This is a genomic window from Sphingosinicella sp. YJ22 (assembly GCF_011320075.1).
Lineage (GTDB): Bacteria > Pseudomonadota > Alphaproteobacteria > Sphingomonadales > Sphingomonadaceae > Allosphingosinicella.
The window spans coordinates 1-98,324 of the sequence record NZ_JAANPA010000005.1; the positions used below are offsets into that span (position 1 = coordinate 1).

The following is a 98,324-nucleotide window of genomic DNA, read 5'->3' on the forward strand; positions in this document are numbered from 1 at the left end:
CAGCCCCTCCCCTTCAGGGGAGGGCTTGGGGTGGGGGAGTCCGTCGCGGAAAAGCGCCGTCGGAGGCATCGAGCCTCCGCCGTCGCTCCCCACCCCCGGCCCCTCCCCTGAAGGGGAGGGGTGAAAGCGCGCATCATACGCCGTCCCTCGTCGTGTCGATATAGTCGGTCCGCTGCAGGCGCTTCATCATAGGCCCGGCAAACCGCTCCGGCGGCTGCGCGGTTCCGATCGCCCAGGCCATGATGTCGACGTCCTGCTCCTCGAGCAGCGCCTCGAACCAGGCGAGCTCGTCGTCGCCCCATTCGGCGTGGCAGCAGTCGAAGAAGCCGCCGATCAGGAAATCGGCCTCGCGCGTGCCGCGGTGCCAGGCGCGGTAGCGAATGCGTCGAAGGCGTGCGTCGCGGTCCATAGGCTCCATGCGCGATTGGCCGGCGGGCCGGAAAATGGCCTGCAGGCGGAAAGGGTGAGGGGGCCATGTAAGGTGGCGACGCGGCGCTTTGAAGCCGCAATCGCCTATCTCCGAAGCGCCTTTTCATGATATCCGCAGGGGCGGGGGGACATCATGGAGCCATCCGCCGCGCCGGGCCCGACGACGGACCGGATCGACCTGCTCGACGCCTTGCGCGGCTTCGCGCTGTTCGGAATCCTGCTCGCCAACATCCTCTACTGGTCCGGATGGATCTTCATGCAGGAGCCGGCGCGCCTGGCGCTTGCCGGCGAGGCGGGCATGCGCGCGCAGCATCTGTTCCACCACGCCTTCATCGACGGCAAATTCTACACCCTGTTCTCCTTGCTGTTCGGAATCGGCTTCTCGCTGCAGCTGTCGCGGCTTGAGCGGCGCGGGGCCAACGGCGTGCGCATCTTCCGGCGGCGGCTGCTCGTGCTGCTCGCGATCGGCGTCATCCACATGGTGGCGATCTGGGACGGCGATATCCTGACACTCTATGCCTTGCTCGGCCTGCTCTTGCCGTTCTTCCGGAACTGTAGCGACCGGCGCGTGCTGACCGCGGCCGTGTTTCTGATCCTGTCACCGATCGCCGGCGTGGCGCTGTTCCAGACGCTCGGCTGGGCGCCGCATCTGGCGATCAACGCGTGGGCGGACTCGCTCGCCGTGCGCCTTGGCGGAACGCCGCAGGACCCGGTCGCCTGGCTGCAACGCTCCGATCCGCAGGCTTTCTTCGCCTGGGCGGCAAGCGGGTGGCCCTATTCGCTGAGCACGCGACTGGAGAGCTGGCGGATCCCCAAGGTGCTCGGGATCATGCTGCTGGGGCTGGTGCTGGGCCGCCGGCTCGCGGTGGGGACTCTGCTCGACGACCGCCGCCTGATGTGGGCGACCTTCTGGTCAGGCCTGGCCGTCGGCCTGCCGTTCAGCATCTTCTATGCGCTGACTCCGAGCGCCAACCAGGCGAGCCTGCCGGCGATCATCGGCACCGTGCCGCTGGCACTCGCTTATGCGGCCGGCTTCGTCCTTCTGTGGCCCCGCGCCAAGACTGTGCTCGGCCTGCTCGCGTGGCCGGGCCGGATGGCGCTGACCAACTATCTGATGCACTCGGTCATCGGCATCGGGCTGTTTTACGGGATCGGGCTCGGCCTCGTCGGGCGCGTCCCGCCGGCGGGCATCTATCTCATCGCCGTCGCGATCTTCGCCGGGCAGGTCCTGTTCTCGCGGCTGTGGCTGGCGCATTTCGACCAGGGCCCGATGGAGAAGCTGTGGCGGCGCCTGACCTATGGTGCTCGGGCGAGGCCTCGGGCGGCGTCGGCATCGGCATAGGCGAATTGATCGCGCCGAGCGTACCGGACGCAAAGACGAGAACTGGCCTTCCGGACGGCTGAACGGTTGTCGCTCGCGGTTCGGCGTGGCAGCAGGCGGCGATGCGCCCCGACCTCCTCAATCCGCTGTTCGCCGAAGTGGAGGTGCTGAAGGGCGTCGGCCCGCAGCTGGCGAAGCCGCTCACCAAGCTCGGCCTCACGCGGATCGTCGACCTCGCCTTCCATCTCCCGACCGGCTGGATCGACCGCAAGCCGGTCAATCGGCTCGACGAGGCCGATGTCGGTCGCATCATCACCGTGACTCTGACTGCGCGCGACTATCGCCAGTCGGGCGGGCACAAGAGCCCGCTGCGCATCCACGCCAGCGACGCCGGCGGCGACTATGTGACGCTGACCTATTTCCGCAATCCGGGCTGGGCGAAGCAGCAGCTTCCGATCGGCCAGCCGCGGATCGTGTCGGGCAGGCTCGACCGCTACGGCCAGGAGTTGCAGATGGTCCATCCCGACCATGTGCTGGACCCCGCGCAGAACGAGCAATTGCCGGCGCGCGAGCCGGTCTATGCGCTGTCGGAAGGGCTCACCAACAAGCGGATGGGCGACCTCGCCGCGCAGGCGCTGGCGCGGCTTCCGGAGCTCGCCGAGTGGATCGAGCCGAGCCTCAAGAGCGCGCGCGGCTGGCCAGACTGGCAGGCGGCGCTGACCGGGATCCACGCCGATCCCGCGCAGGCCAAGGCGCGCGAGCGGCTCGCCTATGACGAGATTTTCGCCAACCAGCTCGCGCTCAGCCTCGTCCGCGCCTCGTCGCGGCGGCGCAGGGGCATGCCGCTGAAGGGCGACGGGCATCTCCGCGCATTGCTCAAGCTGCCCTACGCCCCGACCGGCGCTCAGCAGCGGGCGATCGGCGAGATCGAGGGCGACCTCGCCCAGGAGACGCCGATGCTCCGCCTGCTCCAGGGCGACGTCGGCTCGGGCAAGACTTTGGTGGCTTTGAAGGCGATGCTGATCGCCGCGGAGGCGGGCGCCCAAGCGGCCCTGCTCGCGCCCACGGAGATCCTCGCCCGCCAGCATTACGAGACCATCCGGCGCCAGGTTGCCGGCCTTCCGATCAATGTCGCCATCCTCACCGGGCGTGACAAGGGGAGAGCGCGCGAGGCGACCCTGATGGGCCTCGCCGACGGGTCGATCCACATCCTGATCGGCACCCACGCCATCTTCCAGGAAGCGGTCAGCTACCGCCGCCTCGGCCTCGCGGTGATCGACGAGCAGCACCGCTTCGGAGTCGCCCAGCGCATGATGCTGACCGCCAAGGCGGAGAGGCCGCCGCACCTCCTGGTCATGACCGCGACCCCGATCCCGCGCACGCTGACGCTGACCCAATATGGCGAGATGGACGTCAGCCGCCTCGACGAGATGCCGCCCGGCCGCCAGCCGATCGAGACCCGCGTGCTCAGCGTCGACCGGGTCGACGAGGTCGCCGACGCGCTCGGCCGCCACATCGCCCAGGACAAGCAGGCTTATTGGGTGTGCCCCTTGGTCGAGGAGAGCGAGGTCAGCGACCTCGCCGCCGCCGAGGAACGCGCGCGGGTGCTTCGGCTGCGCTTCGGCGACACGATCGGCCTCGTCCATGGCCGCATGAAGGGGCCGGAAAAGGATGCGGTCATGGCCGCCTTCCAGCGAGGCGAGCTCAAGGTCCTCGTCGCGACGGTGGTGATCGAGGTCGGAGTCGACGTCCCCAACGCGACCCTGATGATCATCGAGGGCGCCGACCGCTTCGGCCTCGCGCAGCTTCACCAGCTGCGCGGCAGGGTGGGGCGCGGCGACCAGCACAGCGTCTGCCTGCTGCTGCGCGGCAATGCCCTCAACGAGACCACGCGTGCGCGCCTCGCCCTGATGCGCGAGACCAATGACGGCTTCCGGATCGCCGAGGAGGATCTGCGCCTGCGCGGCGGCGGCGAGATTTTGGGCACGCGCCAGTCCGGCGAAGCGCAGTTCCGGCTCGCGACGCCCGAGCTTGTCCAGGAGCTGGTTCCCGCCGCTACCGACGACGCCCGCCTGCTCGTCGACCGCGACGGCGGGCTCGAGGGCGAGCGCGGCCAGGCGGCGCGGCTGCTCCTCTATTTGATGGAACGCGACGCCGCCGTCGCGACTTTGCGCTCCGGCTGAGGAGACGAGACATGCCGACGAGCCTGATTCTGCCGGCTTTGCTGATCCTCATCGCGGGCGCGATGACCGCCGCCCAGCCGCCGACCAACGCAGTCCTCGCCCGCGAAAGCGGCTCGGTAATCCTCGCCGCCGTGATTTCATTCGCGGTTGGCACGGCCGTCCTGCTCGCAGTGCTTGCCGCCACCCAGCCGCGCTTCGCGCTGGCGCCGCTTCGCGACGTGCCGTGGTGGGCGTGGGCGGGCGGCTTCTATGGCGCGGTGTTCGTCGCGGCCGGAGCCTATGCCGCGCCGAGGCTCGGAATCGCCTCGCTGATCACCATCGCCGTTGCCGGCCAGATGATCGCCGCGATCGCCATCGACCATTATGGCGCCTTTGGTCTCGACCGCACCCCGATCTCACTCGGCCGGGTGCTCGGCGTGCTTCTGATCGTCGGCGGCGTGGTCCTGGTGCGCCGCTTCTGATTCCGACGGGATCGTGCTGCATCGCGGGGGAACATGCCGCCGAGCGCGCCGTTCCCTTCCCATCATGACATGGCTGGAAGACCTGACGGCGCTGCTCGGCAGCGACGCCCGACCATTCGCCGCACTGGCCGTCGCGCTGGTCGCCGGCGCATTCGGTCACCTTGTTCTGTTCCAAATCGGCTGCGCCTGGGCGCGCCGCGCACGCTGGGAAAGCTGGCGCGAGACGGTGGGGAGGCTGCGCTGGCCGAGCTTCTGGCTGCTTTGCCTCTTCGTCACGTCGGCGATGGTGCGCAGCTTCGCGTTCCCGCGCCAGGTGGAGCAATTGTGGCCGGTCGCGGCCGGCTTCCTTTTCCCGGCGGTGATCGGCTGGACGGCGCTCGCCGCACTTCGCGTCTTCGCCCATTGGGTCGAGCGGCGCAGTGACATCAGCAGCGAGGACAATCTCGCCGCCCGCCGCCGCCGCACCCGGCTCGATATCCTGGCGCGGGTCGGCGCTTTCGCGATCCTGTTCGTGACGCTCGCGATGATGCTGCTGTCGGTTCCGAGCATCCGCTCGGTCGGGATCACCTTGATGGCGTCGGCTGGCCTTGCAGGGCTTGCCGTTGGAGCCGCCGCCCAGCCGCTTCTCAAGAACATCATCGCCGGCGTGCAGATGGCGTTCAGCGAGCCGGTTCGGATCGACGACGTCGTCATCATCGACGGCGAGTGGGGCCGAATCGAGGAGATTCGCCTCACCTATCTCGTCGTCGCCTTGTGGGACCAGAGGCGCCTCGTCGTGCCCATCTCGCGTTTCCTGGAAAAGCCGTTCGAGAACTGGACCCGGTTCAGCAGCCAGATCCTCGGCACGCTGTTCCTGCGCCTCGATCCCGTGGCCGACGTCGACCGTGTCCGCCGCAAGGTCGATGAACTGCTGCCGGAGAACCCGCGCTGGGACCGCCGCGTCGGGGTCGTCCAGGTCACCGACATCCGCGCGGATTCGATCGAGGTGCGGGTGCTGGTGAGCGCGGCCAACGCCTCGGCCGCGTTCGACCTGCGCTGCGACCTGCGCGAGGCGCTGCTCGCTTTCCTGCGCGACGAGATGCCTGAAGCGCTGCCGCGCAATCGCGAACTGATCAGCGGCACGGTGGAGACCAAGCCGGCCCTGGCACGCGCCGCCTAGGACGTCAGCAGGCCGTGCTTCTTCTTGCCGGCCGACACTCGCACCTGCCCGGCGACAGTCACGACCGCATGCTCGTCCGTCACCGCTTCGCCGTCGACGCGGGCGCCGCCCTGGGCGATCAGCCGCCGCGCTTCCTTCTTCGACGCGGTGAGGCCGAGCGCGACCATCGCGTCCGCCAGACCGATCGAGCCTTCGGGCACCGTCAGCGTCGGCAGCGCCTCGCCGGCAGCGCCTTCCTCGAAGGTCCGCCGCGCGGTCTCCGCGGCGTCGCGGGCGGCGTCGGGGCCGTGCAGGAGCGTCGTCGCCGCATCCGCAAGCAGCTTCTTGGCCTCGTTGATCTCGGCGCCCTCAAGCCGCTCCAGCCGGGCGATCTCGTCGAGCGGCAGGTCGGTGAACAGCCGCATGAACCGGCCGACATCGGCGTCCTGCGTGTTCCGCCAGAACTGCCAGTAATCGTAGGACCCGAGCTGGTCGGCGTTGAGCCACACCGCGCCTTTCTCGGTCTTGCCCATCTTGCCGCCGTCCGCGGTGGTGATGAGCGGGGTGGTCACCCCATAGACCTGGGTGCCGTCGACTCGCCGCGCGAGCTCGACGCCGTTGACGATGTTGCCCCACTGGTCGGACCCGCCGAGCTGCAGCCGGCACGCCGCCCGCCGCGACAGCTCGAGGAAGTCGTAGCCCTGCAGGATCATGTAGTTGAACTCGAGGAAGGACAGCGACTGCTCGCGGTCGAGCCTGAGCTTCACGCTGTCGAAGGTCAGCATCCGGTTGACCGAGAAATGCTGGCCGATCTCGCGCAGGAACGGGATATATTCGAGCCGGTCGAGCCACTCGGCATTGTCCATCAGCACCGCGTCGGTCGGGCCGTCCCCGAAGGTCAGAAAATGTTCGAACGCGCGGCGGATCGAGGCGATGTTGGCGTTGATCGTGTCGACGCCGAGGAGCTTGCGCGCCTCGTCCTTGAAGCTCGGGTCGCCGATCTTCGAGGTGCCGCCGCCCATCAGCACGATCGGCTTGTGTCCCGCCTGCTGCATGCGTCGCAGCATCATGATCTGGACGAGGCTGCCGACATGGAGCGACGGTGCGGTCGCGTCGAAGCCGATATAGCCGGGGACGATCTCCTTGGCGGCGAGGGCGTCGAGCCCGCTCGCGTCGGTCGTCTGGTGGACATAGCCCCGCTCGTCGAGCAGGCGCAGAAGTTCGGACTTGTACTGGCTCATGGTGCGAGCGAATTACCCGTGACTCTCTTTCCCGTCACCCCCGCGAAAGCGGGGGTCCAGCTACCTTGGCCTAGACCTGAAGAAAAAGCTGGATTCCCGCTTCCGCGGGAATGACGATGGGGGATGCAAGTGCTGCTTACCCCGCATCCGGGATCGCTTCCTGCCCGCAACTTTCGCCTGGAAGCGGGGATCGACCGCTATGCTGACGCCCTCCGGTTGGAGTTTGCATGGCGCGGCGACACATCGGAACTCCTAATCCCCGGACCGTGCCCCCCGCGGCGGCGTGACGAGCTTTGGCGCTCCACGTGTTTCGAGGCCTTCGTCAGCGTTGCTGGCAACGACGCTTACTATGAGATCAACATTTCGCCGTCTGGCGAATGGGCCAGCTACCGGTTTAGCCGTTATCGCGAGGGGATGGCGCCTGCGTCCCTCGCGCCGTTCGAGGACCCCTTCGTGCTACTCGACGAGGCGATTCTGGAGGTGTCGGCAGTAATCGAGTTCAACGGCGCTTCGGAGCTAGGGCAGGAGATTCCCCTGCTGCTCAACCTCACCGCCGTCATCGAAGAGCGCGACGGCACCAAATCCTACTGGGCGCTCAACCATCCACCTGAAGGTCCGCCCGATTTCCATCATGCCGCTTGCTTCACGCTCGAACTGCCGCCAGCACCGGCGCCATGAAATTCGGCATCGACCGGCTGCTCGCCGACCCTGAGCTTCGCAAGCCCCTCGAAGGCAAGCGCGTCGCCCTGCTCGCCCATCCCGCCTCGGTGACGGCGGACCTCACCCACAGCCTCGACGCGCTCGTCGCCGCGGGCCTCAAAGTGACCGCGGCGTTCGGGCCGCAGCATGGCATCCGCGGCGAGAAGCAGGACAATATGGTGGAGTCGGACGACTTCACCGATCCCGAGCACGGCATCCCCATCTTCAGCCTCTATGGCGAGGTGCGCCGGCCGACCGGCCAGTCGATGGGCACGTTCGACGTGATCCTGATCGACATGCAGGACCTCGGCTGCCGCATCTACACCTTCATCACGACCCTGCTCTACGTGCTCGAGGCCGCGGCGCAGCACGGCAAGCAGGTGTGGGTGCTCGACCGGCCCAATCCCGCCGGCCGCCCGGTCGAGGGCCTGACTCTGCGCGAAGGCTGGGAAAGCTTCGTCGGCGCCGGACCGATGCCGATGCGGCACGGACTCACGCTGGGCGAGCTCGGCTTGTGGTTCATCGAGAAGTTCAAGCTCGACGTCGACTATCGCGTCATCGAGATGGAGGGCTACGACCCCGAGGCCGCGCCCGGCTTCGGCTGGCCGCTCGGCGAGCGGATCTGGGTCAATCCCAGCCCCAATGCGCCGAACCTTTGGATGGCGCGGGCCTATGCGGGCACGGTGATGCTGGAAGGCACGACGCTGAGCGAGGGCAGGGGCACGACCCGCCCGCTCGAATTGTTCGGCGCCCCCGACATCGACGGCAAGGCGGTGATCGCCGAGATGCGCCGCCTCGCGCCGCACTGGCTGGGCGGCTGCATCCTTCGCGACTGCTGGTTCGAGCCGACCTTCCACAAGCATGTCGGCAAATTGTGCGGTGGAGTCCACATCCACGCCGAGGCGCCGGGCTACGACCATCACGCCTTCAAGCCGTGGCGGCTTCAGAGCCTCGCCTTCAAGGCGATCCGCCGCCTCCACCCCGATTACGAGCTGTGGCGCGACTTCCCCTACGAATATGCCTTCGGGAAGCTGCCCATCGACGTGATCAACGGAAGCCCCCTGCTGCGCGAATGGGTCGACGACGGGGGCAGCGAGCCCGGCGACCTCGACGTCCTCACCATCCCGGACGAGCAGGCCTGGGCGGAGGAGCGAACACCCTTCCTCCGCTACTGACCGACCTTCCGGCTCAGCGTCCGCATCGCGTCGTCGAGCCCGTCGAGCGTCAGTGGGTACATGCGGTCGTCGAGCAGCTGCTGCATGACCCGGACCGACTGGGTGTAGCCCCAATATTGCTCCGCCACCGGATTGAGCCACACCGTCGCCGGATAGGTGTTGGTGAGCCGCTTCATCCAGGTCGCGCCGGCTTCCTCGTTATAATGCTCGACCGAGCCGCCGGCATGGGTGATCTCATAGGGGCTCATCGACGCGTCGCCGACCACCACGACCTTGTAGTCGTGGCCGAATTTGTGGAGCACATCCCAGGTCGGCGTGCGCTCGGCGAAGCGGCGGCGGTTGTCCTTCCAAACGCTCTCGTAGAGGCAGTTGTGGAAGTAGAAAAATTCGAGATTCTTGAACTCCGCGGTCGCCGCCGAGAACAATTCCTCGACCAGCTTGATGTGCGGGTCCATCGATCCGCCGACGTCGAGGAAGAGCAGCAGCTTCACCGCATTGTGCCGCTCGGGGCGCATGCGGATGTCGAGCCAGCCCTGCCGCGCCGTTCCTTCGATCGTCGCGTCGAGATCGAGCTCGTCGGCCGCGCCCTCGCGGGCGAAGCGCCGCAACCGCCGCAACGCGACCTTGATGTTGCGGGTGCCGAGCTCCTTCGAATTGTCGAGATTCTGGAAGGCGCGCTGCTCCCATACCTTGATCGCGCGCCTCTGCCCCCCGGTGCCGCCGATGCGCACCCCTTCGGGATTGTAGCCGCTGTTGCCGTAGGGCGAGGTGCCGCCGGTGCCGATCCACTTGCTTCCGCCCTGGTGGCGGCCCTGCTGCTCCTCGAGCCGCTTCTTGAGCGTCTCCATGATTTCTTCCCAGGAGCCCAGTGATTGGATCTCGGCCATCTGCTCGGGGGTGAGATAGAGCTCGGCGATCGCCTTCAGCCACTCCTCGGGAAGCTCCTGCGCCTCGGTGCCGTAGCTCGTCTCGATGCCCTTGAAGACCTTGGCGAAGACTTGGTCGAAGCGGTCGAGCAGCCCCTCGTCCTTCACGAAGGTGGCGCGCGCGAGATAGTAGAAATCCTCCGGTCGAGCCTCGATCACCTGGCGGTCGAGCGCCTCCAGAAGCGTCAGATGCTCCTTGATCGAAGCCGGGATGCCCGCGGCGCGAAGCTCGTCGACGAAGGAGAAGAACATGACGGGCGGCAGCTTAGCCCAGCAAACCTCCGCACGTCATCCCCGCGAAAGCGGGGATCCAGCTTCTGTCTCGCGGTGTGGGAAAGGAAGCTGGATTCCCGCCTTCGCGGGAATGACAGGAGAGGGCGTACGCATCCCCCTGGTTAACCCGGCCTCAACCACTTCGTCCTAACACCGACCGCGAAACAACCAACATGGAGCGGGGACCTTGGCGAGTTCGGCGGTGGAACAGGCTGACAGCGCGGCGATCAATCAGGTCGCGCGCAATTGCGGTCGCCTCGCGATCGAGTGCAGCGACGTGTCCGGCTACGTCAACGGCGTCTCTCAGCGCATCTCCGAGAATCTGAAGACTCTCGACCAACTCGAGGACGTCACCAGCCAGCTCCTCAACGACCAGGTCCGGGTCGCGGATTCGACCGACGAGGCGCACATGCTCGCCGAGCAGGCGCGTTCCAAGCTGGAGGCGGGCAGGGCGGCGATCGAGGACACGATCCGCGTCTTCTCCGGCCTCACCGACCTCGTCGTCCAGCTCGGCGACCGGATGCAGGGCTTCGCCGAGGCGATGACCAGCGTTCGCACCGTCTCCTCGAGCATCGAATCGATCGCCAAGAAGACCAACATGCTCGCGCTCAATGCCACCATCGAGGCGGCGCGCGCGGGCGAGGCCGGCCGCACCTTCGCGGTCGTCGCCGCCGAGGTGAAGAAGCTCGCCCACGACACCCGCACCGCCACCATGGAGATCGGCGAGACCGTCGCGTCGCTGACCCGCGAGGCGGAAGCCGTCACCAGCGAGATCAAGGCCGGAGTCGAGACCAGCCGTCTCGCCCAGGGCTCCTTCTCCAAGATCAACGAGACCGTCCGCGACGTCGCCGACCTCGTGTCGATGGTCGACCGCCAGACCGAGGGCATCGCCCAGTCGACCGGCCTCATCCAGCAGAGCGTCGACCGGGTGAAGAGCGGCCTCGACGCCTTCGCCGCCGACGCCCGCGCCAATGGCGGCCAATTGAAGGACGCGCACGAGCGGCTCGGCCGCCTCGAATTGCTGTCCAACGACATGCTCGACCGTCTCGCCAGCTCCGGCGTGGCGATCGACGACACGCCGTTCATCCAGTTCGCGCAGCGCTCCTGCTTCGAGATCAAGCGGGTGGTCGAGGCCGGCATCGCCGAGGGCAAGGTCAAGCACGAGGACGTGTTCGACTTCGATTACAGGCCGATACCCGGCACCAATCCGGTCCAGTACGAGGTGCGCTTCTGCGCGTTCGCCGACATCCACATCCGGCCGATCCTCGACCGGCTGATGGCCGAGGAGCCGCGCCTGATCGCCGCCGCTCTCACCGACATCAACGGCTATCTGCCGACCCATATCAGCGAGCGCTCGCAGCCCCAGGGCCCCGACCCGAAATGGAATGCCGAGCATTGCCGCAACCGCCGCAATTTCCTCGACGACAGCACCCGCCGCGCCATCGCCAGCACCAAGGAAGCGATGCTCGCCACCTACGGCATGGATCTCGGCAACGGCCGCTATCTGCCGGTGAAGAACGTGTTCGTGCCGTTGTTCATCAACGGCCAGCGCTGGGGCAATTTCGAAATGGCCTATCGCGACGAGACGGTCGCCTAAGCCGTTGCGGTCAGTTCTGTCGCCTAACGCTTAGGTCGGCGCGGGCTCGGGCCGAAATCGCGCCACAAAGTTATTTTCCTTCCTGGTCAGCCGTGCTTGTATGCGCGGCGGGTTGATCAGGGGGGATCCATGAAGAAGCTGACCGCTATTGTGGCGGTATTGTTCGCCTTCGGCCTCGGCGGCTGCGGGACGCAGGCCGTCGAGTGTGGTTCCGAGGATGCCATCGCGACCGTCAAGCCCATCTTCCAAGAGGAAGTACAGCGGCTGATTACCGAGCAGTCCCGCAACGCCGAGGGTGGCCGCTTTGCATCCAATGCCGAAGTTCGCGCCGCGGTCCGGCAGGCGGACGTGACGCTCGCGGACGTCCGCACGACCAACCGCGATCCCAACAGCACGCGCCGCTTCTGTACCGGGATGTTGCAGGTGACCCTGCCGGCGGATCTGGTTGAGAATTCGGATCGCACCCGTCGAATGATCGACGAGAATGACGACGTTAATGCGCTGGCTGACCGCAACAACATCGACCGCAACGTCAACCGGTTCGAGGCCGAGATCGAATATTCGGTTCAGCCAACGGACGATGGGCGCAGCGTTCATGCCGAGGTTCAGGAAGCGAGTAATGTGTTCGGCTTTTTTGCTGAGCTGCTCATCTCGCACCTCGCCAGCGGCGAGGTGCGCGAAGCGCGAGCTGCTGAGGAGAATGCGATGGCAGACCAACGCCGGCAGGAGGAGCAACTCGCCCAGGAACAGGAAAGCGCACTCGCTGAGCAGCGTCAGGCCTCGCTTGAGCAGGTTCGCGCCGAGTTGAGGCTGGCTGAGCAGACGATCAACGCCGTCTGGGGAGCCATTCCTTCGGACCGGCGCCAGTCCATTCTCGAGATGCAGAGGGCCTGGATCCGCCGCAAGAACGCCGACTGCAGGGTCGAGGCCGCTTCGGCGTCAATCGAGCCGAGCGAGCGAGAGATCGCGCGCATGCGCTGCGAAACCCGGATGAATCAGGAGCGATCCAACCAGCTTCGGCAATATGTTAGCTACGGCGATGACGGCGCGTAGCCGAAGCTTACCGTCCGGACGCCTTGATGCTCAGCCGCCCCGGCGGCTCATGAACGCCAACCGCTCGAACAGCATCACGTCCTGCTCGTTTTTGAGCAGGGCGCCGTGGAGGGGCGGGATCGCCTTCGAAGGGTCCTTCGACTGGAGGACCTCGAGCGGCATGTCCTCGTGGAGGATCAGCTTCAGCCAGTCGATCAGCTCGCTGGTCGACGGTTTCTTCTTGAGGCCGGGCACCTCGCGGACCTGGTAGAAGATATCGAGCGCCTTGCCGACCAGCAGCTTCTGGATTCCCGGGAAGTGGACGTCGATGATCGCCTGCATCGTCTCCCGGTCGGGGAAGCGGATATAGTGGAAGAAGCAGCGGCGAAGGAACGCGTCGGGCAGCTCCTTCTCGTTGTTCGACGTGATCACCACGATCGGCCGCTCGACCGCCTTCACCGTCTCCTTGGTCTCGTAGACGTGGAATTCCATGCGATCGAGCTCCTGGAGGAGGTCGTTCGGGAACTCGATGTCGGCCTTGTCAATCTCGTCGATCAGCAGGACGGGCAACTGCGGCGACGTGAACGCCTCCCAGAGCTTGCCGCGCTTGATGTAGTTCTTGATGTCGTGGACCCGCTCGTCGCCGAGCTGGCCGTCGCGAAGCCGTGCGACCGCGTCATATTCGTAGAGGCCCTGATGCGCCTTGGTCGTCGACTTGACGTGCCACTCGATCAGCGGCGCTCCGATCGCCTCGGCGATCTCGTGCGCGAGAACGGTCTTGCCGGTGCCCGGCTCGCCCTTGACCAGCAGCGGCCGGCGCAGCGCGACGGCGGCGTTGACCGCGACCGTGAGGTCGTCGGTGGCGACATAGCTCTGAGTGCCCTCGAAACGCATGGCGCGGGCCTACCGGGCCGGCCGTTGCGGGGCAAGCTCAGGCCGCGATTCTCGCCTGGGCCCGGGCCTGGAGCAGGTCCCACAGGCCGCGATGCTGGAGCGCGACCTGCTCGGCGCCGAAGCGCATCGCGCGGCTCATCGCCGGGTCCGTCGCGGCCGTCTCGACCAGCCCGGCGATCGCCGCACGGTGGTCGCCGGCGCGGGGCGGCGGGGTGACCCCGAAGCGGTCGGCGGCGGTGTCGAGTACGGTCCGGATCACCGCCCAGTCGGCGGCGACGGCGAGCGCGGCGCCGACCGAGCAGCCGCGCCGTTCGGACTTGGCGAGGGTGGCGAGGGCGTGGCGGGTCGCGGCGATCGCCGCTTCGCTGCCGCTGCCGCGGGTCGGCGGGATCGGGCCGGCCTCGACCGCGAGCCGGGCGAGGAAGGCGCGCTCGCGGCTGAAGGCGTCGCCGGCTTCGGCCAGCCAGGCGCGGCTCGGCGGATCGATGGTGCGCGCCGCCACCAGCTCGACGAGCGAGGGATATTGGCCGTGCAGGGCGCACAGGAAATGAATGGCGTCGGCAAGGTTGTGTGGCGCGGTCGGGCTGGCCAGCAGAAGCTCGCTCGCCGGATAGGCATGCGAACCGCTGCCATGATCGTCGACGCAATCGAGCAGCAGACAGCCGGAACGGGCCTCTTGCCTCAGTCCGATCGGATGTGATGCCATGCAGCTCCTCCCGGCGCCGAGCCCCCCTGGCGCGCTCGCGCTGTCTAGCGCGGGCGGGGTAAAGAGGGGGTAAAGCCGGGCGGGATTGTTGATCCATGTCGGCGATTCCGCTGGGCGGGGAGGGGTCTGGTGGCCGGCTTCGCGAGGGAAGGGGTCAGACCAAGGCTTACTGCCTCGGGCGGACCGTGACGAACGTGCCGTGGCCGCGGTGGAGGCGGCGAACGAAGCCCGGCGCGAGCGGCTCGGCGAACATCAGGCCGACATTCATCAGCCGCACCCAGCGCACCCAGGCGAAGACCTGGTGGTCGTCGGCGAAGCAGACGGTGACGAAGGCGCCGACGTCCAGCGCCTCGTCGCAGATTCCGGAAAAGCCGCCGCACGACAGGTCGCGGACTCGGACCGAGCAGCTCCTGCCCTTGGCGATGACCTCGAGCGGATAGCCCTGGAACGGCACACGGGGATGGGCGCGCGCCTCCCCGCTCGCCGCCGCCACGGGGGCGGTCGTGCCTGGATTCTGTTCGCGGCCCGGCATCGATTCCAAGACTGTCCTCGTGTCCGCCCTTCGTTGAACGGAAAATGCGGCGTTTAGAAAGAGATCACCCCGCCGACGCTAAAGGGGCGAGGTAAAGCCCCGGTTAAACCCGCGCGCCGCCGCGGTAACGAAGGCGAAATGGATCCGCGCTATGAGCATGGGTCATGACCCAGCCATGCGAGAACGACGTCCCCGAGCTCCCGGTCCACGCGTGGGACCAGGACAGCGCGTCGGTGACCCCCGACCAGCTCAAGGTCCTGATCGTCGATGACGACGAGATGATGCACCGGCTGGTGCGCAGCGCGCTCACCGAATTCGGCTTCACCCGGATCGAGGTCGCCGCCGACGGCGCCGCCGGCCTCGCCGCGGTCGAGCGCGAGATCCCGGACATCATCATCTCCGACTATCACATGCCGGAGATGCATGGGCTCGACTTCGTCGAGGCGGTGCGCGGCGACGAGGCGCGCGACGAGATCGTGATCATCATGCTGAGCGCCCATGACGACCTCAATGTGATCGAGGGCGCGCGCGATCTCGGCGCCGACACGTTCATGGTCAAGCCGTTCCACCGCGCCGACCTCAAGCAGCTGATCGAGACCCTCTACCACCGCTTCAACTGCGCTCGGATCGCCTGGCCGGCGTGACGGCTCTGCCGGTCAGCGCAGCTGGCTGTCCTTGCTGCCGCGCCGGTTGAAGCCCGCCGCGACGACACGGCCGTCGCGCTGCGACTGGCAGGGGACGCAGGTGCGCGCGCCGGGGAGGGCGCGGCGCCGCGCCTCGGGGATCTCGTCGCCGCATTCGACGCAATGGGTCTCGCCGTCGCCGCCGGCCATGCGCGCTCGGGCGGCTAGGATCGCGTCCCTGACCGTGTCGTCGATCTGATCCTGCACCGCGCCGTCGCGGGTCCAGCCGCCAGCCATTCCTGCTGCCTCTTTGCCTGTGTTGCGAACGGCCTAGATGGGGTTTGCGTTCCGATTTTTGAAGGCGCGCGGGCGGCTCGGGAAGCGCGGCTGCGGGGGGAAGTTGACGAGCGCGAAAGTCACGACTGTCACGAAAGTCACATGGAATCGCAGGGTCTCGGGGCTGGAGCGAAGCGGCGTCGCGGGTGAGACTGAGGGGGTTGAGTCGCGCGGGCACCGGGCGACGCTGACAGGCGAAATCCTATTTGTATCCAACAAAATGCGGTGGGGTTGCCCGGCCGCCGAACGGGCGCCCCTCGACTTCGCTCGGGACGAGCGGGAGGTGGGTGTGCATTCACCCGTTTCAGATCGGGCGCGCGAGCGGGCAACCGGCGGGTAGGAGGCCGATGTCCGCGACGGGCGGAAAGCGGGTCGTTCATCGCGTGTGAAGGCAGCGTGAGCGATCGGTGAGGGCCGAAGGGGAGGGTGCGATGATCGCGATCATGTTGGCGCTGCTGGCGACCGAGCAACAGCCGCGGGAAGTGGATGTGGCGCGGCCGGAGCGGTGGATCCCGCAAAATCTCGCGCCGATCGATGACGACGCACTGATCGATTTCGTTCGGCGCCCGTTCGATCCGATGAGCGACCAGACCCGTTGGCCGCGGTCGCTCGGAACGCATCGCGGCGTCGCCGTGATCGTGAGCTACACCTGCTCGGACCTGTGCCCGGACTATACGAAGCGAATCGTGCGCTACAATCTGCTGCCCGGCGAGGAGTGCACGCGGGCCGGGGGCATCTCGAAGGATATCGTCGTGCCGAGGGGCATCGGCACCGGGCTCCGGCGCTACTGCATCCCCGCGGTCACCGATCCGTATCAGCGCTGAGCCGGTCGGTCAGGCTCCGCGGCTCAGGCGCGGTCCCTCGGCGGGTTGGGATCGCGGCCGTGGCTGTCGGAGCGCTGGATGCGCCCGTCGCGGCCGTGGACCTGGAGCTCGGTCTCCTGGTTGCGGCTGATCGTCCGGCCGAGCGTCTCGGCCTCGGCCTTGGTGCCGGTGACGTGGCTGGCGCGCTCGCCGCCGTCTCGCTTGACCTGCCAGCCGTCCTCGTGGGGCATCACCCTGTGCGTGTCGCGGGACATGAGTTGCTCCTTCGATATCAACGTCCCGCCGCCAACGCTCCGGCGGCCGCGCGGTTCTCGCGACCGCCGGGCGATGCGACCGGTGGAATCGCCCGAGCGATCAGTCGCTCACTTCGGTGAGCGTCGTGGTCTCGGGCTTCGGCAGGCCGCCGGCCTTGTACCGGGCCGTCAGCTCCTCCTTGCGGGCGCGCATCCGGTCGCCGAGCTCGTCCATGTCGAGGCCGGCCTTGCGCGCCTGGGAGAACATGCCCTCCATGCGCTTCTCCTCCTCCTCGACATGGTGCTCGATCTGCTCGGAGAGGACCTTGACCTTGGCATCGTAGAAGTCGTCGTCGGGGCCGCCCGCCTCGATCTCGGCGATCAGCACCTTGGCGCCGTCATGCTCGACATAGGCTTCCTTCAAGAGGTCGTCCTCGATCTTGCCCTCGCAGGCGGGATAGAAAATCTCCTCCTCGATCTGCGCATGGATGGTGAGCTCCATGCAGATGCGCTGGGCGATGTCGCGCTTGCGGCCGTCGCCGGAGGCCTTCTCGAATTTCTCGAAGAGGGCCTCGACCTCGCGGTGGTCGGCTTTGAGCAGGGCGATGGCGTCGGGTTTGGTTTCGGTGGGCATGGTAAGGACTCCGTGGGGATTCGTTCGCAGAACAAAAACTGCCCCGCGTCCGTTCCGCCGCAAATTCCGGTGATGTGGTGGGGCTTTTCTCCTCGTGTCGGCCTCCGCAGGCCCAGAGATCAGCTCCCGGCGAGTCGGCGTTGCAGCGCCGCCTGCCATCTGGCAAATTGCCTAGAGATGGCAAATCTATGGGGGGAGACGGTCTGTGGCCGATCCGACGAATGAGGAGCTGATCAGCATCTGGGCTAAAGCGGTGGATACTCAGATGCATTTCAATGAGATGTCGGTAAAATCTCGGCAGCTCGGCTTAACATTCGTTACCGCAGCTCTCGCCCTTGCTGTTGTCCTAATCACCCAAAGCAGAGATTTTGCCATAAATTTCTCTACCCAGTGGGGAGAATTTAAACTTCACTTGGCGGTTTTACTCGTAGCTGCTGCGGCGTTTGGCTTAGGAGCTGTGAGGACGCTCGATCTCTCCGTTTACCACAGAATGCTTAAAGCTCTCGACAGCTTGCCGGCCCCCTCTTCAATGTGCAAACCAAAGCACGACAATATGTCGAAGAAACTTTTATCCAAGACAAAATCCGGCCGAGCCGAGGCCTTGTTTCTCGAAAACTCCTTGGCCCTAATGATCTCCTCGTCTCGCCAGTGCGAGATGGCTACCAGCTTCGGATAGAGATCCTGCTGAGAAACTGTGCCGTACTGCGCCCAAGCCACATCGACTCCTGCTGCATTGGCCATCGACACGTCTTTGAACAGGCTATCCCCAACATATAGCGCTCTCGACGGATCGATATCTTCCCGCTCGCATATTTCGCGCAAAACTGACGGAGAGGGCTTCTGTTGGTGATGTGATAGCTCCACTAGCGTGAAGGCTTCGGTGGAACCGAAGTCACCACCAATGTGAGCCTCGGCACGTTCCCGGCAGTAGATCCGGTCAAAGTAAGGCTCCAAATTCAGTCTCTTGGCTCTGTCTTTTACAGCTAAGGGACGTGCTTCCGTATGACCAATAACACGGACACCATTCTCAAGAAGGACCCCTAGTGCCTCGTGAACACCAGGATAGGCGATTAAGGCATTCGACTTCGAGAGCCCAATCTCCGCCAGCGCTTTGACCAATGCTAACTCGGCGCCGCATCTGGATTTAACGTCTATTTGGTCGGACGTGCGGGAGTTCCGCGATCGGGTCATCGGCGCAGGGATGCTGCAGTGACCGGGGGAGAGCGAAAAGGCCCCGCCGAAGCGGGGCCTTGGTTTCACTGGTCGAGAAAGGACCGCATTTTCCGCGACCGCGACGGATGCTTCAGCTTCCTCAGCGCCTTCGCCTCGATCTGGCGGATGCGTTCGCGGGTGACGCTGAACTGCTGGCCCACCTCTTCGAGGGTGTGGTCGGTGTTCATGCCGATTCCGAAGCGCATGCGCAGGACTCGTTCCTCGCGGGGGGTGAGCGACGCGAGGACTCGGGTCACCGTCTCCTTGAGGTTGGCCTGGATCGCGGCGTCGACCGGGATGACCGCGTTCTTGTCCTCGATGAAGTCGCCGAGGTGGCTGTCTTCCTCGTCGCCGATCGGCGTCTCGAGGCTGATCGGCTCCTTGGCGATCTTCATCACCTTGCGGACCTTCTCGAGCGGCATCGACAGGCGCTCGGCGAGGTCCTCGGGCGTGGCCTCGCGGCCATGCTCGTGGAGGAACTGGCGGCCGGTGCGGACCAGCTTGTTGATCGTCTCGATCATGTGGACCGGGATGCGGATGGTCCGCGCCTGGTCGGCGATCGAGCGGGTGATCGCCTGACGGATCCACCAGGTCGCGTAGGTGCTGAACTTGTAGCCGCGGCGGTACTCGAACTTATCGACCGCCTTCATCAGGCCGATATTGCCCTCCTGGATGAGGTCCAGGAACTGAAGGCCGCGGTTGGTGTATTTCTTGGCGATCGAGATGACGAGGCGCAGGTTCGCCTCGACCATTTCCTTCTTGGCGATTCGCGCCTCGCGCTCCCCTTTTTGGACCTGGTTCACGATCCGGCGGAACTCGGCGAGGCTCATGCCGGTCGCCTGGGCGATGTCGGCGATCTCGGTGCGGATGCGCTCGATCGCATCGGCCTCGACGGTGCAGAAGGCGTGCCACTTGCGGTCAATGCCGCACACGCGGTCGGCCCAGCTCTCGTCGAGCTCGCTGCCCATGTAGGAGTCGAGGAAGGCGCGGCGCGGCACCTTGTGGCGCTCGGCGAGACGGAGCATCTGGCCGCCCAGCGCGGTCAGCCGGCGGTTGTAGCTGTACAGCTGGTCGACGAGGAACTCGATCTTGGCGCCGTGGAACTGGACGCTCTCGACTTCCGCGGTGAGCTGGTCGCGAAGGCCCTGATATTTCTTCTCGTCGGCCTTGGAGAATTCCTGGCCGGCGCTCATCGCCTCCATGCGCGCGGCCTGGAGCTTGGAGAATTTCTTGTAGAGGTCGGTGATCCGGGCGAACTTCTCGAGCGCGTCCGGCTTCAGGGTCTCTTCCATCTGGGCGAGGGAAAGGGTGTTGTCCTCTTCCTCCTCCTCGGCGGCCGGACGCGGCGTGCGCCGCTCGACCATGCTATCCTCGTCCTCCTCCTCGGGAGCGTCCTCGACCTCTTCTTCTTCCTTGATCGTCGGGCCGGCATTCTTTTCGCTGATCTCGCCGTCGCCGCCTTCGGCGCCTTCCTCGCTCTCGGTGAGCTGCTCGGCGGTCGGGCCCTTGGACAGCATCGCCTCGAGGTCGAGGATCTCGCGGAGCTGCATGTCGCCGCGGTTCAAGGCGTCGGACCAGTGGATGATCGCGTTGAAGGTGATCGGAGACTCACAGAGCCCCCAGATCATCGTGTCGCGGCCGGCCTCGATGCGCTTGGCGATGGCGATCTCGCCCTCGCGGCTGAGAAGCTCCACCGCGCCCATCTCGCGCAGGTACATGCGGACGGGATCGTCGGTGCGGTCGACGGTTTCCTTCTTCTTCTCGACGACGAAGGTCTCCGAGCCGTCGCCCTCCTCGGCGCCGTCGTCGGATTCCTTGTCGTCATCCTCCGAATCGTCGTTCTCGACGATGTTGACGCCCATCTCGCTGAGCGCGGACATCACGTCCTCGATCTGCTCGGAGGACATCTGGTCCTGGGGGAGGGCCTCGTTCAATTCGTCATAAGTGATGACTCCGCGCTTCTTGGCGCGGGCGATGAGCTTCTTGATCGAGGCTTCGTTGAGGTCGATCAGCGGCGCATCGCCTTCGTTGCGCTCGTCCGTCTCGGCCGTTTCAGTCTTCGCCATCCGCTACGCCTGCCTTATCTTCTTCGTCCAGGACCAGCCGCGCGAGCCGCCGGTCGGATTCTTCCAATGCCGTCCTCAGCCGCACCTGCTCGGCAAAGGTAGTCTCGTCAAACGCCTCCTTCAGTCGGGCGGTCGCCGCCTTGTAGGCTGCGTCCAGCTCCGGCCGTTCCGCCAGCGTATCAACGACCAGAACGAGGTCTCTTTGCGCACGCTCCGGGTCGCCGTCCCGCTTGGTGAAGGAAAAGCCAAGTCCACGCCCCTGGCCCAGCGCCTCGACAAGTGCTTCCGCACCATTGCCGGCCAATATGGTATGGAGCCTTTCCCGATCAAGCACATCGTGCGTGAGGGCGGCATCGAGAAGCGCATCGCGAAGGCGCATGAGGTCGCGGCCGCGGATCGGAAGGGCGGCGATCTGCTCGGCATGGGCGGCGATCTGCTGGGGAAAAGCCATCAGTCCGGCGAGGACGGCGCGGCTAAGCGAGGGGCTTAGTCCTGAGCTGCCGAGCGCCTTGACGGCGTCCGAGGCGGGGCGTGGCGGCGGCGGGAAATTGCCGCGTCCGCGCCACTGGCCGGGGGCGCCCTGGCCGCGGTTGAAAGGCTGGAACTCGCGGCGCGGGGGACGGGCGATCTCGTCGTACCGGCGAAGGAGTTCGGCGCGATACTGGTCGCGGACGTCCGGGTCGCCGATCGCTGACGTGTGGTCCATGAGGCGGCGTTTGAGGCCGGCTTTCTGCTCGGGCGTGGCGAGCGGCTCGGCCTCGCGCTCGTGGCGCCACAGCCGGTCGACGAGCGGCTCGGGGCTGGCGAGCAGCTGCTCGAGGGCGGCGCGGCCCTGGGCGCGGATGATGTCGTCGGGGTCCTGGCCGGCGGGCAAAGTGGCGAAGGCGAGCGAGCGGCCGGGGGCGAGGTGAGGCAGGGCCTTCAAGGCGCCGCGCACCGCCGCCTTTTGTCCGGCCGAATCGCCGTCGAAGCAGAGGATGGGCGACGGCGCCATCTGCCACAGCAGGGCGAGCTGCATGTCGGTGAGCGCGGTGCCGAGCGGCGCGACTGCCTCGCCGATGCCGGCCTGGTCGAGCGCGATCGCGTCCATCTGGCCCTCGACGACGATGACCCGGCCGGACTGGCGGGCGGCCGCCGCGGCGCGGTCGATGTTGAACAGGGTTCGACCCTTGTCAAAGATCGGGGTCTCGGGGCTGTTGAGATATTTGGGCTCGCCTTGCCCAAGGATCCGCGCGCTAAACGCGATGACCCGGCCGCGGCGGTCGCGGATCGGGAAGGTGAGGCGGCCGCGGAAGCGGTCATAGGGTTCGCGTCCCGAGCCCTTGGAGTCGTCGGGGGCGACGAGGAGGCCGGCCTCGACCAGCTTGTCGTTGCCGAAAGCCTTCAGCGCCGTCTTGAGCTTGCCGCGGGAGTCCGGCGCGTAGCCGAAGCCGAAGCGGCGGCGGGTCTCGTCGCTGATTCCGCGTTTCTGGAGGTAGGCGCGCGCCTCGGCGCCCTCGAGGCCGCCCAGTTGCTCCTCGAAGAAACGCTGTGCCGCCTCGACCGCGTCGTAGAGGGTGGACGCGCGCTCGGCCCGCTCGCGCGCCTGAGGATCGGGCGCCGGCATGTCCATGCCCGCAGCCTGGGCAAGCTCCTTGACCGCGTCCATGAAGGGCAGGCCCTTGGCGTCGGTCAGGAAGCGAATCGCGTCGCCATGGGCCTGGCAGCCGAAGCAGTGATAGAAGCCCTTCTCGTCATTGACGTAGAAGCTGGGGGTCTTCTCGCTGTGGAACGGGCAGCACGCCTTGTACTCGCGCCCGGCCTTGGTGAGCTTCACGGACTTGCCGATCAGCCCGGACAGGGGGGTGCGGGCGCGAAGCTCGTCGAGGAAGGCGGGGGAGAGGGTCAACGCACCCTCTCTTCGTGGGAGTAACCGCCCTCATCGCTCGTCCCGAGCGAAGTCGAGGGGCGCCCGACCGGACTCTGTGCAAGCGCCCCTCGACTGCGCTCGGGACGAGCGGAGGCTTGGGCGGGAGGCGTTGAATCACGCTCGTGCGGCGGTCGCGCGAAATAGCCGACCTTTTCCCAGTCGCCCGCAATCAGCGCTTCTTTCTTCGCCACAGACCACTTCTTGATCATGCGCTCAGCGCCGAAAGCATCGTCCCGCGAGGGCATTTCCTCGCACCAGACGAGCTCGACCGGGCGTCGACGCCGCGTCCAGTCTGCGCCCACGCCCTGCTGATGCTGCCAGAGGCGCGCTTCGAGGTCATCGGTGTGGCCCGTGTAATAGGAGCCATCCCTGCACTTCAGCATGTAGACCCAAAAGCCCAAGGGGTGCCTCGTTCGAGCGTTGGTGCGGACGCCCTTCGACTTCGCTCAGGACGAGCGGGGAGTGTTGCGCGTGACACGTCCCATCGCAAGCGGGACAGGACTCCCCCAACCCCTCCCGCAAGCGGGAGGGGAGTTTTTCGCGCTAAGCGCCCAGCTTTCCCCGCACCGCCGCGCCGGCCTTGGCCATGTCGATCTGGCCGGCGTGGCGCTCCTTCAGCACCGCCATGACCTTGCCCATGTCCTTGATCGAGGACGCGCCGGTCTCCGCGACGATGACGTCGATCGCGGCGCCGAGCTCGTCGTCGCTCATCTGGGCTGGGAGGAAATCCTCGATCACCGCAATCTCGGCGGCTTCGGCGTCGGCGAGCTCGGGCCGGTTGCCCTTCTTGTACATGTCGATCGATTCGCGGCGCTGCTTGATCATCTTCTGCATGACCTCGGTGACCAGCACGTCGTCGTCGCCGGCGTCCTTGCCGCGAAGCTCGATGTCGCGGTTCTTGAGTGCGGCCTGGATCAGGCGGATGGTCGCCACCCGCGGCTTGTCGCCGCTCTTCATGGCGCTCACCAGCGCCGCCTTGATCTCGTCGCGAATCATGACCTGTTCGTCCGTGGCTTTGGGAAACGGCCAACATAGGTCGGGCTTGTGCGGTTTAACAGGATTGACCTGCCGAGCCGCCGCCTCTAGCCGCCGGGGCTTAGCGACATCGCCAGATTTCACGAACGGAGTGCCCGCCACCATGGCCGACGCCAACATCACGCCTGCGCTGAACGGGGCGACGGGCGTATTGGTCCTGGCCGACGGAACGGTGATCTGGGGCAGGGGCTTCGGCGCGGAAGGCCAGGCGGTCGGTGAGCTGTGCTTCAACACCGCGATGACCGGCTACCAGGAGGTGATGACCGATCCTTCCTACGCGAAGCAGATCGTCACCTTCACCTTCCCGCATATCGGCAATGTCGGCGCCAACCACGAGGATCTGGAGGCCGACAACCCCTGGGCGCTCGGCTGCGTCGTGCGTCAGGACGTCACCGCGCCGAGCAATTTCCGGGCGATCCAGGGCTTCGACTTCTGGATGAAGAGCAATGGCCGCATCGGCCTCAGCGGCGTCGACACGCGCGCGCTGACCCGGCGCATCCGCATGTCCGGAGCGCCCAATGCTGTGATCGCGCACGATGCCGAGGGACGCTTCGACATCGATGCTCTGATCGCCGAGGCGCGGGCCTGGCCGGGCCTCGAGGGCATGGACCTTGCCCAGGAAGTGTCGTGCCGCCAGATGTACCGCTGGACCGGCCGGCGCTGGGGCCTCGGCGAGGGCTATCGCGCCGACGAGGAATGGGACGCGGGTGAGAAGGGCGAGCCGCACGTCGTCGCGATCGACTACGGCTCCAAGCGCAACATCTTCCGCAATTTGCGCGACGCGGGCGCCCGGGTGACCGTGCTTCCGGCGACCGCGACGTTCGACGAGGTGATGGCGCACAAGCCGGACGGCTTCTTCCTGTCGAACGGCCCGGGCGACCCGGCCGCGACCGGCGAATATGCCATCCCGGTGATCCGCCAGATGCTCGAGACGAAGAAGCCTTTGTTCGGCATCTGCCTCGGCCACCAGCTGCTCGCGCTCGCGGTCGGCGGCAAGACGACCAAGATGCACCAGGGCCATCGCGGCGCCAACCATCCGGTCAAGCGTCTCGCCGACGGCCGGGTCGAGATCACCAGCATGAACCACGGCTTCGCGGTCCTGGCCGAAAGCCTGCCGGCCAATGCCCGCGAGACTCATGTCAGCCTGTTCGACGGCAGCAATTGCGGCCTTGAGCTGACCGACCAGCCGGCGTTCAGCGTTCAGTACCACCCCGAGGCGAGCCCCGGTCCGCAGGACAGCCAATATCTGTTCGGCAAGTTCGTCGACCAGGTGAAGAAGTGAGGGCGGCGCTTGCCCTCTGCCTCTCCTTCGCCGTGACCGCCTGCGTGACTCCGACCCGCATGTATTCCACCGACGAGCTGGCCGCGGCCGGCCGCGCCTGCGGTCTCGAGTTGGGCGAACTGGCGCAGGAGGCCGAGGAGCCGCGGCTGCTGTTCTTCATCACCCCCAATCCGCCCCGGGCCCAGCAGGTCTGCGTCCAGCGCTGGGCGCGCCGCCGAAGCCTCCACCTGGTCCTTATCGAAGGGGTTGAACGAGTACCCTGATGCCCAAGCGTAGCGACATTTCATCCATCCTCATCATCGGCGCCGGCCCGATCGTCATCGGCCAGGCGGCGGAGTTCGATTATTCGGGCACCCAGGCGGCCAAGACGCTGAAGGCCGAGGGCTATCGAATCATCCTCGTGAATTCGAACCCGGCGACGATCATGACCGATCCGGAGCTGGCCGATGCGACCTATGTCGAGCCGATCACGCCGGAATATGTCGCGAAGATCATCGAGAAGGAGCGGCCCGACGCGGTTCTCCCGACGATGGGCGGCCAGACGGCGCTCAACACCGCGCTCGCGCTCGCCAAGGACGGGACGCTGGAGCGGCTGGGGGTGAAGCTGATCGGCGCCGACGCGGAGGCGATCGACAAGGCCGAGGACCGGCTGAAGTTCAAGGATGCGATGACCCGGATCGGGCTGGAGAGCGCACGCTCGGCGATCGCCCACAGCCTGGATGACGCCATCGCGGCGCTCGACAAAGTCGGCTTGCCGGCGATCATCAGGCCGAGCTTCACGCTCGGCGGGACCGGGGGCGGGGTCGCCTACAATCGCGAGGAGTTTCTCGCGATCGTGACGGGCGGGCTCGATGCGTCGCCGACCAACGAGGTGCTGATCGAGGAGAGCCTGCTCGGCTGGAAGGAATATGAGATGGAGGTGGTCCGCGACCGCGCGGACAACGCCATCATCGTCTGCTCGATCGAGAATATCGACCCGATGGGCGTCCATACCGGCGATTCCATCACCGTCGCGCCGGCGCTGACGCTGACCGACAAGGAATATCAGGTGATGCGCAACGCCAGCATCGCGGTGCTTCGCGAGATCGGGGTCGAGACGGGCGGGTCCAACGTCCAGTTCGCGGTGAACCCGGCAGACGGGCGGCTCGTGGTCATCGAGATGAACCCGCGCGTGTCGCGGAGCTCGGCGCTGGCGTCGAAGGCGACCGGCTTCCCGATCGCCAAGGTCGCGGCGAAGCTGGCGGTCGGCTACACGCTCGACGAGATCCAGAACGACATCACCGGCGTCACCCCGGCGAGCTTCGAGCCGTCGATCGACTATGTCGTCACCAAGATCCCGCGTTTCGCCTTCGAGAAGTTCCGCGACAGCGAGGCGCTGCTGACCACCGCGATGAAGTCGGTCGGCGAGGTGATGGCGATCGGCCGCAGCTTCCACGAGAGCCTCCAGAAGGCGCTTCGCGGGCTCGAGACGGGGCTCACCGGCCTCGACGAGGTCCAGGAGCTGAAGGGCGCGACCCCGGCGGAGATCGAGTCCGCGCTGGCGCGGCCGACTCCGGACCGGCTGCTGGTCGCTGCGCAGGCGCTTCGCGAGGGCTTCACCCCCGGCGAGGTGCACGCCGTCACCAAATATGATCCGTGGTTCGTCGAGCGGCTGAAGGAGATCGTCGACGCCGAGGACGAGGTGTGCAGCAACGGCCTGCCGCAGGACGCGGCCGGGCTACGCCGGCTGAAGGCGATGGGCTTCTCGGACAAGCGGCTCGCCGACCTCGCGGTGCGCGGGCTGCACCTCAAGGGGGATGCGGCGCTCGCGCGCTCCGGCCTCATCCACGAGACCGTGCGCGCGATGGCCGGCGCAACCACAGAAGCCGAGGTGCGGGCGCTTCGCCATCGTCTCGGCATCCGCCCGGTGTTCAAACGCATCGACACCTGCGCCGCCGAGTTCGAGGCGAAGACGCCCTACATGTACTCGACCTACGAGGCGCCGACCTTTGGCGATCCGGAGGACGAGAGCGCGCCGTCGGATGCGCGCAAGGTCATCATCCTCGGCGGCGGGCCGAACCGCATCGGCCAGGGCATCGAGTTCGATTATTGCTGCGTCCACGCCTGCTACGCGCTCAAGGAAGCGGGCTACGAGACGGTCATGATCAACTGCAATCCGGAGACGGTGAGCACCGATTACGACACGTCCGACCGGCTCTATTTCGAGCCGCTGACCGCCGAGGACGTGCTCGAGATCGTCGAGACCGAGCGCTCGAATGGCACGCTTCATGGGGTCATCGTCCAGTTCGGCGGGCAGACTCCGCTGAAGCTGGCCCACGCCCTCGACGCCGCGGGCATCCCGATCCTCGGAACCCAGCCCGACGCGATCGACCTCGCCGAGGACCGCGAGCGCTTCGCCAACCTGGTCGACAAGTTGCGCCTTCGCCAGCCCGCCAACGGCATCGCGCGCAGCCGCGAGGAGGCGCTCGCGGTGGCCGAGCGCATCGGCTATCCGGTGCTGACCCGTCCCTCCTACGTGCTCGGCGGCCGAGCGATGGAGATCGTCGACGGTCCCGACCAGCTCGATCATTACATCCACACCGCCGTGCAGGTGTCGGGTGACAGCCCGGTGCTGATCGACCAGTATCTGCGCGACGCGATCGAGGTCGACGTCGATGCTTTGTGCGACGGCGAGGATGTCGTCATCGCCGGCGTGATGCAGCATATCGAGGAGGCGGGCGTCCATTCGGGCGACAGCGCCTGCTCGCTGCCGCCCTACAGCCTGGAGCCGGACATCGTCGCCGAGATCGAGCGCCAGGCGCGCGAGCTCGCGCTGGCGCTCGGCGTCAAGGGGCTGATGAACGCCCAGTTCGCAGTCAAGGACGGCCTCGTCTATCTGATCGAGGTCAATCCGCGCGCCAGCCGCACCGTGCCGTTCGTCGCCAAGGCGATCGGCGTTCCGGTCGCCAAGATCGCCGCCCGGGTGATGGCCGGCGAGCCGCTCGCCGGCTTCGGGCCGATCAACCGCGACGTGCCGCATATCGCCGTCAAGGAAGCGGTGTTCCCGTTCGCGCGCTTCCCCGGCACCGATCCGGTGCTCTCGCCGGAGATGAAGTCCACCGGCGAAGTGATGGGAATCGATGCCGATTTCGCCCGCGCCTTCTTGAAGTCGCAGCAGGGCGCCGGCCTGGACCTGCCGCAGGACGGCACCGTCTTCGTGTCGGTCAAGGACGGCGACAAGCCGGCGATCACCGCGACGGTCCGCGCCATGCTGAGCCTGGGCTTCCGGGTCGTCGCGACCGGCGGCACCGCCGACTATCTCCTCGACCAGGGGCTGGCGGTCGACCGCGTCAACAAGGTCGCGCAGGGCCGCCCGCACATCGTCGACAAGATCAAGGACGGCGAGATCGACCTGGTGTTCAACACCACGGAAGGCTGGCAGAGCCACAAGGACTCCGCCTCGATCCGCGCCTCGGCGGTTCAGCACAAGGTGCCCTACTTCACCACCGCGGCGTCCAGCGCCGCCGTGGTCAAGGCGATCGCGGCCTTGAGGGAGCACCGTCTTGAAGTCCGCTCCCTTCAGGACTACTATTCCAAGTCCTGAAGCGAACGACTTCCCACAGCTTAACCTCTATCACGGGATCGCTGATTGCGGCTCGCTTCGACAAGTTATTGACGATGAAAGGGCAGATTTGATGGCCACGGTCGAGAAGATGCCGATGCTGGCAGAGGGCTATGAAAAGCTCCAGCTGACTGTGCGGCAGCTGAAAACCGTCGAGCGTCCCCAGGTCATCGACGCGATCGAGGAAGCGCGCGCCCATGGCGACCTTTCCGAGAACGCCGAATATCACGCCGCCAAGGAGCGGCAGGGCCAGATCGAATCCCAGATCGCCGACATCGAGGACCGCCTCAGCCGCGCGATGGTGATCGACCCGACGACCTTGTCGGGCGACAAGGTGGTGTTCGGCGCCACCGTTCACCTGCTCGACGAGAACGACAAGAAGATCGTTTACCAGATCGTCGGCGAGACCGAGGCGGACGCCCGCATCGGCCGGATCAGCTACAATTCGCCGCTCGGCCGCGCCCTGATCAGCCGCTCGGTTGGCGACGAGGTCGAATTCTCGGCGCCGTCGGGCGACCGCTATTTCGAGATCGCCGCGGTCGAGTTCAAATAAGCGGGCAGGGGACGCGGATCCCTCGATGCGGCCCCCCGACAGCTGGCACACGGCGCAGGCGACGGTCGCCATCGCCTGCCTCACCGCGTTCGCCTATCTGATCGTCAGCACCTTCCGGCTTGAGATGTCGGCGATCCCGATGGGCGCCTTCGTGCCGGCGGCGCTCGGCACCGATCTCGGCTTCGCCCGAGTCCCGTTTCTGCTGACTCCGCTGACCGCGGCGTTGCTCCATGCCGGCTTCTGGCACCTCGCCTTCAACCTGCTGATCTTCGTGTTCTGCGGCCGCGCCGTGGAAGGTGCGGTCGGGCCGGTGAACCTGATCATCCTCTACGTCGCCGGCGCCTATGCCGCGGCGGCCGGCCATTATGCGATGAGCCCCGGCGAGATCGCTCCAATGATCGGCGCCAGCGGCGCCATCTCTGCGGTGATCGGCGCCTATGCCATGCTGTTCGGCAAGAACCGCGTGCGGGTCGCCAATCCGACGCTGGCGCTGTGGCTCAATGCGCTGTGGCTGATGGCGGCCTGGGTCGGCCTCCAGATCGTGATGGGCATCGTCTTCCGCACCGGCCCCGGCATCCTGCTCGCCGTCGGCGCCCATATCGGCGGCTTCCTCGCCGGCCTGGTGCTGGCGCGGCCGCTGCTGCTGTGGCGCTATAGGAACGCCTAGCTCCCCTCCAGCCCTTGCTGGAGGGGCTGGAGGTGGTTCTTTCTTCTGAAAAGAGAGCTCGCGCTTCGCGCTCGGCCCACCCCCGGCCCCTCCCGGAAGTCCGGGAGGGGAGTCAGGTCAGCGCTTTCCTGATCACCCGAGCATAGATGCGCTGGAGGGCGTGGATGTCGTCCACGGCGGCCGCCTCGTCGAGCTTGTGCATGGTGGCGTTGGGCAGGCCGAAGTCGATCACCGGGCACAGAGCGATGAGGAAACGGCCGTCGGACGTGCCGCCATGGGTGGAGAGCTTCGGTTCGACGCCGGTCTCCTCGCGGATCGCCTGGCTGACGATGTCGTAGATCGGCCCCGGTGGGGTCAGGAACGCCTCGCCCGATATCTTCGCCTCGACCGTGGAGCCGGGCGCGGCCTGCTCCGCGGTGCGCCGAACCAGCTCGACCAAATCCTCGCCGCGCTGAAGGTTGTTGAAGCGGATGTTGAGCTGGATCGTCGCGGTGCCGGCGATGACGTTGGTGGCGCCGTTGCTGGTGCGGACGTCGGTGATCTCGAGGTTGGACGGCTGGAAGCGGTCGTTGCCGTCGTCGAGGTGGAGCGCGTCGAGCGCGCTGACCACGCGGGCGAGCTTTGGCACCGGATTGTCGGCGCGGTGGGGGTAGGCGACGTGGCCCTGAACGCCCGGCACCGTGACCCACATGTTGACCGAACCGCGGCGGCCGATCTTGACGATGTCGCCGAGCCGGTCCTCGGAGGTCGGCTCGCCGATGAGGATCATGTCGGGGCGGATGCCGCGCTCGGCCATCCAGTCCATGATCGATCTTGTGCCGTAGCGCGACGGCCCTTCCTCGTCGCCGGTGATGAGCAGGCTCAAAGTGCCCTGATGATCCGTCACGTCGGCGCAGGCGGCGACGAAGGCGGCGATCGAGCCCTTCATGTCGACGGCGCCGCGGCCGTAGAGGAGCCCGCCCTCGATGACCGGCTCGAACGGATCTGTGCGCCAGCCCTCGCCGGGCGGAACCACGTCGACATGGCCGGCGAAGCCGAAATGCGGGCCGCCCGAGCCGCGGCTCGCGACCATGTTCTCGACGGGGCCTTCCGGCGGGCTTCCGGAGAGGAAGCGGTGGACGGTGAAGCCCAATTCCTCCAGCGCCTCGCCGAGGACGGTCAGCGTGCCAGCCTCGCGCGGGGTCACGCTCGGGCAGGCGATGAGGCGGGCGGCGAGGTCGACGGGATCGATGGTCATGGGCAGGGGCCTAGAGTATCCGGCGCTCCGCGCACAATCCCGCAGACGGGGAGGGGAGCAGATGCCGAAACTCGATCTCGACTCCATCGAGCAGATCAACCGCACCGGCTATCCGCCGCCGTTCGACGCGCCGATGGCCAGGCGCCATTACCGCCGCCTCGCCCCCGCCGGGGGCCTCACCGATTTCGGCGTCAGCCACGTCGTGCTCGAGCCCGGCGGAATCTCAAGCCAGCGCCACTGGCATGTCGGCGAGGACGAGCTCGTCGTGATGCTCGACGGCGAGGCGGTGCTGGTCGAGGACGAGGGCGAGACGGTCCTGCGCGCCGGCGACTGCGCCGCTTTCCCAAAGGGCGTCGCCAACGGCCACCATCTCGTCAACCGCGGCGACCGCCCCTGCACCTTCGTCGCGATCGGCAAGCCGGCGGCGAGCGACTGCCACTATCCGGACATCGACCTGCACCTGGACGGGCCGACCCAGCGCTATGTGCGCAAGGATAGGAGCGAGTTCGCCTAAGCCGTCGGCTGCTCGTAATTCTCGATGACCCAGGGCTCTTCCTGGGCGGCGTTGATCCACTCGGTCAGCCAGGAATGGTTGAGAATCGCGGCGACATAGGCTTGGGCGAAATTGGGGACCTGGATCGAGTAGGTGACGAAGCGCGTCACCACCGGAGCGAACATGATGTCGGCGGCGCCGAAGGTGCCGAACAGATAGGGGCCGCCGCTGCCATGCCGGGCGCGGGCCTGCGCCCATAGCTCCATGAGACGGCTGATCTCGGCCTTGGTGCCTTCGCTGATCGGCTTGGCGGGGAATACCTTGCGAACGTTCATCGGGTGTTCGCGGCGCAGGTTCGGGAAGCTCGAATGCATCTCGGCGGCCATCGACATGGCCATTCCGCGCGCTTCGGGATCCTCGGGCCAGTAGCGGGCGCGGTCGGTCTTGTCGGCGAGCCATTCGATGATCGCCAGGCTGTCCCAGATCACCGCCTGGTCGTCCCACAGGATCGGCACCTTGCCGCCCGACGGCGCGAACTCGTCGCCTTCCCGGCGCCGGTCCCATTCCTCGTCGAACATGGGCACGGTGATTTCCTCGAACGGGAGCCCCGACTGCTTCACCGCAAGCCAGCCGCGCAGCGACCAGGAGGAATAAGCCTTGTTGCCGATGATGAGCTTGAGCACGCGAGTTCGTCTCCGAAAGCAGTCGGCCCGGACGGGATCCCGGGCCTATATGTCCATTCCCCCGACAAGGCGAACGGATGGATGCTGAAACAAGTTCAGCATGACAAGGCCTTTGGGGCGCCGCTCAGTCCGGTTCGTAGTCGAGGATGTCGCCGGGCTTGCAGGACAGATAGTCGCAGATCGCGGCGAGGGTCTCGAAGCGGACCCCCTTCACCTTGCCCGATTTGAGCAGCGACAAATTGGCTTCGGTGATTCCGACATGCTCGGCGAGCTCGCGCGAGCGGATCTTGCGCAGGGCCAGCATGACATCGAGGCGAACGACGATCGGCATCACACGATCTCTTTGAGGTCGCTGTCGATCTGGCGGGCCTCCTCGAGCAGGCGGGCGACCAGGAAAAGGGCGCCGGTGACGAGCATGGTGAGAAGCTCGCGCAGCTTGACCGGGAGGCGCAGTTGCTCGGGGCCGGGGTGGTCGCCCGCGACGGCGATCACCAGCGGCGCCAGGAACATCACCGCCGAGGCGATGAACAGGAACAGCGCGAAGCCGCGGAAGCGGCGGATCGCGGCGGGCGAGAAATGGTCGCCGCGGCCGACCAGCCGGAGCATGTCGGCAAGCTGCCACAGGGCCAGCAGGACGAGGGCGATGCTGACGTCCTGGACCCAGAGCGGGCTGGCGACAGCCGGGTCGGATGTCCCGATCGTCACCAATCGGGTGTCCCCGACCTGCGTGCCGATGCGCGCTGCCAGATAGACCGCCGCCGTTCCGGCGATCACCGCCCAGACGAGCAGCAGCAAGCGCATGGCGAGGCGGCGAATCCTGTCGTGGCCCATATCGCCCATTGACAAAACCTTATCGTATAACAGAAAGGTATTACTGTAGTTCAATCGTGACTCGGGGGCGAGGGGAAAATTGCAATGATCCGCAAGACGATTCTGACCATGGGCCTCGCGGCCCTCATGACCACGTCCGCTCCGGCCGCGCTCCACGCGCAGGGACAGGCGCCGATGTCGGAGCAGGCGGTGCAGGCGCTGCTCGACCGCGCGCCCGCGGCGACCTATGCGGCGAACGCCCAGGCGATCCCGTTCGAGCTGTTCCGCGGCACGCGCATCTTCCTTGAAGGCACGATCAACGGCCAGCCGGCGCGGATGATGCTCGACAGCGGCGCGAGCAGCACGGTGATCAACATGAGCTTCGCCCGCCGAATCGGCCTCGAGCAAACCCAGGCGGTTCCGATCCGCGGCGTCGGCGGCTTCCAGCCGGGCGCCATCGCCTCCGGAGTAACGGTCCAGGCGGGGTCGTTCAGCGCGGCGGACTCGAACGTGCTGATGCTCGACCTCGACGTCATCGCCGGACATATCGGCCGGCCCATCGACGTCATCCTCGGCATGGAGGCGTTCCGCTCGGGCATCGTCGACATCGACTTTCCCGGTCGCCGGATCAATTTCCGCCCGGCCGAGGGCTTCACGCCGCCCGCGGGCGCGGTCGCTTTGCCGGTCGACATGGCCGACCGCCGCCACACCATCCCGGTCTCGGTCAATGGCGGGCCGCCGATGCGCGCCGACATCGACCTCGGGAACGGCAGCGCGCTGATGCTCGCCCGGTCAGCCTGGGAGGGCAGCGCGATCGCCAACCTGCGCTACGCCGAGGCGAGCGCGGGCGGAGTCGGCGGGATGGTGCCGACTCGAATGACGACGATCCCGACGGTCTCGGTCGCCGGCCACACCTTCCAGGCCGTGCCCGCCACGCTCAACATGCGCGCGGAGGCGTTGCCGGACAGCGGCGCCAATATCGGGATCGACCTGCTCCAGCGCTTCCGCCTGCTGTTCGATTATGGCCGCCACACACTCTACATGGTGGCCGATCCCGCGGCGCTGGCGCAGCCGATCGCCAAGAACCGGCTCGGCATGCGCCTCGATCTGCGCGGCGACCGCCTGCGCGTCGGCGAGGTGATCGGCGGCAGCCCGGCGGCGGAAGCGGGCTTCCGGGTCGGCGACGAGGTGGTCGCGGTCAACGGCACCCCGGTCGATGCGCGCTATTATTTCCGCGACGACGTGCAGTTCACCCGGCTGCCGGCGGGGACCCGGGTCGAGTTCGCCCGCGCCGACGGGACGAGCGTTCCGGTGACTCTGCGGGATTATTTCTAAAGCTTAGCCGGACCGTCTCCCCCAGCTCTTGCTGGAGGGGCTGAGGGTGGTCCTTCTCTTGAGGCAGGAAGAGCCACCCCCGGCCCCTCCACGAAGGCGTGGAGGGGAGGATTGCCTAGACGAACGCGGCTTCGATGACGGCTTCGCGGAGCCGATCCATGCCGAGGCCGCCTTCGCTCGACGTCGCGATGACTTCGGGATGGGCGGCAGGGTGCTTGCGGGCCTCGGCCTCGACCGCGGCCTGGACCGCGGCGAGCTCGGTCGCCTTCACCTTGTCCGCCTTGGTGAGGACGATCCGGTAGCTGACCGCGGCGGTATCGAGCATTTCGATGATCTCGCGGTCGATCTCCTTGATGCCGTGGCGGCTGTCGACCAGCAGCAGGGCGCGCTTCAGCACCTGGCGGCCGCGTAGATAGTCGTTGACCAGGTACCGCCAGCGCCGGGCGACGTCCTTGGGCGCCTTGGCGAAGCCGTAGCCGGGCATGTCGACCAGCCGCATCACCGGCGGCGCGCCGACGTCGAAGAAGTTCAGTTCCTGCGTGCGCCCCGGCGTGTTCGAAGTGCGCGCGAGGCCCGTCCGGTTGGTGAGCCGGTTGATCAGCGACGACTTGCCGACGTTGGATCGGCCCGCAAAGGCAATCTCCGGAAGCGACGGATCGGGCAGGAACTTGAGCTCCGGCGCCGATTTCAGAAAGGAAATCGGCCCGGAGAAGAGGCGCCGCGCCTCACGCGCGAGCGCCTCCTGCTGTTCTTCGTCGCTCACCGCGCCTTCGGCTTGCGCCGCCCGCGCGGCTCGCCGCCTTCCTTGGCCAGCGACGGCGCCGGCGACGGCGAGGGCGTCGTCGGGCCCGCGGGCTTCATCCGCATCTCGGGATGGCGGAAATAGAGCCATTGCTGCTGGGCGATCGACAGGATGTTGTTGGTCGCCCAGTAGAGCTGAAGCCCGGCCGCGAACGGCGCCATCACGACCATCAGGATCCACGGCATCAGCCCGAAGATCTGGCGCTGCACCGGGTCCGGCATCGGCGGGTTGAGCTTCTGCTGGAACCACATGGTGACTCCGACCAGGATCGGCAGGATGCCGATCAGGAGGAAGCTCGGCGGCGTGAACGGCAGGAATCCGAACAGGTTGACCGGAGTCAGCGGGTCGGGCGCCGCGAGATCCTTGACCCACAGCTCCCAGGGCTGGTGGCGCATCTCGACCGCGACGATCAGCACCTTGTAGAGCGCGTAGAAGATCGGGATCTGGATCAGGATCGGCAGGCAGCCCGCGGCCGGATTCGCCTTCTCTTCGCGATAGAGGCGGAGCATCTCCTCCTGGAGCTTGGGCTTGTCATCCTGGTAGCGCTCCTGGAGCGCCTGGATCTTGGGCTGGAGCGCCCGCATCTTGCCCATCGACTGGAACTGCTTCTGGGCGATCGGGAACAGGATCAGGCGGACGATCACGACGAGAGCGATGATCGCCCAGCCGAAATTGCCGATGATCCCGAACAGCCACAGCAGCAGGCCGAAGATCGGCCGCATGAACCATTCGAACCAGCCCCAGTCGATCGCCTTGTCGAGCGACGTGCCGAGCTGCTCCTGATAGGTTTCCAGGACCTGAACTTCCTTGGCGCCGGCGAACAGGTGGCTGGTCACGAAGCGGCCACGGCCGGGCGCGACGACGGTGCCTTGCCCGGCGACGTCAGCCTGGAAGCTGTCGATGGTGCCGAAGTAGCGGAAGCCCGCATCGACGGCGATATTCTGAGCGGGGATGAGGGCCGACAGCCAGTATTTGTCGGAGAAGCCGACCCAGCCGCCGGTGGTCGAGAAGCGGCGCTGGCCGTCCTGGACGAGGTCGGGATAATTGTTCTCGTAATCGGCAGCGCCGTTGAACACGCCGACCGGGCCGACGTGCATGGTCCAGCTGTCGGGATCCGGCGACGCGCCGATGCGGTTGACCAGCTGGAACGGGCTCACTGCGACCGGCGCGGCGCTCGCGTTGATGACGTGCTGCTCGGCGGTGAACAGGTAGTTCTCGTCGACGCTGAGGCGGATCTCGAAACGCTGGCCGGCGCCGTTGTTCCAGCTCAGGGTGACCGGGGTGGCCGGGGTCAGGCGCTGGCCGCTCGCCTGCCACACAGTCGTCTGGTCCGGCACGCGGACATTCTGCCCCTGCCAGCCGAAATGAGCGAAATAGGCCTGTTCGGTGCCTTCGGGCGAATAGAGCCGGACCGGCGCCGAATCGGCCGCCATCGTCTCGGTGTGGCGGGTGAGGACGAGGTCGTCGATGCGGGCGCCTCGGAGGTTGATCGAGCCCCTGAGGCTCGGAGTCTCGATCGCGATTCGGGGCGTCTCGCGAAGCACCACGGCGCGGTCGCGGATCGTGCGCGGGGTTTCCGGGGTGCCGGTCGGCAGGCTTGCCGGCTGCTGCTGAGCGACGACGCGGCCGTCCTCGACCCTGGTCGAGGGCTGCTCGGCGGTCGGAAAGAACCGCTCGGAGATCAGGCTCCAGCCCAACAGCACGAGCACCGACAGGGCGATCGCAACGATCAGGTTCTTGTTATCGGTCACTCAAGCGTCCTTGGCGGAAAAGGTCAGGGCACCGGATCCGGTCCGGAGCCGCCCCAGGGATGGCAGCGCGCGAGGCGCTTGGCCGCAAGCCAGCTCCCCTTGAGCGCCCCATAGCGCCGAAGCGCGGTGATTGCATAGGCCGAGCAGGACGGCTGGTAGCGGCACGACGGCGGCAGCACCCGCGAAGGCCCCAGCTGCCAGCCGCGGGCGACCAGGATGAGGAGTTTCGCGATCACTGCTTCGGCCTCTCGACGGAGCGGTTCGCCAACTTCGAAAGCGCCTTGCGGAATTCGGATTCGAGCAGGGCATAGTCGCGCTCGATCCCGCTCGGCCGGCCGATCAGGACGTGGTCGGCGCCGGCGATGCCGGCTTCGGGCAGCACCTTGCGGGCGAGCTCGCGAAAGCGCCGCTTCATGCGGTTGCGCACCACCGCGCCGCCGACCTTGCCGGAGACGGTGATGCCGATTCGCTTGAGTGGGTCGCCGTCGCCGCGGGGGCGCACCAGCAGGACGAATCCCGGCATCGGCGCGCGCAGCCCATTGTTGGCGGCGAGATAGTCCGCCCGCCGCGTTACCCGGGCGAGCGCCGTCCTGGCCTTTAGGCCGACAGCTTCTTGCGGCCGCGGGCGCGGCGCGCGTTCAGGACCTTGCGGCCGCCCACCGTCGCCATGCGGGACCGGAAACCGTGCCGGCGCGCCCGAACGAGATTGCTCGGCTGGAAGGTGCGCTTCATCGCTCATGCCTCGAAATAAATGATCTGAAACAAAAGAGCCGCCCCGGAGGCGGCCATCTGCCGGGTGCCCATAGGCAAAGCCGGGGTCCAAGTCAACGATCCTGCGCCGGTTCCGCCGTCGCCTTGTCGCGCTCGGCCCGGCGGCGCTGACTGGGACGGCGCATGCTCCAGTCGGCCCAGGCGCCCTTATTGGGGTGGCGACGCTTGAAGCGGGCATATTGGCGCTTCGCCCAGCGGCTGTTCTTGAGCATCAGCCCGGCGCCCGCTGCGAAGACGACGACTCCGCCCGGGCCCGGCACGATGCCGACCAGCGGCGACACGATCACGAGCAGGACTCCGGTCCAGAACAGCAGCGGCCGAAGCCATCGCGAGCTCCCCTGACGCCTGGTCAGCGGGATGCCGGTCTCCTTGTCCCTCTCCATGAATCGGCATGTGGGGTGGCCGCGCCCGGCTGTCACCCCCGCGCCAGTCTGTGGACATATCAATCACTTCGCTCCAGAACGGTGCCGAAACGGAAAACGGGCGAGGGGGACACATGGTCGCGCATGTGGGCACGGTCGCGTTCCTTGGCCTCGAGGCTCGGGCCGTCGAGGTCCAGGTCCAGGTCGCACCCGGCCTTCCCAAATTCCTGGTCGTCGGCTTGCCCGACAAGGCCGCGGCGGAAGGGCGCGAGCGGGTTCATGCGGCCTTGAGCGCGATCGGCCTGTCGCTTCCGCCCAAGCGCATCACCGTCAACCTGTCGCCCGCGGACCTGCCCAAGGAGGGATCGCATTACGACCTGCCGATCGCGCTCGGCCTGCTCGCCGCGATGGGCGCGGTCGATGCCGAGACGCTCGCCGGTTACGTGGCTGTCGGCGAACTGAGCCTCGACGGCCGAATCGCGCCGACTCCGGGCGTCCTTCTCGCCGCGCTTCACGCCTCGTCGCGCCAGCTCGGCCTTATCTGCCCCGCCGACCAGGGCGCCGAGGCCGCCTGGGCTGGAGAGGTCGAGGTGGTCGCGGCGCCCGACCTCATCGCTCTGCTCAATCATCTCCGCGGCGGCGCGGTGCTGAGCCCGCCGCAAGCCGGGGAAGTGGCGCCGTGGCGCAACGGCCTTTGCCTCAGCCAGGTCAAGGGCCAGGAGACCGCCAAGCGCGCCCTCGAGATCGCTGCGGCGGGCGGCCACAATCTGCTGATGAGCGGGCCGCCAGGGGCCGGCAAGTCGCTGCTCGCGGCGTGCCTGCCCGGCATCCTACCCGAATTGACGCCGGCCGAGGCCCTGGAAGTGTCGATGGTCGCGAGCGTCGCCGGGACGCTGGAGGGCGGCCGGCTGACCCGCGCTCGGCCGTTTCGCGCGCCGCATCACAGTGCCTCGATGGCCGCGCTTGTCGGCGGCGGCCTCAAGGCGCGGCCGGGCGAGGTCAGCCTCGCCCATCTCGGCGTGCTGTTCCTCGACGAATTGCCCGAATTCCAGCGCCCGGTGCTCGACAGCCTTCGCCAGCCTCTCGAGACCGGCACCGTCCAGATCGCCCGCGCCAATGCGCACGTCACCTTCCCGGCGAGGGTCCAGCTCGTCGCGGCGATGAACCCGTGCCGGTGCGGCCATCTCGGCGACGCCGCGCTCGCCTGCAGCCGCGCGCCGCGCTGCGCCGCCGACTATCAGGCGAAGGTGTCGGGGCCGCTGCTCGACCGAATCGACCTCCATGTCGAGGTGCAGGCGGTCGCCGCGGCCGATCTCGTGCTGCCGCCGCCGAGCGAAGGCTCGGCCGAGGTCGCCGCACGCGTCGCCGCCGCCCGCGACCTCCAGACCGCGCGCTACGAAGGCCACGGCGTTCGCACCAACGCCGAGGCCGACGGCGCCTTGCTCGACGACGTCGCCACGCCCGACGAGCCCGGCCGCCGATTGCTTGCCCAGGCTGCCGAGGCGATGCGGCTGACGGCGCGCGGCTACCACCGCGTCATGCGCGTCGCGCGCACCATCGCCGACCTCGCGGGAAGCGAAAGCGTGGGACGGGTGCATGTGGCGGAAGCGCTCAGCTACCGCCGCCAGGTGCCGCGAAACTGATTATTGGCTTTCCGCCGTTTTTTCCGGCCGGCTTGCGAGAGGAGCGGGGTGGCCGCGCTTCCTTTGGGGAGCGGAGCGCGGTCGTCTCCGGCTTCAATTCGAGTGAAATGTCGTCACCTCCGGCGCGGAGGTAGGCGAGGTAGAGGTTGCAGGAGCGTATATGATCCTGGAAGTCGGCCTCGCTTTTCACCTCGGCGCCGCGGCTCCAGAAGAGCAGCATTCTGATGCGTTGCTTGAATAGGAGGCTCATCTGATCCGAGGATCGATCCAGGTTGCGGCGGCTCTCCAGCCATATCTTCAGCGAGGTTGCGGTAATCGCCGCCGGAAGGACACCGCCAATTGCCGTTACGATTCCGGCGGTCAGATCGGTTTGATCGAAGAACAGCACTATTCCTCCAACAACCAAAATCGTTACCGCAGAAAAGAACATAACAATAATGGTAGCAATAGAATGTCGATTGAGATCGTTTTGAAACGCAGTTTTCCAGAAATCCTCATAGAGGCAAATATTGTCTCTGAGAGCGATACCGTACTTAGACTCAACAAGATCTCCAAATGAGCGATCAGCTTTGTCGTTCCGACCATGTATTACGTCTGCAATCGTTCGATTGGCATTTATTCGAGCGATGGCAAATCTGCTCATCCAAAAAGCTAATGTTATAACTGTGGTAACTGATAGAAATATATAGAACAGCTTAGCGTTGTCAGGTTCTGTTTCTGTGTAAACAGCGCTCGTGATGAAGATCGCAAGAATAGTCGACGATATGAAAGTCGTCACGAGGTAGCGGTTTAATGATCCTACCAGAAGATGCCTCATATTCAGGCCCACCAGTTCTTGATCACGTTGTGGATTTCTCGAATGTACTTCCCACCGGTTGAAGCGATAAGGGCGAGCGGCGAGGAGTTGTCGATGCATTGGCGCTGGAGCTCGCCGGTGAGATTGTAGACCCTGCGATAGGATGTAGCCGCAAGGCGCTCCTGCCGAATGAGCGCTTCGACAACTGGGCCATTACGCGTAAGCGAATCGACCCAGGAACGCAGCTTGTCGCTCGGCTGTCCATCCGGGCTTCGGTTCGCAGCCGGCGCCACAATTGCTCGCTCTCTGCGATGGGCGGCGCGCTGCCGGTGAAGTTCCCGTTCGACACCCCTCATGCCACGATGCGCGGCGTCGACCTGAGTTAGCGCCGCCCTTCGGCGGTTATTTGCGGGACAGTCGAGCAGGCGCCTTCGAAGCGCTTGCCACTCGCTCCAGGCCGCGTCGACTGATCCCCGAGCTTCGCGGAGCTTGTCGTCACGGGCACGATGCTCGCTGCGCGCTTGCTGCAAAGAAGCGAGGAGGGCGGCTCGCGTCTGCTGCGCAAAACCGGGTGATGCTGGGTAAATCAAGCTTAAGACGAACGCGCCGGCGGCCACAGCCACCGGCAAACGGCTTCGCTGGCGTCGCGAACCCCTCGCACCAAATAACGTTCGCAAAGCAGCCCCCTGCGTTACGAGTCGTAGGCTCCCAGAATGAAGCACAAGTTATGAAAGCTCAAGCCAGTAGTTGACGGGGCGTTCACGATAAGAGAAATTGCGTGTTTGCGGCTTCTTCCAATCGTCCGCAACGTCGTTATTTAGCCTTGTTGTCAGTCGGTGTGGTCCCCGGTAGATCCACGTCGGGGAGGTCGACGTCGGGTGCTTCGACATCGACCTTAATGTCGGTCTTGTCGGCGCCATCGAAGCTGCCGCCGAACACCAGGAAGGCAACCACGGCCAGGACCACGAGCAGCAGCACCGCTGCGATCAGGCCGCCGCCGCCGCTTCGCTCGCCCGTGTTGATGACGGTGGTGCTGTGGCGTTCCACCACCGGCTCCTCACGGATCACTTCGCGCTCACGTTCGTCCATGGTGCACCCTGTTGCGACTCCAACCGATGCGAATGAACGTGGCGCGGTCCGGCGCGTTCCGCGCAACGCCACAAGAAGAGGGTTAACCTGGCGAGCCCGTGAGAGATTCATCTCACGGGAGCCACCTTCGCGGTCGCCGGACTCCGATCCACGGAGGGTCGGCGCGCCCGGCCTATTCGGGTAGGAAGTCGGGCACCGACAGATAGCGCTCGCCGGTGTCGTAGTTGAACCCGAGGATGCGCTTGCCGGCGCCGAACTCGGCGAGCTTCTGCTTGATCGCCGAGAGAGTCGCTCCGGAGCTGATGCCGACCAGCATGCCTTCCTCGCGCGCGGCGCGGCGGGCCATTTCCTTGGCGTCGTCCGGGGCGACCTGGATGACTCCGTCGAGCAGCTCGGTGTTCATGATCGCCGGGACGAAGCCGGCGCCGATGCCCTGGATCGGGTGCGGGCCGGGATCGCCGCCGGAGAGGACCGGCGACAGCGTCGGCTCGACCGCGAACACCTCAAGGTTCGGCCATTCCTTCTTCAGAACCTCGGCGCAGGCGGTGATGTGGCCGCCGGTGCCGACTCCGGTGACCAGAACGTCGATCGGCGAGTCGCGGAAGTCGGCCAGGATTTCCTGCGCGGTGGTGCGGCGATGGATCTCGAGATTGGCCGGATTCTCGAACTGCTGCGGCATCCAGCTGTTCGCAGTCTGCTCGACCAGCTCCTGGGCGCGGGCGATTGCGCCTTTCATGCCCTTCTCCTTCGGCGTCAGGTCGAAGGTGGCGCCGTAGGCGAGCATCAGTCGGCGGCGCTCGATGCTCATGCTCTCCGGCATGACCAGGACGAGCTTGTAGCCCTTAACCGCGGCGACCATGGCGAGGCCGATGCCGGTGTTGCCGCTGGTCGGCTCGATGATCACGCCGCCGGGCTTCAGCTTGCCGGAAGCCTCGGCATCCTCGATCATCGACAAAGCGATGCGGTCCTTGATCGACGCGCCCGGATTGGAACGCTCCGACTTGATCCACACTTCGGCATCGCCGAACAGGCGGTTGAGTCGGATGTGCGGGGTGTTGCCGATCGTGGCGAGGATGTTCGCAGCCTTCATGTGCCTTCAGTCTCCACGTGCGAACGGGGCCCGCCGCTCCCTCTGCTGCGACCGCGCTCGGACGGGAGGCCTATAATGCGGCTTGCGGGGAGGGTGAAGTGACCCTGAAGCTTTACGATCGTCCCCAAGCGTTCGTTTCGGCCGAATGCGCCGCCATCCTGGCTATCGCCGATGCGCGGAGCGGGCGGCCGGCGCCGGTCACCGGCTATGACGGCGAGACGGTCGATCCGGCGCACCGCCGGGCGACGACGACGCTGATCGGGCAGGACCCGGAAAGCCAATGGCTGTTCGCTCGGCTCGATGCCCTGTTCGCGGATGCGGGGGATGCGCTCGGATTGCCGGTCGATGCGCTGAGCGAGCCGATGCAGATCGTGCGCTACGGCGTCGGCGACCATTTCCAGCTGTGGCATTCGGACGCCGGCCACGATCTCCACGAGCGCCGCCGGCTTTCGGCATCGATCGAGCTCAGCGATCCGGCGGATTATGCGGGCGGGCTGCTCGAGATCATGCCGATGCGGATGATGCCGGGAGCATCGCCGGGGCAGGGGCATGCCACCATCTTCCCGTCGCGCGCGCTCCATCATGTCACGCCGGTGACCCGCGGGGTGCGTCACGCCCTGGTGGCGTGGACCGGGCTAGACGCCGCCTGAGGCGACCGGCGCCTTCTCCGGCACCGCCTCGGCCGGCACGTCGAAGGTGCGCGCGCGCCTGAGCTCGGGGAACAGCCTCGCCCACAGCAAGGTGACGGCGACCGCGCCGATGCCGCCGGCGACGACCGCCGCGACCGGGCCGATCAGCGCCGCGCTGAAGCCGCTTCGCGCCTCGCCGAGCTCGTTCGACGCGGAGATTGCGAGGGTCGAGGCGGCGCTGACCCGTCCGCGCATCTCGTCGGGCGTATAGAGCTGGATCAGCGACTGGCGGATATAGACCGAGAACATGTCGGCCGCGCCGAGCAGGGCGAGCATCGCCAGCGACAGCGGCAGCCAGGTCGACAGCCCGAACAGGGCCGTCGCGATTCCGAACACGACGACCGCGGCGAGCATCTTGGCGCCGACATTGGTCCGGATCGGGCGAAACGAGAAATAGAGTGCGGTGAGGGTCGCGCCGAGGGCAGGGGCGGCGCGAAGGGGGCCGAGGCCCTCCGGGCCGACCTGCAGGATGTCGCGGGCATAGACCGGCAGCATCGCGGTGGCGCCGCCGAGCAGGACGGCGAACAGGTCGAGCGTGATCGCACCGAGCACGAGACGGTTGTTGCGGACATAGGACAGGCCGTCGATCATCTGTCGCCACGGCGGTCCGGTGCTGGTGATGACCGAGCGCGGCACCGGCCGAATCGCGAACATGCAGATGGTCGCGAAGCCGAACAGGACCGTGCTCACCAGATAGGCGAGCCAGGGGATGACGTCGTAGAGGATGCCACCCAATGCCGGTCCGACGATCGCTCCGGCCTGCCACGCCATCGAGCTCATCGCGATCGCCTTGGGCAGGATCTCCCTTGGGACGAGATTGGGGGCGAGCGCGCCGAGCGCGGGGCCGGCGAAGGCGCGGGCGACTCCGAGAAGGGCGGCGACCCCGAACAGGGTCGGCAGGTCGATCGTGCCCGCCCAGGTCGTCCAGCCGAGGATTGCCGCGCACAGCATCTCGAGCGCGAGAACGGCGCGGGCGATGTGGCGGCGGTCGAGCCGGTCGGCGGTCCAGCCGCTGACCAGGGTGAGCAGGAACAAAGGCGCGAACTGGACGACTCCGACCAGGCCGAGCTGGAAGGCGGCGTCGCGGACGTCCATCGTCTCGCGGGCGATGTCGTAGACCTGCCAGCCGATGACGATGACCATGCCCATCTGGGCGACGGTCGAGGTCAGCCGGGCAATCCAGTAGAGGCGGTAGTGGCGGATCGCGAAGGGGGAGGAGGAAGCCACCGGCGAGGGATTAGGGGGGAGGATCGATGGGGGCAACACCGCTCCCCTCGCGGCTTCGTGGAGGGGTTGGGGGGGCTTCCTGCAGCACCGAAGGAAGAGCCACCCCCGCCCTTCGCCCCTCCAGCAAGCGCTGGAGGGGCGTGGGATCAGTAAGCGTCCTCGCGTTGCCGCGTCTGCGACGTGTCGCCGCCTTCACCGAGGAATTCGAGCAGGTCGGCGGTCAGCCGCTCGCGGTGCGATGCGAACACCCCGTGCGGCGCACCGTCATATTCGATCAGCCGGGCATGCGGGATTGCCGCGGCGGCGGCGCGTCCGGTGGCGTCGATCGGGACGGTGGCGTCGTCGGTGCCGTGGACGATCAAGGTCGGCAGGTTGAAGGCGCGCAGATCGTCGCGGAAATCGGTGGTCGCGAAAGCCTGAGCCGCTGCCAGGGTGGGGCGGAGGCCCGCCATCATTGCCTGGCGCCAGCTGTCCTCGATCACGCCGTTGCTGACCGGCTGCGAGATCATTCCGACGCCGTAGAAGCTTCGGAAGAAGGTCTGGAAGAAGGCGGCGCGGTCGTCGCGCATCTCCCCGGCCATCTCGTCGAACACGGCCGGGGGCACGCCATTGGGATTGTCGTCGGTGCGCGGCAGGTAGGGCACGACCGAGCTGATCAGCGCGGCGCGGTCGATGCGTGCGCCGCCATGCCTCGCGAGGTAGCGCGCGACCTCGCCGCCGCCCATCGAGAAGCCGACCAGCGCGACTCCGTCGCCGACGCCGGTTGCGTCGAGCACCGCGGCGAGATCGTCTGCGAAGGTATCGTAATCATAGCCGTCCCAGGGCTCGTCGGAGCGGCCGAAGCCGCGCCGGTCATAGGCAATGACTCGATGGCCCGCCTCGACGAGGGGCACCGCGACCGGATCCCAGCTATCCGCCGACAGCGGCCAGCCGTGGATCAGGACGACCGGGCGGCCGTGGCCCCAATCCTTGAGGTAGAGCCTGGTACCGTCGCGAGCGGTGGCATGGGGCATGAGAGTCTCCCTTGCGGAGCGGTGGAAAGGAAGGGCAGGGATCCCGCTCCCTCCTCAACTCGAAACGCGCACGCAGGTTGCTCAACCCGTCCCGTGATCGGCGACGTCAGGCGGGCAGCTTGAACAGTTCGGCGGTGATCGCGCCACTGTCCTTGTCCACCCGCTGCGGCGAGGGGCTGTCGCAGATCACCAGGATCTCGTCGTCGCTCCACAGCGCCAGCCCCTCGGGATGGTCGCAGCCGCGGCCGAAGGGCAGCTCGACGATGCGCTCCGGCCGGTGGAGCCGGACCTTGGTCGCGTCGTGCGGCGGGTCGTTGGCCCAGTCGCGCCAGCGGTAGAGCGCCACCGGCCCGCTCAGCCCGGTGGTCGGACCGGCGAGGATGATGAGGTCGTCCTTGCACTTTTTGAGGTCGCGGATGCCGAGCCCTTCCATCGCCAGCAGCCGCTTGTAGGGTGTCCCGGCGAGCTTGAGCCGGCCATCGTCGCGCGCTTCGACGACCAGCTCGAGCAGAACGGCGTGGGTGGCGATCACGGGTCCGCGCAGCCCCAAAGCGACGCGGTTGCCGCTTACCGCGAGCCCCTCGACGTCGAGGCCGCCCTCCTTGGCGGGGATTCGGGTGAAGGGCGCGATCAGCGGGTCCTTCCGGAGCTTCTTCATCAGCGCGTTGCCGTGCTTGTTCTGCTTGAGCATTCCGGCGCGGCGGTCGCCGTCCTCGCGCACCGGAGCCCAGCCGGACTTGGTCCGCACCAGCGGCAGGCGCGCGAGCAGGCAGCGCGGGCGGGTGTCTTTGAGGTCGGCGAGCATGTCGAGGTCGATGGTCTCGCCTTCGAACTTCTCCGGCTTGCGGCGGGTGCGGGCATGGCTGCCGACCGTCCACAGCCAGCCATCGTCGGCGGCGAGCCCTTCGAGGTCGGCCTCCTCGTCCGGCTCCTTGAGGTCCAGCAGGTCCTTGAGCAGGAACGTCGTGTGGTTGCCCCACGCGCCGTCCTTGAGGGTCAGGCGGTCGATGCAGCACGCTTCGTCGGCGGCAACGAACAGGGTGTCGTCGACCCGCGTTCCTGCCGAAATGTTGGTGAGACCGTCATGATCCTTGGTGCCGCCGAAGCGCAGGGCGACGCGGTCGATCGCCTTCGCGGGCGGCCCCCACGCGGTCCAGACGTTGGCGGCCATTCTCTCTCTCCGGCTGCTTTGTCGGGGGAGGGGGTGCCATCGCGGCGAGGGAACCGCAACCGCCGCCCTGCGCTTATTCCGGTTAAGTCGGAGGTGTAACATGCGTAAACTGCTTCTTACGGCCGGTGTCCTGGCCATGTCGGTGGCGACCGCGAATGCGGCGAAACCGGGAGAAAATCGCGGTGGAGGCGCCCGCGCCGAACAGCCGCGGGGCGGCGGCGAACGCGGCCCGGGCGGCCGTGCCGAGAACCGCCGCGGCGGCAACGATCGCGCCCAGCGCGGCGGCGAACGCCGCGAAATGAGGATGGCGCAGCGCGAAAACCGTCGCGAAAATCGCGCGGAGCGTCGCGAAAACCGCGGCGAGCAGCGCGCCGACCGGCGCGAGGACCGTGGCGAGCGCCGTGTGGAACGGCGTGACGACCGGCGGGAGCGCCGGGTGGAACGTCGCGGCGACCGGTTCGAGCGGGGCGACGATCGCCGCGAAGCGCGCGCCGATCGGCGTGACGACCGCATCGACCGCCGTGGCGATCGCGCCGAGCGCCGCGCCGAGCGCCGCGCGGTGGTGCTTCGCGACGCTCGCCAGGTGCAGCGCCTTCGCTTCGACCGCGGCGTCGGCTTGATCGACGGCTGCCCGCCGGGCCTCGCCCGCCGCAACAACGGCTGCATGCCGCCGGGTCAGCTGCGCCAGCGTCAGCGGGCCTGGTACAACAATTGGTGGGACCGTCGGGATGATGCCGCCGATTTCGTCTATGACGACGGCTATCTGTACCGGCTCGCGCCGAGCGGCGCGGTCGCCGGCTTCGTGCCGCTGCTGGGCGGCGCGCTGTGGCCGGGTCAGACCTGGCCGACCCAGTACAACGCCTATGACGTGCCGGATTATTATGCCGACTATTACGGCTTTGACGATCCCTATGACTACCGGCTCGCCGACGGCGTGATCTATGGGCTCGACCCGCAGACCCAGGCGATCCAGTCGATCCTGGCGCTGGTCACCGACAATGACTGGCAGATCGGCCAGCAGATGCCGGACGGCTATGGCGTGTACAACGTGCCTTACGCCTTCCGCGACCAGTATTTCGACACGGCCGACAGCTGGTACCGCTATGACGACGGCTACGTCTATCAGGTCGATCCGACGACGCAGCTGATCCAGGCGGCCATCCAGCTGATCACCTAAGGGAGAGTCTATGAGAAAGAGCGCATTGGTGCTCACGGCGGCGGCCTGCCTGGCCGCCGCCGGCTGTTCCGACAGCGGCAATCAGGCGGCAGGCAACGGGCAGGGCAACGCCTCCGCCAATGCCAGCGTGGCTCCGAGCGAGGGGACGATCGTCACCGCGCTTCGCGGCAATTCGGACCTCGGCGCGACCGCCGCCTTGGTCGACAGCGCCGGCCTGGCCAGCGTGCTCGAAGGAGTCGGGCCGTACACGATCTTCGCCCCGACCGACGCCGCGCTTCAAAGCGGGCTTGGCGAGCAGCATTTGGGTGAGCTGCGCGGCGAGGCGATGCGGCCGCAGGCCGCGGCGCTGCTTCGAGCCCATATCGTCCCCGGCGTGCTCACCCGGCGCGACATCGTCGCCGCGATCGAGGCCGCGCACAACGAGCCGGTGGAGATGCGCACCATGGCGGACACGATGCTCACCTTCGCGCGCGACGGTGAGGCGATCCTGGTCAGCACACCCGACGGCGCCCGCGCGCGCCTGACCGGCGAGGAGAGCGCAGTCGGCAACGGTGTCGTGCAGCCGATCGAGGGCATGCTCCGGCGGGCGGAGGCGCAACCCGGTTAGCGCCGGCTAAGGTAACCCCCCGTTAACCAGAAGCTTTGCCGGCTTCTCAACCTCGATTGTCCAAACCCCTGTGAGAAAAGGCGACAGGCCTTTGCCTCAGGCAGGTGCACGATGACAGGCATGAGCTGGCTCAAAAGGCTGATCCGCTGCGAGCGGGGAAATACGTTGATCGTGGTCGCGGCGGCCGCGCCGCTGCTCATCGGCGCGTCGGCGATCGGGGTCGACACGATCCAGGTCGCGCTCGCCAAGCGCCAGCTGCAGCGCAGCGCGGACTCGGCGGCGATGGCGGGCGCCTATGCGGTGATGCAGAATGGCGGCGCCTCGACGGCGGTCACCCGCGACCTCACCCACAACAACCGGATCACGCTCGCCGGCACGCCGACGGTCGAGAATGCGCCGACCACCGGCGCCTTCGCCGGCAATGCCCGGGCGGTGCGCGTGGTGCTGCGCGCCAACCGGTCGGTGCCGTTCATGTCCTTCTTCACCGGCTCCACCATGGCGGTGGAAGTCGAGGCGACGGCCGCCGCCGTGCCGGACGGCGTCTATTGCGTGGTCTCGCTGGAAAGCACGTCCGCGACCGGGGTCAGCTTCGGCGGCAACACCACCACCGATCTCGGCTGCGGAGTCGCGACCAACTCGACCGGCCCGTCGGCGATCGCCGTCAACGGCAGCCCGACGATCATGGCCAGCCCGATCGCCGCGGTGGGCGGCGTCCCGCCCGCGTCGCGCTTCGGCACGGGCTCGGTGACCTTGCCCTACAGCCCGCCGCAGCCGGATCCGTTCGCCAGCCTGCCGCCGGCGGAGATCCCGCCGGCGCTGGCGTCGTCCTGTCCTTCGGTGAGCGTAAGTCCAAACGACAATACGACGCTGAGCCCAGGCTGCTTTAGCGGCATGGATCTCAAAGGTACCGTGACGCTCAACCCCGGCGTCTATTACATCAATGGCTCGTCGCTGAGCTTCGGTTCGCAGGCGAACGTGACCGGCACGGGCGTGACCTTCGTCCTGACCAGCACCACTGCGTCGACGAGCCCGTCCTCCATCGCGCAGATCGATATGAACGGCGGCGCCCAGCTCAACCTCACGGCACCGTCGACCGGAACCTATGCGGGCGTGCTCGTCTATCAACACCGCAACGCGCCGCTGACCAACCAGCATATCAACGGCAATTCGAGCTCGCGGATCGACGGCGCCTTCTACATGCCGTCCACCGAAATCACCTTCAACGGCAATGCCGGGATGCAGGTGCAGTGCCTCCGGCTGGTGGGCCGCCGGGTGAACTTCTCGGGCAACGCCAATCTGACGAACACCTGTCCGGCCAACTCGCCGACCCGCGGCTTCAACGGCCTGATGGTCCGGCTGGTGGGATGATGGCGCGCGTTCCCGCAACCCTGCAGGGGCTGAGCCGCGACCGCCGCGGCGCCAGCATCTTGGAGCTGGGCCTGGTCCTGCCCGTCATCATGGTGGTGCTGCTCGGCCTGATCGACGTCGCCAGCCTCTATTCGGCCAGGATGTCGCTCCAGCAGGCCGCGGCGCGCGCGCTCGAGCGGGTGCAGGTCGGCAATTCGCGCAGCGACTTCGCCTTCGTTCGCACCGAGGCCGCCACCGCGGCCGGGGTGAATGAGTCGCAGGTAACCGTCGAGACATGGCTCGAATGCAACCAAGTGCGCCAGCCGGCGTCGACGAGCGATTGCGCCACCGGCCAGCAGCGCGCGCGCTACGTCCAGGTCACGATCGCGTCGACCTACGATTCCTATTTCCGCTACAGCCCGCTCGGCGCCCGCAATGCCAACGGCAACGTGCCGATGACGGCCCAATCGTCGGTGAGGTACCAATGATGCGCCGCGCGAAGATGCTCCGGCGCGACAGGCGCGGCGCCTCGGCGATCGAGTTCGCGCTGGTCGTGCCGTTCCTCGTCATGGTCATCGTCGGAATCGCGCAGATGGGCCGGGTCTATCTCGCCAATGCCGGCCTCCGCAGCCTGGTCGCCGACAGCGCCCGCTTCGCGAGCATTTCGCCGCGGCCGACCGACGACGCGATCAAGGCGCGGCTGCGCACCGGTGGGTTCGGCCTCGAATCGGGCAATCTGGGCGAGCCGGTCGTGACCTATGGCGCCGAGAACGGCGCCAACTGGGCCCAGATCGACATGACCTATTCGATCCAGCTGGACTTCATCTTCTGGCGTCCGGCACCGACCCAGTTGGTCGAGCAGCGCCGGGTGTTCATCTACCCCGCAACCTGACCGCGCGCGGCGGCTTCTCATCCATCGAGCGGCTGGATCGGCGCGCGGCCGGTGGCTAAGCTCGCTTCCAATGAATGAAGCGCCGCAATCGCGCAGCGGCCCGCTGGCGGGGCTTCGGGTCGTCGAGATCGCCGGCATCGGCCCGGCGCCGTTCTGCGGCATGCTGCTCGCCGACCTCGGCGCCGACGTGGTCGTCGTCGAGCGCAGCGCGCCCGGCGACGGGATTCCCGATCTCGGCCCCGCGGCGATCTTCAAGCGGGGCAAGCGGACCATCGCGGTCGACCTCAAGTCGCCCGCCGCGATCGCGACCGTGCTCGACCTGGTCGAGCGCTGCGACGCGCTGATCGAGGGGATGCGGCCGGGGGTGATGGAGCGGCTCGGGCTTGGGCCGGACCTGTGCCTCGCCCGCAATCCGCGGCTCGCTTACGGACGCATGACGGGATGGGGGCAGGAGGGGCCGCTCGCCAAGGCCGCGGGACACGACATCAACTATATCGGCCTGTCCGGAGCGCTCTGGTATTCCGGCCAGCCCGGCGAGCCGCCGATGACTCCGCCGACCCTGGTCGGCGACGTCGGCGGCGGCGCGCTCTACCTCGCCGTCGGCCTGCTCGCGGCCGTGATGAGCGCGCGCGAGACCGGGCGTGGCCAGGTCGTCGACGCCGCCATCGTCGACGGCAGCGCCCATATGATGACCCTGCTGATGAGCCTTCGCGCGGCCGGGCAGATGGTCGACGAGCGCGGCGCCAGCATGCTCGACGGGCCGCATTGGTACGCGACCTACCGCTGCGCCGACGGCGGCTTCGTCTCGGTGGGCGCGATCGAGCCGCGCTTCTACCAGCAGCTGCGCGCCAAGCTCGGGCTCGGCGACGATCCCGATTTTGCTGACGGCTACGACAGGTCGCGCTGGCCCGAGCTCAAGCGCCGGCTCGCGGAGCTGTTCGCGCAGCGCACGCGCGATGAATGGTGCGCCCTGCTGGAAGGCACCGACGCCTGCTTCGCGCCCGTGCTCACCCCCGGCGAAGCTGCCCGCCACCCGCACATGGCCGACCGCGGCACCTATTGCGACATCGACGGCGTGCCTCAGCCGGCGCCGGCGCCGCGCTTCTCCGCCACGCCCGTGGGGCTGCCGGGCCGGGTCCCGCTCCGGCGCGAGGACCCGGTCGCCGTGCTGGCGGATTGGGCGCGGTCGCGGTCCTAGAAGCGGAGGTTGAGGCCCAGGCTGAAGCTCGTCCCGACGTCGTAGGAATTGATCGAGACGAGATTGTCGCCGAATTCCTGGACCTCGCGATAATCCTGGCCGAACAGGTTGCGCGCCTCCAGCTGGAGCTCGGCCTCGACCCCGCCCAGCGGGACCGCCTGGCGGGCGACGAAGTCGACGCGAAGGCCCGGCCGCTCGACGATGTCGGGCTGGCGCGCGCTGCCCTGGATCGGGCCGCGGCTGGTGACCCGCTCGCTGGCATAATTGAGCAGGATCGTGGCCTGGCTCAGCCGCTCGCTATCCTCGATTCCGATCTGGACGTTGACGAGATGGTCCGACTGCCCGGTGAGCGGGGCGCCGTCGCGGAACAGCAGCCGCGCCTCGACCGGCTGGAGGTCCGGGCCGACGATGACCGAATCATCGGCGCTGATCTGCGACTGGGTGTAGGTGTAGTTGGCGATCAGCAGCAGTCGGCGGGTGTCGAAAAAGGGGCCACCGAGGCCATCGAGCGGGACGTGCTTCTGAAGCTCGATCTCGGCGCCGTAGAGCTCCGCCCGGGGTGCGTTGGCGAAGCCGGTGCGGAGCTGGCCGCCGCCGGCGAAGAAGGCCGCGGCCTCGATCGGATTGTCGATCTGCTTGTAGAAGGCCGAGGCGCTGACCCGCTGGCTGGGCGCGAAATACCATTCGTAGCGAGCCTCCAAGTTGGTCAGCTCGCTGTCCTGGAGGAACGGGTTGCCGGTGAACTCGCGGTCGGATTCGAAGCCCTGGTAGAGCTGCGGCGCCAGCTCGCGGAATTGCGGCCGGGCGATGGTGCGCGAGGCGTGGAGTCGGGCCTGCATGTCCGCAGCGAAGGCGTAGGTGAGCGTGAGCGCCGGCAGCAGATAGTCGGCGGACAGCGCGGTCGGCGCCAGCGTGCCGACCGGCATCACCGACTGGTCGGCGCTCTCGAAGCGCACGCCCGCGGTCGCGGTGAGGCCCTCGAACAGCGTCGCGTCGACCTGGCCGTAGACGCCGTGGATGTCGAGCCGGGCGTCATATGACGCCGCGCCCTCCGCGCCCGAGACGTCGCGCAGCTGGATGTCGAACGTCTGCACGTTGAAGTCGGACAGCAGGAAGTCCGGGCGTTGCTGGGCGATCTCGATTGGAAGCGCGCCGTCCGGCCGGAAATATTGGAACTGAAAGCGCGAGGCGGTGCGCTCGGTCTGGCTGTAGGCATAGCCGGCAGACACGGTGACCGGCAGCGACGGCAGGCGGTAGCTCAGGTCGATTCCACCGGCGAGCACGTCCTCGTCGAGGTCGCTGAACGCGATCGTCGCGAACTGGCCGCCGGAGGTCAGGTCGTTGACATAATCGTCGACGTCGGTGGCGCTGACCGTGCCGGGATCGCCGTCGCCGCGATAGGCATAGCCGATCTCGCGCTCGTAGGGCGACTGGCGCTGCGACTTGGCATAGGTGCCGCGCAGGTCGACCTCGAAATCGCCGAAGTCGAGTTCGGCGACGAGCTGGGTGTCGATCAGCTGGCGCTCGAACCAGTAGCTGTTCTGCTCGATCAGCGACGGCGGCAGGTCCGGGTCCTGGTCGGTGACGTTGCGGTTGAAGCCGGCGCCGAGGCGGCCCTGCTTCAGAGTGTCGCGGATGAACAAATTGGTCCAGCGGATGCGGTGCTCGCCGAACTCGAGGCCGACACCGAGCAGGCCATTCACGACGATTCGGTTGTCCGTGATAACGCTGTCGAAGCTGCGCTGCGGCGTGCCGGCGAGCTCGGGGTCGAGCGAGCTCTGCTGGAGCGTGTCGCGGGTCCGCCAGCTGTTGCTGTAGCCGAGGTTGGCGATGAGGCCGATGCGGGCGTCGGCGCCGAAATCGATCGCCGTGCCGGCGGCGATGTTGGCCGAGACATTGGCCGGGATCTGGCGGTTGGTCTGCAGCACCATGGTCGGCGAGTTGACCAGGTCCATGGCGAACCGGCGGCGCTGCTCCGGCGTCGTTGCCGTGTTGAAGCTGCCGCCGGCCGCAGCCGCGATCAGGCCGGCCGGCGCGTCGCGGGTGCCGTCGTCGAACCCGGTCCAGTCGGTGTCGCTGCCATAATAGGTATAGCCCAGGTTGAACGTCGTCTCGGTGTCGCCGCCGAGGCTTGCGCCGATCTCGAGGAAGCTCTCGTCGGGGATCGCGCGGGTGGTGAGGTTGATCACGCCGCCGCCGAACTCGCCCGGGAAATTGGCCGAGAAGGTCTTCTGGACCAGGGAACTGGCGATCAGGCTGGTCGGGAAGATGTCGAGCGGCACGACGCGGCGCAGCGGCTCGGGGCTGGGCAGCGGCGAGCCGTTGAGCAGAGCGAGGCTGTAGCGGTCGCCGAGGCCGCGGACATAGACGAAGCCGTTGCCGACGACGCTGAGGCCGGTGACTCGCTGGAGAGCGCCGGCGATGTCGCCTTCTCCGGTCCGCTCGATGTCTTCCTGGCTGAGCAGCGAAATCACCTGGGGGGTGCGGCGCATCAGGTTGGCGCGCTGGCCGGTGACGACGACCACGTCCTCGCTAACTCCGCCGCCCGGGATGGACACCTCGACCTCCTCGCCCGGAATCTGGTCCAGCGGCGCCTCGGCCTGATCCTCGTCGACGGGCGCGGCTTCGGGGGCGTCGGGCGCGGTGGAGGCTCCGGTCTGGGCGAGCGCGGCGGGCGCGCACAGGGCGGTGGAGAGAAGGAGCAGGCTCCCGAACGTCAAAGTCTTGGTCATTGTCGAAATCCCTGGCGCGATGCTCGTGGCAAGCTTGCGAAAAGGGGCGGCGTCCGGTGGATCGCCGCCCCTGCTGTGCGCGTGACGGCGATCAGGTGGTCGGCAGGGCCGTGCAGGCGATCCCGCTGCCGCCGAAATTGGCGTAGCCGGAATTGCACGTCCAACCCTGGAAGCGGGTGTCCGACGTGCCGTTGACCGCGCCGACATAGGCCACCGCCTCGAGCCGGTTCGGCGCCGCCGCGTTGACCGCGAAGAACGGATCGGCGTTGAATGGTGTCGGATCGGTGGCGGCGACGGCATTCTCGTTGGCGCCGTTCATGAACAGGTTGAGCAGGCTCGGGGTGTAGGCCGAATTGTTGTTGTTGGTGCCCGAACCGAAGATCGCCTGAAGCGTCGCGACGTCGACATTGCCGTCGTTGCGGAACGGAGCGGCGCACGACATCTGGACCGAACGGAACAGCGGCGGGCCGTTGTCCTGGAGCGCCGCGTCCGCGGCGCGCACCGTCGTGCCGCCGGTCGCGTCGATGTCGAGGCAGTTCTGGCTGCTGACGATGACGCTGTTGAGCAGCGCATAATCGGTGCCGCCGCGCAGCAGGACTGCGTTGCCGCCCGAGCTGGCGCGGTTCTGGACGAAGGTCGCGTTGGAGATTCGGGTATATTGCCGCGGCGCCGCGTCTTCGTTGCCGTTGGAGTCGGCCTCGATGTGGGAATCGCCGTCGCCGGTCGGCTTCTGAACGCCGACGACGAACTGGATGGTGCCGCGATAGCCGAGGTCGGTGTCGAGGCTGTCGTCGTCGGCGCCGGTCAGCGCCAGGTTCTTGAGGTTCACGCGGCCGCCGAAGATCTCGATGCCGTCGTCCGAGCTGTTGTGGACCTGGATGTTGTCGATTGTCGTGCCGCTGCCGACGCCGCCGAGGGTGAGGCCCTGGAGCTCGTTGCCCGGAGCGATGGCGAAGCCGGAATAGCGGATCTGCACGAAGCGTAGCGAGCCGCTGTTGTCGTTGGCGGTGGCGCCGCCATAGAGCGAGCCGGTCGTGCCCTCGATCACCTGCTGGCAATTGGCCGAGCCGCCGGGGACGGCGGTGTTGCAGTCGCTGATCGGCGCGCGGCCGAGCAGGATGACGCCGCCCCACAGGCCCTGGCTTGAGTCGGTGGCCGAGCCGGCGACGTTCTCGCGGGCGGTGAAGATGATCGGGTTGGTGGGGGTGCCGTTGGCCTGGATTCGCGAGCCGCGGTTGACGACGAGATAGTCGTTGCCCGACGATCCGAATACGACCGCGCCGGCCTGAATGGTCAGCGTGACCGACTGGCAGCCGGCGAGCGGCGCCGCGGTATCGCCGCCGCAGTCGCTGCCGACATTGACCGGGCCGACCAGCGCATAAGCGACGCCCGGCACGTTCTGCAGCACGGTGTCCTGGGTGAAGCGGCTCGTCACCTGGCAGGCGCGGCGGTTGCCGACGACTCCGCCGTCGGTGGTGCCGGCGGGGCAACTCGCCGCGGGCGTCCCCGGCGGCGTGGTCGGCGGGGTCGGAGTGGGGGTGGTCGGCGTGCCGGGGACGACGATCACGCCTTCGCCCGGGGAAGCGATGTCGTCCGCACCGCAGGCGGCGAGCGGGATCATGGTGCTGGCGAGAAGAAGCTTACGAAGCGGCGACATGACAGACCCCCTGTTCAGGTTTGCGGAAAGGCGACTCGGCGAATTGAGTCGGTGTCCGCACCGGCTGCTAGGGGTTCTTTGCGACGCCTTTATTACATATCCGAAAGTAATGGTGAAGATCAGATGTCACTCGTGTGACAATTAGACTGACAATCTTATGACACCATTATGAAATGATGCGCTAATCCTCAGTTGGAACGGTCAGGCGCAGGCGGCTGCCGCCGCGCTCGATTTCGATCTCGGTGCGGCCGGAATTGGCGATCGTCCAGGCAAGCTCCTCGAGCTGCTCCGGCCCGAGGCGGCTGCCGTTGATGCCGAGGATGGCGTCGCCGGGCTGCACGCCGGCTTGTGCCAGGGCCGGCAGGCTGAAACCGGGCCGCAAAGTGTAGCCGCCGCCCACCTGGCGCGGCGCCAGCGCCTGGCGGAAGCGCGACGTTTCCACCCGCTCCGCCGCCATCCGCTGGGTTTCGGCGGCATTGAACGCCGGCGCCGCGGCCTGTCCCCCGACAGGCGCGAGCTGCCCCGACGGCGTGATCGAAGTCGCCGACCCGCCGAAGCCGAGGCGATAGTTCGTGGTGCCTGCGGCAAGCACGGCATGATGCAGCCGCACCGCCTCCAGCCGCAGTCCCGGGCTCACCTCGCGGCCGACAGCCACATAGCGCTGGCTGCCGTCGGCGAAGCCGATCACAGCGCCGCTCGTCATCACGCCGTGGAGGACGAGGCCGTCGGGGGTTGGAGCCGCCGGGGCCGGCGCGGGACCCGGCGCTTCCGCCGCGGGCGCAACTCGAGGGGCGGGGGCAGGGCGCTCGTCCGCCGGAACCAGCTGGGCCGCGCTGCCGTCACTCTGCGCCGGCCACAACAGGAACGCGCCCAGCGCGGTCGCGAGCGCGGCGCCGCCCGCCACGACCCTTTTCTCGCGCGGCTCAAGGCGCATCGTCGTCGAGCGCATAGCCGGCCGAGCGCACCGTCCGGATCAGCTCCGGTCCGCCGTTGAGTTTGATCGCGCGCCTCAACCGGCGGATGTGAACGTCGATGGTGCGGATGTCGATGTCGGCGTCGCGACCCCATACCGCGTCGAGCAGCCGCTCGCGCGAGAAGACCCGGCCGGGATGTTCGAGGAGATGCTTGAGCAGCCGATATTCGGTCGGTCCCAGCGGCACGAGCTTGCCGCCGCGCCGCACCTTGTGCTGCAGGATGTCCATCTGGAGGTCGGCGAACGCGAGCTGCTCGCCGGCGAGCGCGGGACGGACCCGACGTAGCACGGCGCGCACCCGCGCCACCAACTCGCGCGGGCTGAACGGCTTGGTGACGAAATCGTCGGCTCCGGTCTCGAGGCCGCGGATCCGGTCGTCCTCCTCGCCGCGCCCGGTCATCATGATGATCGGCAGATTGGCGGTCGGATTCGCCCGGCGCAGCCGGCGGCACAGCTCGATCCCGGAGATTCCCTCGATCATCCAGTCGAGCAGGACGATGTCGGGCGGGTTTTCCTTGGCGAGCAGTAGCGCTTCCTCGCCATCCGGGGTGTGCTCGACGTCGAACTCCTCGCGCTCGAAATGCCAGCGCAGCAGCTCGGCCAGCCCGTCATCGTCCTCGACGAGGAGCAGCCGCCCCCTCATGCGAGCATTCGCGAAACGATCGAGACCATCGCGTCCCACCTCCGTAAGGTCGGTGGGTAGGGGGGGCGCGCGAAGCTAGCGTGACGGCTGCGTGACGTTTCGGTGACGGCGGCTCGGCGCCGCTGGCGAAACGATCAGAAGCGGAAGACGATTCCGCCGCTGAACGCCCAGGGGTCGAGGCGGGTGTCGCCGACGACCGGCATGCCGGCGAAGGTGCCGGTCGCGGTCGGGCGGAGCAGCGCCTTCTTCACGTCGATGAACAGCCCCCAGCGGTCGGTGACCATGAAGTCGGTGCCGGCCTCGAAGGCGAGGCCGAAATCGTTCTCGACCTCGAGCTGCTCGAACGCGCCATCCTCGGTGGCGAACACGATCATGTAGCTCACGCCCGCGCCGATATAGGGCCGGATGCGGCCGTGGCGGATCGGGTGATATTGCACGGTGAAGGCGGTCGGGCCGTAGGTGACCTCGCCGAGCTTCGGCAGAGCGCCGATCGAGCCGGCGCCGAACACGTCGATGGTCGGCGGAATGCCGAGCGTCGCATTGACCGCGATATTGTCGGTCAGGAAATAGCCGATCTGGACCGTCGGGGTGTGATGCTCGAAGGTCGACAGGCCCGCGTTCGGGAACGGCGCGCCGCCGACCGACAGGTCGATCTCGTCGGCGAGGCTCAGCGTGGTGACGCCGGCGCGGATCGTCCAGCGCGAGCTGTCCGGGCCGATCGCCGGTCCGGTCTCGCTGTCCGGGCGGCCGAAGCGGGTGAGGACGCCGACCTGGATGGTCAGCGGGTCGAGCACCGCATTGGCGTCGATGGCGGCGAAGTTGGTGAAGGTGGCGTCGGTCGGTAGCAGCCCGGTCGCGCCGGTGCTGTACCAGGCCTTGCGCACCGAGGCGAAGATGCCCCAGCGCGAGCTGACGTCATATTCGACGCCGCCCTCGACATAGGGCCCGTGCGCGTTGGGGATGTTGAGGTTGACGCCGAGGCCGTCGCGCTCCTGCGTGGTGAGCTGCACCTGGAGGCCGCCGGCGACATAAGGCGACAGCGGCCCGTCGAACGGCTGAACGCGGCCGCCGAGCGTCACCAAGGTGAACTCGTCGTCGCCGAGGTTCGGCGTGCCCGCGAGGCTGCCGGCGGGGATGTTGTTGGTCGTGCCGGGGGTGGAGATCGACGCGTCGATGCCGAACCGGTCGACCGGGAACCAGGTCCCCGACAGGATGCCCTGATAGGTTTCGCGCGTCTCGTAGCCGGCGGTCGGGTCGAGCACGCCGTTGACGCGGATCTCGCCCTCGTCCGCCAGCTTGGTGCGCGCGCCCGCGATGCGGACGACGACGTCGCCGCTCTCCTGGGCCTGCGCCGGCAGGGGCGCGAGCAAAGTGGCAGCACTGAGGGAAAGGACAACCGCGAACCGTAGCTTCATGACATTTTCCTTCTCGCCGGCCGTCCTAGCCCAACAAGGTAAAAGGCGCGTAAATGGTTAATCAGGCGGCTGCCGACGTGCCTCGGTCCCATCCGGCCGCGTGCGGCGATGGGGAGGCGGCTGAGGTGTCGACCGACGAGATCGTCGCCGCTTCGCCTTCGGGGCGGCGCAGCGGACGGTCCGTGTCGATGGTCTCGAGGGTGGCCTGGCCGGATTCCAGCGCCTCGACGTCGCGCCGCGCGTCGGCCACCGCCGTCGACAGCCGGTAGACCGCGTCGAGGATGTCGCGCTGGCTGTGCTTGGCCATGACTTGGAGGCGGAAGCGCGCCTGGCCCTTGGGGACCGCGGGGAACTCGACCAGGTTGGCGAGCATGCCCATCGAGGGCAGGCGGCGGCTGGCGAGCCGCGCCAGCGCCTCGGTGCCCATCTTCACGCAGACGATCGCGGACGGGTCGCCATAGGTTTCGAGGCCGCACTCGCCGAGCATGCTGCGCAGCAGCTTGATGTTGCCCATCAGCTCTGCGCGCAGCTCCGCGCCTTCCGGGCAATCGACGATGTCGAACGCCTTGCCGACGATCGCCGCGCTCGCCGGCGACAGCGCGTTGGAGAAGGTGTTGGGCGAGCTGAAGTAGCGCATATACTCCTTCACGCTCCGCCCGCGCGCGGCGACGAAGCCGCCGTTCGACGCGAAGGTCTTGGAGAAGCTGCCCATCACCACGTCGACCTTGCCGATCATGTCCTGGATCTCCAGGAAACCGCGGCCGGTCGGGCCCAGATTGCCGAGATCGTGGGCGACGTCGACCAGCAGGGTCGCGCCATATTCGTGGGCGAGCTCCTGCAGCGCCCGAATGTCGGGTGTGTCGCTGTCCATCGAATAGAGGCTTTCGACGACGACCAGGATGCCGTTCTCGGTGTCGGTCGAGCGGATCTTGGCGAGCTTCTCGCGAGCGCCTTCGATCTGGTTGTGGCGGAACAGGTGGATGTTGCGGGTCGCCGCCTGAGCGCCTTCCTGGAGGCAGGCATGGCTCAGCGCGTCCATCACGATATAGTCGTGCGGCCGGACCAGCCCCTTGATCGCGCCGAAGCCGGCGGCCCAGCCGGTCGGGAACAAGGCGACATGATCGTAGCCGAGGAACGCGGCGATCTTGTCCTCGAGCGCGAGCGACAGCGAGGTGTTGCCGACGAGGGCAGGGGAGCCGGCGCTGTGAACGCCATATTCCCGCATCGTCTCGATCGCGGTCTCCAGGATCGCCGGGTGCGAGTTCAGGCTGAGATAGTCCTGGCTGGCGAAGTTGACGCCGTTGAACAGCTCGCCCTCGTCGGTGCGTGCGCTGCAGCGGCTGAACGCGCCCTGCTCGGTCGAGCGGCCGAGCGGCCACAGGCCGGCGGCGCGGCGGGTCTGCTGCCATTCGTAGAAGGCGCCGACGCGGGCGAGCAGGTCGGCCCCCGGCAGATAGCGAAAATCGCGCATGCTTCCGCCGAGCGCGTCGAACCTTGGCTGGGTCTCGTTCATGCGGGTCCTGAAGTCCTGTCTTTATCGCTTTGAGAATGGGTCTAAGGCGCCAAGCGATAAGCTTCGCGCACCAGCGATGGTTAACGGGTGTGAAACTCGATCTTCTCCAGCAGCTGGGGCAGCTGGACGGGCTTGGTCTCGAAGTCGACGCAGCCGACCTCGATGCTCTTGAGGCGATCACTCTGCAGGGCGTGGGCGGTGAGGGCGATGATCGGGATCGCGGCGGTCTTGGGATTGGCGCGGATCGCCGTCGTCGCCTCCCAGCCGTCCATCTCGCCAAGCGCGACGTCCATCAGGATGAGGTCCGGGGATTCCGATTCCGCCATCGCGATGCCCTGCGGGCCGTCGACGGCGCAGGCCACTTGGTAGCCTTTGCGCTCGAGACGGCGCGCGAGCATGTCGCGATTCATCTCGTTGTCTTCGACGATGAGGATCTTGGTCATGGGATTTCCTTGCGTAGCCGCCGCGGTCAGGCGGCCTTGTCCTGTCGTGCGGACGAGAGGTCCGGGATGGTGAGCAGAGCGGCAGGCTCGCCGTCGGCGGTGGTCACCGCGTCGATGGCGCCGCCGAGCAGCTGGGCGAGCTTGAAGGCGAGCGCGATCTCGATGCCGGTCGCGCCATATTTGGTCGGCGAGGCGTCGTCGCTATGCTCGAACATCTCCTGCATGATCGCGATTGGACGGGCGACCCCGGACGGTGCTCGGTCGATGAACTGGATGGCCAGCGTCTCGCCGGGCCGGGCGTCGACTTGGATCTCGAGCGTGCCGGGCTGGTCCTGGCGGGCGGTGCCGGCGGCGAGGCGGCGGATGGTCGCGCCGACCGCGGTCCAGTCCGTGGTCAGCTCGCATGTCTCGCCGGTCGAGGACAGCTTGATGCTGTTGAGATTCCAGCCCGGGATGTCGGCGATCTCGCGCCGCCAAGTCTCGAAATGATTGCTGGCGGAATCGAGATGCGGGTTGAGCGGCATCTTGCCGGCCTCGATCCTGGAATAGGAAAGGATGTCGTCGATCAGGCGCAGCAGGTCGGAGCCCGCCTTGTGGACATGGCCGAGATCGGTGACGACGGACTCGTCTTCCTCGGCTTCGGCTTCCTCGAGCAGCAGCTGGCTGTAGCCGATGATCGCGTTCAGCGGCGTGCGCAGCTCGTGGCTCATGCCGGCGACGAAATCGGCCTTGGCGGCGCTCGCCTGGTAGGCGGCGGCGGTCAGGTTCCTGAGATTGTCGGACGTCGACACCAGCGAGTTGAGCTCGCGCGTGAACTCCCTTTGCTCGTGAAACATCTTGGCGAAGTAGAGCGACATCATCGCGAAGTAGATCGCGACCGAGGCCATCGAGATCATGCCGATCGTCTGGAACTGGCTGAGATCGACCGCGGGCAGCGCGATGCCGCTGAACGCGACCGCGATGAAGATCGCGACGCTGCCGAAGATCTGCACGAGCAGGATGTTGCGCACGTCTCCCGTCGGCGGGAGGTAGAGGAAGGCGAGCAGCGGGAAGATGAGGATCCACGGCAGGAACGGCGAGGCCGTGCCGCCATAGGCGTAGCAGGCCCACAGCACGCAGAAGGTGAGGTTCTGGACGGAGATGAAGGCGATGAGCTGGTAGCGCCCCGTCAGCTTCAGGGCGATCGGATAGGCCCAAAAGAGCAGGATCGACGCGAAGAAGACGACGAGGTGGTGGTCGCGCGAGATGCCGGTCAACGCCATGTAGAGCGGAATCGTGTTGCCCAGGATCGGCCCGAACACGTGGCTGATCATGAACATGCGGGCGCGACGGTGCGTCTCCGAGTGCACCTGCATCTCGGGCGGGATGAAATAGTCGAGCAGGGCGCTGAGACTGAACCCGCCCGCCGGTGATTTCCCCAAAGCCTCCACGCGCATCATCGCAGCGCCATGCCCCCTGTCGGTCCACGCCAGGGGAAAGCCCCCGGTCCGGGTAACCGCTTAACTTGGGGTGATTAAAAGGCCGTAAAGCCTGTCATTCGCCAAATCTTAAGCAACGCCGGGTAGCGGTCGGCAGGATTCCGGGGGCCCGTATGTACAAGTCGATCTATCGCTTCATCGATTGGTTCATTCCCTCCTCGATTCAGGAGAGCCAATCCGACCGCCTGATGGCGCGCACCTTCGTGCTGCTCCACCTCGTCGGCCCGCTCATGGGCCACAGCGTGACTTATTTCCTGTCGCAGACCGCGGCCGGCGGGACGTGGCAGTTCTGGGCCACCGAGGCCATCGTGGTCAGCTTCCTGGCGATCCCGCTGCTTCTGCGCGTGTTCGGAAGCCTCCACGTCGCCGCGATGGTCAGCGTCCAGGTGCTGGTCGGCTTGAGCCTGTTCGGCTCCTTCTTCTTCGGCGGGATCAGCTCGCCGCTGCTGCCCTGGTTCCTGATCGCGATGGTGCTGGGCTTCTTCTACCTCGCCGATTCGATCAAGCTGACGCTGGCCGGAGTCGCGTTCCAGCTGGCCTGCTTCGTGGTGGCCCGGCTCGCGTTCGGCGAGTTCCCGGCGATGATCGAGCCGGAAAGCCTGAAGCTCGCCAACACCTTCTCGATCGTCGCGGCGCTCGCCTACATGACCTTGCTGTGCCTCTATTACGAGACGGTCATGCGGATCAGTCTCAGCCTCGAGCAGGAGACGATCGACCAGCGCGGCAAGCTCGAGGCGCTGCGCGAGGCCATGCAGGCCGCCGAGCTGGCCAGCACGCGCAAGTCGATCTTCCTGGCCAAGATGAGCCACGAGCTGCGCACGCCGCTCAACGCGGTGATCGGCTATGCCGAGATCCTGCGCGAGACGTTCGAGGAGCGGGCCGATGCGGGCCGCAAGATGAACGACCTCGACCGGATCCACGCCGCCGGGCGCCATCTTCTGGCGCTGGTCAACAACGTCATCGACCTGTCCTCGATCGAATCGAGCCGCGTCGAGCTGTCCACCCAGGCCGTCGTCGTGAAGTCGCTGGTCGAGGAAGTCATCGCGACCGCGTCGCCGCTTATCGCCAAGCGCGACAACCGCATGGTGGTCAACATGCCCGAGGATCTCGGAGCGCTCGAACTCGATGCGCTCAAGGTTCGGCAGTGCCTGCTCAACCTGCTCAGCAATGCGGCGAAGTTCACGACCAAGGGCACGATCATGCTGACCGTGATCAGCCGCCCGAGCACGCGCGGCGACCTCCTCGTTCTCGAGGTCAGCGACGACGGCATCGGCATTCCGTCCGAGAGCCTGCGCCGCATCTTCGAGGATTTCAGCCAGGCCGACAACGAGACCGTCAACAAGTTCGGCGGCACCGGCCTCGGCCTCGCGCTGACCAAGCGCTTCTGCCAGATGATGGGCGGCTCGATCACCGTCCGGTCACAGCGCGGCGTTGGATCGAACTTCACCATCGAGATTCCCATGGTGCGGCTGCAGCGCCGCGAGGGGGATGTCCCCCGGGCAGCCTGATGACAACGCAATCCAGAAATGAAACGGCTTCACCTATGACGCACGACGCTTCGGCCCGCGACGAATCCGCCAGCGCGGCCGCGCTGCGGCTCAGCGTGCATCGTTCGATCGCTCGGGCAATGCGCCGCCTGGTGTGGGCACTGATCCTGGTTACCGGTCTCGGCGGAGCGTTGGTGTTCGCGTTCAGCGGCTCGCCTCCGCCGTCCTGGGGCGTGCTGGCCGCCATGCTTGCCATCGGGGCGGTGGCCGGCCTGATCCTGGTCCGGCCCGTGGCCCAGGTCCTCGCCCGGCTTGCGGTGCGGCCGATCGAGCTGATCCTGGCCCAGCCCGAGCTGATTCAGGATATCGGCGAGGAGGAGCTTAACTGGCAGAAGGGCCGCGCACTCAGCCGGGCCGATATCGAGAGCGACCTCGACGCGCTCAGCCGCCATCTTCGCCGCATCACCCGCCGGTCGCGCGAAGCGATGGTGGAGCTGCAGACCGCCCGCGAGGAGGCCAAGCAGCAGAATATCGCCCAGTCGCAGTTCCTCGCCAAGATGAGCCACGAGCTGCGCACGCCGCTGAATGCGATCCTTGGTTACGCGATGCTGGTCCAGGAGGATGCGACCGCCGCCGGCAACGCCACCGCGGTGGCCGACCTCGAGCGCATCCAGGTGGCCGGGCGCAACCTTCTCGCGGTTATCAACGATGTTCTCGACCATGCCCGAATCGAAGCGGGCAAGACGATGATCGAGCGCAACGTCATCGACATCCGCGAGCTTGCCATGGAGGCCGCGGCGTCTTGCCCGGCCGACCAGCGCAACGGCAACAGCTTCGACGTCGATGTCTCCGACGCCCTCGGCATCATGGTCGGCGATGCCGGCAAGGTTCGCCAGTGCCTCCTCAACCTGTTGAGCAACGCCTTCAAGTTCACCACGAACGGACATGTTTCCCTGGTCATCGCGCCGACGCGGTCCGGCGGTGCGGCGGGCGTCCGTTTCGACGTGCGGGATACCGGCCCCGGCATCGCCGCGGCGGATCTGCCCCACCTGTTCGACGCGTTCAGCCAGCTCGAGGATGGTGACGCCCGCCGCTTCGGCGGCCCGGGTCTCGGCCTCGCCATCACGCGGCGGCTCGCGCGGATGATGGGCGGCGACTGCACGGTCGAAAGCGTCGAGGGCCAGGGCTCGACTTTTTGCCTGACGCTTCCGCTCAGCCTGAAGAAGGCGCAGGGCGAGGCGACCATTCTTTTCCGCTCCGACCACCCCCTCCCGGTCCGATCGTCGGAGCGCAGCGCCTTGATCGTCGACGACGACGAGGCGGCGATCGACCTCATGCGCCGCTGGCTCGCGCGCTTGGGCTATGACGTGTTCGCCGCGACGGACGGCGAGACGGGACTGGCCATGGCGCGCGAGCACCGGCCCGACCTCATTCTGCTGGACGCCCTGCTTCCGGGGATTTCGGGCTACGACGTGCTGGCCGAGCTGCGGGCCGACGTGGCCTTGAGCCGGACGCCGGTGGTCCTGGTCACCGTCGACGACGACCGCGCCCGCGGTCTCAGCGCCGGGGCATCCGATTATCTGCGCAAGCCGATCCGCGAGGAGCAGCTGCGCGCCGTCGCCAAACTCTACGAGAGTAAGGCCCAGGGCGACGTCCTGGTCATCGACGACGACGACGACGCCGCCGAGCTGATCAAGCGCAGCGTCGAGCAGATCGGCTTCTCGACGCGCCGCGCCTGCGACGGGCTCGAAGGGGTCGAAATGGCGTCGACCACGCCGCCGGCCGCAATCGTTCTCGACCTCGCGATGCCAGGCCTCGACGGCTTCGGCGTAATCGAGCGGCTGTCGGCCGACGAGAAGCTGATGCACATACCGCTCATCATCGTGTCGGGATGCGACGTCAGCCTTCACCAGCACCGGGCGCTCGCCGCCGCCGGCTACCGCTTCTTCGCCAAGGGATCGTCTACCCCGCGGGAAATCGCGCAGTCGCTTCGGGAGCTGGTAGCATGACCGCGCTCCAGCCCGTGCCGACGGCCCAGAAGCTGATCCTGATCGTCGACGACATCGAGGACAACCGCGTGCTGCTCGAGCGCTCGCTCAGGAGCCACGGCTATGCGACCGCGTCGGCCGCCAGCGGGCGTGAGGCGCTGTCGATCATCTCGCGCCGGCTGCCCGACATGGTTCTGCTCGATTGGATGATGCCGGAGCTGTCCGGCCTCGAGACGCTGCGCGCGATCCGCGAGCTCCATTCCAGCTCGAAGCTGCCGGTGATCATGTGCACCGCGATCGGCGAGGAGATGTCGATTGTCGCCGCGATCAGCGCCGGCGCCAACGACTATATGACTAAGCCGCTCAGCATCCCGGTCCTGCGCGCGCGCATGGCCGCCCATTTCGAGCAACGCGCGGTCATCGAGACTCTGGGCAGCGCCCGCGACGCCGCGGAGGAGAAGCTGACCGAGCAGGCGCGCGCGATCTTCGAGCGCAGCCAGTCACCCAGCGGCCGGTGGGAAACGCACTGAGCCATGGCAGATGTGACCTCGGACCCTGACCGGCGCATCCAGTCGCTGATCGGCGCGGCGCCGGCCGTTGCCGCGATTACCGCTGGCGCCTGCCTCCTCGCCGGCGGCCTGGGCGCGCTGCGGCTACCCGGCTGGATCGAGGTGATCCTCGCCTGCGTCGCCATCGGCTTCCCGATCCTGGCGCTGCGGCGATCGCGCGAAGTCCAGGAGCGGCGCGAACGGGCCGAGGCGGAATGCCGCGACCTGCGCCTTAGCCTGAGCCGGGACCCGCTCACCGGGCGGATGAACCGGACCGCGTTCAACGTCGCCCTCGATGCGCTGGCCGAGGACGCCACCGGCTGCGGCACCATCATCGTGCTGTTCTTCGACCTCGACCGGTTCAAGGACGTCAACGACACGCTCGGCCACAAGGTCGGCGATCATCTCCTGGTCGAGGTCGCGCGGCGCAGCGGCGCGGTGCTCGACAGCGCCACCGCCTTTGCCCGCCTCGGCGGCGACGAGTTCGCCGCGATCGTCCCGTGCGGCAACTCGCAGCGGCCGGAGGATTTCGGCCGAGCCATCGTCGAGGCGATCAACGAGCCGTTCCTGATCGACGGCCACCGCGTCGACGTCGCCGCCTCGGTCGGCATCGCGGTGGGCGACGCCGTGCTCGACGACGGCCACGAGCTGCTGCGCCGCGCCGACGTCGCCATGTACGAGGCGAAGGGCGCGGCCCGCGGCGGGTGGCGCGTGTTCGACGACCAGCTGAGCGGTCGGCAGATGCGCGAAAGCTCGATCCGGGCCGAGCTCGGCAAGTCGATGGTCGAGCAGCAGTTCGAGCTCTACTACCAGCCGATCGTCGATGCGCGCACCGGCGCCGTCAGCAGCGCGGAAGCGCTTCTCCGCCCGCAATCGCCGAACCTGCACGGCGTCTCGATCGAGAAGCTCATCTCCGTCGCGGAGGCGAGCGGCCAGATCATCCCGCTGACCGAATGGACGCTGGACACGGCGCTCGCCACGATTCACGCGTTCGGCGACCTGCCCATCGCGATCAACGTGTCGCCCGTCTATTTCCGCCGCCCGGATTTCGTCCACCGCGTGCTCGACAGGCTGATGGCCTCGGCCACGCGGCCGGAGCTCCTGACCCTCGAAGTCACCGAAGGCGTGCTCATCGCGGACATCGCCGCGGCTCGGCAGTCGATCGCCCGGCTTCGCGAGATCGGCATGCGCGTCGTCCTCGACGATTTCGGCACCGGCTATTCCTCGCTGAGCTATCTCCAGCATTTCGAGCTGGACGGCCTCAAGCTCGACAAGTCGTTCATCCGCGAGGTCGGCGACCGGAAGAAGGCGACCCAGATCATCCGCTCGATCATCGATTTCGGCCACGGCCTCGACATGCATGTCGTCGTCGAGGGCATCGAGAGCGACTGGCAGGCACGGCTGCTGCAGCTGCTCGGCTGCGATTACCTGCAGGGCTATGAAATCGGCGTGCCGATGACGCTTGGCGACCTGCGCTGCTTTCGCGAGCGCGCCGCGGTCGAGCCGCCGATCTCCGTCGGCGTGGCGAGGCCGGGCGCGGATGAGCCAGTCCCGCTCAAGAGCGCCAACTGACCGTTCTTTTAGGGGTTGGTAATCCCGACACATTATGGGTTTCGACATGTCCCAGGATCCATCCTTTGCTTCGCGGCCCCCGCGCTGGGAGTGCCAGGCCGACGTCACTGTCGTTGACGACAGCGGGCGCGAGCTGATGGGCCGGCTCGGCAATGTGTCCGACGCCGGCTTCATGGCCGAGTGCGAGCAGAAGATCCCCAAGGGCGCGATCGTCGAGATCGACCTGCCCGAGCGCGGCCGAGTCCGCGCAGAGGTGCGCTGGGTTCTCGGCTGGCGCTTCGGCGCGCTGATCCTGCCGGACGAGCAGCAGGGCCGCAACGCCGCCTGAGCCGGCCCTCGGGACCGCCGCTATCCAAAGTTTCTAGGGGAAGTGGTGGACGCACCAGGGCTCGAACCTGGGACCCGCTGATTAAGAGCCACCGTTTTGGCAAATTTCAGCCGGCATCACCGCGTTTCAATCGTCCTCACGTCCACGGGCGGGCCGACGAACTCCTTGCTCTCCCACGGTTTTTCCATATCACCGAGTTTCATCGGGCGGCATCAAAGCCCACTGCAGATGTTGCCCAGACGTTGCCCCGAAGGAGGTCCTGTGGCTACGGCAAAGGTGGAACTGACCAAGCTCAAGCTCGACAACCTGTTGCCGGCGGCTCCACGCGAACGATACGAGGTGGCGGATACCCACGTTTCAGGTTTGCGGGTGCGCGTGGGCGATGCAGTCGTCGAAAGTGGCAAATATCGAGGTAAGGCTGCGCAGATAAGCTTTGTGCTGTTGGCGCGATTTCCATCCAAGCCAAATGCAAGTCCGACGCGTCGCACGTTGGGACGCTACTCGCGCGAATTTCCTCAACTGACATTAGAAGCGGCTCGCCGGAAGGCCGTGGAGTGGAAAGCCATGGTCGCCGCAGGAAAGGACCCGGCAGTTGAGGCCGCACGCGAGCGCGCAGCGGCCGACGAGGCACTCCGCGCAGCAGAAGTGGCCGCTCGGAGCAGGTGCACCGTTCGCCAGGCGCTGGATCGGTATGAATCCGAGCATCTCCACAAGCTCCGTCGCGGGAAATCGACTCGCCGTGCGCTTGATGGACGCAGTGGATTGCTGCTGCCGTTTGCGGACCAAGATCTCAAGTGCATCACGCGCCAGGATTTAGCGGAGCAAGTGCGAGTCCGAGCCAAGCTCTCGCCGATTTCTGCGAACCGTCAGCTCGCCTACGCGAACGCATTCTTCAATTGGTGTGCAGACGAAGAACTGCTCGACGGGAACCCAGCCGTAAGAATCAAAAAGCCATCAAAGGAGCGTGCGCGAGATCGCTACCACTCGCTCGAAGAGTTGGGAGAAATTTGGAAGGCCACGGAGACGTTGGGATACCCCTTCAGTCACCTTTACCGACTGCTGATCGCGCTGCCCATGCGGCGAGAGGAACTGGCGGGCCTTCTGGTGGCGGAGCTGGTTCTCGGCACGGATGAGGATCCAGAGGCCGTATGGACGCTGCCAGCGGCACGCACCAAACGTGCGAACGCACTTCGGGTACCCCTTGCCCCCTTGGGGAGATCCATCATTATCGAAGCGCTGAAACATCCGGATCGGCCGTCAGATTCAGCGTACGTCTTCACCACGAAAGGCACATCGCCGGTGTCAGGGTTCGCCAAAGCGAAAAGGAGGTTGGATCGCGCGATCACTAAAGCGCGGTCGGAGGCGGCAGCAAGAGGTGAGGGAGATGAAGCGGTACAGGTCGAGTCTATGCCGCACTGGGTCGTTCACGACCTACGCACCACTTTCAACACGCACGCCTGCGAACAGCTTGGTGTAGATGCCGCGGTTGCTGATCGGATTTTGAATCACGTCGCGACAGCGACAACCTCGAAGATAATGCGCGTTTACAATCGATCGGAGCTCTTTGAGCAGCGGCGCAACGCGCTTTCTGCGTGGGAAAGTTTGCTGAGGACCAAGGTCGTCGGAGGCATGCCAGATAATGTAGTCCGTTTGTCTCGCGCTGCGTCCGCGTGAGCGACAAAGCTCCGCTGAGACTCGCGGCTCTTCACAGCAATGATGCCGATGAGGCATCGGCATTGCTGCAAGCCGCGTCGGGGCCCTTGCCGGGGCCATTGCCTGCGCTCGTCGAGGATGCAGTGCTCGCGCTTCAAGAGGAGATTGAAGCTGCCATCATCAAAGGTGAGCCCGACATATCGCTTTCGCTGGAAGCGGCCGAACTCTTGTCGATAGCTTTGAAGACTCGAGAGCGACCGGCCAGCCGTCCACTCTTGACGGGTGCCGAGCGAGCCAACCGGTACGCCACCGTCGAACTCGCGAAGGCCCTCTCGCGTCAGTATCGCGCTGAAGGAATGCGTGCGGGTCAAGCTGATGAGCGAGCAGCGAAGGAAGCTGCCCGCGTAGGCGGCGCGCTAGCTTGGACCACCATTTACGACCGAATGCGCCGCGGTGGTAAAAAGCCCAAAGCTTGATGTCGCTGACAGCCTAGGTGCCTCCGCGTCAAATGACGCCAGCTGATTTCAGGAGGCGGCAAATGACTAACGACATGGATCCGTTTCTCGACCGTAAAACCGTTCGGGCTGTCACGACATTAAGCTTTCCCACCATCTCGCGAATGCAGCGGCGCGGCGAATTTCCCCCGTTCGAGCAAATCAGTCCTGGCCGCCGCGGCCTGCGCCAATCGACGCTGACGGAGTTCTTATCGGGCCGGCGAGATTGGAGCGTGATGGGGTAATCGGATCCACCGCGGCCGTTCGGCGCAGCCACAAATGTGTGTTCGCCTCAGCGCGAGGGTCTGGAAGATGGACCTTTCGTCGAACCGGAAGTTCGTGCTCCTCGCGCTGGCCGACAAGATCAACGGCAAGAACCCGGAAAGGGGATGTTGGCCATCCGTTGCCTCATTGGTCAGCATGACCGGCTTAAGTGATCGCACCGTGCAGAAGGCTCTCAATGAGCTTGAAGAAGCCGGACATCTCACTCGAAAGAAACGGTCTGGGTCGTCCAGCATCTACCATCTGCAATTGCTGGACCCCCGAAGCTCCTTCGGGGGCGAAGCTCGGCCGCAGAAAGGACGGGGAAGCCCATCATCCCCCGAAGCGGCTTCACCCCACCCCCGCAGTGCCTTCGGGGGAGCCTCCGAAGCTCCTTCGCCCAAACCAGAAAAAACCAGAAAGGAAACGACCAACGCTCCGAGCACCCAGCATGGCAGCGCCCGCAGCATCGGCGAACAACTGAAGTTGTCGCCCATCTCCATTGTGCGCGACGCCTTACGCCGAAGCTGATCAAAAGTGACCCTGCCGTCCCGACGCCGCTGACCATAAGGTTACGAACAAAACGGCCTCTCCGGCAACAAGCCTATATGACCGACCATTACGCGCGCGCGCGCGATCGGTCGGGAGGGCGATGTCTTGGAAGCATTGATCGGCTATGGGGGAGCTGACGAGGAGACGATATGCTGCTGGGCCCGTTCTCTGACCTGCCGGAACTGGATGAAATCGCCCATCGCATGTTTCGCCAATTCGCTCGGATGGAGTACGCCTTGAAGGCGGCAGGGTATCTCAAGCGTGAGGATGGGAGAGCCGAAGCCAACTGGTCAGCCTTTGCTGCTGACATCGACGAGGGCCTACGCAACGCGTTTATCGAAGACGCCGAAGTGTTTGCGGCAGTGGCCTACATCGGACTCAAACCCCCGAAGAAGCAGATGGTCCGAAAGGGTGCTCTCTATTGGAGGGAGACACCACCTGAGGCGACAACGGCGAGCGGCGTCCTCCTCATGTACGTCTCCCGCGTGCGCAATAACCTTTTCCATGGTGGCAAATTCAGCAACGGCTGGCTCGACCCTGAGCGAAGCCGGAATCTACTGCGACATTGCCTGACGATCTTAGATTGCTGCTTGAGGCTCTCAGATCGGGTGCGCGATGCCTTTGAGCACTGAGCCCAGACTCGCGACGGAAAGAGCGCCGACGCCCCCTAGTTTGATCCGCGCTAGCCGCCCCCGCTGCGACCGCGCCGCTGACTGTTAATCAGCAACGTTGCCGCCATTGCCCTCCGCAGGAAACGGCCGAGCGCATCTCAAAGGGTTTGAGGGCAATCTGGGGGCAACAAACGGTCGGACATCGCTGCTGAGCTGGATAGAAACTGTGGGGGCAGGTGGGTAGGGGCGGGCCCCACAAAGGGGACCTCTGAGCATCCAGCGGTTTCAGACTAAGTCTGGATCGCCGGCTCGGGTTCGGACCTCGTGCCGGCGCAATCTGCTTCCAAGTCCCAGCTCTATCTATCACTGCGAACGGCCTGCTGCGGCGCTTCAGGTAGGGTCGATCTGAAGTAGGCTGTCTATGACCTGGAGTGCGGATAATAGGCCGTTTCGCGCGGACAAAAGCTCGGCACCACCCAAGTGCTGGTGCCGCCCCGCCAATCCCAACACAGCCGCTAAAACGGTGTCGGATTCACGGACCAGCGCGACGAGATGCTCTCCGCTGGGTCCGTAACACCCCGTCAGCCAGTTCTTTGCGGCCCGATCGCTCGCACCGGTCCATTTCATGATCGTCTTCACCGCCCGGTGGCTCTGGCCCAACTCGGTCCGCAAAGCATCGGCAATTGCTCCTGCGTAGGGCCGACGCACACGCACGCGCGCCGGAAGCGAGTTGCCCGTCTTCCGAAACATCCTTCCTGCTCCGCTGGTCTAAATGAGCGAGTCGAACCGCTTCGCTTCCGCTCATCTAGGGCCGAGCTATGATCAAGTGGGACACGCGAGATACGTCGGGCGGCTCAGGTGGCGTCCCCGCCGCAGAATACGTGCGGATGTCCACTGAGCATCAGAAGTACTCCACGGACAACCAGTCCGCCGCCATCCGACGGTATGCGGAGGCGCGCGGGTTCGGCATCGTCAAGACCTACGCCGATGAAGGAAAAAGCGGCCTGAAAATCGAAGGCCGGGATGCGCTCAAACGGCTCCTGGAAGACGTGGAGAAACGTCAAACGAACTTCTCAGCGATCTTGGTGTACGACGTTAGTCGCTGGGGGCGATTCCAGGATCCGGACGAGGCCGCCGCCATTGAGCTTCTTTGCAAGAAGGCCGGCATCGCGGTGCACTATTGCGCCGAACAATTTGAGAATGATGGCAGCATTGGGTCGTCGATTATCAAGACCGTGAAACGCGCGATGGCCGGCGAATATAGCCGGGAGCTTTCGGTCAAAGTGTTTGCAGGACAGGCAAATCTTATTCGGCTCGGGTTCCGCCAGGGCGGGCCGGCCGGATTCGGCCTCCGACGCGTACTGGTCGATCAAAACGGTACCCAGAAAGGGGAATTGGCTGCGGGGGAACACAAAAGCATCTCGACCGATCGGGTGATTTTGGTTCCCGGCCCGGCCGAAGAGGTTCGGGTTGTTCGTGAGGTCTACAGACTCTTCCTGACCGAGAGGCGTTCTGAGCGGGAGATTGCGAGCATTCTGAACCTGCGAGGGGTTCCTACCGATCTCGGTCGACCGTGGACGCGGGGAACAATCCATCAATTGCTGATCAATGAAAAGTACATCGGCAACAATGTCTGGGGCCGCACTTCTTTCAAGCTCAAGCAGTCTCGATGCGATAACCCGCGGAAAGATTGGGTTAGGCACGATGGTGCCTTCAGTGCCATTGTCGAAGCCTCTGAATTTGAAGAGGCTCAGTCATTAATTGCAGCCCGATCGGAGCGCCTGTCGGACGAAGAGATGCTTCGCCGTCTGAAGGAAGTTCTCAGGGCGCAAGGATCTCTTTCTGGTCTCATCATCGACGAGACGGAATTCTGCCCCTCTAGCAGCGCCTTCCGCTTTCGCTTCGGCAGCCTTCTCCGAGCGTACACTCTGGTGGGCTACAACCCAGCTCACGACTACCAGTACCTGGAGATCAATCGAGCGTTGCGCCGGATGCATCCGGACGTCGTTCGCCAAGTCATTGACGGGATCGCTTCGGCCGGGGGCGGCGCTATCTCCGACCTGAAAACCGACGTGCTTCATGTGAACGGAGAGTTCACAGCATCCTTGGTTATCGCCCGTTGCCGAAAGACCGTAGCGGGTTCACTTCGCTGGAAGATCATTCTCGACCAAGCGCTTCAACCCGACCTCACAATTGCGGTTCGTATGAACCAAGCGAATGAGGCTCCGAAAGACTATTTCCTCTTGCCGCGGCTCGACATGGAAAGGGCCGTCCTCATGTTGTGGGAGCACAACGGGCTTTCCCTCGACGCGTATCGCTTTGAGTCTCTCTCGATGGTTTACGAGATGGCTAAGCGCTTCATGCTGAGGAGAGCCGCGTGAGCCAAGCGACGCCCGCTCAGCAGGTTGAGATGATCCCTATCAGTCGCGTGGTAGTTATCAATCCGCGAGTGCGTAATAGACGCGTATTCAATGAGATCGTGGAAAGCATCGCCCTCGTTGGATTGAAGCGTCCGATCACGGTAACGCGACGCGTTGAAGGCGAGGAGATCTATTATGATCTAGTCTGCGGGCAAGGGCGTTTAGAAGCCTGCCGAACATTGGGCTTCGGTGAGATCGCGGCCCTGATCGTATCCGCGGACGAGGAAGATTGCCTCGTTTCGAGCCTGGTAGAAAATTGTGCCCGTCGACAGCACCGAGCCCTCGACCTTCTCCACGACATCGGCGAGATGAAAAAGCGAGGCTACGCTATTGCCGAGGTAGCAAGAAAAACCGGTCTCTCGTACGAATATGTTTGGGGCGTGACCCGCCTTTTGGAGAACGGAGAAGAGCGCCTTCTCCGTGCAGTGGAGTCAGGCGCGATCCCCATCACAATCGCTGTCCAAATCGCGGACGCCGATGATTCCGAGGTTCAGGGCGCGCTGCAAAGCGCTTACGAAGAAAACCTCCTGCGTGGACGAAATTTGATCGCGGCCCGCCGGCTAGTAGAAACTCGGAAGCGCCGCGGCAAAGGGCTGCGCAACGATGGTCGGCAGAGGAAGCCTGTATCAGCCTTAGCGTTGGTTCGGGCGTATGAAGAAGATACTCAGCGGAAACGGGCCTTGATCCGCCGTTCGGAGGTGGCGAAGGCCCGACTGAGCTTCGTGACCGAGGCAGTCCGCAGCCTTGTCGATGACGAGGCCTTCTTTGCGATCTTGGAGCAGGAGGATCTTGCTTCTGTTCCGGCGCGCCTTGCGGCTCGTATTCCGGAACTTGTGGGGGAGCCCGGATGAGTGGGAAGCTCAAGCTGGGCTTTGAGCCCTCCAGCCTCCGTATTCCTCTAAAGAATATACTCCCTCTGCGTGTCGTGAGCGAGAGCGTGCGTAAGTCAGTCAAATTCGCCCAGATCGCCGCATCCATACGAGAGGTTGGCATAATTGAGCCGCCTGTGGTGGTTCGCGATGCAGGCGAGCCGGAGATGTTCCATCTGCTCGACGGCCACCTTCGGATCGAGATATTGCGAGAGCAGGGGATCGAGGCAGCGGTTTGCCTCATCTCCACAGAAGACGAGGCCTACACCTACAACAAGCGCGTCAACCGGCTCGCGATCATCCAAGAGCACAGGATGATACTGACGGCGGTGGAAAAGGGAGTCTCGGAGGAGCGTCTTGCTCGCGCTTTGAACCTAAACATCTCCAGCATCCGGAGCAGACGACGGCTTCTTGAAGGCATATCCCCTGAGGTGGCCGATCTTCTGCGCGACAAGCACGTCCCGATGAACTCATTTCGTGAGCTCAGACGAATGACCTCCGATCGACAAAAGGAGGCGGCTCAGCTCATGGTGGCGATGAACCGATACACCGTTTCCTACGCTCGCTCACTTGTTGCCGCGACTCCTGAGGACCTGCTGGTCCAAAAGAGGAAGAAACAAGTTAAGGGACTCACCTCCGAACAGATTGCTCTGATGGAGGAGGAGGCGGCAAACCTTCAGAGAGATTTCAAAGTCATTGAGCAGGACTATGGCGCGGATCACTTGGATCTGGTTCTTGCAGTCGGTTACGTTTCGCGGCTGCTGGGGAATGCGCGAGTGGTCGGCTACCTAGCTCAATGCCATGCCGAAATTCTCGCCGAGTTTCAGAAACTGGTCGCTGTCCAGCAAGCGGCCTGAGGCGTAAGCCGACGTCCGAGAATTACCTATGGCCGGGAGCGAGGGAAGCCCGGTTTAGGGCCCCTCGGCTGGGGACGCTGATCGTAAATCAGATGAATCTTAAGCCGCCTCCGGGCTGCCGGGACGAATTTTGATCCCAGCGCCCCCTTGGGGCAACTCAGTGGCAACTTCGAGAGGCCTCGGGTGGCGAAGGGCTGAGGCGACGTCATGGAAGACCTAACATTGACCGCCGGTGCCCGCTCGCGCAAGCTGCGAGCCAATCCATGGCGACACATTCGAACCCCCTCCCAGCCGCAGTTCCGCTCCGCAAGAAGATCCGCGAGATCACCTGCAACAATGCGGATGAGCCCGATCTGTGTGCCTACATTAAGGAGCTGCTTACTCGCGGCTCTTTCAATCTTGGGCTAAGCACGAGTCAGGTCATTATAGATTCCAAGCTCAGCAATAGTAGGCGTAGGCCGGACCTCGCGGTGTACCGGACGCTAAGGGGTACGCGACCACATGGTTGCAGCCATGACGACAGATCCAATCTTGCCAGAATGCGCCCGATGATCGCGCAGAGAGGTCTTCGTATTCAGCCGTACGCCGACCACAGCAAAGGCGATCGAGACGATTGAGGCTAGCACAAGTCGGATGACTGGCGGAGAGTGCTCCCAGGTAACTGATCTGTACGCGGTCATTGATTTATAGCTATTCGTCTGCTTGAATCGCTCTGGGGCAAAACGGGGTCCACCGAAATTATGGAAAGCATTTTCGAGTGCCGTCGCAGGGTCTTTGAGTCAGTACAAAACGGTATTGTCGACCGGCGGGTGGTCGACTGTATAGTACATGGCGGCATCGCTACCGACGATGAGTCCCCCCTATGGGATTATAAACTAGAGTTACCTGTTCCGCCGGCGGGGAAGAACGACGCGCTTCAGAGTGCATATAGCTCCAAGTCGGCCGAAATCGTCAAGGACTGCGTTTCTCTGTACAACAGCTATGGAGGCTACATCGTCTCTGGGATTAGAGATACCGATAGAGTGGTTATTGGCACTAATTATGGATTCGATGCAGCAGACCTAAACCAGAAGATCCACGGCGCGACAGGCGTGAGCATCGAGACCGTTTACCGGGAAGTTGATGTTTCGGACGTTCTCCCTGATGCGAAGATAGGCCTTTTGTTCGTCCCGCGACGGCCGAATAATTGCAATCCTGCTCAGTTCAAAAAGGATGCTCCCCGAGGAAACGGAAAGTTAGCCTACCAAGCTCAATCGTTCTACCTACGGCAACGGGACACCTGCCGACCCGCTGCTACGCCGGAAGATTTTGAGTTTCTCTATGGTTCGCGGGAACTTGAGAACATCGGCCGTATCACCCACTTCCTGGAAAACAATCTGCCGTCGCGAGAACAAGACTTCGAACGACTCATTGGTCGGGATGAGGAAATGGCGGCACTTTGGGCGTGGCTGTCCGACGCCTTTAGCCCGATCAAAATCCTGAGTGGTCTCGGCGGCGTCGGCAAGACCTCTATCGCATATACCTTTGCGGAGAGGCTAATAGTTAGCTCGGCGGCAGGGCTGGATCGGTTGATCTGGTTGGGCGCGAAGTCCGAAACGTTTTCCGGCGAGAGGGACGCGCTCGTTCCCCTGTCCCGTGTCGATTTTAGCGGCGTGGATGAGCTGCTCACCCAAATTTTGCTGGAGACCGGTTGTCCGCCCGCGCAGCTGCCAGAGGAAGCAGGCCGAGAAGACCTCCTCGAGATGGCTCGCTCACAACTTGGCGAATTCTCGTTTCTTCTGGTTGTAGATAACGTGGATACGTTGCCGGATGCCGATCAGCAGCTGCTCTTCCACCTGCTCACGCAGATTTGCTCGGCTACGAGAACGAAATGCATCGTCACGGCTCGGCGAAACTTGGGCGCGCCTCGAACGGCCTTCATTGAGATAGAAGGCCTACTGTTGCCGGATTTCGAGAAATTTGTCGCGGAAAAGGCATCCTTGATGAAGGTCGCCCCTCCGCCCGCGGGCAGCCGCGACATGCGCAAGTTTCATGAAGACAGCGGGGGCTCCCCTCTGTTCGCTATGTCCGTACTCCGACTGATGTCCCTAGGTGACTCCATGCGGGATGCTCTCTCAAACTGGCGGGGGAGTGATGGCGAGGCTGTTCGTGAAGCGGCGTTCCGCCGGGAAATCGGGAGGCTGAAGCGCAAGGAGGCTCGGGTGCTTCTTGCCCTTTGCTATCTCGGGTCCGCGTCCAGCGTGGAGTTGGCCGCAGTCTTGGGCTTGACTCGGTACGAGATTCAGGAGGCCCTCGAAGAATTGCGATCCTTTGCGATGACGAGTTTGGATGCCAGTCTCCCTGGTGGAGCGACGTTCAAGCTCTCACCAACGCTTGCGCTGGTTACGGGGCTCGTGGAGCAACGGGTGCCCGACCACGCTGAGATTAAGGGAAAAACTAAAAAGCTCACTAAGGTGGCGGCCAACAAGAAGCCGTATATCGGTGAAGCTGTGCTTCGAACGATAGCATATCTGGAGCAGGGAGATACCAGTTCGGCGAATAACGTAGTTCAAACGGCACTTCAGACGCTACCGGACGACCCTGACCTGCTCTGCCTGCTCGGGCGTTGTCTCGAAGCTCAAGGAGACAGACCTAAAGCAAAGGAAGTGTTCCAGAAGGCGCACGATCTCGGGTGTCGCCGGCGCGAGCTTTTTTTTGGTTGGATCAAAGTGGTGGAGGAGCAGGAAGATTGGAATGGAATGATTTCCGTCGCCGAGCTTGCTGAAGATGCTATCAAATCGTGTCGATTCAGGCTCGCACGGAACCGAGCGCGGGCAGAGCTAGGGCACGAGCGCTCTCGTGCAGGTGACTATAGAGGCGCGATCGAATTTTATGAAGATGCTCTTGTCGACCTCCATGCGGCACTTGAGGTCTACCAACTCAGCCCGGACCGGGCGGACCTTTGGAAGCAAAACGACCAGATCGTCGGGGCATGGCTCGGTGCCGTGCGCATGGCTGAAAGCAGCAGTGGCGGAGACGGGCGTCGCCTTTTTAGTGCCTATTGGAGGGCCATTACCACGTATCGGATCGTCTCTCGCGCCGCGTTCTCTGGCGCGCTCGATGCTCTGTCTGACTGGCTTGGCCGGGTCGAGGGTCGGCGCGTGCTTTCAGAGACGGCGAGAGATAACCTTGAATTGGCGAGCACTCGGGTTCGGCGAATCGCTGAAATAGCCGAGGCACGAGTGAACTTTGAGGCCGGCGCGAAAACTGCGTTCCAGGCGAGTGCGGCGCGAGCACGCGCGCGGCTCGTAACCCTATTAAAAGGACCAATGGCAGGTTAGCGGTGACGCTGATTGTCGTTCAGCGAAGATTTTCAGCACCATCGTAGGGGGCGGGGGAGGCCGCGACCGGTAACTGCGGTTCGAGGGCAACTGCCGGGCAACAAACCCAACGGCGAGAGCCAATTTAGCCGTTCGCTTCGTGGTCGATGTCGGCCAACAGGGCTCCTTAACAGGTTCGCCGTCCTAATTTGTTTGCTCAGGGCAGGTCGCAACCAGCCTACTTGTGCCGCTCCCCCACCGCACGTCGCCGCAAGTTTGCTAGCAGCGACCCGGTGGACGGCCGGCTACCAGCACCGTGCAGAGTCGAATTGAGGCAACCAGTTCCTCTTCGGTTCCGAAGGCCAGGAACTCACTCGCTGCCTCTCTAACGGCAGGGGGGAGTGAGTGCTTCGAAAGTAGCATATCGGCATAACGATTCAGGCGCTCTATTTGTTCGTTCCGCCTGCGCCGCCGGCCGTGTAGGACCTTCGAAATCGTGTCTTGGCGGACGCCCGTAGCCGCTTCCATCTCCGTTTGAGTGGCCAAGCGCCGGCGTCTGATCGTCCGCAGTTTTGCTGCGAGCTCGTCGAGAAAGCGGGCCTCATCCATTTACATGAGTCTTGCATATTGGCATAAGACGAGCAAGGTTCGGATAAGGGTGGCGATGCGTGGAATTTTCGACTGGTGAAGATCTAACTCGTCTCAGTTTCCGCGACTGGACCGGGGAGCGCGCGTTGGCGACAATCGGCACGAACGCCGGCTCTGTCGCCCTGCCGTTCCAAGATTGGCGACGGTTCAAAGAAGCATTTGCACCGGAACTCGTCGAAATGGCCGTCAGTGAGACACCCGGCCGCGTGGAGCGGATCGTTGATCCGTTTGGAGGGTCCGGCACAACCGCGCTTGCCGCTCAGTTCCTTGGCATCAATCCGACGACAATCGAGGTGAATCCCTACCTAGCTGATCTCATCGAGGCGAAAATCTCGCGGATCGACCTTGAGGCCGCAGCATTGGCTTTCGCCCGCGTCGTTGAACGAGCCGGGAACAGTGTTGCTCCGCCTCAAAATCCGTTTCCAGATGCGCCCCGAACCTTCGTCGAACCTGGCGTCGACAATCGCTATATTTTCTCCAAGGCTGTGGCGGCTCGCTTGGTGGCGTACCGAGATGCAATTATGGCCGAGGCGAACGAGGGCATTCGGCGGCTCTTCCGCGTCGTTCTTGCTTCAGCAGCGGTTCCAGTCAGCAACGTAACGATAAGTGGCAAGGGCAGGCGGTATCGGAGCAATTGGCAGTCCCGCCGAGTAAGCCCGGCCGCGGTGGATAGCTGGTTTCGCGATGGCGTCCTTCAGGCGCTCTACGATCTCAGGCGTTTCGCCGATCGCTCTTGCCAGGAGTATACCCTGCTACGCGGGGACGCACGACAGCTCGTGAACGATCTCCCTCAGCATCAGCTCGCTGTGTTCTCGCCCCCCTATCCAAACTCGTTCGACTACACGGACGTGTATAATGTCGAGCTGTGGGCGTTAGGCTATCTCTCCAGCCGAGGTGCGAACACCGCACTGCGTAACGCTACCCTTAGAAGCCACGTCCAGATCCATCGAGACATGACCGCAGATGACCTCGCGGCGAAGACCCTCGGGGAGACAGTGCGGAAGCTTGAGAGCGTGTCGGAGCGGCTCTGGAACAGGCATATTCCCTCGATGGTCGCGGCGTATGCGTCAGACATGGCGGTCGTGATCCGCGGCATCGGGCGCGCAATGCCCCGCGGAGGACGCGCCTACATAGTTGTCGGAGATAGCCGCTACGCTGAAGTCGATGTTCCCGTGGCGGCAATACTAGCTGAGCTAGCCCCCGGGCTTGGCTTCGAGCCGCTGCGGGTCGAGCCATTCCGTTCTATGCGAGTGTCCCCCCAGCAGGGTGGTCGGCCTCAACTCTCGGAATCATTGTTGGTGCTTGGGCGGCGCTAATTACTTAGCCAGCATAGCCGGCGAAGCGCGCATCATCTGCTGAACCGAATAGCTCACGAACTGCGTGCGATGGCACCGGCGCAAGCTCTGCCAAAACCTTCTGCGTCTCGGACGCAGAGAAGAGATCTTCTTCTTTGTCCTCGCGCATGTCATAGACCTCGAGGAGGCCATGCTCTGCCTTGCGGTTCTTCTGGTACGCCCACGCCTGTCTCAACCCCTTCTCGATCGCCTTGAGATTTGTTGTCCGCGATACAGTCGAGGGCGTCGCGCTGCCGGGCGCGTTTGCGAAGCTCTTGATGACCTTCAGCTCGACAATGGCCCAGTAGGTTAAAGCCTTTTCACCCTCATCGATCAGCAGCTTAACATCGATTCTGCCGATCAGAGTTTTCTCTTCGATCTCTGCCCGCAAAAGGCCCCAGAAGGCGGAATTGAGCCAGTTCTCCAAGTCCTTCTGTATGGTTCTCTCGGGGTCTGGGCCAGGAACGTACTTTGAGGCACGGCCGCTTTCCCAAAGCCCCTGAAGCCGGCCGGGTGTCAGAAGCCTGGTGATGTGAAAATGCTGCAGAGTCTGGTTCAGTTGGGCAAGCGTAGCGGTCGGGGCCTCGTCCCTGATTTTGTCCTCTCGCGTCAGCTCGCCGGCCGCGCCCCTAACCCTCAACGTCATGATGGCAGTGGAGCGGTACGCCAGCACCAACGTGGCTCCTTCGAGGCCTTCGTCATGTAGCCAATCCAACAGAGCGTTGGGGTGACATGGCATCTCTAGGACCTGTCCACCTCCTGCATCCCGCGTGAGGAAGAGAACGCGGCCGAACAGTCTATCTTTCGTCGCTATAGGGTCGGTTATCGGCTCGGTCGAAAAGCGAGCTTGGTACGCACGGGGCTTCTCAACCATTACAAAGGCAGCGACCTCGTGGTTATCGTCCTCTCCGGGCCACCCGGATTGCGCCCGCCGCTCTAAGATTGAGCGCACTCCCTGAGCGAACCGCTCGGGAAGTTCAGCGCGCACGTTGGGGAGCTTGGGGAGGCGAGCGGTCGTGGCCGCGATGTCTGCGTCTTTGACGCCGTCGATCCGACCCTCCTCAGCCATGAGCAACCCTCGCCAGATAACTCGCGTAAAGATACAGCTTCTCACCTTGGGTAAGTGAGGCACCCTCTGGCATAAAGTTGTGGAACCGGTCGGCGGTCCGCCAAGTCGAATTGGCGACGCGTGGGAAGTTTACCCATGCGCCAAAATCGATGACGTTTTCCCCTGGGCCTTCCGATCGATACGTGGCGTCGAAGGAAGTCGCTCTGTCTATTTCGTCGTTGGGTAACGTTGCGAGCGCCCCAGCCAGCTCCACGAGAAATTCGTGCACACGCGCGTCGTCGGGGTCATATGGCGTCGTTTCGGCGTGAGCGCCGATCGCGGCGAGCAGAGGGTCTAGGTGATCTGAATCGAAGTTGAGCGCGTACCGACCCTGCAACCTTGATCCATTCAGGCCGCGCGAGACGTACCTAAGATCGCTCACCTCCACGAGGCCCATGACGACTAGGTGGTCAAGCTCCTCCTGCAGTTCTGGATAATGAGGACCGCCCTCGATCTTGAGGATCTTCCCATCGAATGGAGGCAGGTTCCAAACCGGAGAGAGAACATCGGCAAGATACGCAAACGCGTGGAGTCGACTTGATTCCAAGGGCGTGATTGCCGCTCGCTCAGCTGCGTCTAGCAGTACGATCAGCCGACACCGGCGGCGTGTTCGCGCAACGTGGTGTTCGCTGATTAGTCCGTCACTCACCGGTGCGTCCCGTAACGGCCTCTTCTAGCAGCCGCTCGTATTGCGTCCGATCGAGTTCTAGCGCCCGATTTGGTGCCGCCACCCGCAAGAGGTTGAGAAGCCGAGACCAGCGACGATCATCCTCCTTCGACGAGTTTGAGACCCCTCCGAATAAGCTTGTCACCAATCCCGCGTTGGAGAGGTTGGTCGTGACGATGAGCCGGTTCGAGGATTGATAAGCGAATTCTGCCAGTGCGCCGCCCACGCGCTCCATTGCGAGGCCGTCCAAACTCGCCTCTGGGGTTTCCATGATGAAGGTCGCGGGGGCACTTGGAGCAGCGGCGCGCACAAGTGACAACCTGAAAGCAAGATCGATCAGCTCGCGCTGCGACTCCGAGACGTCGGTTGGGTCATAACGGCGTACGAAGCCGGACCGGTTTGCTGCCACCATCTCCGCCTGGTAAGCGGGGAACTGAAGCGGCGCGTCGCCCACTGCGCCTTCGGCCTGAGTGTAGCGCGGCTTAAGCCTCACCTCTGCAAGGCGTGCGGGCTCAGCAAGAAGACGACTTGTGAGTTCGGCAAAGCTTGCCAGGACAGTGTCAGCCTTCGACGAGATGAGCTGTTCCTTGGCTCCAAGGAGCTCCGAAAGTTCCGCAATTTTTCCTTCGCGCCGGTTCAGCCAATCCCGCTGCTGCCTCCGCAGGGTGGCGAGGGTGTCGGCGATCTCCTTACTGGTTCTGGACCCAGGCAACTGCGCACGCAGTTGACGATTTTGCGCGGTTCTTGCCTCAATGGTGCGGCCGAGTTTGAGCGACTTGTTAACGGTCGCCTGATGGATCGCCGCGATCTGCTGCAGTCGAGCGGCCTTGGTCCGAACCTCCATTTCAGCGACGCGAGCCGCTTCTCGGACGGCATCCAGCTTCGCCTGCTCGAACTTGTAATTCCCGATGACATTTTGCTGCTGTTCTGGCGGCGATCCGCACGCCGGGCAAATCCCATTTGCGAGAACACTCTCAAGTTCCTCACGCTTGCCGGTGGCCGCTGCATCGCAGACTAGGCATTTTTGATCGGTCAAAATGCGCGCGATTACGAGGCGGGCGGTCTCGTCCATCGACGGATAAAGGTTTGCTAAAGCGGAGTATTTCAGCCGCTCGACCGACCCCCTGGCCTCCTCACGACTGATTTTTGATTTTTCATGCTCGAGCCGAACGCGGCTGCGCTCCAGCTCTAGATCCTCCAGAAGGGTATCTAGACGGGTCTTCTCATCAAGGTCTGCCGCAAGCAGCCTCTCCTCAGCATCCAGCCGTGCAGCGAGTGCCTCTGCGCCGACTTCATCCTTTAAAACCTCCGTGAGCTCAGCTTCCGTCGCTGTGATACGGGCTTGGATATTCCGCGCTTGGCTGTCGGCTGATTGTACTGCCCGTTCCAGCTCGGCGACACGAGTTGCGTCGTTCCCTTCAAGGAATAAAGCGCGGAGGACTTGCCGCTGAGCGTTCTGGTCCCACAGGGCACCGGGCCGGTCCTCTTGAAAGAGGATCACGTGGTGCAGCACTAGCAACACATCGACAAAGGAGCCGAGCCGCATCAGACCGGCAAGGTCCGCTTGGTAACTGGCCTCTCTACTGGGGCGATTGCCCTGAAGCTGGCGCGGCTCCCGGTCAATTGAATGCTCAACGAGAGAGAGGTCAGACATCTTTCTCGTGACTTGAAGGAGGCGGCCATCACATTCAACTGTTAGAGTCATCGTTGCGGACTCTGCCTCATCGGCCACCCGCTGGCTGAAAAACTGTGTTGGCTTTCGCTTGAGGGCCACTGGGCGATCAGGGACCGACACGCCCATCTGATTCGGCGCGCCGTCGCCACTGAGATCATAAGGGCCGGTAAGGCACCGTAGGATCGCGGTCAGCAGAGTTGTCTTACCCAGACCATTGATGCCGGCAATGATTGTAAGGCCCGGTTCAAAAACTTGATCGATGCCCGAACCGGGCGGATCCCCTGGAAAAAGACCGTAATCAGAGATCTTCAGTCCAGTGACGACCGGTATTGTTACCATGAGTTTGGTCGATTCACTTTCTCGAAGCTCGGGTGCTTATGAAGCCGGTCCGGCCACTCGGGTCAAGTGGCGGCTCGAATGCCGGCTTCCACCAGGTACCTTGGCGCTTCCCTTGCAAGCAGGGGGAGGGGGCCACTTCTCCCGGACGACTCATCCAGCAAGCGGTAGCTCCCACCTTTCGATGGTCGGTTTCCTGTTGCCCCAGCAGTTGCCCGCAGCCGCCCTAGTGGGCGCGCGCGGTTCGCGCTGGAGCTCTAAATTATTGGAAAGATTTGGTGGACGCACCAGGGCTCGAACCTGGGACCCGCTGATTAAGAGTCAGCTGCTCTACCAACTGAGCTATGCGTCCGGGAGAGGCGCCACTTAGTGGCCCTTGCCGGGGATTGCAACCGCCGCGTTTTCGAAATCTCCGAGCCTGTTCGCAGCGGGCCTTACAGGCCGCGGCGGCGCTCGCGATCGCGGCGGGTCCGCCGATCGATGCCCATCAGCAGGCCGAGGCAGATCATCACCGTCATCATCGCGCTTCCGCCGTAGGAGAGCAGAGGCAACGGAATGCCGACGACCGGCGCCAGGCCCATCACCATCATCAGGTTGATCGCCGCATAGAAGAAGATGATCGACGTGAGGCCGCCGGCGGCGAGCATCTCGTAGCGGTCCTTCGCGTCCATCGCGACCCGGGTTCCCCAGCGGAGCAGGACGCCGAGGCCGACCAGCACGGCGATTCCGCCCAGCAGCCCCCATTCCTCGGCCATGGCCGAGAAGATGAAGTCGGTATGCTGCTCGGGAAGGAAGTTGAGGTGGCTCTGGGTGCCGTTGAGATAGCCCTGGCCGGTGATCCCGCCCGAGCCGATCGCGATGGTCGACTGGGTGATGTGATAGCCGGCGCCGAGCGGATCCTGCGAAGGATCGAGCAGGATCAGGATGCGCTCCTGCTGGTGCGGCATCAGGAAGGGGAAGATGGCCGGCACGGCGCCGCCGACGGCCACGCCGCCGCCGATGAACCATTTGAGCGGAAGGCCGGCGAGGAACATGGTGGTGATGCCGGAGAAGGTGAGCAGCAGCGAGGTGCCGAGGTCGGGCTGGAGCAGGATGACGACCACCGGGATGCCGATCATCAGCCCGGCCGGCCAGATCGCGCCGAACGTCTGGATGTGGCGCGGCGGCATGGCCGAGTAGAAGGCCGCGAGGGCGATCACCAGGATCGGCTTCATCAGCTCCGACGGCTGCAGCCGGATCGGCCCGAAATCGAGCCAGGAGCGCGCGCCGCCGCCGACCACGCCGACCGCCAGAACGACGACCAGCAACACCATCACGCCGACATAGGCATAGGGCACGATTTCCCTAAACCAGGACGGCCGCACGTAGGAGATGGCGAGGGCGAGGCCGAGGAACACGCCGAAACGGGCGGCGTGGGGGAAGGCCCAGGGCAGCAGGCTCCCGCCCGCGGCCGAATAGAGCGTGACGAAGCCAAATGCGGCGAGGAACGCCGCCGAGAGCAGCGCCGGCCAGGGCTGGGCGGCGATTGCGCGGGGAACGAGGGGGAGGGCCATCGCGCGCGCTCCTAGGTCGCCTGCGGCGGAGTCCGGCCGGAGCGGTGGGCGGCCGCCCACGCCTCGGCGCGCCGCGCAGTGCGCTCGGCGAGCGTGCCGCCCCATTGCTCCTCGAGCGGGGCAAGCGCCTCCATCGCCATGTCCCGGTCGAACAGATAGGTGAGCACGTCCTTGGCCACCGGCGCCGCGGCGCGCGATCCGCCCATGCCGTGCTCGATGACGACCGCGCCGGCATAGATCGGGTTTTCGGTGGGCGCGAAGAAGATGAACAGGCCGTGGTCGCGATATTTCCACGGCGTGCCGGCCTGGCCCCGCTGCGAGGCGGTGATGCGCCGCACCTGCGCCGTTCCGGTCTTGCCCGCCATGTGGATGTCGGGGAAGGGCAGGCGCGAGCGGCCGGCGGTGCCGGCGCCGTTGACCACTTCCCACATGCCGGAGCGCACGGCTTCGAAATGCTCCTGCGCCCAGGGCAGTGGCCCGGGCTCGGGGCCTCTCACCGGCAGCAGGCGCGGCTGAATCATGCGGCCCGACGCGATCCGCGCCGCCGAGATGGCGAGCTGCATCGGGTTCACGATCACGAAGCCCTGGCCGATCGAGGTGTTGAGCGTGTCCGACTCGGTCCAGTCGGGCCGTTCGACCGTTCGCCGGTTGCGTTCGAACCGCGCCCTTTTCCATTCGTCGTCGGGCATGGTGCCGTAGCTCTGGCTGACCACCGGCAAGCTGGCGAACTTCTGGCCGAAGCCCATCCGCTTGCACACATCCGACAGCACGTCGATTCCGGCGCGGCGCCCCATCGCGTAGAAATAGGTGTTGCAGCTGCGCGCGATCGCGGTGTGCATGTTCACCGGTCCGTGACGGCCGAGGCAGCGGAAGAAGCGGTTGCCGAGATTGTAGCCGCCGCCGCACGACACCCTTTCCTCGGGGTCGATGCCGGCCTGTAGCAGGGCCATGGCGATGCTCGGCTTGAACGTCGAGCCGGGCGGGTAGAGGCCGTTCAGCGCCTTGTTGAGCAGCGGGCGGCGCTCGTCCTCGGCGAGGAAGCTCCATTCCAGCTGGCTGATGCCGTCGGTGAAGACATTGGGGTCGTAGGCCGGCATCGACGCCATGCACAGGACGTTGCCGTTGCGGCAGTCCATGACGATGCACGCGCCCGATTCCTCGCCGAGCCGGCGGCCGGCATATTCCTGAAGGCCGGCGTCGATCGTGGTCTGCAGCGGCTGGCCCGCGCGGTCCGGCAGGGTCTCGAGCTCGCGCACCAGGCGGCCGCGCGCGGTGACCTCGATACGGGCCGCCCCGGGCGTGCCGCGAAGCCGGCCTTCCATCGTCTTTTCAAGACCTTCCTTGCCGATCTTGAAGCCCGGTGTGATCATCAGCGGATCGCGGTTGGCGGCGAGATATTCCTCGCGGTTGGGCGTTCCGACATAGCCGATCAGGTGGCCGACGGTGGATCCGGCGGGGTAGTGGCGCGAGAAGGCGCGGAGCGGCGACACGCCGGGCAGCTCGGGCTGGCGCAGGGTGACTGCGGCATATTGGTCGTACGTCAGGTTCTCGGCGACCGCGACCGGCTGCGACCCGGTGGCGCGCTCGAGCTCGGTGCGGATGCGCTCGACGTCGGCCGCCTGGAGTCCGAGCAGATGGGTCAGCTGCGCGAGGGTATAGTCCACATCCTCGATCCGTTCCTTGAGCAGGTCGACTCGGAAGGTGCTGCGGTTCTGCGCCATCGGCTGGCCGTTGCGGTCGACGATCCAGCCGCGCCGCGGCGGGATGAGCCGCATCTGGATTCGGTTCTCCTCGGCGAGAACCTGGCTGCGCTCATTCTCGGCGATGGCGATATAGCCCATGCGGCCGGCGAGCAGCACGCCGACTCCGCCCTGCAGCGCGCCGAACACGAGCGACCGCCTGGTGAAGGTGATCGCCTGGCTTTGTTCGGTGACGAGCGGAGCGCTCCGCCTCTTCATGACCGTCTCGTCATCGCGCCAGCCGCCACCTGTCGAGGCCCAGCACGATTCGCGCGACGACCGGATAGGCGAGGATCGCGAGGCCGATCTGCGGCAGCATCAGCGAGAAATGGGTGGGGCTGTCCATCAGCACGGCAATGTACCACGCGCCGGATGTATGAAGAATGATCGCCCCGGCCGCGAACAGCCAGTCGAACCAGAAGTCCTTATAGTCGATTCGGCTCTCGATCAGGTCGAACAGCAGGAAGGTCATCGTCCACAAAGCCATCGACTGGCCGAGCGGATGCGCGGAGATGAGATCGTCGAACAAGCCGAGCCACAGCGCCGTGCTCGGCATCCAGATCTCGGGGCGAAGCAGCCGCCAGGTGATCAGCACCAGGAAGCCGAAATCCGGGACGAGCGGGGTCGAAACGACCAGCGGGAACAGGCCGAGCAGGCAGGCGATCACCGTCGTCGCCACCGGCACGAAGCGGCGGCGATAGTCGCGATAGACGACCGCGCGCTGCGATCCCGCGATCCGGCTCATTGCGCCTCGGCCGCTGGTTCGGCCGCGCCGCCGTCGCTGCGCGGTACGACCGCGGGCTCGTAGAGCGGCTGGACCAGCGCGTAGTCCACGCGCGCCGGGGTGGCGAGCGGACGGGCGATGGTCACTTCGCCCTGAATACCGATCACCTGGGCGACCGGAATGCCGGGCGGATAGATGCCGCCGACCCCGGACGTCACCAGCATGTCGCCGCGACGGAACGGATTGACACCGACTTCGAGCGTGCGCAGCTCCAGGGTGCCGTCGCCGCGCCCGACCGCCATCGCCGGCGTGCCGTCGCGGACCAGGCGGACCGGGACGGTGCTGCTGGGATCGACGATCAGAAGCACCTGGGCTGAGTGGCGCCCGGCGAGCAGGACGCGGCCGATCAGACCCTCCGGCGCACGCACCGGCTGGCCAATGCGGACTCCGGAACTGCCGCCGACTGCGAGGATGGCGAAGCGGCGCGGCGAATCGAAAGACGAGCTGACGATTCGGCCGACCGCGATCTCGTCGGTCGCGGTCTCGCGCAATTGCAGCATCTGGCGCAGACGCTGATTGTCGAGCCGCTGGGCCTCGGCCTGCACCGCCTGCGCCTCGGCGGTCTGAAGCCGCGCGCGCAGCTCGGCATTCTGGCTGCCGGCGCGGAAATAATCGCCGATACCGGTGCCGAAATCGGTGATTCCGCGAAGCACCGAGCGGCCGGCCGAGCTGACCGGCGTGGTCACGTCCATGGCGGCGCCCTTGATCGCCGCGAAGCCGCGCGGGTCGACGATCGACACGAGCAGCAGCAGCAGCGCGAACAGCACGCCGCCAACCGCCACCACATAGCCGAAAAACAGGCCGTATTGGGCCCGGCGGGAGGATCCCGGGCGCCGGTTGCGGGGAGGCGCCATCGGCCGGTTTATGCTCCGGCTTTAGGCGGTCTGCAGGACGCCGCGGAAGATCTCTTCCTCCAGCGCCCGCCCGGTGCCAAGCGCGACGCAGGTCAGCGGGTCGTCGGCGACCGTGACCGGAAGACCCGTCTCGTCACGCAACACTTCGTCCAGCCCCTTCAGCAGCGCGCCGCCGCCGGTCAGGACGATGCCCTGGTCGACGATGTCGGCGGCCAGCTCCGGAGCGGTGTTCTCGAGCGCGATCCGGACTCCCTCGACGATCGTCCCGACCGGCTCCGACAGCGCCTCGGCGATCTGCCGCTGGTTGATCGTGATTTCCTTCGGAACGCCGTTGACCAGGTCGCGGCCCTTGATGTGGACGATGTCACCGTCCTCGCCGTTGGGCGGCGGCTTGGCGACTCCGACCTGCTTCTTGATCCGCTCCGCGGTCGCTTCGCCGATCAGCAGATTGTGGTTGCGGCGAACATAGGAGGCGATCGCCTCGTCCATCTTGTCGCCGCCGACGCGCACCGAGGTGGTGTAGGCGAGGCCGCGAAGCGACAGCACGGCGACCTCGGTGGTGCCGCCGCCGATGTCGACGACCATCGAGCCGATCGGCTCGGTCACCGGCATGTCGGCGCCGATCGCGGCCGCCATCGGCTCCTCGATCAGCCACACCTGGCGGGCGCCGGCGTTGGACGCGGCGTCGCGGATGGCGCGGCGCTCGACGCTGGTCGAGCCCGACGGCACGCAGATCACGATCTCCGGGAAGCGCGGGAAGCGGCGCTTGCCGTGCACCTTCTGGATGAAGTGCTTGATCATCTGCTCGGCCACGTCGATGTCGGCGATGACTCCGTCGCGCAGCGGGCGGATCGCCTCGATCTGGTCGGGGGTCTTGCCCATCATCAGCTTGGCGTCGTCGCCGACCGCCTTGACCCGTTTGACGCCGTTCAGAGTCTCGATCGCGACGACCGACGGCTCGTTGAGAACGACTCCGCGGCCGCGGACGTAGACGACGGTGTTGGCCGTTCCCAGGTCGATCGCCATGTCCTGAGACGGAAATTTGAAGAAGTCGAACGCGCCCATCTTGTCCGGTTACTCGCCCTGTTTCGGAAGAGGCCGGACAGTCCGGCCCACCTGCTCTCGCCCTATAGGAGGTCCGCGGGCTTCCGGTCCACATAATCGTGAGGGGAAGGCTCGCGGGGTAAGCCGGCTTCCTATAGAGACGGCAGGCATGTCAATACGGCGACTTCCCGAGGATCTGATCAACCGAATCGCGGCCGGCGAGGTCGTCGAGCGGCCCGCGAGTGCCCTCAAGGAACTCGTTGAAAACGCTGTGGATGCTGGGGCGAATCGGATCGATATCTCTCTGCACGGTGGCGGAATTGACCGCATTGAGGTGGCCGACGACGGATGCGGGATGGCACCCGCCGAAATGGCCTTGGCGCTCGAACGCCACGCGACGTCGAAGCTCCCGACGGGCGACTTGGAGAGCGTTGCGACGTTGGGTTTTCGCGGTGAAGCGCTTCCGAGCATCGCCAGCGTCGCCCGGCTGACCCTCGAAAGCAGGGTCCGCCCTTCGACTGGCTCAGGACAGGCGGCGCCTGATGGATGGCGGCTGGTGCGCGATCACGGGCAGGTCGAGGGGGAGGGGCCGGCCGCGCTTCCGCCCGGCACCCGGGTCACCGTCGAGGATCTGTTCGGCAAGGTTCCGGCTCGCCGCAAGTTCCTGCGCTCGCCCCGCGCCGAATATGGCGCCTGCGTCGACGTCGTGAAGCGGCTCGCCATGGCGCGGCCGGACGTCGGCTTCAGTCTCAGCCATGACGGCCGGCGAATCTTCTCGGTGGCGCCCGGCGAGGACCGGCCCGCCCGCGTCGCGGCGCTGACCGATCCCGGGCTCGCCCAGAACAGCGTGCCGATCGACCATGTCCGGGGCAGCGCCCGCCTCGGCGGGATCGCCGGCGTGCCGACCTTCAACCGCGGCGTCGCCGACCACCAATATCTGTTCGTCAACGGCCGGCCGGTGAAGGACCGGCTGCTGATCGGCGCGGTGCGCGGCGCCTATGCCGACCTGCTCGCCCGCGACCGCCATCCCTTGCTCGCCTTGTTCATCGACCTCCCCGGCGAGGAGGTCGACGTCAACGTCCATCCGGCCAAGACCGAGGTGCGCTTCCGCGACCCCGCCCATATCCGCGGCCTCATCGTCGGCGGCCTTCGCCACGCGCTCGACCAGGCCGGCTTCCGGAGCGCCCAGCCCGCCAATGTCGACGCCATGGCGATGTGGCAGCCGGGGAGCGGCCTGCCGGGCGGAAGCGCAAACCCATCTGCCTTTCCGTCACTCGCGCAGGGAAGCTTCGCTCCTCAGGGCAGCTGGACCCCCGCCTTCGCGCGGGACGCCGGCGGGAGCGTCGCCGACCGGCATGAGGACTTCCTTCCGCAAGGCCGTGCCGAGCCGGCGCATCAGCCGGCCCCCGACCACAATTTCCCGCTCGGCGTCGCGCGCGGCCAGGTCGCCGCCACCTATATCGTCGCCGAGGCCGAGGACGGGCTGGTGCTGGTCGACCAGCATGCCGCCCACGAGCGGCTGGTGCTGGAGCGGATGCGCCGCGCGATGAGCAATGGCGGGGTCGCCCGCCAGGCCCTGCTCCTCCCCGAGGTCGTCGAGCTCGACGAGCCCGCCTGCGACCGATTGGAAGAGCGTTTTGCCGAGCTCGCCGAGTTCGGCCTCGAGCTCGAGCGGTTCGGCCCGCGCGCCATCCTCGTCCGCGCGATGCCGGCGATGCTCGGCAGCGGCTCGGCGCGCGGCCTCGTCACCGACCTCGCCGACGAGCTCGCCGCCTTCGACACCGCCCTGAGCCTCAAGGAGCGGCTCGACCTCGTCGCCGCGACCATGGCCTGCCACGGCTCGGTCCGCGCCGGCCGACTGCTCTCGGTGGCCGAGATGAACGCCCTGCTGCGCGAGATGGAGGTCACGCCCCATAGCGGTCAATGCAACCACGGCCGCCCGACCTGGGTGAAGCTGGCGCTGAACGACGTCGAGAAGCTGTTCGGGCGCAAGTGAGACTTAAGCGAATCTTCGCGCTTCGCTCCTAACGGAAGCGGCGAAAGGATAGCCCGTCTCATGCTCCAGCTCGCTTATATCAGCACATCGCGCCAACCAGTGGATCAGGCGCTCCTCGACGACATTCTCGCCGCCTCGCGCCGCAACAACGTGCGCTGCGGAGTGACCGGACTGCTCGTCTCCGGCGGCAAGAGGTTCCTTCAGGTGCTCGAGGGCCCGGACCAGGCGGTGCTGGCCACCTATGCGCGAATCCAGAACGACGCGCGCCATTTCGCTTTCGTTTCGCTGTCGACGAAGCCGGTCGAGGCGCGCGCGTTCGGGGAGTGGTCGATGGCATATCACCAGGGCGGGGCGGCGGCCGATGGGGACCTCGTCGCGGTGGTCGAAGCGCTGGCCGCGGACATCGCAGACCCGAACCTGCGGGCTCAATTCAGCGGCTTTGCGCGGCTTCACGACCAGGCAGCCTGACCCCCTCGATCAGCGGGCCAAGGGCGGCCGGGCGACGTTCGGCCCGCCCTGGAACCGCGCCGCTTCCTCTGAGCCGCCGGTGGCATCGCCTTCGCTGTAGCTGTGCGCGCCGGTGCCAGCGAGGCGGCCGCCCTCGACGATCAGATATTCGTCGCGGATCGGCCGGCCGTCGAAGAAGCATTCGAGAATCTCGCGAACGCCTGCCGCGTAGCGCGCCTGCGCCGACAGCGAGGTGCCGGAGATGTGCGGGGTCATGCCGTGGTGCGGCATCGTTCGCCAGGGATGGTCCTGAGGCGCAGGCTGCGGGAACCAGACGTCGCCCGCATAGCCGGCGAGCTGGCCGCTCTCGAGCGCCGCGGCGACGGCATCGCGGTCGCAGATCTTGCCGCGCGCGGTGTTCACCAGATAGGCGCCGCGCTTCATCCGGGCGATCAGCTCCGCGTCGAACAGATGCTCGGTTTCGGGGTGAAGCGGGCAGTTGATCGTCACCACGTCGCACAAGGGCAGCATCTCCTCGACGCTGGTGTGGCGGATGACTCCGAGCTCGCGCTCGGTTTCGGCGGGGAGCGGGTGGCGGTCGACATAATGGAGGTGGACGTCGAACGGCTTCAGCCGCCGGAGCACGCCGAGGCCGATCCGCCCGGCGGCGACGGTGCCGACATGCATGCCTTCGAGATCGTAGGAGCGCGCCGCACAGTCGGCGATGTTCCAGCCGCCGGCCTTCACCACCTCCCAGGAAGGGAGATAATTCCTGACCAGCGACAGGATCATCATCACGACATGCTCGGCGACGCTGATCGAGTTGCAATAGGTGACCTCAGCGACCGTGACTCCGCGGTCCATCGCCGCCTGCAGGTCGGTATGGTCGGAGCCGATCCCGGCGGTGACGACCATCTTGAGCTTCTGCGCCTTGGCGAACCGCTCGGCGGTCATATAGGCGGGCCAGAAGGGCTGGGAGATCACGATGTCGGCGTCGACCAGCTCGCGGTCGAACGTGGAATCGGCCCCGTCCTTGTCGGCGGTGACGACGAGGTTGTGCCCGTTGCTTTCGAGGAAGCGCCTCAGGCCAAGCTCGCCCGACACGCTGCCGAGCAGGACGCCGGGGCGGAAGTCGATCCCCTGCGGAGTCGGCAGGGTCTGGCCGTCGGGGTAGCGCTCGATCTGGGGGAGGTCGTCGCGGGGATAGTCGGTGGGATAGCCATCGACCGGGTCGGCATAGAGCACGCACAGCACCTTCGCCATTTGTCCCTCCTATCCTTTGAGTTCTCGAAGCCTTCGCCCGACCTCCTCGATTGGGTGTGAACGCGCCTGGGCGCGCGACTCGGTGAGCTTCGGATAGCCCGCAGCCGAATCCTCGATCAGCGCGCGAACGAAGCGTCCGGATCGCACGTCGGCGAGGATACGCCGCATCTCGGCGCGAGTCTCGTCGGTGACGATGCGCGGGCCACCCTCCATCGCGCCGAACTCGGCGGTGTTGGAGATCGCCTCGCGCATTCCGGCGATGCCGCGCTCGTAGATGAGATCGGCGATCAGCTTCACTTCGGTGAGGCATTCGAAATAGGCGATTTCGGGCGAGAATCCGGCCTCGACCAGGGTCTCGAAGCCGGCCTGGATCAGCTCGGGAATCGCGCCCCACAGCACCGCCTGCTCGTTGAACAAGTCCGCCTCGCACTCCTCGGCGAAGGTGGTCGGAAGGATGCCGGCGCGGCCGCTGCCCAGCGCGGCGGCATAAGAGAGGGCAAGCGGCTCGGCCTGGCCGGTCGAGTCCTGGTGGGCGGCGAACAGGGCGATCATGCCGCGGCCCTCGGTGTAGAGCTGGCGAAGCGCGGCGCCGGGCCCCTTGGGCGCGACCAGGAAGATGTCGAGGTCGGTGCGCGGTTCGATCAGGCCGAAGCGGATGGCGAGGCCGTGGGAGAAGCCGAGCGCCGCTCCTTGGCGCAGGTGCGGGGCTATGGCGGCGCGGTAGATGTCCGCCTGGCGCTCGTCCGGCGCCAGCATCATCACGACGTCGGCCCAGGCGGCGGCCTCGGCGACGTCAGAGGCTTCGAGGCCATCCGCGGCGACCCGCTCCCGGCTGCGCGAGCCTTCGGGCAAAGCGATACGCAGCGCGGAGACGCCGCTGTCCCGTAAGTTGAGCGCCTGCGCGCGGCCCTGATTGCCATAGCCGACGATCGCGACTCGCCGGCCGCGGATCAGCGCCAGATCGATATCGTCGTCCCGGTAAACCCTCATCCGTCCCTCCCGCGCTCAAGGAGCGCTAGGGCATCGCTCATGGTGCCGCAATCGAGCGCCTCCGTCACGCGCGGCCAGTCCCTCGGCGGCTGGTGGCGGAACCAGGTATATTGGCGCTTGGCATAGTTGCGTGTCGCCTGGCGGCCGGCGGCGAGCGCTTCTGCTCGCGTCGTTTCGCCGCGAAGGTAGGAGGCGATCTCGCGCACGCCGATCGCGCGCATCACCGGCAGGGCAGGGGACAGGTGGCGCTCGAGCAGGGCCTCAACTTCGGCAATCCCCTCCCCGCTCATCATCGTCTCGAAGCGGCCGTCGCAGCGCGCGTAGAGCCAGTCGCGCGGGCCGAGCAGGATGAGGGGCCGGAGGTCGACACTGCCGCCGATGCCGCCCACACTCTCTTCCTGCCACGCCGCGAGCGGGCGTCCTGTGCCGCGCACCACTTCGAGAGCGCGCGCGATTCGGGTGGTGTCGCTCGGCCGCAACCGCGCCGCCGCTTCGGCATCTTCGCCTTGGAGCGCTGCATAGGCCTCGGCGGTCGGCGTCGCCCGCACCGCCGCCCGCACCTCGGCATCGATCTCGGGCACCGGCGCGATTCCGTCGAGCAGGGTGCGGATGTAGAGGCCGGTGCCCCCGGCGAGGATCGGCAGGCGACCGTCCGCATGGGCTGCGCCGATCTCCCGCTTCGCATCCTCGGCCCAATCCGCGGCCGAGCAGGCATCGGCGCCGTCGCGATAGCCGTAGAGGCGGTGCGGCGCGCGCGCCTCGTCCTTAGCGCTCGGCCGCGCGCTGACGATGGCGAGGTCGCGATAAACCTGGGCGCTGTCGGCGTTGATCACGACTCCGGCGGTCCGCTCGGCGAGCGCCAGCGCCAGCGCCGACTTGCCGCTCGCGGTCGGCCCCGCGATAAGCGCGAGCGGCGGAAGGGAAGGGTCAGACTTGTTCATCGCGACGCTGATAGCAGCCGATCGGCTGAGCGAGAGCGACATTTCGGCGGCGGCGGCCTTGCTGCCTGGCGCGACCGGCGCGTGGATTGAGCCGGGGAGCGCCTACGACCTGTTCCTGTCGTCACCAGACGGGGTCGAGACACGGCTGCGCGCGGCGCTGCCGGGCGTCGACGTGGTCGTCCAGCCGGTCGCGCACCGCCGCAAGCGCCTGCTCGTCGCCGACATGGATTCGACGATGATCACGGTCGAATGCATCGACGAGCTCGCCGATTATGCCGGCCTCAAGGCGGAGGTCGCCGACATCACCGAACGGGCGATGCAGGGCGAGCTCGATTTCGAGGCGGCGCTCGACGCGCGCGTCGCTCTGCTCAGGGGCATGGATGCGGCCGTGATCGATCGTTGCCGTGAGGAACGGGTGACGGTCATGCCCGGCGCCACCACCCTGGTGCGGACGATGCGGGCGCAGGGCGCGACCTGCCTGCTGGTGTCGGGCGGCTTCACGCGTTTCGCGGGACCGGTCGCCGAGGAGATCGGCTTCGACCGCGCGCTCGCCAATGAGCTGCTGATCGAGGACGGCAGGCTGACAGGGAAGGTTAGACGACCAATTGTCGGCGCTGCGGCCAAGCATGACGCGCTGACCGATGCGATGGGCGCGCTCGGACTCGATCGCGCCCAAACCATGGCGGTCGGCGACGGCGCCAACGACATCCCGATGATCGAGGCGGCCGGCCTCGGCGTCGCCTATCATGCCAAGCCCGCTGCGTCCGCCGCGGCGGACGCGCGGATCGCGCACAACGATTTGACCGCCTTGCTCTACGCGCAGGGCATTCCGCGTTCGGAGTGGGTGATGGCCTAGGCCTGGGCCGGACGGCTCATGTCGGAGGCGATGGCGGCGAGTGCGAAGGCGACCGCCCGCGCATCGCAGGCGAACGCGACGCCGATGCCGTCGCGCGCGACCGCGCTGACTTCGCCGACGATGGTGCCGGCGTCCGGATGGCTCAGCTCGACCCGGCTGCCGAGCGGCAGGCGCTGGTTGGTCTCGAGAAACGCCCCGCGCGCCGAGATGGCGCGAATCGCGGCGGGGGCTGGGGCGGCGCCGGCGACGAGCACGCACATGCGGCGCTGGCGCCAGCGGGTCGCCATCGGGCTCGTCCGTCTTGCTTCCTGAATCATGTCCCGGCCTCCGGCGCGAAGGCTTATCCGCGCCAGCCGAAACAAAGAGTTAAGCGTGCATGTCGGTCAGGGCGCGACGGGGATGCAGGCCTCGCCGGCGGCGCGAACCGCCGCGCAGATGCGGTCGGCGGCGGCGCGGCTGGCGAGCGGCCCGGCGCGCAGGCGGGTGAGTGCGCCTGCCGGCACATAGGCCGGCTCGAGCGCGCCGACGGCG

95 protein-coding genes and 1 tRNA gene are annotated in these 98,324 nt (G+C 66.0%); 44 read left to right on the top strand and 52 right to left on the bottom strand.

Annotated elements, in window-relative coordinates; genetic code table 11:
- Positions 1 to 133: 133 nt before the first annotated feature.
- Positions 134 to 409, bottom strand: coding sequence for a succinate dehydrogenase assembly factor 2 (locus G7B71_RS03020; RefSeq protein ID WP_166037759.1), 276 nt, complete (start codon positions 407 to 409; stop codon positions 134 to 136).
- A 153-nt stretch (positions 410 to 562) separates the two neighbouring features.
- Here G7B71_RS03020 and G7B71_RS03025 point away from each other — a divergent pair, with 153 nt between their 5' ends.
- The 4 genes from G7B71_RS03025 to G7B71_RS03040 all read left to right on the top strand — a co-directional run bounded on the left by G7B71_RS03025 (position 563) and on the right by G7B71_RS03040 (position 5,553).
- A complete protein-coding gene (locus tag G7B71_RS03025) occupies positions 563 to 1,771 on the top strand; it encodes a DUF418 domain-containing protein (protein ID WP_166037762.1) in 1,209 nt (402 codons plus the stop codon).
- A 101-nt stretch (positions 1,772 to 1,872) separates the two neighbouring features.
- A complete protein-coding gene (recG, locus tag G7B71_RS03030) occupies positions 1,873 to 3,933 on the top strand; it encodes an ATP-dependent DNA helicase RecG (RefSeq protein ID WP_166037764.1) in 2,061 nt (686 codons plus the stop codon).
- An 11-nt stretch (positions 3,934 to 3,944) separates the two neighbouring features.
- Complete coding sequence (locus G7B71_RS03035) at positions 3,945 to 4,394, top strand: DMT family transporter (protein ID WP_166037766.1); 450 nt, start codon at positions 3,945 to 3,947, stop codon at positions 4,392 to 4,394.
- Between the two features lie 64 nt (positions 4,395 to 4,458).
- Positions 4,459 to 5,553: a mechanosensitive ion channel family protein gene (locus tag G7B71_RS03040; protein ID WP_166037768.1), complete on the top strand. Its 1,095-nt coding sequence runs from the start codon at positions 4,459 to 4,461 to the stop codon at positions 5,551 to 5,553.
- On the opposite strand, the gene tyrS is transcribed toward G7B71_RS03040, so the two are convergent.
- Positions 5,550 to 6,773 (bottom strand): tyrosine--tRNA ligase, encoded by a 1,224-nt coding sequence (tyrS, locus tag G7B71_RS03045; RefSeq protein WP_166037770.1) that lies wholly within the window; start codon positions 6,771 to 6,773, stop codon positions 5,550 to 5,552. The two genes, G7B71_RS03040 and tyrS, sit on opposite strands and share 4 nt — an antisense overlap.
- Before the next feature lie 123 nt (positions 6,774 to 6,896).
- On the opposite strand from tyrS, the gene G7B71_RS03050 reads away from it, so the two are divergent.
- Positions 6,897 to 7,451 carry a DOMON-like domain-containing protein gene (locus G7B71_RS03050; protein WP_166037771.1) on the top strand — a complete coding sequence of 185 codons (555 nt, stop codon included), beginning with the start codon at positions 6,897 to 6,899 and terminating at the stop codon, positions 7,449 to 7,451.
- Positions 7,448 to 8,647: a DUF1343 domain-containing protein gene (locus G7B71_RS03055; RefSeq protein ID WP_166037773.1), complete on the top strand. Its 1,200-nt coding sequence runs from the start codon at positions 7,448 to 7,450 to the stop codon at positions 8,645 to 8,647. Before G7B71_RS03050 ends, G7B71_RS03055 begins: the two co-directional genes overlap by 4 nt.
- Here the strand turns inward: G7B71_RS03055 and G7B71_RS03060 are convergent.
- Positions 8,641 to 9,825, bottom strand: a complete 1,185-nt coding sequence (locus G7B71_RS03060) for a VWA domain-containing protein (protein ID WP_166037775.1) — start codon at positions 9,823 to 9,825, stop codon at positions 8,641 to 8,643. The two genes, G7B71_RS03055 and G7B71_RS03060, sit on opposite strands and share 7 nt — an antisense overlap.
- 223 nt (positions 9,826 to 10,048) lie before the next feature.
- Between G7B71_RS03060 and G7B71_RS03065 the strand changes: the two genes are divergently transcribed.
- Together G7B71_RS03065 and G7B71_RS03070 are read left to right on the top strand one after the other, a co-directional pair.
- On the top strand, positions 10,049 to 11,443 hold the full coding sequence (locus tag G7B71_RS03065) for a methyl-accepting chemotaxis protein (RefSeq protein WP_207774699.1): 1,395 nt from the start codon (positions 10,049 to 10,051) through the stop codon (positions 11,441 to 11,443).
- 129 nt (positions 11,444 to 11,572) lie between these two features.
- Positions 11,573 to 12,496, top strand: coding sequence for a lysozyme inhibitor LprI family protein (locus G7B71_RS03070; protein ID WP_166037779.1), 924 nt, complete (start codon positions 11,573 to 11,575; stop codon positions 12,494 to 12,496).
- 30 nt (positions 12,497 to 12,526) lie between these two features.
- Here G7B71_RS03070 and G7B71_RS03075 read toward each other — a convergent pair whose 3' ends face one another.
- The 3 genes from G7B71_RS03075 to G7B71_RS03085 form a co-directional block, all read right to left on the bottom strand.
- The gene (locus tag G7B71_RS03075) at positions 12,527 to 13,369 is read right to left on the bottom strand and encodes a MoxR family ATPase (RefSeq protein ID WP_166037781.1); all 843 of its coding nucleotides are present in this window, start codon (positions 13,367 to 13,369) and stop codon (positions 12,527 to 12,529) included.
- A 37-nt stretch (positions 13,370 to 13,406) separates the two neighbouring features.
- Positions 13,407 to 14,075: a hypothetical protein gene (locus G7B71_RS03080; RefSeq protein ID WP_166037783.1), complete on the bottom strand. Its 669-nt coding sequence runs from the start codon at positions 14,073 to 14,075 to the stop codon at positions 13,407 to 13,409.
- 166 nt (positions 14,076 to 14,241) lie between these two features.
- Positions 14,242 to 14,607 carry a PilZ domain-containing protein gene (locus tag G7B71_RS03085; RefSeq protein ID WP_243406079.1) on the bottom strand — a complete coding sequence of 122 codons (366 nt, stop codon included), beginning with the start codon at positions 14,605 to 14,607 and terminating at the stop codon, positions 14,242 to 14,244.
- A gap of 164 nt (positions 14,608 to 14,771) precedes the next feature.
- Here G7B71_RS03085 and G7B71_RS03090 point away from each other — a divergent pair, with 164 nt between their 5' ends.
- The gene (locus tag G7B71_RS03090; RefSeq protein WP_166037788.1) at positions 14,772 to 15,251 is read left to right on the top strand and encodes a response regulator; all 480 of its coding nucleotides are present in this window, start codon (positions 14,772 to 14,774) and stop codon (positions 15,249 to 15,251) included.
- 12 nt (positions 15,252 to 15,263) lie between these two features.
- Here the strand turns inward: G7B71_RS03090 and G7B71_RS03095 are convergent, their stop codons facing one another.
- Positions 15,264 to 15,527 carry a DksA/TraR family C4-type zinc finger protein gene (locus G7B71_RS03095; protein WP_166037790.1) on the bottom strand — a complete coding sequence of 88 codons (264 nt, stop codon included), beginning with the start codon at positions 15,525 to 15,527 and terminating at the stop codon, positions 15,264 to 15,266.
- A gap of 470 nt (positions 15,528 to 15,997) precedes the next feature.
- Between G7B71_RS03095 and G7B71_RS03100 the strand changes: the two genes are divergently transcribed.
- Positions 15,998 to 16,390, top strand: coding sequence for a hypothetical protein (locus G7B71_RS03100; protein ID WP_166037792.1), 393 nt, complete (start codon positions 15,998 to 16,000; stop codon positions 16,388 to 16,390).
- A gap of 23 nt (positions 16,391 to 16,413) precedes the next feature.
- Here G7B71_RS03100 and G7B71_RS03105 read toward each other — a convergent pair whose 3' ends face one another.
- From G7B71_RS03105 to G7B71_RS03135, 7 genes are all read right to left on the bottom strand, one after another.
- On the bottom strand, positions 16,414 to 16,644 hold the full coding sequence (locus G7B71_RS03105; protein WP_166037794.1) for a DUF2188 domain-containing protein: 231 nt from the start codon (positions 16,642 to 16,644) through the stop codon (positions 16,414 to 16,416).
- A gap of 100 nt (positions 16,645 to 16,744) precedes the next feature.
- Positions 16,745 to 17,257: a hemerythrin domain-containing protein gene (locus tag G7B71_RS03110; protein WP_166037796.1), complete on the bottom strand. Its 513-nt coding sequence runs from the start codon at positions 17,255 to 17,257 to the stop codon at positions 16,745 to 16,747.
- Between the two features lie 480 nt (positions 17,258 to 17,737).
- The gene (locus tag G7B71_RS03115; protein WP_243406074.1) at positions 17,738 to 18,376 is read right to left on the bottom strand and encodes an HAD-IA family hydrolase; all 639 of its coding nucleotides are present in this window, start codon (positions 18,374 to 18,376) and stop codon (positions 17,738 to 17,740) included.
- A 137-nt stretch (positions 18,377 to 18,513) separates the two neighbouring features.
- Complete coding sequence (gene rpoD / locus G7B71_RS03120) at positions 18,514 to 20,535, bottom strand: RNA polymerase sigma factor RpoD (protein WP_166037801.1); 2,022 nt, start codon at positions 20,533 to 20,535, stop codon at positions 18,514 to 18,516.
- The gene (dnaG, locus tag G7B71_RS03125; protein ID WP_166037803.1) at positions 20,522 to 22,423 is read right to left on the bottom strand and encodes a DNA primase; all 1,902 of its coding nucleotides are present in this window, start codon (positions 22,421 to 22,423) and stop codon (positions 20,522 to 20,524) included. Before dnaG ends, rpoD begins: the two co-directional genes overlap by 14 nt.
- Positions 22,420 to 22,845 carry a GIY-YIG nuclease family protein gene (locus G7B71_RS03130; protein ID WP_207774700.1) on the bottom strand — a complete coding sequence of 142 codons (426 nt, stop codon included), beginning with the start codon at positions 22,843 to 22,845 and terminating at the stop codon, positions 22,420 to 22,422. The genes dnaG and G7B71_RS03130 overlap by 4 nt, the downstream gene beginning before the upstream one ends.
- Before the next feature lie 142 nt (positions 22,846 to 22,987).
- Positions 22,988 to 23,440, bottom strand: a complete 453-nt coding sequence (locus G7B71_RS03135; protein ID WP_166037805.1) for a GatB/YqeY domain-containing protein — start codon at positions 23,438 to 23,440, stop codon at positions 22,988 to 22,990.
- Positions 23,441 to 23,582: 142 nt separating this feature from the next.
- Here G7B71_RS03135 and carA point away from each other — a divergent pair, with 142 nt between their 5' ends.
- The 5 genes from carA (at position 23,583) to G7B71_RS03160 (ending at position 29,582) form a co-directional block, all read left to right on the top strand.
- Entirely contained in the window at positions 23,583 to 24,761 is a 1,179-nt protein-coding gene (gene carA / locus G7B71_RS03140) for a glutamine-hydrolyzing carbamoyl-phosphate synthase small subunit (RefSeq protein ID WP_166037807.1), read from the top strand.
- Positions 24,758 to 25,024, top strand: a complete 267-nt coding sequence (locus G7B71_RS03145; protein WP_166037809.1) for a hypothetical protein — start codon at positions 24,758 to 24,760, stop codon at positions 25,022 to 25,024. Before carA ends, G7B71_RS03145 begins: the two co-directional genes overlap by 4 nt.
- Entirely contained in the window at positions 25,024 to 28,344 is a 3,321-nt protein-coding gene (gene carB, locus G7B71_RS03150; RefSeq protein WP_166037811.1) for a carbamoyl-phosphate synthase large subunit, read from the top strand. The genes G7B71_RS03145 and carB overlap by 1 nt, the downstream gene beginning before the upstream one ends.
- Before the next feature lie 91 nt (positions 28,345 to 28,435).
- A complete protein-coding gene (gene greA, locus G7B71_RS03155; RefSeq protein WP_166037813.1) occupies positions 28,436 to 28,915 on the top strand; it encodes a transcription elongation factor GreA in 480 nt (159 codons plus the stop codon).
- A gap of 25 nt (positions 28,916 to 28,940) precedes the next feature.
- On the top strand, positions 28,941 to 29,582 hold the full coding sequence (locus G7B71_RS03160; protein ID WP_166037815.1) for a rhomboid family intramembrane serine protease: 642 nt from the start codon (positions 28,941 to 28,943) through the stop codon (positions 29,580 to 29,582).
- A 112-nt stretch (positions 29,583 to 29,694) separates the two neighbouring features.
- Here the strand turns inward: G7B71_RS03160 and dapE are convergent, their stop codons facing one another.
- Positions 29,695 to 30,819 (bottom strand): succinyl-diaminopimelate desuccinylase, encoded by a 1,125-nt coding sequence (gene dapE / locus G7B71_RS03165; RefSeq protein ID WP_166037818.1) that lies wholly within the window; start codon positions 30,817 to 30,819, stop codon positions 29,695 to 29,697.
- Positions 30,820 to 30,880: 61 nt separating this feature from the next.
- Between dapE and G7B71_RS03170 the strand changes: the two genes are divergently transcribed.
- A complete protein-coding gene (locus G7B71_RS03170; protein ID WP_166037820.1) occupies positions 30,881 to 31,333 on the top strand; it encodes a cupin domain-containing protein in 453 nt (150 codons plus the stop codon).
- Here the strand turns inward: G7B71_RS03170 and G7B71_RS03175 are convergent.
- The 3 genes from G7B71_RS03175 to G7B71_RS03185 all read right to left on the bottom strand — a co-directional run bounded on the left by G7B71_RS03175 (position 31,330) and on the right by G7B71_RS03185 (position 32,835).
- Positions 31,330 to 31,995 carry a glutathione S-transferase family protein gene (locus G7B71_RS03175; protein WP_166037821.1) on the bottom strand — a complete coding sequence of 222 codons (666 nt, stop codon included), beginning with the start codon at positions 31,993 to 31,995 and terminating at the stop codon, positions 31,330 to 31,332. The two genes, G7B71_RS03170 and G7B71_RS03175, sit on opposite strands and share 4 nt — an antisense overlap.
- Before the next feature lie 124 nt (positions 31,996 to 32,119).
- Positions 32,120 to 32,326: a helix-turn-helix transcriptional regulator gene (locus tag G7B71_RS03180; RefSeq protein ID WP_166037824.1), complete on the bottom strand. Its 207-nt coding sequence runs from the start codon at positions 32,324 to 32,326 to the stop codon at positions 32,120 to 32,122.
- Entirely contained in the window at positions 32,326 to 32,835 is a 510-nt protein-coding gene (locus G7B71_RS03185; RefSeq protein ID WP_166037826.1) for a DUF2975 domain-containing protein, read from the bottom strand. The genes G7B71_RS03180 and G7B71_RS03185 overlap by 1 nt, the downstream gene beginning before the upstream one ends.
- A gap of 75 nt (positions 32,836 to 32,910) precedes the next feature.
- On the opposite strand from G7B71_RS03185, the gene G7B71_RS03190 reads away from it, so the two are divergent.
- Complete coding sequence (locus G7B71_RS03190; protein WP_166037828.1) at positions 32,911 to 34,140, top strand: aspartyl protease family protein; 1,230 nt, start codon at positions 32,911 to 32,913, stop codon at positions 34,138 to 34,140.
- Between the two features lie 115 nt (positions 34,141 to 34,255).
- Here the strand turns inward: G7B71_RS03190 and yihA are convergent, their stop codons facing one another.
- The 6 genes from yihA to G7B71_RS03220 all read right to left on the bottom strand — a co-directional run bounded on the left by yihA (position 34,256) and on the right by G7B71_RS03220 (position 37,847).
- Complete coding sequence (gene yihA, locus G7B71_RS03195; RefSeq protein ID WP_166037758.1) at positions 34,256 to 34,903, bottom strand: ribosome biogenesis GTP-binding protein YihA/YsxC; 648 nt, start codon at positions 34,901 to 34,903, stop codon at positions 34,256 to 34,258.
- On the bottom strand, positions 34,900 to 36,693 hold the full coding sequence (gene yidC, locus G7B71_RS03200; protein ID WP_166037830.1) for a membrane protein insertase YidC: 1,794 nt from the start codon (positions 36,691 to 36,693) through the stop codon (positions 34,900 to 34,902). Before yidC ends, yihA begins: the two co-directional genes overlap by 4 nt.
- Before the next feature lie 23 nt (positions 36,694 to 36,716).
- Positions 36,717 to 36,929: a membrane protein insertion efficiency factor YidD gene (gene yidD / locus G7B71_RS03205; protein ID WP_166037832.1), complete on the bottom strand. Its 213-nt coding sequence runs from the start codon at positions 36,927 to 36,929 to the stop codon at positions 36,717 to 36,719.
- Positions 36,926 to 37,216 (bottom strand): ribonuclease P protein component, encoded by a 291-nt coding sequence (gene rnpA / locus G7B71_RS03210; protein WP_243406075.1) that lies wholly within the window; start codon positions 37,214 to 37,216, stop codon positions 36,926 to 36,928. Before rnpA ends, yidD begins: the two co-directional genes overlap by 4 nt.
- 74 nt (positions 37,217 to 37,290) lie before the next feature.
- Entirely contained in the window at positions 37,291 to 37,425 is a 135-nt protein-coding gene (gene rpmH / locus G7B71_RS03215; RefSeq protein WP_166037930.1) for a 50S ribosomal protein L34, read from the bottom strand.
- 92 nt (positions 37,426 to 37,517) lie between these two features.
- Positions 37,518 to 37,847 (bottom strand): hypothetical protein, encoded by a 330-nt coding sequence (locus G7B71_RS03220; RefSeq protein WP_166037833.1) that lies wholly within the window; start codon positions 37,845 to 37,847, stop codon positions 37,518 to 37,520.
- A 113-nt stretch (positions 37,848 to 37,960) separates the two neighbouring features.
- Between G7B71_RS03220 and G7B71_RS03225 the strand changes: the two genes are divergently transcribed.
- Entirely contained in the window at positions 37,961 to 39,469 is a 1,509-nt protein-coding gene (locus tag G7B71_RS03225) for a YifB family Mg chelatase-like AAA ATPase (protein ID WP_166037835.1), read from the top strand.
- Here the strand turns inward: G7B71_RS03225 and G7B71_RS03230 are convergent.
- Positions 39,438 to 40,385, bottom strand: coding sequence for a hypothetical protein (locus G7B71_RS03230; protein WP_166037837.1), 948 nt, complete (start codon positions 40,383 to 40,385; stop codon positions 39,438 to 39,440). The two genes, G7B71_RS03225 and G7B71_RS03230, sit on opposite strands and share 32 nt — an antisense overlap.
- On the opposite strand from G7B71_RS03230, the gene G7B71_RS03235 reads away from it, so the two are divergent.
- A complete protein-coding gene (locus tag G7B71_RS03235; protein WP_166037839.1) occupies positions 40,385 to 40,651 on the top strand; it encodes a hypothetical protein in 267 nt (88 codons plus the stop codon). The two genes, G7B71_RS03230 and G7B71_RS03235, sit on opposite strands and share 1 nt — an antisense overlap.
- 427 nt (positions 40,652 to 41,078) lie before the next feature.
- Here G7B71_RS03235 and G7B71_RS03240 read toward each other — a convergent pair whose 3' ends face one another.
- Positions 41,079 to 41,354, bottom strand: coding sequence for a hypothetical protein (locus tag G7B71_RS03240; protein WP_166037841.1), 276 nt, complete (start codon positions 41,352 to 41,354; stop codon positions 41,079 to 41,081).
- Between the two features lie 172 nt (positions 41,355 to 41,526).
- Positions 41,527 to 42,444, bottom strand: coding sequence for a cysteine synthase A (cysK, locus tag G7B71_RS03245; RefSeq protein WP_166037843.1), 918 nt, complete (start codon positions 42,442 to 42,444; stop codon positions 41,527 to 41,529).
- Positions 42,445 to 42,542: 98 nt separating this feature from the next.
- Between cysK and G7B71_RS03250 the strand changes: the two genes are divergently transcribed.
- Positions 42,543 to 43,094, top strand: coding sequence for a 2OG-Fe(II) oxygenase (locus tag G7B71_RS03250; protein WP_166037845.1), 552 nt, complete (start codon positions 42,543 to 42,545; stop codon positions 43,092 to 43,094).
- On the opposite strand, the gene G7B71_RS03255 is transcribed toward G7B71_RS03250, so the two are convergent.
- From G7B71_RS03255 to G7B71_RS03265, 3 genes are all read right to left on the bottom strand, one after another.
- Positions 43,080 to 44,360, bottom strand: coding sequence for an MFS transporter (locus G7B71_RS03255; protein WP_166037847.1), 1,281 nt, complete (start codon positions 44,358 to 44,360; stop codon positions 43,080 to 43,082). The two genes, G7B71_RS03250 and G7B71_RS03255, sit on opposite strands and share 15 nt — an antisense overlap.
- A gap of 146 nt (positions 44,361 to 44,506) precedes the next feature.
- Positions 44,507 to 45,373: an alpha/beta hydrolase gene (locus G7B71_RS03260; RefSeq protein ID WP_166037849.1), complete on the bottom strand. Its 867-nt coding sequence runs from the start codon at positions 45,371 to 45,373 to the stop codon at positions 44,507 to 44,509.
- 106 nt (positions 45,374 to 45,479) lie between these two features.
- Positions 45,480 to 46,544, bottom strand: coding sequence for a DUF3616 domain-containing protein (locus G7B71_RS03265; protein ID WP_166037851.1), 1,065 nt, complete (start codon positions 46,542 to 46,544; stop codon positions 45,480 to 45,482).
- A gap of 100 nt (positions 46,545 to 46,644) precedes the next feature.
- Between G7B71_RS03265 and G7B71_RS03270 the strand changes: the two genes are divergently transcribed.
- From G7B71_RS03270 to G7B71_RS03295, 6 genes are all read left to right on the top strand, one after another.
- Positions 46,645 to 47,721, top strand: coding sequence for a hypothetical protein (locus G7B71_RS03270; RefSeq protein ID WP_166037853.1), 1,077 nt, complete (start codon positions 46,645 to 46,647; stop codon positions 47,719 to 47,721).
- Positions 47,722 to 47,731: 10 nt separating this feature from the next.
- A complete protein-coding gene (locus G7B71_RS03275) occupies positions 47,732 to 48,328 on the top strand; it encodes a fasciclin domain-containing protein (RefSeq protein ID WP_166037855.1) in 597 nt (198 codons plus the stop codon).
- 120 nt (positions 48,329 to 48,448) lie between these two features.
- The gene (locus G7B71_RS03280) at positions 48,449 to 49,696 is read left to right on the top strand and encodes a Tad domain-containing protein (RefSeq protein ID WP_166037857.1); all 1,248 of its coding nucleotides are present in this window, start codon (positions 48,449 to 48,451) and stop codon (positions 49,694 to 49,696) included.
- The gene (locus tag G7B71_RS03285; RefSeq protein WP_166037858.1) at positions 49,696 to 50,163 is read left to right on the top strand and encodes a TadE family protein; all 468 of its coding nucleotides are present in this window, start codon (positions 49,696 to 49,698) and stop codon (positions 50,161 to 50,163) included. Before G7B71_RS03280 ends, G7B71_RS03285 begins: the two co-directional genes overlap by 1 nt.
- Positions 50,160 to 50,567 carry a TadE/TadG family type IV pilus assembly protein gene (locus G7B71_RS03290; RefSeq protein ID WP_166037861.1) on the top strand — a complete coding sequence of 136 codons (408 nt, stop codon included), beginning with the start codon at positions 50,160 to 50,162 and terminating at the stop codon, positions 50,565 to 50,567. The genes G7B71_RS03285 and G7B71_RS03290 overlap by 4 nt, the downstream gene beginning before the upstream one ends.
- Before the next feature lie 70 nt (positions 50,568 to 50,637).
- Positions 50,638 to 51,765 (top strand): CaiB/BaiF CoA-transferase family protein, encoded by a 1,128-nt coding sequence (locus G7B71_RS03295; protein ID WP_166037863.1) that lies wholly within the window; start codon positions 50,638 to 50,640, stop codon positions 51,763 to 51,765.
- Here the strand turns inward: G7B71_RS03295 and G7B71_RS03300 are convergent.
- The 8 genes from G7B71_RS03300 to G7B71_RS03335 form a co-directional block, all read right to left on the bottom strand.
- The gene (locus G7B71_RS03300) at positions 51,762 to 54,497 is read right to left on the bottom strand and encodes a TonB-dependent receptor (RefSeq protein ID WP_166037864.1); all 2,736 of its coding nucleotides are present in this window, start codon (positions 54,495 to 54,497) and stop codon (positions 51,762 to 51,764) included. The genes G7B71_RS03295 and G7B71_RS03300 overlap by 4 nt on opposite strands.
- Positions 54,498 to 54,588: 91 nt before the next feature.
- Entirely contained in the window at positions 54,589 to 56,154 is a 1,566-nt protein-coding gene (locus G7B71_RS03305; RefSeq protein ID WP_166037866.1) for a hypothetical protein, read from the bottom strand.
- Between the two features lie 181 nt (positions 56,155 to 56,335).
- Positions 56,336 to 57,088 carry a hypothetical protein gene (locus G7B71_RS03310; RefSeq protein WP_166037868.1) on the bottom strand — a complete coding sequence of 251 codons (753 nt, stop codon included), beginning with the start codon at positions 57,086 to 57,088 and terminating at the stop codon, positions 56,336 to 56,338.
- Positions 57,078 to 57,770, bottom strand: a complete 693-nt coding sequence (gene phoB / locus G7B71_RS03315; RefSeq protein WP_166037870.1) for a phosphate regulon transcriptional regulator PhoB — start codon at positions 57,768 to 57,770, stop codon at positions 57,078 to 57,080. Before phoB ends, G7B71_RS03310 begins: the two co-directional genes overlap by 11 nt.
- A 134-nt stretch (positions 57,771 to 57,904) precedes the next feature.
- Positions 57,905 to 59,185 carry an OmpW family outer membrane protein gene (locus G7B71_RS03320; RefSeq protein ID WP_166037872.1) on the bottom strand — a complete coding sequence of 427 codons (1,281 nt, stop codon included), beginning with the start codon at positions 59,183 to 59,185 and terminating at the stop codon, positions 57,905 to 57,907.
- 61 nt (positions 59,186 to 59,246) lie between these two features.
- Complete coding sequence (locus G7B71_RS03325; RefSeq protein WP_207774701.1) at positions 59,247 to 60,698, bottom strand: pyridoxal phosphate-dependent aminotransferase family protein; 1,452 nt, start codon at positions 60,696 to 60,698, stop codon at positions 59,247 to 59,249.
- Positions 60,699 to 60,778: 80 nt separating this feature from the next.
- Positions 60,779 to 61,141, bottom strand: coding sequence for a response regulator (locus G7B71_RS03330; RefSeq protein WP_166037874.1), 363 nt, complete (start codon positions 61,139 to 61,141; stop codon positions 60,779 to 60,781).
- 26 nt (positions 61,142 to 61,167) lie between these two features.
- A complete protein-coding gene (locus G7B71_RS03335) occupies positions 61,168 to 62,580 on the bottom strand; it encodes a HAMP domain-containing sensor histidine kinase (RefSeq protein ID WP_166037876.1) in 1,413 nt (470 codons plus the stop codon).
- A 152-nt stretch (positions 62,581 to 62,732) separates the two neighbouring features.
- Between G7B71_RS03335 and G7B71_RS03340 the strand changes: the two genes are divergently transcribed.
- The 15 genes from G7B71_RS03340 (at position 62,733) to G7B71_RS03415 (ending at position 81,522) form a co-directional block, all read left to right on the top strand.
- A complete protein-coding gene (locus G7B71_RS03340) occupies positions 62,733 to 64,127 on the top strand; it encodes a HAMP domain-containing sensor histidine kinase (RefSeq protein WP_166037878.1) in 1,395 nt (464 codons plus the stop codon).
- A 35-nt stretch (positions 64,128 to 64,162) separates the two neighbouring features.
- Entirely contained in the window at positions 64,163 to 66,115 is a 1,953-nt protein-coding gene (locus G7B71_RS03345; protein ID WP_166037880.1) for a response regulator, read from the top strand.
- On the top strand, positions 66,112 to 66,624 hold the full coding sequence (locus tag G7B71_RS03350) for a response regulator (protein WP_166037882.1): 513 nt from the start codon (positions 66,112 to 66,114) through the stop codon (positions 66,622 to 66,624). The genes G7B71_RS03345 and G7B71_RS03350 overlap by 4 nt, the downstream gene beginning before the upstream one ends.
- A gap of 3 nt (positions 66,625 to 66,627) precedes the next feature.
- Positions 66,628 to 68,214, top strand: a complete 1,587-nt coding sequence (locus G7B71_RS03355; protein WP_166037884.1) for an EAL domain-containing protein — start codon at positions 66,628 to 66,630, stop codon at positions 68,212 to 68,214.
- A 46-nt stretch (positions 68,215 to 68,260) separates the two neighbouring features.
- Entirely contained in the window at positions 68,261 to 68,542 is a 282-nt protein-coding gene (locus G7B71_RS03360) for a PilZ domain-containing protein (RefSeq protein ID WP_166037886.1), read from the top strand.
- 261 nt (positions 68,543 to 68,803) lie between these two features.
- Entirely contained in the window at positions 68,804 to 70,216 is a 1,413-nt protein-coding gene (locus tag G7B71_RS03365) for an integrase family protein (protein ID WP_166037888.1), read from the top strand.
- The gene (locus tag G7B71_RS03370) at positions 70,213 to 70,671 is read left to right on the top strand and encodes a hypothetical protein (protein WP_166037889.1); all 459 of its coding nucleotides are present in this window, start codon (positions 70,213 to 70,215) and stop codon (positions 70,669 to 70,671) included. The genes G7B71_RS03365 and G7B71_RS03370 overlap by 4 nt, the downstream gene beginning before the upstream one ends.
- Positions 70,672 to 70,733: 62 nt before the next feature.
- Complete coding sequence (locus tag G7B71_RS03375; RefSeq protein WP_166037891.1) at positions 70,734 to 70,934, top strand: AlpA family transcriptional regulator; 201 nt, start codon at positions 70,734 to 70,736, stop codon at positions 70,932 to 70,934.
- A 67-nt stretch (positions 70,935 to 71,001) separates the two neighbouring features.
- The gene (locus tag G7B71_RS03380) at positions 71,002 to 71,481 is read left to right on the top strand and encodes a helix-turn-helix domain-containing protein (RefSeq protein ID WP_166037893.1); all 480 of its coding nucleotides are present in this window, start codon (positions 71,002 to 71,004) and stop codon (positions 71,479 to 71,481) included.
- A gap of 170 nt (positions 71,482 to 71,651) precedes the next feature.
- Positions 71,652 to 72,134: a hypothetical protein gene (locus tag G7B71_RS03385; protein ID WP_207774702.1), complete on the top strand. Its 483-nt coding sequence runs from the start codon at positions 71,652 to 71,654 to the stop codon at positions 72,132 to 72,134.
- Positions 72,135 to 72,931: 797 nt separating this feature from the next.
- Positions 72,932 to 74,494, top strand: coding sequence for a recombinase family protein (locus tag G7B71_RS03390; RefSeq protein ID WP_243406076.1), 1,563 nt, complete (start codon positions 72,932 to 72,934; stop codon positions 74,492 to 74,494).
- Positions 74,491 to 75,384, top strand: a complete 894-nt coding sequence (locus tag G7B71_RS03395; protein WP_243406077.1) for a plasmid partitioning protein RepB C-terminal domain-containing protein — start codon at positions 74,491 to 74,493, stop codon at positions 75,382 to 75,384. The genes G7B71_RS03390 and G7B71_RS03395 overlap by 4 nt, the downstream gene beginning before the upstream one ends.
- A complete protein-coding gene (locus G7B71_RS03400; RefSeq protein WP_166037895.1) occupies positions 75,381 to 76,259 on the top strand; it encodes a plasmid partitioning protein RepB C-terminal domain-containing protein in 879 nt (292 codons plus the stop codon). The genes G7B71_RS03395 and G7B71_RS03400 overlap by 4 nt, the downstream gene beginning before the upstream one ends.
- A gap of 740 nt (positions 76,260 to 76,999) precedes the next feature.
- The gene (locus G7B71_RS03405; RefSeq protein WP_166037897.1) at positions 77,000 to 79,579 is read left to right on the top strand and encodes an AAA family ATPase; all 2,580 of its coding nucleotides are present in this window, start codon (positions 77,000 to 77,002) and stop codon (positions 79,577 to 79,579) included.
- Between the two features lie 647 nt (positions 79,580 to 80,226).
- Positions 80,227 to 81,522 (top strand): site-specific DNA-methyltransferase, encoded by a 1,296-nt coding sequence (locus G7B71_RS03415; RefSeq protein ID WP_166037902.1) that lies wholly within the window; start codon positions 80,227 to 80,229, stop codon positions 81,520 to 81,522.
- Positions 81,523 to 81,526: 4 nt separating this feature from the next.
- On the opposite strand, the gene G7B71_RS03420 is transcribed toward G7B71_RS03415, so the two are convergent.
- The 9 genes from G7B71_RS03420 to G7B71_RS03460 all read right to left on the bottom strand — a co-directional run bounded on the left by G7B71_RS03420 (position 81,527) and on the right by G7B71_RS03460 (position 91,321).
- Positions 81,527 to 82,609, bottom strand: coding sequence for a hypothetical protein (locus tag G7B71_RS03420; RefSeq protein WP_166037905.1), 1,083 nt, complete (start codon positions 82,607 to 82,609; stop codon positions 81,527 to 81,529).
- Entirely contained in the window at positions 82,602 to 83,297 is a 696-nt protein-coding gene (locus G7B71_RS03425) for a hypothetical protein (RefSeq protein ID WP_166037907.1), read from the bottom strand. The genes G7B71_RS03420 and G7B71_RS03425 overlap by 8 nt, the downstream gene beginning before the upstream one ends.
- Positions 83,290 to 85,329, bottom strand: a complete 2,040-nt coding sequence (locus G7B71_RS03430; protein WP_166037909.1) for an AAA family ATPase — start codon at positions 85,327 to 85,329, stop codon at positions 83,290 to 83,292. The genes G7B71_RS03425 and G7B71_RS03430 overlap by 8 nt, the downstream gene beginning before the upstream one ends.
- 273 nt (positions 85,330 to 85,602) lie before the next feature.
- Positions 85,603 to 85,678 (bottom strand) — tRNA-Lys (locus tag G7B71_RS03435).
- A gap of 82 nt (positions 85,679 to 85,760) precedes the next feature.
- Complete coding sequence (gene rodA, locus G7B71_RS03440; protein ID WP_166037911.1) at positions 85,761 to 86,879, bottom strand: rod shape-determining protein RodA; 1,119 nt, start codon at positions 86,877 to 86,879, stop codon at positions 85,761 to 85,763.
- An 11-nt stretch (positions 86,880 to 86,890) separates the two neighbouring features.
- On the bottom strand, positions 86,891 to 88,837 hold the full coding sequence (mrdA, locus tag G7B71_RS03445; protein ID WP_166037913.1) for a penicillin-binding protein 2: 1,947 nt from the start codon (positions 88,835 to 88,837) through the stop codon (positions 86,891 to 86,893).
- A 10-nt stretch (positions 88,838 to 88,847) separates the two neighbouring features.
- Positions 88,848 to 89,363 (bottom strand): rod shape-determining protein MreD, encoded by a 516-nt coding sequence (gene mreD, locus G7B71_RS03450; protein ID WP_166037915.1) that lies wholly within the window; start codon positions 89,361 to 89,363, stop codon positions 88,848 to 88,850.
- Entirely contained in the window at positions 89,360 to 90,256 is an 897-nt protein-coding gene (gene mreC, locus G7B71_RS03455; protein ID WP_166037917.1) for a rod shape-determining protein MreC, read from the bottom strand. Before mreC ends, mreD begins: the two co-directional genes overlap by 4 nt.
- A gap of 21 nt (positions 90,257 to 90,277) precedes the next feature.
- Positions 90,278 to 91,321: a rod shape-determining protein gene (locus G7B71_RS03460; RefSeq protein WP_166037920.1), complete on the bottom strand. Its 1,044-nt coding sequence runs from the start codon at positions 91,319 to 91,321 to the stop codon at positions 90,278 to 90,280.
- Positions 91,322 to 91,469: 148 nt separating this feature from the next.
- Between G7B71_RS03460 and mutL the strand changes: the two genes are divergently transcribed.
- Complete coding sequence (gene mutL, locus G7B71_RS03465) at positions 91,470 to 93,296, top strand: DNA mismatch repair endonuclease MutL (protein ID WP_166037921.1); 1,827 nt, start codon at positions 91,470 to 91,472, stop codon at positions 93,294 to 93,296.
- A gap of 60 nt (positions 93,297 to 93,356) precedes the next feature.
- Positions 93,357 to 93,764 (top strand): BLUF domain-containing protein, encoded by a 408-nt coding sequence (locus G7B71_RS03470; protein ID WP_166037922.1) that lies wholly within the window; start codon positions 93,357 to 93,359, stop codon positions 93,762 to 93,764.
- Positions 93,765 to 93,773: 9 nt separating this feature from the next.
- Here the strand turns inward: G7B71_RS03470 and G7B71_RS03475 are convergent, their stop codons facing one another.
- Genes G7B71_RS03475 through miaA form a run of 3 tightly spaced genes read right to left on the bottom strand, consistent with a single transcriptional unit; the run spans position 93,774 to position 96,937 of the window.
- Positions 93,774 to 95,006: an NAD-dependent formate dehydrogenase gene (locus tag G7B71_RS03475; protein WP_166037923.1), complete on the bottom strand. Its 1,233-nt coding sequence runs from the start codon at positions 95,004 to 95,006 to the stop codon at positions 93,774 to 93,776.
- A 9-nt stretch (positions 95,007 to 95,015) separates the two neighbouring features.
- Positions 95,016 to 95,996, bottom strand: a complete 981-nt coding sequence (gene ilvC, locus G7B71_RS03480) for a ketol-acid reductoisomerase (protein ID WP_166037924.1) — start codon at positions 95,994 to 95,996, stop codon at positions 95,016 to 95,018.
- Positions 95,993 to 96,937, bottom strand: a complete 945-nt coding sequence (gene miaA / locus G7B71_RS03485; RefSeq protein ID WP_166037925.1) for a tRNA (adenosine(37)-N6)-dimethylallyltransferase MiaA — start codon at positions 96,935 to 96,937, stop codon at positions 95,993 to 95,995. Before miaA ends, ilvC begins: the two co-directional genes overlap by 4 nt.
- Between miaA and serB the strand changes: the two genes are divergently transcribed.
- Positions 96,930 to 97,793, top strand: a complete 864-nt coding sequence (gene serB / locus G7B71_RS03490) for a phosphoserine phosphatase SerB (RefSeq protein WP_166037926.1) — start codon at positions 96,930 to 96,932, stop codon at positions 97,791 to 97,793. The two genes, miaA and serB, sit on opposite strands and share 8 nt — an antisense overlap.
- Here serB and G7B71_RS03495 read toward each other — a convergent pair.
- Together G7B71_RS03495 and G7B71_RS03500 are read right to left on the bottom strand one after the other, a co-directional pair.
- Positions 97,790 to 98,080, bottom strand: a complete 291-nt coding sequence (locus G7B71_RS03495) for a PilZ domain-containing protein (RefSeq protein WP_243406078.1) — start codon at positions 98,078 to 98,080, stop codon at positions 97,790 to 97,792. The two genes, serB and G7B71_RS03495, sit on opposite strands and share 4 nt — an antisense overlap.
- Positions 98,081 to 98,176: 96 nt before the next feature.
- Entirely contained in the window at positions 98,177 to 98,296 is a 120-nt protein-coding gene (locus G7B71_RS03500; RefSeq protein WP_243406080.1) for an SPOR domain-containing protein, read from the bottom strand.
- Between the last annotated feature and the right edge of the window lie 28 nt (positions 98,297 to 98,324).

Bases quoted from the DNA above. Each gene is read 5' to 3' on its own strand.
- G7B71_RS03055 (WP_166037773.1), top strand. From the start codon at position 7,448: ATGAAATTCGGCATCGACCGGCTGCTCGCCGACCCTGAGCTTCGCAAG.
- G7B71_RS03220 (WP_166037833.1), bottom strand. From the start codon at position 37,847: ATGGAGAGGGACAAGGAGACCGGCATCCCGCTGACCAGGCGTCAGGGG.
- G7B71_RS03100 (WP_166037792.1), top strand. From the start codon at position 15,998: ATGATCGCGATCATGTTGGCGCTGCTGGCGACCGAGCAACAGCCGCGG.
- G7B71_RS03060 (WP_166037775.1), bottom strand. From the start codon at position 9,825: ATGTTCTTCTCCTTCGTCGACGAGCTTCGCGCCGCGGGCATCCCGGCT.
- miaA (WP_166037925.1), bottom strand. From the start codon at position 96,937: ATGAACAAGTCTGACCCTTCCCTTCCGCCGCTCGCGCTTATCGCGGGG.
- G7B71_RS03385 (WP_207774702.1), top strand. From the start codon at position 71,652: ATGCTGCTGGGCCCGTTCTCTGACCTGCCGGAACTGGATGAAATCGCC.
- G7B71_RS03310 (WP_166037868.1), bottom strand. From the start codon at position 57,088: ATGCGCCTTGAGCCGCGCGAGAAAAGGGTCGTGGCGGGCGGCGCCGCG.
- G7B71_RS03110 (WP_166037796.1), bottom strand. From the start codon at position 17,257: ATGCCCACCGAAACCAAACCCGACGCCATCGCCCTGCTCAAAGCCGAC.
- G7B71_RS03400 (WP_166037895.1), top strand. From the start codon at position 75,381: ATGAGTGGGAAGCTCAAGCTGGGCTTTGAGCCCTCCAGCCTCCGTATT.
- rpoD (WP_166037801.1), bottom strand. From the start codon at position 20,535: ATGGCGAAGACTGAAACGGCCGAGACGGACGAGCGCAACGAAGGCGAT.
- G7B71_RS03275 (WP_166037855.1), top strand. From the start codon at position 47,732: ATGAGAAAGAGCGCATTGGTGCTCACGGCGGCGGCCTGCCTGGCCGCC.
- mutL (WP_166037921.1), top strand. From the start codon at position 91,470: ATGTCAATACGGCGACTTCCCGAGGATCTGATCAACCGAATCGCGGCC.
- G7B71_RS03170 (WP_166037820.1), top strand. From the start codon at position 30,881: ATGCCGAAACTCGATCTCGACTCCATCGAGCAGATCAACCGCACCGGC.
- mrdA (WP_166037913.1), bottom strand. From the start codon at position 88,837: ATGAAGAGGCGGAGCGCTCCGCTCGTCACCGAACAAAGCCAGGCGATC.
- G7B71_RS03135 (WP_166037805.1), bottom strand. From the start codon at position 23,440: ATGATTCGCGACGAGATCAAGGCGGCGCTGGTGAGCGCCATGAAGAGC.
- G7B71_RS03225 (WP_166037835.1), top strand. From the start codon at position 37,961: ATGGTCGCGCATGTGGGCACGGTCGCGTTCCTTGGCCTCGAGGCTCGG.
- G7B71_RS03380 (WP_166037893.1), top strand. From the start codon at position 71,002: ATGGACCTTTCGTCGAACCGGAAGTTCGTGCTCCTCGCGCTGGCCGAC.
- G7B71_RS03280 (WP_166037857.1), top strand. From the start codon at position 48,449: ATGAGCTGGCTCAAAAGGCTGATCCGCTGCGAGCGGGGAAATACGTTG.
- G7B71_RS03375 (WP_166037891.1), top strand. From the start codon at position 70,734: ATGACTAACGACATGGATCCGTTTCTCGACCGTAAAACCGTTCGGGCT.
- G7B71_RS03080 (WP_166037783.1), bottom strand. From the start codon at position 14,075: ATGGCATCACATCCGATCGGACTGAGGCAAGAGGCCCGTTCCGGCTGT.
- G7B71_RS03345 (WP_166037880.1), top strand. From the start codon at position 64,163: ATGACGCACGACGCTTCGGCCCGCGACGAATCCGCCAGCGCGGCCGCG.
- G7B71_RS03360 (WP_166037886.1), top strand. From the start codon at position 68,261: ATGTCCCAGGATCCATCCTTTGCTTCGCGGCCCCCGCGCTGGGAGTGC.
- G7B71_RS03320 (WP_166037872.1), bottom strand. From the start codon at position 59,185: ATGAAGCTACGGTTCGCGGTTGTCCTTTCCCTCAGTGCTGCCACTTTG.
- recG (WP_166037764.1), top strand. From the start codon at position 1,873: ATGCGCCCCGACCTCCTCAATCCGCTGTTCGCCGAAGTGGAGGTGCTG.
- G7B71_RS03335 (WP_166037876.1), bottom strand. From the start codon at position 62,580: ATGATGCGCGTGGAGGCTTTGGGGAAATCACCGGCGGGCGGGTTCAGT.
- ilvC (WP_166037924.1), bottom strand. From the start codon at position 95,996: ATGAGGGTTTACCGGGACGACGATATCGATCTGGCGCTGATCCGCGGC.
- dapE (WP_166037818.1), bottom strand. From the start codon at position 30,819: ATGACCATCGATCCCGTCGACCTCGCCGCCCGCCTCATCGCCTGCCCG.
- carB (WP_166037811.1), top strand. From the start codon at position 25,024: ATGCCCAAGCGTAGCGACATTTCATCCATCCTCATCATCGGCGCCGGC.
- G7B71_RS03025 (WP_166037762.1), top strand. From the start codon at position 563: ATGGAGCCATCCGCCGCGCCGGGCCCGACGACGGACCGGATCGACCTG.
- G7B71_RS03160 (WP_166037815.1), top strand. From the start codon at position 28,941: ATGCGGCCCCCCGACAGCTGGCACACGGCGCAGGCGACGGTCGCCATC.
- G7B71_RS03090 (WP_166037788.1), top strand. From the start codon at position 14,772: ATGACCCAGCCATGCGAGAACGACGTCCCCGAGCTCCCGGTCCACGCG.
- G7B71_RS03270 (WP_166037853.1), top strand. From the start codon at position 46,645: ATGCGTAAACTGCTTCTTACGGCCGGTGTCCTGGCCATGTCGGTGGCG.
- rpmH (WP_166037930.1), bottom strand. From the start codon at position 37,425: ATGAAGCGCACCTTCCAGCCGAGCAATCTCGTTCGGGCGCGCCGGCAC.
- G7B71_RS03420 (WP_166037905.1), bottom strand. From the start codon at position 82,609: ATGGCTGAGGAGGGTCGGATCGACGGCGTCAAAGACGCAGACATCGCG.
- G7B71_RS03355 (WP_166037884.1), top strand. From the start codon at position 66,628: ATGGCAGATGTGACCTCGGACCCTGACCGGCGCATCCAGTCGCTGATC.
- G7B71_RS03070 (WP_166037779.1), top strand. From the start codon at position 11,573: ATGAAGAAGCTGACCGCTATTGTGGCGGTATTGTTCGCCTTCGGCCTC.
- cysK (WP_166037843.1), bottom strand. From the start codon at position 42,444: ATGAAGGCTGCGAACATCCTCGCCACGATCGGCAACACCCCGCACATC.
- G7B71_RS03460 (WP_166037920.1), bottom strand. From the start codon at position 91,321: ATGGGCGCGTTCGACTTCTTCAAATTTCCGTCTCAGGACATGGCGATC.
- rnpA (WP_243406075.1), bottom strand. From the start codon at position 37,216: ATGCCGGGATTCGTCCTGCTGGTGCGCCCCCGCGGCGACGGCGACCCA.
- G7B71_RS03290 (WP_166037861.1), top strand. From the start codon at position 50,160: ATGATGCGCCGCGCGAAGATGCTCCGGCGCGACAGGCGCGGCGCCTCG.
- G7B71_RS03050 (WP_166037771.1), top strand. From the start codon at position 6,897: ATGCAAGTGCTGCTTACCCCGCATCCGGGATCGCTTCCTGCCCGCAAC.
- mreD (WP_166037915.1), bottom strand. From the start codon at position 89,363: ATGAGCCGGATCGCGGGATCGCAGCGCGCGGTCGTCTATCGCGACTAT.
- G7B71_RS03285 (WP_166037858.1), top strand. From the start codon at position 49,696: ATGGCGCGCGTTCCCGCAACCCTGCAGGGGCTGAGCCGCGACCGCCGC.
- G7B71_RS03475 (WP_166037923.1), bottom strand. From the start codon at position 95,006: ATGGCGAAGGTGCTGTGCGTGCTCTATGCCGACCCGGTCGATGGCTAT.
- greA (WP_166037813.1), top strand. From the start codon at position 28,436: ATGGCCACGGTCGAGAAGATGCCGATGCTGGCAGAGGGCTATGAAAAG.
- G7B71_RS03430 (WP_166037909.1), bottom strand. From the start codon at position 85,329: ATGGTAACAATACCGGTCGTCACTGGACTGAAGATCTCTGATTACGGT.
- G7B71_RS03325 (WP_207774701.1), bottom strand. From the start codon at position 60,698: ATGAACGAGACCCAGCCAAGGTTCGACGCGCTCGGCGGAAGCATGCGC.
- G7B71_RS03260 (WP_166037849.1), bottom strand. From the start codon at position 45,373: ATGCCCCATGCCACCGCTCGCGACGGTACCAGGCTCTACCTCAAGGAT.
- carA (WP_166037807.1), top strand. From the start codon at position 23,583: ATGGCCGACGCCAACATCACGCCTGCGCTGAACGGGGCGACGGGCGTA.
- tyrS (WP_166037770.1), bottom strand. From the start codon at position 6,773: ATGAGCCAGTACAAGTCCGAACTTCTGCGCCTGCTCGACGAGCGGGGC.
- G7B71_RS03035 (WP_166037766.1), top strand. From the start codon at position 3,945: ATGCCGACGAGCCTGATTCTGCCGGCTTTGCTGATCCTCATCGCGGGC.
- G7B71_RS03390 (WP_243406076.1), top strand. From the start codon at position 72,932: ATGATCAAGTGGGACACGCGAGATACGTCGGGCGGCTCAGGTGGCGTC.
- G7B71_RS03305 (WP_166037866.1), bottom strand. From the start codon at position 56,154: ATGTCGCCGCTTCGTAAGCTTCTTCTCGCCAGCACCATGATCCCGCTC.
- G7B71_RS03405 (WP_166037897.1), top strand. From the start codon at position 77,000: ATGGAAAGCATTTTCGAGTGCCGTCGCAGGGTCTTTGAGTCAGTACAA.
- G7B71_RS03350 (WP_166037882.1), top strand. From the start codon at position 66,112: ATGACCGCGCTCCAGCCCGTGCCGACGGCCCAGAAGCTGATCCTGATC.
- G7B71_RS03470 (WP_166037922.1), top strand. From the start codon at position 93,357: ATGCTCCAGCTCGCTTATATCAGCACATCGCGCCAACCAGTGGATCAG.
- G7B71_RS03300 (WP_166037864.1), bottom strand. From the start codon at position 54,497: ATGACCAAGACTTTGACGTTCGGGAGCCTGCTCCTTCTCTCCACCGCC.
- mreC (WP_166037917.1), bottom strand. From the start codon at position 90,256: ATGGCGCCTCCCCGCAACCGGCGCCCGGGATCCTCCCGCCGGGCCCAA.
- G7B71_RS03180 (WP_166037824.1), bottom strand. From the start codon at position 32,326: ATGCCGATCGTCGTTCGCCTCGATGTCATGCTGGCCCTGCGCAAGATC.
- G7B71_RS03230 (WP_166037837.1), bottom strand. From the start codon at position 40,385: ATGCATCGACAACTCCTCGCCGCTCGCCCTTATCGCTTCAACCGGTGG.
- G7B71_RS03190 (WP_166037828.1), top strand. From the start codon at position 32,911: ATGATCCGCAAGACGATTCTGACCATGGGCCTCGCGGCCCTCATGACC.
- G7B71_RS03075 (WP_166037781.1), bottom strand. From the start codon at position 13,369: ATGCGTTTCGAGGGCACTCAGAGCTATGTCGCCACCGACGACCTCACG.
- G7B71_RS03020 (WP_166037759.1), bottom strand. From the start codon at position 409: ATGGACCGCGACGCACGCCTTCGACGCATTCGCTACCGCGCCTGGCAC.
- G7B71_RS03185 (WP_166037826.1), bottom strand. From the start codon at position 32,835: ATGGGCGATATGGGCCACGACAGGATTCGCCGCCTCGCCATGCGCTTG.
- G7B71_RS03495 (WP_243406078.1), bottom strand. From the start codon at position 98,080: ATGGCGACCCGCTGGCGCCAGCGCCGCATGTGCGTGCTCGTCGCCGGC.
- G7B71_RS03330 (WP_166037874.1), bottom strand. From the start codon at position 61,141: ATGACCAAGATCCTCATCGTCGAAGACAACGAGATGAATCGCGACATG.
- G7B71_RS03295 (WP_166037863.1), top strand. From the start codon at position 50,638: ATGAATGAAGCGCCGCAATCGCGCAGCGGCCCGCTGGCGGGGCTTCGG.
- G7B71_RS03265 (WP_166037851.1), bottom strand. From the start codon at position 46,544: ATGGCCGCCAACGTCTGGACCGCGTGGGGGCCGCCCGCGAAGGCGATC.
- G7B71_RS03240 (WP_166037841.1), bottom strand. From the start codon at position 41,354: ATGGACGAACGTGAGCGCGAAGTGATCCGTGAGGAGCCGGTGGTGGAA.
- G7B71_RS03040 (WP_166037768.1), top strand. From the start codon at position 4,459: ATGACATGGCTGGAAGACCTGACGGCGCTGCTCGGCAGCGACGCCCGA.
- rodA (WP_166037911.1), bottom strand. From the start codon at position 86,879: ATGGCCCTCCCCCTCGTTCCCCGCGCAATCGCCGCCCAGCCCTGGCCG.
- G7B71_RS03340 (WP_166037878.1), top strand. From the start codon at position 62,733: ATGTACAAGTCGATCTATCGCTTCATCGATTGGTTCATTCCCTCCTCG.
- G7B71_RS03085 (WP_243406079.1), bottom strand. From the start codon at position 14,607: ATGCCGGGCCGCGAACAGAATCCAGGCACGACCGCCCCCGTGGCGGCG.
- phoB (WP_166037870.1), bottom strand. From the start codon at position 57,770: ATGAGGGGGCGGCTGCTCCTCGTCGAGGACGATGACGGGCTGGCCGAG.
- G7B71_RS03095 (WP_166037790.1), bottom strand. From the start codon at position 15,527: ATGGCTGGCGGCTGGACCCGCGACGGCGCGGTGCAGGATCAGATCGAC.
- G7B71_RS03105 (WP_166037794.1), bottom strand. From the start codon at position 16,644: ATGTCCCGCGACACGCACAGGGTGATGCCCCACGAGGACGGCTGGCAG.